The sequence below is a fragment of the Enterococcus sp. GPZ-007 genome, assembly GCF_059374735.1.
The window spans coordinates 1-94,199 of the sequence record NZ_JCAFYN010000011.1 but is presented as its reverse complement, the minus strand read 5'-3'; the positions used below and the strand labels follow the sequence as shown (position 1 = coordinate 94,199).

The window sequence follows — 94,199 nt, the reverse complement described above, 5'->3', positions numbered from 1 at the left end:
AAGCAAGGTTCTATTTTTGAAAAATCCAGAGAAGATAGTGAACCGTTGGCAACGCGGGTTCGACCAGAGAATCTTGAAGAATTTGTGGGTCAGAAGCACTTGCTAGGTAGAGGGAAGTTGTTGCGAGAAATCATTGAAAATGACCGTGTTTCGTCGATGATTTTTTGGGGTCCTCCCGGTGTTGGCAAGACGACGCTGGCGCGTATTATTGCGAATCAGACAAAATCAGAATTTATTAATTTTAGTGCGGTAACGAGTGGGATTAAAGAAATAAAGAGGGTGATGAAGGATGCGGAGCACAACCGGACTTTCGGCACGAAAACGATTGTCTTTGTGGATGAAATCCATCGCTTTAATAAGGCTCAGCAGGATGCGTTTCTGCCTTATGTTGAAAATGGCAGCATTATTCTGATTGGTGCAACAACGGAGAATCCGTCTTTTGAGATCAATTCGGCGTTGCTTTCCAGAAGTAAGGTCTTCGTCTTGAACCAATTGGAGAGCGATGATATTTTGCAGCTGCTGAAGCAGGCGATCGATAGTCCAAGAGGATTTCCAAAGCTTAAAATTAAGATGGACAATCAAGTGCTGGATTCCATCGCAAAGTATGCCAATGGCGATGCCAGAGTGGCTTTGAATACTTTGGAGATGGCGGTTCTCAATGGCGAAAAGCAGGCGGACACGGTCACGCTTAAAGAGGATAAGCTGCTGGATTTAATTGAAAGAAAATCGTTTCTTTACGACAAAAAAGGCGAAGAACACTACAATATTATCTCTGCTTTGCATAAATCGATGCGTAACAGTGATGTTGATGCGGCGATTTACTGGCTGGCTCGAATGGTGGAGTCTGGCGAAGATCCGTTATTTATTGCCAGACGGTTGGTACGTTTTGCGAGTGAAGATATTGGTTTGGCGGATATTCGTGCGTTGGAACTTGCCAACACAGTCTTTCAATCCTGTCAGTTCATTGGGCTCCCGGAGTGTAATGTTCATTTAACTCAAGCGGTGATTTATTTATCCTTGGCGCCCAAATCTAATGCGGTGGATGCTGCTTATCAAATGGCGAAAAAAGATGTTTACGAAACCATGAACGAACCTGTTCCATTGGTGATCCGAAATGCGCCTACTAAATTGATGAAGGATTTGAAGTACGGCGAGGATTATCAATATGCCCATTATACTGAAGATAAACTGACTACAATGAAGACGATGCCGCCTTCACTGGAAGGGCATCAGTATTATTTTCCTACGACGCAAGGAAATGAGAAGCGGTTCAAAGACCGGAAAGAAGCCATTGATAAATGGCATGCGGAGCATGATCAATAAAAGCTGTACACTGGATTTATTAAAAATATCGCAATAAAAAGAGCTATCGTTAAGTATAATCAGTCGACTGATTGGCGATTATTCTAACGTTTACAGGCATTATTATTGTTTCCAGACAACGTGGTCAGGTACAATCAGTTATATAGAAAAGACCGATAAGAATAAATTCGATGGTGGGAAGTGTTCAGATAATAGGAGGCTATTATGAAGAATCTACTTGCGGCAGGTTTTTTATTTGTAGGCGGTGCTATTCTGATGACAGTAACAGAGATGGGAAAGATTGTTCCATTCCTTGGTGCTGCTTGTGCGCTGGTTGGTGCTGGTTTATTAGTGTTTTTCGTGTTCAGTGATAATGGCCGATATGGCAATTAGATAGATGGCTCAAAGCGGCTCAGGAACGACTCAATTCCTGAGCTTTTTTGCGTTAATAGAACTGCGAAGGCCAAATAAGGCTGCCCATGAATGAGGATCATTTTAAATGTATATCGTTTTAAGCGGATTTTGGTATCATTTTTAGTTAAAAAGAATGGTACTATTGGATAGAATAGTTTTTTAGGAATTGGAACGATCTTATGACTATTGAAGATCATTTTGATGGGAGTTGCTTATCAATGAAAAATGCCAACAAAGACGCCTTAATTTTTCTGCCGCTTGCGGCTAACGGAAAACCTCAGCATCTAGGTTCTGAAAAAGCCGGTTGTCCGTTTTGCGACTATGCAGAAGAAGAAAATATTCTGAGAAGTGAACAAAACATGTTCTGGGTCCGCAACAAATATCAAACGTTGCAGGATACCTTTCAAACAATTATTATCGAGAGCGATGATCATAATGGAGATATTACCACTTATTCAAAAGAGGAAAATCGCAGGTTATTCCACTTTGCCTTCGATTGTTGGGGACAAATGAAAAATGATCCTCAATTTGAATCAGTGCTCTTTTATAAAAATCATGGCCCATTATCGGGCGGGAGCTTGAAGCATCCTCATATGCAGATCGTGGGACTAACCGAATTTGATGGAGAAAGTCAAATCGATGCTGAAAATTTTGCAGGCATCACGGTTTTAGCAGAAAAGAGTGTGACGATCAATTTTTCTACGATGCCAGTGATGGGCTTTTTGGAGATCAATATTCTGGTGGACAAGCATGCACCGGAAGCGATCAATGATTTGGCGGATTATGTGCAAAAGACCGTCAACTACATATTGCATCACTATCATCATGGGCGTTGCGAAAGCTATAACTTCTTTCTATTTGAAAAGGAAGGAAAGTACATTGTCAAATTGACGCCTCGTTTTATCGTATCGCCGTATTTTGTCGGCTACCGCTTGTCTCAGAATTTTTCTGAGGAGCATTTACTGGTTTTACGAGATGATTTCAGAGAAAACTTGCTAGAGGAATAGACTATGGAGGATTTTAATGACGAACAATGATCTTTTACTGCGTTTAAGATATGCCGTTGATATTAAGGATACGGATTTGGTTAAGGCGTTTGAGCTGGGCGGGGTCACCGTCACACGAGAAGAAGTGCGAGAAATGCTGACAAAAGCGAAGGAAACCGAACCAACAGAAAACAATATTTATCTGAAGCCAATCAACAATCAAATATTGGATGCTTTTTTAAATGGCTTTATCCTCCTTAAGCGAGGGCCGCAAAAGAATCAAAGCGGTGAAGCAGAACAGCCAAAATCAAAGGAAATCAAGTACATCAATAATGTTTTTTTGAAGAAACTGAAGATCGCCTTGTTTTTAACGAGTGATGATCTGCTGGCGATTTTTTCTGAAGCAGGTGTCTATCCTTCGAAGGGTGAGCTGGGAGCGATCCTGCGAAAAGAAGGGCATCGAAATTTCAAACCTTGTGGGGACAAATATATACGGAACTTTTTGAAAGGTTTGGGCTTGGTTTATCGAAATGAAGCGAATAGGTAAAAAAGTGGTTCTCAACGTATTTGTATGTTGAGAACCACTTTTGTTTTAATCGTCTACTTCAACTTCCAAGACATTCCCCGACTGCGCATCGATGGAAATATCGGTTTGTTGCCCGTTTTTCTCGACTTTCACTTCCCAGTAGGTTTTAGATAGTTCTCTTTCCAACGACCATTCTACGATGTTGCCGTCGACTTCTTTTTTGGCGATAGAATTAATTTTGTCTAATGAAAGAAGATTTTTTAAATCGAGTTTTTCGTTGTTTCGTTTATTTTCGTTTCGTTCATCCTCATCCAGCTTTTCTTCATTTTGACGTTGGAGCTCACCAGTCTCAGAGAAGATGAGCTTGTATTCCTTGCTGCCATCCATTCCTTTGACTTCATAGATGAGCGTGTTCATCCGAGACTCAATGTCAATATCAGTGATATCCGTATTTGGTTTATTCTTTTGGTAAAGAGCGATAATCTCGTTCAAAGACAGCTGTTTGCTTGCTGTGTTTGAACTGTTTTGTGCGCTTATATTGGTAGAACTGCTTGACTGTGTCGAGCTATTCTCTTGTGTGATGCTCTGACTGCTTTCCTCCTGTTGATTGCCGCTCTCTAGTTGCGCGTCGTTATCGCTACAGCCGGCGAAAAGTAGTAATGCCGCACTAGTAATTAATAGAAGTAATCCTCTTTTTTTCATTGTTATCTTCCTTTCTTGTTTCTTTCTATACTCATAGTATAGCGGGTGGAGGAAGCTAGAAAAACAAGACGAGATGAAGGCTTCATGAAGATTTCTTCATCTTAGCGAGGAAACTCCAGAGTAAAGCATAAGCCGCTTGGTTGATGGTCAGTAACTGAAATGCTGCCATGATAAAGTTCCGTCAGCTGTTTCACGATCGCTAGACCAATGCCGGTCCCGGGAATCTTGCTGGAGCGGGAACGATCGACGCGGTAAAATCGTTCGAAGATCTTTTCCTTTTCGTTATCGGTTATGCTTACGCCGGTATTGGCAACTTGTAAGCTGATTCTCTTTTCATCGGAAGTGAGAGTGATACTGATCTCTCCATCTGCTGGTGCATACTTCACAGCGTTTTCAATCAAGTTCCGAATGATTTGATAAAATTGCTCATGATTGCCCATTAGGCTGGCTGTTTCATCTAATTCCAATCTCAACTCCTGCGTCATCAGTGATGCATATTCTTCAAGAGTAGAACGGATCATTGGTGCCAGCAAAATTTCCTGCACATCTCCAGGCTGCTTCTCGCGATCCAGAATCAGCAGCTGATTGGTCAGCAGCTCCATTCGTTGCGATTCCTTATCGATAAACGGTAGCGACTTTTCCAATACCTCGGGATGTTCACTGACGCGCCGCTTGATGAGATTAACATGTCCGCGAATCGCCGCCAATGGTGTCTTTAACTCGTGAGAAGCGTCTGAAATAAATTGCCGTTCTCGCTGCATCGACTGCTCCTGCTGATGGAGGAGGCGGTTGAAGGACTTGGCAAGATTGCTGGCTTCCTGTGGTGAGCTTGGCTCGGATAGCTTTTCATCTATTTTCGGCTGTTGCGACAAATTCTGGACCTCGTGATTCATCTTGACTAGCGGCGCACTGATTTTTTTAGCAAATCGAGCGATGAAAAAGATTCCCAGCAGCAGTATCAGTAAGGATATCCCTAAAGTCCACAGAAAAAGGGTGGTGAGTATCTCGAAATTATCCTCCATACTGGTGAGCACTGCCACGCTGGTGTCTTTCACCTGAAATTGTTTAAAGAAATAGGGCGTGTTCTCATCCCATAAAATATCTGACAGGAAAGGCAGCTGCTTCAAACCTTGAAAGTTGTCATAGAGCTGATAGGCCTCGCTGGAATAAACCGTATTGCTTTTTTGCAGCGAAACCCGGATATAATATCTGGGATCATCTGCGGCAATGTAAAGCTGCAGGGTATTTTTCCACTCTTGGTTGGTCTGTGTTTCTACCTGAGACAGCGCGTCCTCAATTGCCTCGGTTTCTTTTCTACTGGACTCATAGAGCTGCAGCGCGGTGACACTGAGGATCAAAATATTCACTAGCAAGACTAATCCTAACATAATGATGCTGAAGCGGGTGATCAGCTGATACTGCAACGTTTTTCCTTGTTCTTTTCTATTTTTCATCGGCTATCCTCAAGATATAGCCAACACCCCGCACTGTTTGAATCAAGCGGGGATGCTGTTCATCGTCTAATTTATTGCGTAATGCTCGGACAAAGACATCGACCGTATTCGTTTGACCGATATAATCATAGCCCCAGACTGTGTTCAGCAGCTCATCGCGAGTAAACACTTCCTCAGGTTTTTTCATCAATTCATAGAGCAGATCAAATTCCTTCTGTGTCAGCATAATATCCTGCCCATCCCGTGTCACAGTCCGTTTCACTACATCCATGACTAAATCTTGATATTGACTGATAATCGGTTCGCTTTGCATTGCCTGTATCCGTTCCTCGCGGCGCAGAATCACTCGAATACGCGCCAACAATTCTTCGATATCAAAGGGCTTGGTGAGATAATCGTCAACGCCGGCATCAAGCCCCGAGACTTTATCCACTACCTGATCTCTGGCAGTCATCATCAGGATCGGTACTTGACTGCGGCGACGAATCTTACGCGCAACGGTTAATCCATCCACTTTCGGCAGCATCCAGTCCAACAAAAGCAGACTGATCTTTTCTTCGTTTGCATCAAACAACTCCAATGCTTCCTGTCCATCCATGGCAATCAGAACTTCATAATGTTCATATTTGAGTTCTTCAGCGATAAAGCTGATTAAGCTTTCTTCGTCTTCAACAATCAGAATCACGGGTATTTTCATTGTCTTCTCCCCATCTATTAGAATGACCTCTTATAGTTAAGAGTAGTTGGCTTTTTAACGGAGGTCAATTGTTTTATGATGAAGAAATTTTCATAAAACAGAGGAATAGATTTTCGTTTATAAAGAGGCGTATTCTTTAGCTCATAATTATAAGAAATGGGAAGGAGGTAATTTTCTTGAACATTGGAAAAATTGTTACTTCAATGAATTAAATGCCATAAAGAATAATGAAATTTATAGAGTGTCTTCTGGTGGTGCTCAAAAAAATAAAAAAATATCAAATATTAATTATAACGCTAATATAATAATTATATGTAGCATTCTGGCGTTGGTTTGTCAAACAACAACGCAAATAATGCAAATTTGAATATTATTAGTAAAATATTTTAAAAACAGAATTAAATAAGTTAAGATATTAACAGAAGATATTGACTCTTGAAATAGGAGTGAAAAACAAGGCTGTAGTTCACAGCTTTGTACTCAATAATCAGCACTTTAGTTTTATATAGTGTTCCCCCGAAGAAATTTGTTAGGTTCTATCAATGAAAGAAGGAAAGCATCTGACGGTGTTTTCCTTTTTTCATTCTATGGAGGGTGTTAAACAATCTAATCGCGTACGAAATCAACAAATCCTTATTATTTTTTGTGCATTCTGAACAGTGTCTAGCTGGTAAAAAACGCTTACGATATGAATGAAAAAGTATGTTCGGAAAAATCTAAAATTAAAAGGAAAAGGTGAAAAAGATGAGATTAACAAAGAAGGAATTGCATCAACTAATCAAAAATAAAATTAACAAAGCGGGCCTTTCAGAGGAGCAGGCGGAAATCGTCAGTGATGTGTTGACTTTTGCCGATGCTAGAGGGATTCACTCGCACGGCGCGATGCGTGTAGAGTACTATTCAGAACGGATTGCAAAGGGTGGGATCACTCAGGATCCACAATTTAATTTTTCGCAAACCGGACCAAGCTGCGGGATGTTCGAAGGAGATAATGGATCAGGCTTCGTTGCGGCGGAAAAAGCGATGGATCATGCCATCGAGATTGCGAAAGAAACTGGCGTAGCAGTCGTCGGTATCAGAAATATCTCACATAGCGGTGCTTTGGCTTACTATGTAGAAAGAGCGGCGGAAAAAGATATGGTCGCAGTATCGGTTTGTCAATCAGATCCGATGGTCGTGCCCTTTGGCGGCAGCGAGCCATTTTTCGGTACGAATCCGATTGCTTTTGCGGCGCCAAGCAACGATGAGCGAATCATTACTTTCGATATGGCAACGACTGTTCAGGCTTGGGGGAAAATTTTGCATGCTCGTTCCCGCAAAGAATCGATTCCGGATACTTGGGCGGTTGATGAGCAGGGCAATCCTACGACAGATTCGACAAAAGTAAATGCTTTAGTACCAATTGCCGGAGCAAAAGGTTACGGCTTAATGATGATGGTGGATGTTTTATCTGGCGTGTTACTGGGTGTGCCATTCGGAAAACACGTTTCATCAATGTACCATGATCTGTCAAAAGGAAGAGAATTGGGGCAATTACACATTGTGATCAATCCAGAATTCTTCGTTGGTTTAGATACTTTTAAACAAACAATTTCCACGATGCTAGATGAGTTAAAAGCTGTCGCGCCAAGTGCTGGATTCAAAGAAGTGAATTATCCTGGTGAGCGGGGCAGAATGCGTGAGAAAAACTATGAAGAGAAGGGCATCGAAATCGTTGATGATATTTATGAATACTTAGTCAGTGATGATATTCATTACGATCGCTATGATCACAAGAATAAATTTGCAGAATAGGAAAATCTCTAAATAAAATGAATAAAAGCTTCGATTCTACTATTGTATAGTAAAATCGGAGCTTTCTTTTTAGGACTAGTAATCTTGCTTAATCAGCCAACAAATCATCTTCTGATAAACATTGTCGGCTATTGGATTTTTCGTTCGATCAAAATCGTGTTCATTCGAGTCGAGTTCAAGAAATGTGGACTGTTCAACTGCTTCAGATAATTGTCGTGATGCTGCTACTGGCACATCTGGATCTTTCGTACAGTGAACGATAAACGCAGGAGGAAACTGTTTCAGTTGCTCAGAATTGACCGTTAGTTCATCCGAGATTGTTCCTAAATAATTCAGCCAATTTCCATATTGGCGAGCAGAAAGATAAATAGGAAACCTGTCCTCTAAAGTGCCGTTAATAACGGACTGATCTTGAATGAATTGCTGAGCTGCATGAGGCGGGACTTTTGGAAAACGATGATAAAAGGAGCTAGGCAAAGTAAAATCTGGATGTTCAAAGTGATGATATCCATAAAAGCGGATTAGACCAAGCTGTTGTTCATAATTATTGGTCGTCAAGATAGACGCTAAGTAGCCGCCAGCCGATCGCCCAAACAGATAGAAGTCTGGTCTCGAAAGGTTTAATTCTGTTTGATAATTCTTTAAATACCAGCTAATTGCTTCTTCTAAAAATTGGATGATTTCGGTTAATGGCGTTTCAGGGGCAAAAGGATAGTCAAAAGTCAGAACATTAAACCCATTTTCAAGAAAGCTATTTAGATAAGGCTCTGGCAAATCATCCCGATCACCAAAGAAGAAGCCGCCGCCGTGCAAATAAAGAATTGTCGCTTTTTTTGAATTAGTCACCAAACTAGGAAAAAAAGATGTTTTTAAAGAAATCTGATCCCAAGTTTTATAAACAAATACCTGTTTACTCATATGATCCCTTCTTTCTATCTCATTATAGAAAATCATTTAAAGGGAATTCACAGTGCTTTAGCACAAATAGATATCGATTTTTGTTACTTATGAACAATGAAGTTCACAGTATTACCGCTTACAATAAGTTTAATCAATAAAGGGAGGTTCATGGAATGACTTTAAAAAATCGTCTAGATAATAATATTAACGCATTGTCCCAGATAGGCAGTGATCCAACAGGCGGGATGACGCGGCTGCTCTATTCTGATTCTTGGCTAGCGGCTCAAAAATTTGTTGAAGGAAAAATGCAGGAGATCGGGCTGGAGACTTCATTTGATGAAATTGGAAATTTATTCGGTCGTGCGACAGGAACAAAATATCCTGAGGAAACAATCCTATCTGGGTCCCATATCGATACCGTTGTTAACGGTGGTACGTTAGATGGGCAATTTGGCGTAATGGCAGCCTATCTTGCCGTTCAGCAATTATTGGAAACCTATGGCAAACCTTTGCGTTCGTTAGAAGTCATTTCGATGGCCGAAGAAGAAGGAAGTCGTTTCCCGACAGTTTTTTGGGGTAGTAAAAACTTCGTCTGCGAAGCCTCCAAAGAACAAGTCGAAGATATTGCAGATTCTGAAGGCTTGAAATTTGTTGATGAAATGCGCCGCCAAGGCTTTGATTTCGCTGATAAAGCAAAAGCAAGACGCGAGGATATCAAAGCATTTGTTGAGATTCATATTGAACAAGGAAATGTGTTAGAAAATGAAAAATTACAAATTGGTGTTGTGAACAATATCGCTGGTCAGAAGCGCTACACCTTCGTTCTAAAGGGTGAGGCCAACCATGCCGGGACGACTCCGATGGGCTATCGACACGATGCGGTCTACGGATTTTCCAAAATTTGTTCAGGAATTATTGATCGTGCGTTCACGAAGGGCGACCCGTTAGTGGTTACTTTTGGCAAGGTCGAACCAAAGCCAAATACCGTCAATGTTGTTCCGGGCGAAGTGTTGTTCACGATGGATTGTCGCCATACGGATGCGAATGAATTGAATCGTTTCACAAAAGAAGCGGAAGATTACATGAAGGAAGTAGCTGACGAGCTTGGATTGGCTTTGGAAATCGATCTTTGGATGGATGAAACGTCCGTTCCAATGGACAAGGACGTCGTTGGTATCGTCGAACAAGCGGCGAAAACCAAAGAAATGAAATACAAAGTGATGCATAGCGGAGCGGGTCATGACTCACAAGTCATCGCACCCCATTATCCGAGTGCCATGATTTTTGTGCCGAGTATCAAGGGGATCAGCCACAATCCAGCAGAAGCGACTGACTTAGCGGATTTGACTGCCGGAGTAGAAGTACTGGCACAAGCGCTTTATGAATTGGCGTACAAAGAGTAGGAAAGAGGAGAAAAAATGGGTTACAAAAATAATAACATCGGCTATCTTGACGGCTTATTAGAATCGAGAGCAGTCATCAAGAAAAACAATTATGCAGTCCTTCCCCATGATGGCTTGGTCAACAACGTGATACCAGGATTTGAAAATTGCGACTGTTCAATCTTAGGATCGAAGAAACTTGGAGCAAGCTTTGTGGACTACATCATGACTTTTCATAAGGATGGCAAAAATGAATTAGGCTTCGGTGGAGAAGGCATCGAAACATTAGTCTACGTGATCGATGGCAAGTTGGAGGTAAGCGACAGCAAGGAAAGCCACACCGTAATCTCTGGCGGATATGTTTATTTGCCGGCAGGAGAAAAGATGTTTTTAGCCAATGCACAAGAGGAAGATACAGAATTCTTCTTATATAAAAAACGTTATCAACCATTAGAAGGTCACAGTGCATATAAAGTCGTCGGCAATGCCAATGAGATGGAGCCGATTGAGTATGAAGGTATGAAGGATGTGCTGCTTTGGGACTTTTTACCTAAGGACTTGGGCTTCGATATGAATTTCCATATCTTATCCTTTGAGCCGGGAGCCAGCCATGGCTATATCGAGACTCATTATCAGGAGCATGGTGCCTATCTGCTTTCTGGAAAGGGTATGTACAATTTGGATAATGATTGGCTGCCAGTGGAAAAAGGGGATTACATCTTTATGAGCGCGTATGTTCAACAAGCAGCCTACGCAGCTGGACGGGGAGAGCCGCTAAAATACGTCTACTCAAAAGACTGTAATCGCGATCCTGAAATTTAGATAAAGGAAGTAGTTTGTACGATGGAAGAAACAATGACTATTCAACCAGCAAGATTACATGAGTTGATTCAAGATAAATTGACGCGGGCAGGTTTAAAAGAAGAGCAGGCAGATACAGTGGCGGAGCATTTAGTTTTTGCGGATGCGTGTGGTATCCATTCACATGGTGCGGTGCGGGTAGATTATTATGCAGAACGGATCGCAAAAGGCGGAGTGACTATTGATCCCCAGATTTCTTTTGAACGGACGGGTGCAAGTACTGGAATCGTTCATGGTGATAATGGGGTCGGGCAATACGTTGCACTTCAAGCTTTAGAATACGCGATCGATCAAGCAAAGGAATCTGGAGCAGCGATTGTTGGTGTCAAACGAATCAGTCACTGCGGAGCACTTTCCTATTATGTAAAGCGGGCTGCGGAAGAAAATCTGATTGCCATCTCGATGTGCCAGTCCGATCCGATGGTTGTTCCATTTGGCGGCTCAGAAAATTATTTTGGCACCAATCCAATCGCATTTGCGGCTCCTAGAGAATTTGGCTCACCGGTTGTTTTTGATATGGCAACGACGGTTCAAGCATGGGGGAAAATTCTTGATGCTCGTTCAAAAAATCAAGCGATTCCCGATACTTGGGCGGTCGATAATGAAGGTCAGCCAACAACGAATCCCCATGAGGTCAATGGACTGCTGCCAATGGCGGGGCCTAAAGGGTTTGGCTTAATGATGATGGTAGATATCTTGTCCGGCATGTTACTAGGGCTTCCTTTCGGGAAAAATGTTTCTTCTATGTACAGCGATCTAACGGAAAAAAGAAATCTTGGTCAACTCTTTATCTTGATTGATCCTAGACGCTTTACCGATCTGCGAAGCTTTAAGCACAGTATAGAAACCATGATTGAAGAATTGCATGAGATTGCTCCAGCAGCTGGTTTTAATCAAGTCTATTATCCAGGAGAAACCAATCAAGTCAAATACGACCAGTATATGGCTGCGGGAATTCCTGTTGCTAAACAAGTACTAGACTATTTGGAAAGCGATACGATCCATTTTAATCAATATGGAGAAACTGGAAGTTTTGCGACTAACTAACAGAAAGTGAGGGAATCACGTGTTACACACGATTATTCAAAAAAATAGTTATCAAGATTCGATCGTATTGATGCTGCTAACGAATCGTTTAAATACGCTAAAAGGAGTGGAAAAGGCTTCCGTGATGATGGGCACGCCCGCCAATAAGGATATTTTTAAAACAGGCGGTCTGTACACACCAGAACTGGAGGATGCTTCCTCTAATGACATGGCGATCGTTTTAGAAATTGCAGACCAGGATGAGAAGCTGATTCAAGACGTCTTGCACAATATTGATGAATTTTTAGCCGAACAAAGCAAGGGCGGCAATGACAAAGGGACAGAAACGGTGAAAACCTGGGATAAAGCGTTGGAGCTTGGTGAAGATGCCCATGTTGCCGTCTTTTCAATTCCCGGAACACATGCGGCATTAGAAATTGAGCATGCACTTAATGAAGGCAAGCATGTTTTCTGTTTTAGCGACAACATAGCGTTGGAAGATGAAGTTCGTTTGAAGCAAATGGCTCATGAAAAAGGGCTGCTGTTAATGGGGCCGGACTGTGGAACAGGAATCATTAATGGAATCCCCGTAGCCTTTACCAATGCGGTTCGCAAAGGCAGTATCGGAGTTGTTGGGGCATCTGGCACAGGGATTCAAGAAGTCACAACTTTGATTCATAAATTAGGCGGCGGCGTAACCAACGCCATTGGGACCGGCGGACGTGATTTAAAAGCCGAAGTTGGCGGAATCACATTGAAGGATAGTGTCGCAACATTGGAAAATGATCCTGACACAAAAGTCATTGTCGTGATCTCCAAACCACCGGCACCAAGTGTTCGTGACGAAGTGCTGGATCTATTAAGAAGTTCTTCAAAACCAGTCGTGACGATTTTCCTTGGTGAAGAACCCACAGATCACGAGGAAAATCTATATAGAGCCTACACCTTAGAGGAAGCGGCGGAGATTGCTGTTCAATTAATGAAAGGCGAGGACGTAATCGAAAAGAATGCCGAGCTGGAGGACCCGGGGTATCAATTCACCTCAGAGCAAACCGGGATCAAGGGGCTTTATTCCGGTGGAACCTTAGCCTATGAAGCCGCAATGTTAATGAAACGGGCCCTCGGGTTGAAGGATGATCAGAAAACAGAAGATGGGTTCATTCTAAAAGACGGCGTTCATGAAATTATTGATCTGGGCGACGATATTTATACACAGGGCAAGCCGCATCCAATGATCGATCCGAGCAAACGCCAAGAAATGCTGGCGCAAGCAGCGGATGAAGCAACGACGGCAGTGATTTTGCTGGATGACGTTTTAGGCTACGGCTCTCATGAAAATATGGCGAAAGAGTTAACGCCAACAATCAAAGCAATTAAGGAAAAAGCCGCTTCTGAAGGCCGAGAGCTGGTTGTCATTGCCACAATTGTCGGTACGGAAGAAGATCCGCAAAATATGGACGAGCAGACGAAGATTCTGGAAGAAGCTGGAGCTGTTCTATGCAATAGTAATGCCCAAGCGGTTAAGCTGGCGTTGCTGATGCTAGGGCATCCGTTGACACTGCCTGAAAGAAAAGTATTACCGAAAAAAGCTAGCGACAAAACGGAAATAACGCCATCCAAAGAGATGATGCGCCTACTTACGAATGATGCCTTCATCAATATTGGCTTACGCAGCTTTTCTGACGCCATCACAAGTCATAACGGCAAAGCTATTCAATTTGACTGGCAGCCGGTTGCGGGCGGCAATATCACGTTACAAAAAGCCTTACAGTTTTTAAATCAAGCGGAATTGAATTAGGAGGAGAATGAAAAGTGTATAAAACAATTGATGAAGCAAACCAAGCGGTCGCCGCAAAAATTGTAGCCGGTTCTCCTTTCCTATTAGATGTAGTACCTGCGAAGACGGTGATCACTGAATTAAATGAAGGCAAAGTCTTATTACATGCCGGGCCGCCGATCCGTTACGATCAAATGATTGATCCGATCCAAGGTGCCTGCGTTGGTGCAGCGCTGTTTGAAGGCTGGGGCGAAACAGAGGAAGAGGTGCGTCAACAGTTAGCCTCTGGTGAAGTGACGTTGATCCCCTGCCACCATGTAGATGCGGTTGGTCCAATGGGCGGTATTACTTCTGCCAATATGGCGGTATTAGTAGTAGAAAACAAAACAGACGGTAATCGCGCGTATTGCACGATGAATGAAGGAATCGGTGCAGTGTTACGATTCGGTGCTTATTCAGATGAAGTAATCCAGCGTTTGCACTGGATGAAGAATACGTTGAGACCTGTTTTGAGCGCTGCTTTAAGAACAATGGAAAACGGCTTGAATGTCAATGTCTTAGTTGCAAAGGCGATCTCGATGGGGGACGAATTCCATCAACGGAATATTGCGGCATCACTGGCGTTTTTAAAGGAAGTCGCTCCCGCGATTGTTTCTTTAGAAGGATTCGAGAAAGAGAAGCAAGAAGTCATCCAATTCTTAGCTGACACCGATCAATTTTTCTTAAACGTCATGATGGCCTCGGCTAAAGCGGTGATGGATGGTGCCAGAAAAATCCAAGAAGGAACGATCGTGACAGCGATGTGTCGGAATGGTCATGAATTTGGTATCAGAATCGCTGGAATGGGCGACGAATGGTTTACTGGTCCAGTCAACACACCAAAAGGCTTGTACTTCTCAGGATTCAGCGAAGCCGATGCTTCACCTGATATGGGTGATAGTGCGATTACAGAAACCTTTGGTGTGGGCGGCATGGCGATGATTGCTGCTCCGGCAGTAACTCGTTTTGTTGGTTCGGGCGGTTTTTACGACGCCTTGAACACCAGTAATGAGATGACGGAGATTTGTATCGACAGCAACCCGAATTTTCCAGTACCAACGTGGGATTTCAAAGGGATTTGTCTAGGGATCGACGCGCGAAAAGTGGTTGAAACAGGGATTTTACCAGTGATCAATACGGGAATCGCGAATAAGCAGGCAGGCAAGGGACAGATCGGTGCTGGTACCGTGACACCGCCGATTGATTGCTTCGAAAAAGCGGTTCTAGCTTATGCCAAGAAATTAGGATTTAACGAGTAAGGAGAGGGAAACGATGCTGATAGAGGCTTGTTGTATGGATCAAGAAATTGCTAAACGTTCATTTTCGAAAAGCCGCTGGCGTGTTCACAGTAAATTCGGTCGCAGCTTTAACATTCAAGACGAAACCTGTCAGCATCTGGCAGTTGTTGCAGCTGAGCAAAGCACGGTTGTTCCGAATGGAATCTATTTGAGAGCCTCTGACTTTGAACAATTATCAGCGGAAATCGCCGTGGACGATTGTTTGATCATTCAAAATCAAGCACTGAAATTTGCGAAAAGTCAGCTGCTTTTAACTGGAAAAAATTATCAGACGTTCCAAAAGCAGCGAACCAAACGGATCAACGAATCGAATTGGGCTGAGTATGAATGCTGTATTAGAAGGATTACCAAAGAAACCGGTTATCAAGAAGGGCTGAACGCGATTTTCTCTAGTGAGAATCCATTTGTTTCAGCAATTGATGATTTGTGCTCGGAACAGCTGTCGCTGCAGCGGCAAGCACTTCATTTTCTAATTGGACGCGGCCCAGGGTTAACCCCTTCTGGCGATGATATGATCATTGGTCATTTAGCTGCGCGTCTGCTCGTCAACAGGAATAATCAGAAGCTGCAGAACTATTTACGATCCAAAATGACTGCGGTAAATGATTTGACCACGGATGTCAGTAAGCATTATCTGCTGTGCAGCTTGAATCAGCGCTTTAATCAATCCGTATTGAGTCTACAAAAAGCCTTAATAGAGCCGAATGGGCAATTAGAAAAAGCCGTGGAAACTGTGTTGGAAACGGGACATACTTCCGGCGCGGACTTTTTGGCAGGCTTTACACGAACACTTGAATTTTTTAATGCAAATTAGACATAGTAACAATAAAAAAAGGAGGATGAACATGGCAAATCGAGTAGTTATTGCTCTTGGCGGGAACGCTATTTTAAAACCAGGTCAAGCAGAAACAGTCGAAGCACAGCTGGAAAATATCAAAACTAGTGCTGAAATGATCGCAAAAATTGAAAAACTTGATTATCAAATCGTTGTGACCCATGGGAATGGTCCGCAGGTTGGCAACATTTTACGCCAAAATGAGGAAGCAAAAGATATTGTACCGCCGTTTCCTTTAGACGTATGCAATGCCGAATCGCAAGGGTTTATCGGCTACTTAATGGAACAAACGATCAAGAATAAGATTGAAGAAGAGGGATTGACGAGCGGTGTCGTTACCCTGTTGACGCAAGTTGAGGTATCTGCAGAAGACGAAGCCTTTAAGAAACCAACCAAGCCGATCGGCGTCTTTTATTCAAAAGAAGAGGCCGAAAAAATGGAGAAAGAACGTAATTGGAAAATGATGGAGGATGCCGGACGCGGATATCGTCGCGTGGTTCCATCTCCTCGACCGTTAACGATTCATGGGGTGAATTCGATTGTGAATTTGCTGAATCAAAATACGATCGTCGTTGCTGGCGGAGGTGGCGGAATTCCAGTTTCCAGAAAAGAAAACGGCTATTTAAGCGGAATTGAAGCCGTTATTGACAAAGATCGCACCGGTAAAAAGCTCTCTGAACAGGTCGATGCCGATGTCTTCATGATGCTGACTGATGTTAGTAATGTCTACATCAACTATGGCAAGCCAAATCAAGAAAAATTAGAAACGATTACGCCAGAAACGGCTCAAAAACATTTTGAGGACGGTCATTTTGCTGACGGCAGCATGGGTCCGAAGATCGAGGCGGCGATTCATTTTGCCCGTCAAGGTAAAACGTCGATCATCTGTGCTTTGGAAGAAGCAGATAAGGCGCTATTAGGCAAAGCAGGTACACGAATAGTTGGGTAAAACGCCCATTATTCGTGTACCTAAAAGTGTTTTATAAATTATCTTCCTCAGATAATTCCAATGCTAGCCGCAGATCAAGGCTTACACCGGAATCATGAATATTTTTACCGATCAGCTTGTTGCATTGTTCGATCCGATATTTGATCGTATTGCGATGGACGAACAGTGCTTTCGCGGTCCGAGCAATTTCGCAATGAAAATCAAGATAGTATTTCAAGGTCTTCCGAAGCTCGATCAGCGCTTCTTCTTTTGGATAGGCCAAGTCTTTTAGCGTGATCTCGCAAAAATAAGTAATGTCTGAGGGTCCCATTTTCTCAAAAAGGCTGCGCATGCCTTTAGACTGGTATTGGTAAATAAGTGAGCTTGTTGAAAGCTGCTGCATTTCTTCAAAAGCTGTTTTGGCTTCGATAAACGATTTGGCGATATCATCGATCGAATCGTAAATATTGCCTAAACCAAATTGAATCCGGATATCTAATCGATCGGAGAGATCATCCGCGACCATTGCCAGAATATACTCAAGCCGTTCTTGCTTGTGCTGAATCAATATCGCGAAATGCTCCGTGTCTTTGACCTTGAAAAGTGTGACATCCTTAATATGATGCGCCAATTTATCACTTAACCAATTGAAGCTCAGCTGGCTGACTTCTTCCTGATACTTGATTTTTGAATGATGCTTGGACTTCATTTTACAGGCGGCATAGACGACACGATAATGCCGTGCTTTGACTAATCCGTAGGTCGTTCCTAAATCAAGCCAATCGCGGGGTGCCTGATTTGGCGCCTGCTGAATCTCGATCATCCGGCTTAAAAAGTCGGTCTTTAGAACATCGAAGGATTCTTGGACTTTCTGATTCTTGTACAGCATGAAGGATAGAACGAGTGCGGCTTGCTCTAAAGCAAAGTTTGAAACTGGATAAGGAATCTTTTCTGGATTCAAGATCACTAAATAATGTGGAAAATAATGATTCGGCTCAACCGAAAAGTAGGAGACTAAAAAAGTTTTATTGTCTAAATCAGTGATTAAGGTAGAATCATTTTTTTTCGTTACACAGTCTGGATCCGACAAAGTCAGCTGATCAATATAATATTCAGCCGGTTTAGAGGTTTTTGAAAAATGCTTAGAAGCCGCGTAAACACGTCCGTAGGGATCCACTAAAATAACCGGTGTTTTGATCAAACGGCCAAAATCAGAAATAAAACGAGCGATGCTTACATCATTCACCAGCATATGTGAAAAGCGTTGTTGAATATCTAGAGCGTAATTCAATTGTTCCGTTTTTTTATCCCATAAAAAATTGAGCATTTGGTGCAAAAGACTGCCTAAGGGGATAGAGAGGGGGATCTGGACGATCGGAAACTTCACTTTATTGGCGTAGTCGATTACCTGCTCATCGATCTTATCGATGTATCGTCCAATCTTGATTCCAAGACCGGCAGCTTTTTTTTCCTGCAATGAATCAATTAATTCAAAGATCTTGCTTTGATCTGCTTGATAGATCATCGCTGTGGTCAATAGAAATGTGTTTTCTGGAATATAGAAAGAAATATCCGGCGTTTCGCTGATTTCGATACTGTCCACCGGTAGCTTTGCATAATTAGGATCAGTCATCAAAAGCAGGTCGGAAAAACGCGGGAGTTCTAATAAATCAATCAGTGTTCTCATAGGGCACCTCCTGACCAAAGTATATTCAAGGCCTGATAGATATACAAGGTCAATTTGGTTATATTAACTAAATAATTTTGGTTATTATGCATAAATAACAAACGATAAAAACGAAAAAGAAGGATATATATGTTTTCAGAATTAGTAATACCTAGACGAACAATCATGACACCAGGACCTGTGGAGGCTCATCCAAACGTTTTAAGAGTAATGAGTTCGACCATTCTAGGTCAGTTTGATCCAGCGTTTTTAGCCATTATGGATAACGTTAAGGAAATGATCAAAGTACCATTTGGAACGAAGAATGAACAAGCTTTTGCGATTGACGGAACATCACGTTCTGGTTTAGAGGCTGCATTAATCGCATTGATTGAGCCTGGTGATAAAGTCTTGATTCCGGTTTACGGGCGTTTTGCTTATTTATTAGGAGAAATCTGTGAACGGGCAAAGGCCGAGATCAAATATCTGGAAAAAGACTGGACCAGTCCTTTTGATCAAGCAGACATCATTGAGGCGATGGATGAGTTCCAACCAAAAATCGTTGCGATGGTCCATGGAGAAACAGCGAATGGGCAAATGCAGGCATTAGATCAGATTGGTGCAGCTTGCCGTGAAAGAGAAATCTTCTTCGTGGTCGATATGGTAGCGACCTATGGAGGTGTGCCGCTTTTTGTTGACGAATGGCAGGTCGACATTGCGATCGGCGGAACTCAGAAATGTGTGAGCGTGCCTTCCGGTATGTCCTTGATTACCTACAATGATCGGGTTGAAAAAGTTTTGACTAGCCGCTATCAAAAAGAGTTAGGGCTAAGCAAGGTCGATCGCAACGAAAATCATATCAATAATAACTATTTGGATTTGAGCCAGCTGCAGCGCTATTGGAACTCTGAACGGATCAACCATCATACCGAAGCGACCACTATGATCTATGCATTGCATGAAGGCTTACGAGCAATAATAAATGAAGGAATCGAAAATGTTTGGGCTAGACACAAGCTCAATGATGAAGCCATCGTAGCCGGTATTAAGGCGATGGGATTGGATTTCTTTGGCAATATGGAGACCAAAATGCCGACCGTGACACCAATCATGATTCCAGAGGGCGCTGATGATGGCGAAGCGATCCGCAACATGCTGCTGGAGGTGTTTGGTGTGGAGATTGCTTCTTCGTTTGGCGATTTGAAAGGAAAAGTTTGGCGCATCGGTAATATGGGCTACAGCAGCCGTCGGGAAAATGTTCTTCAGGTGCTGGGCGCATTGGAAGCGGCGATGATCTACCATGGGGCCAAATTGAATGTTGGCGAGGCAGTGAAGGCGGCTTTGAAGGTATATGGTGTCTAAGTAATTGAAGGCGGCTGTTTGATTTTTTAGTCTATAAAAATAAAGCAGCCGCCCTTTTTAAACTTTATTTTAGACATTGGATAGCACCTGAAAGCTATCATTGTCTATGTTGTACAAAAAGCACTTTGCATTTTGGTAACTTCAGCTAATGTAGAAACCTCTAAAAACGCTTACAATTTTGGTAGTTAGAAAATGATTAATCGAAGCACGAAAGTTGAAGGAGGAGGAAATAGTGGAGAACAAAGATTATCAGGTTAGCGAGGAAGAAATTGCTCGTTACAAGGAGCGTGGGTACAACGATGACATGCTGCCGAAGACACCTGAAAAACGCAATATGAGCGCAAAGAATTATTTTACTCTGTGGATGGGATCAGTACATAACATTCCTAACTACACTGCTGTTGGCGGATTTCTATTTTTAGGCTTGTCGCCCATCAATGTGATGTTTGCATTGATTGTCAGCGCATTGGTTGTGGCTCTGTTTATGACGATGAACGGACGAGCGGGCTCTAAATACGGAATTCCATTTGCACTGCACTTGCGTTCGACGTACGGAGATGTTGGGGCAAAACTACCAGGATTTCTTCGTGGATGTGTGGCAGCAATTGCTTGGTTCGGCTTACAAAACTATACAGGTTCTTTAGCACTTCTTATCTTAATTGGAAAAGTTTGGCCCGGATTTTTAGCGATTGGCGGTTCTGCCAGCTTCTTTGGAATTGGGATTCCCGGATTGATTGCTTTCACGATTTTCTGGGGAATCAATGTTTTAATCGGAATTGGCGGAGGCAACATACTGAATAAGTTTACCGCTGTTTTAAGTCCATTGATTTATATCGTATTTGGCGGAATGGCGATTTGGGCATTACGGGCAGCCGGCGGGATTGGTCCGATTTTATCCTTCGATACCAGCTCTGCTACTCAAAGCATGAATCCGATCTTTGCTTACTTTATGATCATCAACTCCGTTTTAGCTGTTTGGGCGGCACCGGGAGCCAGTGTTTCTGACTTCACGCAAAACGCGAAATCGACCAAGGATCAAACAGTTGGGCAAATGGCCAGTCTATTAGTTGCTTATGTCATCTTTGCTTTTTCTAGTGTAGCTATTTTGATTGGCGGATCGATTCATTACGGCATTCAAGAATGGAATGTGCTGAACATCGTTGATCGTTGGGACAATCTCCCTGCTGTTATCATCGCCATGACGGTTTTCTTATTAACGACCATCTCGACAAATGCGACAGGGAATATCATTCCGGCTGCTTATCAGCTTTCGGCCTTATTCCCAAAACGAATCGATTACAAAAAAGGGGTTATTGTAGCTAGCTTGATCAGCTTCGTGATTATGCCTTGGAAGCTGATGGAAAATCAAGACAGTATCTTCTTCTTCTTGAATTCGATCGGTGCGGTACTTGGACCGGTAGCTGGCGTAATGATCGCTCACTACTTCTTTATCAAAAAACAAAACATTGATTTGAATGCGCTGTACATGGATCCGAAAGCAGATAACTCCAAAAATATGTATCGCGGATTAAACCGTCAAGCTTATATCGCAACGATCATCGCCCTGATTGTTTCTTTAAGCGGACAATTTATTCCAGCATTACAAGCAGTTTCAAATGTATCATGGCTGGTTGGATTCTCCTTTGCATTTGCTATCTACTACGGATTAAGGAAATTAGGCTCTGAAGATAAAACGGAAGAAGCCTTTGATTAAAAAAATGAGCTTTAGAGAGGAAGGAAACAGAATGAGTCACGATTTAGTAATTAAGAACGGCCTGGTAATTTTAGAAAGTGGAGAAGTTGAAACAGATGTAGCTGTTAAGGACGGAGTCATCGTAGCGATTGGAAATGATTTAGCTGGAGACAAAGTCGTGGATGCTTCCGGTTTAGTTGTGAGTCCCGGTATGTTGGATGCCCATGTGCATATTACTGATCCTGGCGGCGGCTACCGTGATGAATGGGAAGGCTATGTCACAGGGACAGCTTCGTGTGCTAAAGGCGGCGTTACTTCATTTATGGAAATGCCTTTGAACCAAGTCCCAGCGACTACGGACGCAGAAAGCTTAGAAATCAAATATGCTGCCGGCAAAAACAAATTACGCTCTGATGTCGGATCGTTCGGCGGGTTGACTCCGTTAAATCTTAAAGGCGGGATCCAAGAGTTAAATGATGGCGGTGTGGCAGCCTACAAATGCTTCATGGCGACCTGCGGCGACCGGACGATCGACGGCGATTTTATGAATGTCGATGATTATTCTTTATACGAAGGCATGAAGCAAATCGCTGAAACGGGCAAGGTCTTAGCGATCCATGCAGAAAATGCGACGATTACTGATAAATTAGGCGAAATTGCTTATAAAAATGGCGAAACAACATTGAAGGCTTATGTAGAAAGTCGTCCGGTCTTCACAGAGGTTGAACCAATTCGCCGTGCTATTCTTTTAGCCAAAGAAACAGGCTGTCGGATTCATATTTGTCATGTGGCTTGTCCTGAAGGCGTAGAAGAAGTGACTAAAGCGCGGGCTGAAGGTGTGGACGTAACCTGTGAAACGTGTACCCATTACCTGTACTTCCACACCGATGAGCTGGATGCCATTGGTCCAGTGGTGAAATGTTCACCGCCGATCCGTGATTTAGATACCCGTGAAGCGATGTGGGAAAAATTATTGGCAGGCGAAATTGCCTTTGTAACATCTGACCATTCGCCATGTACACCGGATTTGAAGGACAAAGAGAATGCCTTTGAAGCGTGGGGCGGTATCTCTGGCGTACAAAATAACGTAGACGTTATGTACGATGAAGGCGTTCAAAAACGCGGGATGAGCTTGAAGATGTTTGCTGATGTGATTGCGACAAATCCAGCTGACCGTTATGATTTGGATTCTAAAGGCCGGATCAGTATCGGCAAGGACGCGGACTTTGTCTTAATCAAACCGAATGCACCATACACCTTAAAAGCGGAAGATTTAGAATATCGCAACCAGATCAGTCCTTATATTGGACGTGAAATCGGTGCGCAAGTTGTTCAAACGATTCTGCGTGGCGAAACGATTTACAGTCAAGAGACTGGTGTGACGGCTGAATTCCCAGGTGAGTTCATTAAAAAATAGACAATAATTCAGACGATGAGCTGTGCCGAAATCCGGCACAGCTTCATCAAGTTTTTTGATTTAAAGGGAGGACGTAAAAATGGAAGAACAAGTGGATACAAAACGAGCTCCCTATTGGAAGCAGATTATTTTCGTATTAACTGCAGGGTGGATCGTTATTTGGATTTATCGGACGGTATTAACACCGATTTATCCGATCATTAGTGATTATTTTGGCGGCGCGACAGATGCACAGCTAGGCAATATTTCTAGTTTCTATTTTTTAGGGTATGTCAGTATGCAGATTCCCTCAGGATTGCTGGTGGATCGATTTGGCAAGAAAAAAATATTGATTCCTGGTTTCTTACTGTTCGGGCTAGGCACACTATTCGTGGCGGCGGCTTCGAGTCTGTCGTTGGTCTTTATCGGTAGTGTTTTAGCGGGCTTGGGCTGCGGAACGTATTATGGCGTGGCATATTCCTTGACTACCGAGTATGTCCCAGCGGATAAGAAAAGCTTAGCTACAGCAATCGTTAATAGCGGGACAGCGGTCGGCAGCGGACTAGGTCTGGTTTCCTCCAGCTTTTTAGTGGGAGAAGGGGTACTGCCTTGGCAGTATCTATTAGTTGCGACAGCCGTATTAATCGTCGTTATGCTGATTGTTTTTAGAAAAGTTATTCGAGGGGAAAAAAAAGTTAAGCAGGAGCCTGCTACAGTGAAGACTGACAGTTCCATTAAGGATTTGTTCAAGCTACCAATGATCGCGGCCTATATTTTGTATTTTTCTACTTTGTATACTTATTACTTAATCGATACCTGGCTGCCTAATTTTTTAGAAACGGAACGTGGTTTTCAAGGGACATCAATCGGTGTGGCGTCTTCCTTAGTCTTCTTTACGGCAATTCCTGGGGCATTGCTCTTTAGTCGCGTGGCGGATAAAATTCCTCATAAAAAAACAACGATCATCATTCTGTTAGAAATATCTGCTGCGGCTGTCTTGTTCTTGACCATTACGACCTCGAATCAAACGTTCTTGATCATCGGGATTATGATGTATGGCTTCTTAGGAAAACTTGCGGTAGAACCGATCATTATTTCTTGGCTGGGACAATTCGCTCCCAAGAAGAGTATCGCCACGACCTATGGGGTCTTTAACTTTTTTGGAATGTCCGCTTCTGTGATCGTTCCCTCAGTGACGGGGTTCATTTCCGATACGACAGGGACAAAGGTTTATGCCTTTTATTTAGCGATAGGGATCATTTTCTTCGGGACTTTCGTCTTTTACTTAATTAATAAAGTCTGCCAAAAGAAGGAAGCAGAAGCTGAAATAACTGAGCAGAGTTGCTAATACACGAGAGAAAAGACTGCTATTTCGAAAATCGAGATAGCAGTCTTTTTATTTTTAGATTGTTTAACCTGCATCCGGCTCCGATAAAAATAGGGCTACTCGCAGCTGCAAAGAAAATTCTGAATCATTAATCGGATTATTTAGCAGCTCCTCACATTTTTTAATCCGATATTTGACCGTATTTCGATGGATAAAAAGCATCTCCGCTGTCTTGGTGATTTCACATTGCATATCAAGGTAGGTCATCAGTGTATTTCTTAGATCCCTATCCTGCTCGTTGTCAGGATAGGCGAGATTTTTTAAAATTGAAATGCAGAAGTAGCGCATATCTTCATTTGAGACATTTTCGGTGATCCGCTTGATGCCTTGAATTTTATTGTAGGAGACAAATGCATTCTTGTCCTCTGATTCCTCTAACGCCTGTTTACTCTCCGTATAAGAAAAATGGAGCAGATCAATATTATTGACTGGATCACCAATGCCAAAGCGGGCATAGACACCGAACAATGATAGAAGCTGCTCGTGGACCTCCTCCAAAATAGGCAATATCTCACTCTTTTTCTGGATCACAAACACCCATTGATTCAAATGCTCGGTTGGGAACAGCATGATATTTTCGTACTTCTCCTCAACATACTGGAATAGATAATCATAGGTCAAAGCATCAATTTCTTTCGCATAAAAGTGTTGATCCTTTTTGATTAAGGACTCTATGTAGATGACGCGGTAATAGTTAGAGTTCAGATTGGGAAAGTGGCGTTTATATTCTAACCAATCCGTATCTCCCAAGGCTGTTTTACGATTTAACAGATACGTCAGAAAACTTCTGCGCTCGGCCCGTTTTTCATTTAGCAAGGTCTGTTCCTTATAAAGCGCCAGTGTCAGGACGGTCAAAGATTGCTGAATGGCAAATTGTGAGAAGGGATAGGGCAGCTCATCTGGATCAAAAATCACCAGCATATAAGGCAAATAGCGATCTGAACTAAGGGGGAAAATACTGATCAGCATTTTTTTCTGGCCCAATTCAAGCAGCAGCTGCTCGCGACGTTTATTTTTTTGACAGTCACGGATTTTTTCCAAAAGAACTGCTTTTTGTTTTTTCGGCATCTCAAGCTTGGAGTACTGCATTTGAGAGCTGGCGACTTCGCCAAAAGGATCAATCAATAAAACTGATTGCTTGATCATCGAGCTGAGCTCCTTCATTAAGGTATCCACCGAGGCGCCGCGGATCATCAAGTTGACAAACTTTTGCTGAATCTCCAAGGCGTAAAAGATCTGCTCTGTTTGATCATGCCAAAGAAAACTAAGCAGCTTATGGGAAATATCGCCGAGCTGATGACTGACTGGAATTTGTAAAATCGGAAAATTCAACTCGTCAGCGACGGTCAAAACCTTGGGATCAATTGCCTTTAAATAGCGTCCGATTTTGATCGCTAATCCAGCGGAGGGCACTTTAGCCAGCGAGCGTACCAAATTACATAGTCCATCCGTATCATCACGAAAGGCCATGGCTGTCGTGACTAGCAGCGCATTTTTTTGAATGTAGTAGGAAACATCCGGTGTTTCAAAAATCTCGATCGTATCCAGGGGACGTTCCAAGTCAGCGCGTTTGTTTAGTAATGATAGTTCAGAAAAGCGGGGAGTCTGAAGAATCTCTTTTATTGACGTCATATTTTTCTCCTATTTTTGAGTTGGGATTAGACCGGCTGCCTACAAGTGGAAATTTTTTGTTGCGTTTTGCAAAATTTGGACCGTCGTTTTGATTTTTTCTTTGGTAGCACGAATGGTCGGCATCGAGACACTGAGTGTGGCAATGACATTTCGTTTTTGATCCAGCAAAGGAATAGCGACACATTTGACACCAATTTCACATTCCTCATCATCCATTGAAAAGCCTTGTTTATTGATCCGTGAAAGTTCTTTTTGCAGCTTTTCTTTGGTAGTAATCGTTTTTTTAGTTAGAGATTGTAATTGAATTTGAGCCAAGTAGTTAGCTAGCTCCTCATCAGTCATATTAGCTAAGTAAAGCTTTCCGGCCCCCGTGCAATACAACGGCGCCCGTTTGCCGATTTTTTGCGTGACATTCAAAAGGTTGTCTTGGCTGTCGATTGATTCGACATAAACTAATTCTTGATTGTCACAAATAGACAAACAAGTTGCTTCATTCAATTCAGTGGAAATTTGCTGCATGTAAGGTCGAACCAACGCAACCAGCTCGTGATTGATTGCCGCACTGCTGCTCAGCAATTTGAATTTTAAACTCAGGGAATAATCAGCGTTTTTTTGATTTTGCTGAACGTATCCCATCGTCATTAAAGTGTAGAGCAGCCGTGATGCAGTTGCTTTGGGGATGGTCGTTTGTTTTGAAATGTCATTCAACGACATTTCATCATCGGCTGCTGTCATGAGTTCAATGATTGCGAAGGTTTTTTGGACGGAGTGATTGATTTTTAACTGCTTTTCTTCCATTTATAAAGGCTCCTTTGTTCATTCGTTAAATTCTTCTTTTGTTCATTTCGGACAAATCAAATTTTGGGGTGACAAAAATACACCGCTTCCATTGTTGGGCTATTGCTCACATGGTAACATGCAATAAAGTGAAACGCAATATCACATAGTGAAATACAAAAGGAAGAAGGAATGGATATGAAAGCAGCAGATGCGATTGTTCAGATTATGGTAAAGGAAGGAATCACCGATGCCTTTGGGATTCCGGGGGCAGGGATCAACCCTGTATACAAATATTTAGAAGATGCGCCAATCGAACATTTTTGTATGCGTCATGAAGAAGCGTGTATGCACGCGGCAGATGGCTATTACCGTGCCTCACACAAAATTAGTGCAGCACTTTGTACATCAGGGCCCGGGGCAACCAACTTTGTGACCGGATTGTACACAGCCAATATTGATTCGATTCCAGTTTTGGCAATCACAGGTCAAGCCAACAGCTGGCAAATGCAGCAGGATGCCTTCCAATGTGTTGATATGGAAAGTATAGCTAAAACCGTGTGTAAAAAAGTTTTTTGTATCTTGGACGCTGAAAAAATTCCTGAGATCATGCAGGAAGCCTTCTATCTAATGCGTAATGGCAAACCTGGTCCAGTTTTGCTGGATCTGCCGCTGGATATCCAACAAACCGAGATCGATTTTGACATCGATAGTTATCAACCAGCAACCAACGATACGGTTAAGCCAGAAACAGCTGAAATTAAGCAAGCGATGGACATGATCCAAAAAGCTGAAGCACCGATTATCGTCATGGGCGGCGGTGTGATTCTGTCTCATGCGGAAAAAGAACTAATTGAATTTGCAGAAATGTTAGAAATTCCTGTAATCACTACTTATATGGCTAAAGGCGGATTGCCGGAAGAGCATCCATTAAACGCGGGACATGCGGGAATTCAAGTTGGTCAACCGATCGGGAATAAATATTTCTTGGACTCTGACCTGGTAGTTGGAATCGGGAATCGCTTCACAGATCGCCACACAGGTAACTTGGCTGTTTATCGTGAAGGGCGCCAGTTCATTCACATTGATATTGAAAAAGGACAAATCGGAAAAGTCTTTGATCCAGAACTAGGAATCGTTTCCGATGCGAAAGAAGCGTTGACAGCATTGATCGCGGAAGCAAAAGCGCGTGAGGCGAAGCCAATCAATTCTAAGCGAGCAGCTGACCTGCCGGCTACCAGAAAAGAGTTGGCGCGTAAAACAGACTTTGACAGCAAGCCAATGATGCCGCATCGGGTCTTCCATGAGATGAACGCTGCGTTTGATGATTCGACCATGTTTACGGCCGGCTGCGGGATTACGCAGATCTGGAGTGGACAATTGCAGAAAATCAATCGTTCGCGCCGTTATTTGCCATCAGGCGGAGCTGGAACATTGGGCTATGAAGTGCCTGCGGCTTTTGGAGCCAAAGTGGCTGATCCAGCAGCACATTCAGTAACTGTACTAGGCGATTTCGGCTTTACCTTCATGGGTGAAGAGATTGCTGTTGCGGCGGCTTTCAAGAAACCGATCATCGTAATCATCGTGAACAACGCTTACCTCGGCTTGATTCGTCAAAACCAAAAAGGGGCTTACGGCTTTGAGTATGCGGTAGATATGCCTTACAACCAAGACGGTACGATGGATTATGTGAAGGTCGCTGAAGGCTTCGGCTGTGTCGGTGAACGGGTCTTCACACCAGATGAGCTGAAGGGTGCGATCGATCGGGCGAAAGCATCGGGCAAAACGTATGTGATCGATGCAATTTGTAAAACGGAACAATTGTGTGACATGGGAAATGCCTTGGACAATGTGAAATCATTTGTTTAAAAGACGATCAATTAAAGAAAGAGAGTGACGAAGATGAGAGAAAGTATTCATAAATATTTTGACATGGGTTTAATCCAGTGGATGAGCTATCCGCCGCAAAAATACCCGCTATTAGACACCTTGACGAAAGTATCACGAGATCCTTACTTCAACGCGATCGAAATGACGCAAGTAAAAGAAGACAAAGAGCGTGAGGACGCGCGAGATATTTTGGCTCAAAGCCATATGCGTGTGTGCTACGGAGCGCAGCCGCGTTTATTGGGACCGGGTTTGAATCCTAATGCGATCAATGAGGAGGATCGTCTGAAGGCGGAGCAAACATTATTAGAAGCCATTGACGAGGCAGAATATTTAGGCGCAAAAGGGATTGCCTTCCTTTCAGGCAAATGGGAAGCGGCGACGAAGGAAGAGGCTTATCAGCAGCTATTGAAGACGACCCGCAATCTGTGTACCTATGCTGCGAAAAAGAACATGATGATCGAATTAGAGATCTTCGATTATGACATGGATAAATGTTCATTGATTGGACCAGCGCCATTAGCTGCACAATTTGCGGCAGATGTTTGCTTAACCCATAATAACTTTGGTTTGATTGTTGATTTATCTCATTTCCCGACAACCTATGAAACAAGTAAATTTGTCATTCAATGTACAAAACCGTATATCACACACCTGCATATTGGCAATAACGTTGTTACGGAAGGCTGCGAAGCCTATGGTGATTTGCATCCCCGATTTGGTTATCCCAACAGTGCCAATGATGTACCGGAGTTACTGGACTTTTTCCAAGTGCTGAAGGACGAAGGCTTTTTAGATGCCAGATCTCCGATGGTTCTGTCCTTTGAGGTTCAACCAAGACCCGATGAAGATGGGGATATCATTGTCGCGAATACCAAACGAGTGATTGAACGTGCTTGGGCATTACTAGAAGACTAGAGAGAAGGGAAGATTCGTATGAAAATCGTCGTATTAGATGGCTATACCGAAAATCCTGGCGACTTGAGCTGGGAGGCGCTAGGCAGCTTAGGAGATTTGACCGTTTACGATCGGACACCGCAAGAACAGGTTCTTGAACGAATCGGAAATGCTGAAATCATCTTAGTAAACAAGGTACAAATGACCAAAGAAATCATCGAAGCAGCAGCTAGTGTGAAATATATCGGCGTTTTGGCAACCGGCTATAACGTGGTTGATGTGGCTGCCGCTAAAGCAAACGGAATCACAGTGACCAATATTCCAACCTATGGAACAGACGGTGTGGCACAATATGCCATCGGGTTACTATTGGAATTATGTCACCGCATCGGCGATCATTCCAACACGGTGCATGCTGGCGATTGGACCAATAATGCAGATTGGTGCTATTGGAACTCACCGCAAATGGAACTGGCCGGCAAAACGATCGGGATCATCGGCTATGGTCGGATTGGCCAAAAAGTCGGCGCGATCGCCAAGGCCCTAGGGATGAAGGTAATCGCCAATGACAGAAGTCATACAGAAGGAATTTTTGCGGGTGCTAGAATGGTGGACTTGGATCAATTATTCAAGGAATCAGACGTGATTTCATTGCATTGTCCACTATTCCCAGAAACGGAAGGCATGATCAATAAGGAGAATATCGCGAAGATGAAGGATGGTATATATATTATCAATGATTCTCGCGGCCAATTGATCAATGAAGCGGATTTACGAGATGCCTTGAATAGCGGAAAAGTCGGCGGTGCAGCGGTGGATGTCGTTTCAACTGAGCCGATCAAAATGGACAATCCATTGTTAGCGGCGAAGAACATGATCATTACACCTCATATGGCTTGGGCTTCTCGTGAAGCACGTTCTCGTTTGATGGATATCGCCGTGGAGAATGTCGAGAAATTCCAACAGGGTAACCCTGTAAATGTTGTTAATGCTTAAGTGATGAAAAGGGGGAGATCGGCATGAAAATAGTCATCGCGATGGACTCCTTCAAGGGCAGCGCCAGCTCATTAGAAGCTGGCGCTGCCGTAAAAAAAGGAATCCAAGCTGGAATGAGTGAATCTCAAGAAATCGAGATTTTACCTGTAGCTGACGGCGGGGAAGGAACAGTCGAAGCCTTCATCGCAGGTACTTCTGGTTCGATCAAGACAGAAACAGTAACCGGACCCTTGGGAAAACCAATCAAAGCGACATATGGTCTGTTAGAAGATAAGGCAATCCTCGAAGTTGCGGAAACCTCAGGGATCATGCTAGTGAAAAAAGCAGAGCTGAATCCTTGGCAAGCGACGACTTATGGCTTGGGAGAATTGCTACGGACGCTGATCAAAAAAGGACAAAGAAAATTTCTGATCGGTCTAGGCGGCAGTGCGACAAATGACGGTGGTATGGGGATGCTTCAGGCTTTGGGTTACCGTTTCTTGAAGAAGAATGGTGAGGAAATTTCTCGAAGTATTTGTGATATGGAGCACATTGATCTGGTGGACGATACGCAGGTGCCGGAGGAATTGCGACAATGTCATTTTACTATTGCCAGTGATGTGACGAATCCTCTATGTGGGGAGCAGGGAGCAACAGCAATCTACGGTCCGCAAAAAGGCGTCAAGCAGGCTGATATTGCTAAGTTCGATGCTTCATTGCAGCATTTCGCAAAAATTACAGCAGACTATTTGAAAAAAGATTTTTCTCAAGCAGCTGGGGCTGGTGCAGCTGGAGGACTAGGCTTTGCGATTCTGGCCTATTTAAAAGGAGAGGTTCATTCCGGTTTCCAGTTATTGTCAGCAGAGAAGCAGTTTGAGGAAAAAATTAAAAATTCCGATCTTGTTATTACCGGGGAAGGCAGATTAGATGCCCAGTCTGTGATGGGGAAGGTTCCTTCTGCTTTAGCGAAGATCACGCAAAAGTACAACAAACCATTGATCGCGATCGCCGGCAGTACTTCCGAGGATGCCTATCAATGCAACGACTGCGGAATTGATGCTTTTTTCTCGATCATCCACAGCATAGGAACAGAGGCAGAACTTTTACAGCCTGCTATTACAAAAGAAAGCATTCAGCAAACCGCCGAACAACTATTTCGCTTTTACCAAAGAATGAAGGCGCTTTAAGGAAGGATGAGTAGTATGTCAAAATCAAAAATTGAGGAAAGACTGTTTAAAGTAGAAGATGTTGCTTGCTTTGATCCCGCAGAAGGTAAAAAGAGTTTCTTCTACGAGACGGAGAAGACTGCCGGCGCCTTGTGGTGTTTAGAACCTGGTCAGACTGTTTTCAATCATTCCCATACAACTTCCGATGATCTATGGATTTGTATTCAAGGAACCGGAACCTTTTATCCGGGGTATGGTGAAGAGGTGGAAATCACGAAAGGCGACTTGATTATCTCGCGGCCCGGAGAGCAGCATGGTATGAAGAATACAGGGGACGAGCGGTTCATTTTTGTCGGAGTAGCGGGACCGCACCCAATGGATGTAATCAAGCATTAAAATAGTTAAAAGAGAAGATACAGAACTCTGTAAAAGGGTTTTGTATTTTTTTTATTTAATGCGCACGCAAATGATGCTTTGACAAGATACAAAACATCAAAATTACAGTCTAATTGTACTTATAGATACAATTAAGTGATTTTCCATTTTATCGATCTTTTTCCCGATGTTATTCACTTTTTAAACGGAGAGCTGCCCGTGACTCCGAATCAATTGAGAAAGAAGAAGCGGTTATATTCCATAGCTGTAGGGGGTATATCGAAGCAATAAAAAGCAGCTAAGTTTCTCTTAGAAATGAAGAGAGAACTTAGCTGCTTTTTTCTATAGATTCGATTAGCTACTGATTAAATATCTTGCGCGTTAAAGATTTTATTATGGTCTCTGTAAGGCTGATATTCGTAAAATATAATGTTAACTCTTGAATATTAGATTTGCTTTAGTTTCTAATAATGACTCTCTGTTATTAAAAATTAAATAATTGCTTCTTTGGTTTCTATCCGTGGACTTGGGTCCAAAGAGCTGGCGAGATATTGTAACTGATTTCAAATGTTGTTAATCTAGGATCAAGAGATACGTATACTCAATAAAACGAATGGAGAGAAATAATGAAAAGTAAATTTTCTCAGACAATGCAGGACTTTTCCAGAGCGGTAATCGTTCCAGTCAAGTTCATGGCGGTAATGGGGTTGTTCTTGGCAGTTTCTGTTATTTTACAATTAGAGTTCATGCCGACTGTCTTGCAGACTTTCGGTGGATTGATCAAGACGATGATGGACAGCATGTTGAATAATTTGGCATTGATATTTTGTGTCGGGATCACAGCCTCTTTAGCAAAAAAGAAAAAAGTGGAAGCAGCTCTTATCTCATTAATCGCATTTCTATTCTTTTTAGCGGCTAATAATGCTTGGTTGACGTTGACCAAGCAATTAGCTGAAGCAGGTGAAATGGGGCTTTTCGGAACAGGGCAGGCGGTTGTTTTAGGCTTCCAGGTCGTTGATATGAATGTCTTTTTAGGAATGTTCGTGGGGTGTCTCGTAGCGTTTATTCACAATCGTTTTTCTGATAAGGAGTTTGTTGATTTCCTGAGTATCTACGGCGGTTCGCGTCTTTCCTTCATGATTCTGATTCCGATTATCTTAGTAACTGCGATCGGCATGAGCTATATTTGGCCAGTGGTGAATAGCTGGATCTCGTCATTATCGGGGTTCATTTTGACAACTGGATTACTTGGGGTCTTCATTTACTCCTTTGGAAATCGTTTCTTGATTCCAACCGGTTTGCATCATTTATTATGGATGCCTTTTTGTTTTACCGCTTTAGGCGGGACTGCGAAGATTGGCGGTCAAGTGTATAATGGCGCAGCGAATATTTTTTATGCAGAGATGGCGAATGCCGGAACGATCACGAGCTTGGATCCGTCCTTGCGCTTTGCGACCTTTGGTTTTGTAAAAATATTCGGTTCAGTCGCGGTGGCTTTGGCACTGATCCATTGTGCTAAAAAGCATCGCAAGGATGAAGTGAAGGGGATGATCTTGCCTTCAATGTTTGTTTCAGCAGTGGCAGGAATCACGGAGCCGATCGACTTCACCTTCTTATTTGTCTCGCCATTATTGTGGCTGGTGCACAGCTTGCTAACGGCTGTCTCAGAGACGATCCTTTGGGCGATCGGTGCCAGAACGTATATGCTTTATGGATTGATTGACACCTTTGTTTCAAATTCCGTATTCAGTCCGTCGGTTACGAAGTTCTATCTAGTAATCATCGTTGGACTGATCATGTCCGTAATCTGGTATTTGATTTTTGTGACATTAATCAATAAATTGAACATTAAAACGCCAGGACGAGAGGATGATTTAGCAGAAGAACTCGTTTTGGAAAATGTTCCTAATGGAGATTTAGCGACTGCTGGTAACAATGACTTTGACTTAGTCGTTGCTGGTTTAGGCGGAAAAGAAAATATCGAAAGCATTTCCAATTGCTTTACTAGATTAAGAGTGACGGTCAAGGATCAAACGTTAGTCGATTCTGCCCAGTTAGAAAAGATCTCCCAGCAAAAGGGTGTGGTCTTAAATGGCACGAATGTTCAAGTCATTATCGGCATGGGCGTGCAAGTATTCAAAGAAGATATCTGCGAAAGACTAGGGATGAGTGAGTCATAGAAGTTTGAACGCAGCGAAAGGAAGAGAAAAATGAAGTTGGAAAAACAGTCAGTTGTAATTGCAGGCGGAGGAAGTACCTATACCGCGGGAATCGTCATGATGCTTATTGAAAACCAAGACAAATTTCCTTTGCGGAAGTTGAAATTTTACGATAATGACGAAGAACGGCAAAGCATTGTCGCGAAAGCCTGCGAGGTGATCGTCAAAGAACGCGCGCCAGAGATCGAATTTTTAGCCACCACTGATCCTGAAGAAGCCTTTACCGATATTGATTTTGTGATGGCTCATATTCGTGTCGGCGGCTTGTCGATGCGTGAGAAGGATGAAAAGATTCCGTTGAAATATGGTGTAGTAGGGCAGGAAACCTGTGGGCCTGGCGGCATGGCTTATGGCATGCGCTCGATTCCAGGCGTGGTGGAGCTAATTGACTACATGGAAAAATATTCGCCGAATGCGTGGATGCTGAATTATTCAAATCCAGCCGCCATCGTGGCAGAAGCGACCCGAAGAATGCGTCCGAATGCGAAAATCATCAATATTTGTGATATGCCAGTTGCCATCAAAAAATCTATCGCGGATATTGTCGGTCTTGAAAACGAAAGCGAGATTGTTGATCGGTATTATGGGCTGAATCATTTTGGCTGGTGGACCGAAATGACCGACAAGCAAGGCAATGACCTGATGCCGAAGTTAAAGGAGCATCTTTCAAAATACGGCTATGCGGCGTCTGAAGGCAAAGAAAATCCATTGCTGGAAGAAACCAGCTGGATGGATACTTTCCAAAAAGCCAAAGACGTCTATGCAGTCGACCCAACAACGGTTCCAAATACCTACCTAAAATACTACTTATATCCTGATTATGTCGTTGCTCACGCGAATCCAGATTATACCCGGGCCAACGAAGTGATGGACAATCGTGAGAAGAATGTTTTTGCCGAGTGCGAACGGATCGCAGCAGCACAAACGGCGGAAGATACGACGATTGAAGCGGGAGAGCATGCGGAATTTATCGTTCAGTTGGCAGGTGCTCTTGCCTATAATACCTATGAACGGATGCTCTTGATTGTCAAAAACGAAGGGGCGATCGCCAATTTGGACGATGATGCGATGGTGGAAGTGCCTTGTCTCGTCAGCAAACGCGGCTATGAACCGCTATGCATGGGCAAAATTCCGCACTTCCAAAAAGGCATGATTGAGCAGCAAGTGGCGGTGGAAAAATTGGTCGTAGATGCTTTTGAAGAAAAATCCTATCAAAAATTATGGCAGGCGATGACGCTTTCCAAGACCGTCCCTTCAGCAACAGTTGCGAAGCAGATTTTAGATGAAATGATTGAAGCAAACGGTACTTGGTGGCCTGAATTAAACTAGTTCTTAGAGCATTAATGATGGCGAAGATCATTAATGCTCTTTTCTAGCTTGAGTATCTGGTGAAAGTTTTGTAAGGTGAAAGAAACCACTAAGGAGGGCTGAAGATGCTTTTTTCCGATATTGTCAATCAAAACTATGAGCTGCTCAATGACGTAGACATTCAGATGGTAAAATACATCAATGCACACCCCAAAGAGCTGGCAACGATGGGAACCAATGAGTTTGCGAAAATATGTCATTCCTCAAAATCATCCGTGATTCGTTTTACGCAGAAGCTGGGATTTACTGGCTTTAGCGAATTGCGCAACTTTTTGAAGTGGCAGAACAATCCAAATGATAGCGGGGAAGACGCTGTTTTTAAGAAAAGAATTTTTTCAGATGCGGAACGAACCATCCGCTACCTTGAAGAGAATAACTGGGAAAAGATTTATCAAGCCTTAGAAAACAGTCGAAATGTCTATCTGCTGGGAACGGGCGTCACCCAGCAAAACCAAGCGGCAGAATTGCAGCGCTTGCTGCTGCTGATCGGAAAACCCGCGCAAATGATCCCAGCCTCCTCACAATCAAACGAGTTCAAGCGGATCATCGAAAATATTACTAAGGACGATCTGATCTTTGTCTTTTCCTTATCCGGAGAAAATCAGCATCTTCTGAATGTGTTGAATGTTCTCTCGACCTATCATTCAACGATTGTTTCAATTACCAACATGCAAAATAATCTTTTATCTGGCAGAGCTGACTATTCACTTTACGCTTCAAGCAGTCGCAGCCCCAATCCTAACGACTGGTGGCTGCAAACTTCCTCGTCATTTTTCCTGTTGATCGAGGCCTTTGCCTTTGGTTATGTCGATTATTGCAGAAGAAAAGAGTCCGATGGTAATTCAGACTGATCGTAAATTTTTTCAAAAATACTTAACAAAAAGAAAGCGAACGCGCATATTTCTTTCCATTTGGAAAGTATATGCGCGTTCGCTCTTTACTCAATTTCCTCCGCATTAAGTACATTATTAAAGGACTGCGGCGCCGGCAGCATGATCTGATAGGCGTACTTGCTGCCGACGTAATAGGTTTCTTCAAATTGAGCCGGTCGTCCATCCTTTAAAGAGCTGTATAATGACAGCTTAAGACAAGGGTCTTGGCTGGATATCTCCAAGTATTTTGCATTTTTTTCGGTCAAATATCCAACCTCGAATTCCTGGGTGGCGTTGCCTAATTTGAAGTCATATTTATTCTCCAAAAGATTAAAGAGCGATTCGTTTTCCATATCCTCTAACGTGGTCCAATAAAAAATTTCTGGAATCAAATAAGAAATGCTCAAACACAATAATTCTCCGTCAACGATGCGCAGTCTTTTTAGCAGAATGACATTTTTGTCCTTCGGTAGGTTGAAAAAGTTTGCCATCTTCAAAGGGATTTTAACACTTGATGTTTCTAGTACCTTAGTTTCTAGCTTCAGCTGCTTGTCTTTCATTCGATCGGTGAAACTGGCGAGCTGAGAAACGCCTTCTGAAAGTTGTTTGCCTTTGACAAAGGTTCCTTTACCCTGGATGCGGTAAAGATAGCCTTCTGCGACTAATTCGTTGATCGCTCTAGTGACAGTGATTCGGCTGACGTTGTACTTTTTGCATAGCTTTGCTTCGGATAAGACCTTGTCTCCAGCGTTTAGTTCTTTGGTTTGGATCGCTTTTATGAGATCATTTTTGATTACGTTGTATTTGAAATTTTGGGTCGTTGTCATTTTATTCACCAACTTTATTCTTAAATAGTAGATAAGTCAACTTATGAAGTTGATATATCATTATTGGTCTAATAATAGCATATTGACGGACTTCTAACAACGTGTTACGCTTTCGGTAGAACATGTCGACATATCAACTTTTGAGAGGGTGATCGAAATTTTAGCTAAAAGTGTTGTGATCAATGGTGTTAAGGATGTCCGTTTAGTAGAGGAGCGGATCGATCCAGATGCCATTTCAGCGGGAGAATGTTTGATCGAGAGTGATGTTTCTTTGATTAGTGCTGGAACCGAATTGTCGCGGGTATTTGGGTTGAAGAAGGCAGCCGTCTATCCGGTTCGACCAGGCTATTGCTCTGTCGGCAGGATTTTGAAGACTGGTGTTGATATAGCAGGATTTGAGATTGGTGACAAGGTTCTTTTTAATGGACCTCACAGCAGCTTGCAGTTTTACGATCCTAAGAAAAGTGACGGAGGAGTCCTGTTTAAACTGAAGGAAGAGACAACGCCAATCGAAGGGTCCTTTTTGATGATGTGCTGGATCGCTATGAATGGTATTTTACCGGCGGATGTTAAGCTGGGGGACACTGTCGCGATTCTAGGTATGGGTACTTTAGGCTTGATCCTTTCGATTTATTACAAGCAAATGGGTGTCGAAGTCATTGCGCTGGAACCGGTCGAGCATCGCGCAGAACAAGCGCAGGCAATTGGCGTAGATCATGTGGTTCATTGTGCACCAAAGGATCAGTGCGAGGAAGTGATGAAGCTGACTGAGAATAAGGGCGCGGATATTGTTGTTGATGCGACTGGTTTTTCTGAAAGCATCGAGACGGCGATTAAAATTGCTGGCAAGTATGGGCAAGTCATTTTGCTGGGATCGCCGCGAACCGAGTATGTAACGAATGCTACGGATTCCTTCAACGCGATTCATACAAAAATGCTGACGGTCATCGGGGCGTTTAATCGCAGATATCCTTATGAGGAAAAAGAAGGATCACGGCTATCGATTCAGCGAAGTCTAAAATATATCGAGAGCCTATTAAACAAAAAAATCATTGATGTGGAGCAATTCATCAGCCATGTCATCACACCGACCGAAGAAAATTTAATGACGGCTTATGATGGGTTGATGAACAAAAAAGAAGAGTATACCGGTGTCATTATCGATTGGAAGAGAGAGGGGAAATCAAGTTGAAATTTGGCATAATTGGAACAAATTTTGTATCAGATTTTTTTATGGCAGGTGCCGCACAAGTCGAAGAATGTGAAGTTGTCGCTGTTTGCGGAACTTCGCTGGCTAAGGCTAAGAACTATGGCGAAAAATTCGGAATCTCTCATCATTTTGATTCTTATCAGAAAATGTACGAATCAGAGCTGATCGAGGCGGTTTATATCGCTGTTCCTAACAGTCTCCATCATGCTATTGCCACCTATTTTTTGGAAAGAGGTGTGCCAACATTTTGTGAGAAACCGTTAGCCGCGAATGTTGAGGAAGTAAAAGAGTTGATTGCGTGTGCCAGAAAAAATAATACCTATTTACAGGAGGGCTTGATTCCACTATACAATCCTAACTTTCAAATTCTGCGAGAAAATCTGAAGTTAGTCGGAAAAATTCGCCAAGTCAATTTGAATTTTTCCAAGTATTCCTCCAGATACGACGCCTATTTAGCTGGCGAAAATCCCACGACCTTCAGAAATGAGTTAGCCAATGGGGCAACGATGGATCTAGGGGTGTATGTTGTAGCTGATTGTGTCGGGCTTTTCGGGAAACCAGATAAAATTCTCAGCACAGCTTCACTGCTTGATACAGGTGCCGATGTCGCTGGCTCTAGTATTTTAAGCTATGACGGATTCAATGTTTCACTGAATTATTCGAAGGCCAGCGACACGGTAAATACCTGTGAAATTTGTGGGGAATTAGGACAGCTTCTGATCGATCAACCAAGCCAGCCGCAGAAAATCACGTTTATTGAAAGAAAAACCGGTAAAAGAACCGAGTTAGGTGTTTCTCCGAAAGAGAACTTTTCTTATGAGATCGCTGATATGATCCAGCAGGTCAAGAAGGGCGAAATCGAATCAACCAAAGTCTCATTCGAAACAAGCTTGGCTATTCATGAGACGTTGACTGAAATGAGAAGACAGTCTGGGATTGTTTTCCCGATGGACAACATTGATTAGAAAAGAACTGTAAAGTTTTTATGATGAATACTTAACAAAAAGAAAGTGAAGGATCAAATGACTATTAATTTTGGTAGTCATTTGGTCCTTCTGTTTTTATGTGCAGAGGCTATTATATTGGAAAAGTTTCTTCAGATAAAAGTTCTTTACTGGCAAGCTCGATGATTATTTGTATCAGACTGAGCATATTGATTCGCGAGTTTACGTCTGTCTCATTATAAGTCAGCGGGGTATCTTTGCTGAACAAACAATAATCAGCTAAGTTTTCAGTCTGTTCGTTTTTCTGAGATGTAATCAAGATCGTTTTTGCTTGATTCTTCCTCGCATTCGCAAAAATCTCTTGATAGATTGCCACTGGAACATTCGCCGAGGTAATCATAATAACAGAGCCTGGCTGAATAGTGCGACTGATACTCTTGATCAAGTGAAGATCTTCTACTAAAATACAGCGTCGATTCAATGTATTTAAGACAGTGTGGAGATATTTGGCTGGAATAGCACTCAAGCTTCGTCCGTGAATGTACAATGGCTGATCGTTGCAAAGCAGTTGAACAATCGAATGCAGCTCTTCTATTGGAGCGAATTCCAAGAAATAGTTAAAATCGTTGATTTGCTGCTCGATTTGTTCACGAAAGAGAGTCTGTCTTTTTTTGACCATTTCCAATTCATTTTTGATCAAATATTTTAGCTCGCTAAATCCTGATAGACCGAGCTTTTGGCAGAAGCGAATCATAATGGTGTCTGAGACAAATAGCTTACTGGCTAGATCATGAAGGGTCATCCGAACGATCAATGCAGGATTCTCTTGAATATAATTCAGCATCCCGCGTTCATTTTCTGATAATTTTTCTAGGTCAATCGTTGCGAAAAGCTCATTCATTTGAATTCCCCTCCAGTGAGACAAGATAGGCTTTAAAAATCGTATCAATCACGAAGAAAATTGGTAAACGTGAAGTAAACTCTGTGTTCTTATTTTGCCGCGGATGTCCAAAAAAGCGGAAGTTCAAATCGGCGGTCGTCGCCAGAACGTTATCAGTATAAGGAGTAATAGCTACAACAGTAGCTCCCCGCATTTTTGCTAGATTTGCCATTCGAATGGTTGGTTCATAAGTTCCGCTGCAGCTAATCACAAAAAGCACATCCTGATCTGTCAAAGTGTCGGCGATATGAAAAGCTAGGCGAGAGGCTTCATAGCGGTAAACATTTTGCCGCCCATAGGAAAACAGCATCTTTTCCCAATAATCCAATACTCGTCCTGAGATTCCGCCGCCGCTGTATAGATGAATATGTTTTGAGCTATTCAGCAGGTCGATCATTTGATGAACGGTTTGTTCCTTCATCAGTAGCAGCGTATTTTCAATATCCTGTGACATCTCTTGTAAAAAAGCAGCATCAGATGTTTGTTTATAAATATCCTGTGGGATAGAGGCATTGCTTTGCTTTATGATATACTTCAATTCGCTATAGCCAACCAACCCTATTTTTTTGCAAAAACGCAGAATTGTAGTAGTGGAGACCGCTAATTGATCTGCCAGTTCTCTAATGGTCGCTCCTTCAACTTCTGTTGGATGAGTATAAATATAATGTAAAATGGTTTGTTCATTGGGATTAAGGCTAGTCATCATTTCATTGTCTAAAATATCAGCTAACATATCGCACATCCTTTCTTAGGAATTCTGAGTGCATTTTGTCACAAGTTCTGTGACAAATCACTTTATCAGTGATCCTCACGTAAAATAATACAAGATATTGTATTCGTTTTCAATTGATGGCATAGTTAAAATATATTAAATGGCCATTAATAGTGAGCAAAAAATTTTATCTAAGAGGAATGTTGAGCATGAAAAAATATAATGTTTGTATCGTTGGTGGAGGAAGTACCTTCACATTAGGTTTTTTGAAATCCTTCGTTAAAATGAAAAAAGAATTTCCACTAAAGAAATTAGTATTGTTTGATATTGATCAAGATCGTCAAGATTTAGTCGGAAAGTTTGGTGATATTTTATATCGCGAGCAATTTCCTGAGCTAGACTTTTCCTATACGACAGATAGCAAAGAAGCGTATGAGGGCATGGACTTTGTCTTTATGCAAATGCGGGCAGGCGGGTTGCCAATGCGGGCACAAGATGAACATATCCCTTTGAGTATGGGCTTAGTCGGACAAGAAACCTGTGGCGCCGGTGGTATGGCTTATGGATTGCGCTCAATTGTTCAAATGATCGAGGCGGTGCATGATATTCGAAAATATGCACCTGATGCATGGGTCCTAAATTATTCTAATCCAGCGGCGATCGTCGCTGAGGCTTTACGGCGCGAATTCCCGGAAGATCAACGTATTCTAAATATCTGCGATCAGCCTGAGAATGTTGTTCGTTCCTGCAGCCGCTTGCTGGGCTGCTCTTGGGAAGATTTAGATCCTGTCTATTTTGGTTTGAATCATTATGGTTGGTTCACACATATTTATGACAAAAATACTGGCGAAGATTTGTTGCCAAAGATCAAGGAACTAATAAAGAAACAAGGTTTTCTACCACAAGATGCTGAGCAGAGAGATCCTTCTTGGCTGGATACCTATGGCATGGTCGAAACGATGATGAAGGATTATCCTGAATATTTGCCGAATACCTATGACCAGTACTATTTATATCCAGAATATAAAGCTGAAACGCTGGATCCAAATTTTACGCGTGCCGACGAAGTAATGGCAGGAAGAGAAAAACGGGTTTTTGCCGAGTGTGAAGAGATCATTGCTGCTGGGACTCTGGGAGATAAATTTGATGACATCAGTGATGCTCATGCGGAAATGATGATTGAAGTCGCGGTTGCGATCGCCTTTAATAAGAATAACCGCCACATTTTGATTGTTGAAAATAATGGTGCGATCGCAAATATGCAGGATGATGCGATGGTAGAGGTTGTCTGTGAGCTTGGTGCAAACGGTCCTCGTCCAATGGGTGTAGGAAATATTTCTCAATTCTACTTAGGATTGTTGGTCAATCAAGTTTCCAGTGAAAAGCTTTTAGTCGATGCTTATTATGAAAATTCATATCAAAAAGCATTGCAGGCGTTAACGTTAAACCGACTGGTCAATGATGGGAAAAAAGCTCGTAAAGTGTTGGATACATTGATTGAAGCAAACAAGGGTATGTGGCCTGAGTTAAGTTAAGCTGACGAGGCGAGGAGGAAAAGAAATGAAAAAGAATAGAATAATGGATTTTTTCTCAACATTAGGCAGCAGTTTGATGATGCCGATCGCCGCTTTAGCCGCCTGTGGGATTCTGTTAGGAATCTCAGGGGCGCTGCTAAAGGATCAGGTGGTTGCTGCGTTGCCATTTTTGGAAAATCCAGCCGTATTCTATATCATTGATACGCTGCGAACGATTTCTGGTGTGGTATTTACGTTGATTCCAGTATTATTTGCGATCTCGATCTCATTAGGAATGGCAAAAGAGGACAAAGGGATCGCCGCTTTTGCAGGTTTTGTCGGGTATTATACATTTTTAGTTAGTGCCAGCACTGTGGTAAATTCCGGGTTTGTCAATTTTGAATCGTTGCGCGTGGCGCCAATTCTAGGTGTGGAGACAATTGATATGGGTGCAGTCGCGGGAATTTTGACCGGAATAATCGTCGCGTTTCTGCATAATAAATACCATAAGATTCAGTTTCCGGTGGCGATTGCTTTCTACGGTGGAAAACGATTTGTTGCGATCGTGGTGATTTTAGTAATGGGGCTATTAGGTCAAGTGGCGCCGTTTGTATGGCAGCCTGTATCGGCTGGGATAACTGCTTTAGGTACATTAATCGGCAGCGCGGGTTCAATCGGTGTATTCTTCTTTGGTTTCTTAGAGCGTTTGCTGATTCCGACGGGCTTGCATCATGTACTAAATAGTATTTTTCGAACGACTGCGGTTGGTGGAGTCTACGAAGGTGTCGAAGGTTGTCTGAATATCTTCCTGCAATTTTTCGACAAGGTAGACATTGATACCTTGCGACCTTTTACCCAATTTCTAGGTCAAGGGAAAATGCCGTTTATGATGTTTGGTCTTCCAGCGGCAGCGCTGGCGATCTATCGTTCAAGCCCATCAGATAAGAAGGATCGCGTAAAGGCATTGATGATTGCTGGTGTAGCAGCTAGTATTATTTCAGGCATCACGGAGCCACTAGAGTTCTCATTTATGTTTATCGCACCGATGCTTTTCTTATTCCATGCACTAATGGGCGGTGTCTCATTCTTATTGATGTCAGTTTTAGGTGTGGCTATTGGAAATACTGGTGGCGGCTTGATTGATTACATCGTTTGGGGTGTGATGCAGCCTGGTTCCCGCTGGTATATGGTCTTAGTGGTTGGTCCAATTTACGCTGTACTCTATTACTTTGTCTTTATGAGATACCTCAGTAAGAAAAAATTATCGATTGACGTGGCAGAGGAGGTTGACGAGGATGAAGCAGTCGATGCTGCCTCGTTTAATGGTGATAATTCGCTGGCAATGCAGGTGATCGCCGGACTAGGTGGTCGAGAAAATATCAAAGTAGTCAATAATTGTATTTCACGGCTGCGGGTAGATATAGGTGATATGAATCTGGTTCAGGAAAATATCTTGAAGAAAACTGGTAGCTTGGGTATTATCAAACCTTCGGACACTCATATTCAGGTGGTTTATGGACCGAAAATCGAAAAAATAGCGGATGCCGTTCGCAAGTCATTGTAATAAATGGAGCCGCTGAGCGATGAGAGATCATCTATTTCAGCGGTTTTTTGGTTGCTGAATTTTTTTACTATGCTACTTTATACGATAAAATATTTCCAGGTTTGAAATCCATCAGTATTTGATAGCAGAATAGCCGATTGATTCTCCGCTGTTGAAATCGACAGTGAGCAGGTCATTCGGTTTTTTTGAATTGGAAATCGCCAATTGTAAAATTAAGCTAGACAACAAAAAAAGTCATTTGTGCTACACTCAAAATAGTTCCGTTCAAAGAATTATAAGGAGTGAGTACAAATGACCTACACTCATCTTACACCAGATGAACTCGTGATGATAGACGCTTATTTCAAAATCAATGAACCTGTCGCCAATGTTGCCCGCAGCTTACGGCGTTCAAGACAAACCATTTACAATGTGTATCATTTTTTGGAACAGGGGAATACCCCTTTAGACTATTACCAACAATACAAGCAAAATAAATCCCGTTGCGGCAGACGTGCGATCGTTTTACCCGCTGAACAATCAGACTATGTTCAAAACAAGGTGGCTCAAGGATGGACACCTGATGTGATTATTGGCCGAGCGGAGTATCCAATCGCTTGTTCTGTTCGTACGCTGTATCGGATGTTTGAAAAAGGCTTGTTTGATGCTTTGTCCCTCCCTCTGAAAGGAAAACGCAAACCGAATGGGCATCAAGAAAAACGTGGAAAACAAGCTTTTCGCCGCTCGATTCGTCAACGAAACAAAGAGTATTCAAATTATTCCAAAGAATTTGGTCACCTCGAAGGAGATACGATCATTGGTGCGAAGCATAAAAGTGCTGTTATTACCTTGGTGGAGCGTTTAAGCAAAGTGATTATTACGCTAAAACCTACTGGTCGACAGGCAAAAGATATTGAACACAGAATGAATCAATGGTTTCAAACATTTCCTCGTCACGTGTTCAAATCAATCACGTTTGATTGTGGAAAAGAATTTTCAAACTGGAAAGCAATTAGTAATGTCAATGATATAGACATTTACTTTGCGGATCCAGGTACCCCTTCACAACGTGAGTTAAATGAGCATTCTAACGGATTATTGCGAAAAGATGGCTTGAAAAAAAGCGATGGATTTTACCAACGTCCCAGAGTCATTTATTCAATCCGTTGCTTCCAGGAGAAATCATATCCCTAGGAGGTCATTGAACTACCGAACACCATTGGAGGTATTTTTGGGTTACATGAATGAAGAGAATTTGTCTAGCTTAATTTGACATTTAGGAAGCAGTAAAAAGCTTCGACTAAACCGTCGAAGCTTTTTTCAATTTGACCAAATTTATTGGGTACGTTCGACCCGATAAATTTGGTCAAATTGTTCAATATGCTGTTCCAATAAGGAAATGTTTTCCTCGACTAAATCTGGTCGGATGTCGCAGCGTCGGATTAGGAAGTTGATGGAAGAATAGAAATGCATCGCGATAATGTATGGGTCCATCTTGATAAAAGTTCCTTGATTGACAAGATCAGTGAATAAAATCGTCAGATACTTCATGGGAAGATCAAAAAATAGTTCATTATATAAGTTTCCGACAGATTGATTCATGTGCTGCTCCGCAATCAACAGCTTCCTGAATTTCGAAGCAGTCTCGTCTGCTAAGTAAAACTTAAAGGCATCAACATACATCTTCGTCAATTCTTGAATCGGGATGTTTTTATACTTGTCTCCGGCATTTACTGTCAAAGGGATCGCGTAGGTGTTATTGGCTTCTTTTAAAATTTGAGAAACTTCCCTAAGAATAGTGTTGAAGATTTCCAGTTTGCTTTTGTAGTGATTATAAAGCGAACTATCCTTGATTCCGACCGCTTTTGCGATTTCTTTTACCGATACCCCATCAAATCCCCGCTGGGAAAATAAGGTTAAGGCTTCACGCCAGATTCGTTCCTTTGTATTTTTTATGACCGCTTCCTTCTTTCAAAATGAATGAAAAACATTCTATTATTTTAAGATTTTTTCTTATAAAGAATGAATAGAACGTTTGTATTTTATTTGATTTTTGTAGAGACAAACATTTGATAACACAAATATATCCATAAGATGATGTTTACTAACATATTTATACTAGTAAACACTAGCCCTGTCAATGAGAACTGGCGATTACCCAAAATGATTTTAAAAGGCTTGAAATTTGAATTTTTCCAGCTGAAAAACTAGTTTTTATAAACATCAAAAGTGCCTTTTTCAGCATTCTATGGTAGTTTCGAAGAAAGAAGGTTAACGAGAAAGGTTGATTCGATGCAGACGGTTATGTGGTTTCGCCGCGATCTAAGAATTCAAGACAACAAAGCGCTTTATCATGCGTTTAACGATTTGGAGGCAGAAGACAAACTAGTGTTATTATTCCAAGTCAATCCAGCACGATTTCTGGAAGAAAGTCCCAATCATCAAGCATTTTTCGGGAGCGTCCAGCATTTTAAGGGGAGAATCGATGAGCAGGCTCAACTGCAAATTCAATATGGGGAGCCGCTAGACTTATTTGCACAATTAAAAGAGGCATTGCCGGACTGGAATAAAATCTATTTCAATGAAGACACGACCGGTTTTGGGGCGAAGCGAGATGAGGAAGCAAAAAAGTTCTTTCGCCAAAATGGGATCGAGTATTTTCGATTTCAGGATCACTACCTTCATGGAGCAAGGAAGATCAAAAATCAACAAGGCGATCCGTATAAAGTTTTCACCCCCTATTACAATCAATGGAAAGAACGAGTGAAAGAAACACCGGTGAAAGTTCGCTTTCAAGCAGATTCGGTCTATTCCAAGGTGCTGTTTCCAGAAGATGAAAAGAAATTCGACAAATTGGTCGCAAAGCTGCCCAAGCAAACGAAGATCGGTGAAGAAGCAGCAAACCGTCAATTGAAGAAGTTTGTCAAAAACTCCGTAGAAAAATATGAAAAAGCGCGCGATTTTCCGATTTTGGATGAAACTAGTCATTTGTCGCGCTATTTAAGGACCGGCGAGGTTTCGATTCGAACTGTTTGGCAGGCGCTGCAGGAAGAAAAATCTTCACAAGGATGCTCCACCTTCGAAAAAGAGCTGTGCTGGCGTGATTTCTACAATATGATCTTTACCAATCATCCCCGTCAGCAGAAGCAACCGATCCAAGCCCAATTTCGTTTCATCAAGTGGGAAAATGATCAAGAGAAATTCGAAAAATGGCAAGCGGGAAAAACTGGCTTTCCGATCGTGGATGCGGCGATGCGCCAATTGAATGAAACCGGCTGGATGCACAATCGTTTGCGGATGATCACGGCTTCCTTTTTAGCGAAGGATCTGCTGATCGATTGGCGCTGGGGTGAGCGGTATTTCCAACAGCAGCTGATCGACTACGATCCCGCCAGCAATATCGGCGGCTGGCAATGGGCGGCCTCCACCGGAACCGATGCTGTACCGTACTTTCGTGTCTTCAATCCTACGACCCAATCACGGAAATTCGATCCAGAGGGTAAGTTCATCAAGAAGTATGTGAAAGAGTTAGAAAATCTGCCGGAGAAGCTGATTCATCAGCCGGAAAAAATGACCAAAGAAGAGCAAGAGGAATATGGCGTGATTTTGGATGAGGATTATCCTACACCGATTATTAATCATAAGGAACGGCGCAAGAGAGCTATTTCTGTTTATGAAGCGAGTAAAGAATATGCTCGCGAAGTGCAGGCGCATGAGGAATAGTTGATGGCTCCTATAGTTTATGGAAATAAAATCAGTTCTTAGAGCAATAATCATTTTTGATGGTTGCTCTTTTTTTTAACGCTTGCCATGTATTAAGGAAATCATAGATATAAAGCAAGGCTATAAGAAATCTTTGTTTTAAGTGGAGGTCTTTAGGTGTATAATGGGTGTGTAACTGGTGCGTCATTAGTGCGCAATTGGTGCGTTTTATTGGATGGAAATTGATCGTTTAAGTATAGTTCTAGAGTGTCATATACATAATGCGAAAGAAGTAGGTGGCTAATAAAATGGAAATGAAAGAAAAAAACAAAAACGAAAAAACACGTTTGAATATTAATGTGGACAAGAGATTGAAGCAAGAAGCGAAGGATACGTTAGAAGATCTAGGACTAGACTTAACTACAGCTGTAACCTTGTATTTGACACAGGTCGTCAAGAAAAAGAGGATTCCGTTTGAAATCAGTACAACGACCTATTATTCTGTTGATGAGGTGGCTGGAAAGGATTGGCGAACTGAAATTCAGGATGTAGAGGACGAATGGGAATGAAGCAGGAAGTTGTATTTACCGATTTATCAAAGCGTGATTTTGAACGTCTTGATAATAGTCAACGGAAACAGGTTCTTAAATCGCTCAAAAGAATTGAGGACCAAGGGATGAAGGCAGGTCAGGCATTACGCGGTAAATTAAGTGAATGCCGAAAGATGAAGCACAGAAGATTAGGATTGCGTGTCATTTTCAAGGAGTCTGAGTTTGGTATGGAAATCATCGAGATTGTAGTCATCGGAAAACGTGAAGATAGTGAAGTTTATCGAATTGCTGAAAAACGTTTAAACCGGTAAAGTCCGATTTTAAAAGTTTGTGAGTAAGATGTAATTATTTGAATAGTGTTGATTTGAGCTTCCAGCATGGATCAGTATGGTTCGCCAATGTTAGGTTTCATCTAGCATCGGCGAGCTTTTTTTTGAAGATTTATTCAATCTTTTAATTGAATTTAATAACAAAAGCTTTTCGCCGGAAATGTTAGCGCTATTATCTATCCACAATCTATGTGGTTATTTATATAAATAAAAATCGTTCTTTTAAGGACTGGATATGAAATTGGTGGTTCTTACTTGTTTTAAAAAAAATATCAAACTCAAAAATCTTCAAAGTTCCTCTAATAAATCATAAAACGTTCGCAACATAATGTTCGTTTGATTTAAAGGGGATTTTGATTAAAAAAATAAAATATTCCCATGTGGGTGTTTTTGTGCTATTATTAGCAAAAAATAATTGAAGGGTAATAGACACAAATAGTTTTATTAAATGCTATTACTTGTTTTTTATAGTTAAGGTGTAATAGATGAGAGAAGAAATAAAAGACGCGAACATTATTGTAATAAAGGTCGGGACGAGCTTATTAGTATCCCCTGCGACAGGCATTGAGGAAGCCGTGATTTCGCAGCTGGCGAGTGTGTTGTCTGAACTGATTGCTATCGGAAAGAAACCGATCCTTGTTTCTTCGGGAGCCGTTGGTGCGGGTATTACTCAGCTTGGTGAAGTTTCAAAACAAACGGCTGCGGCAGTCGGTCAAGGATTGGTTACCAGCAGGTATGAGGCTGCATTTAACCAGCAGGATCAAACAATTGCACAGCTTTTATTGAGTCGGGAAGTGTTGGAATATCCGAAAAGTCGACACGCGTTTGTTCAAACGCTTCAAGAGCTGCTGGAGCATGGGATTTTGCCGATCATCAATGAAAATGATGCGGTGACGGTGGATGAAGAAGGTCATTTGGCGAAGTTTGAAGACAATGATGAACTTTCGTTGTTGGTGGCCGAAGCGATCGAGGCTGATTTATTGATCATGCTTTCTGATGTGAATGGTTTATATTCTGCCAATCCTGCGGTCAATGAACAGGCGACATTGTTTCGACATTTGAGCGAGATCGATCAGCGATTATTGGAAGAAGCGGATTCAAACATTGGAAATCTGAGTCGCGGCGGCATTCGCAGCAAGCTGAAAACCGCGACGGGCGCCTTGACGGCCAATATTTCAATGGTACTGGCGAATGGGAAAAGCCCCAAAGTTTTGCTGGACATTTTGGCAGGACGCGAAGTCGGAACGCTCTTCAAAAAGTAGACATAGTCTTTTTATTCTGAAAAGTCAGAAAATTCAAATTTTCAAAAGGGAGTACTCAGCTTCGGCTGATTATTAGATATATATTGAGGGAGGATTTATTTTAGATGGAATTAGCGAAATTAATAGGAATTTTGATTGTGATTATCGGCTTTGCCTTGAAGTTGGATTCGATCCTGATCATCTTAGTGGCCGCGGTGGTTACGGCGATCACTGGTGGTCTAGGCGTGGAGGGTCTGTTAACGACCTTGGGAACAAGCTTTGTTTCTAACCGTTCGATGGCGATCTTCATTTTGATCATGCTGGTGACGGGTACTTTGGAACGAAATGGTCTAAAGGAATCCGCAGCGAAATTGATCGGAAAAATAAAAAATGCGTCGGCTGGTGCGGTGATTGGTGCCTATGGAATCATGCGTTCGATCTTCGCGGCCTTTAACATTAGCTTCGGCGGGGTAGCTGGCTTTGTTCGTCCGATCATCATGCCGATGGTGATTGGTTCAATCGAAGCAAAAGGGAAAGAGCCTGAAGAAGAGTATGTTGAAGAGTTAAAAGGGATGTCTTCTGGGATGGAAAACATCGCGTGGTTCTTCTTCCAAGTCTTATTCGTCGGTGGACCGGGTGCGTTGCTGGTGCAGGCGACCTTGAAATCTCTAGGCTATGAAGCCAGCTTACTTGATCTAGCGAAGGTGGAAATTCCTGTGGCGTTATTCGCCGTAATCGTAGCGATCGTGTATTACTTCTTGAAGGATCGTAAGCTATTCAAAAAATACTACGGAAACGGGAAATAGGGAGGAAAGCAGATGTCATTTTTTCTAAGTCCTGATGTCTTGATGTCAGAGAAATTACTTGAAATCATTTATATCATTATGGGTGCGGTCGCGGTGTACACTGGGATCAAAAACGCCCGCGATAAAAGCAACGCGACTCCGATCGGCACAGCGATCTTCTGGTGTGCGTTAGGGATCGTAATGATGTTTGGTCGTTGGATTCCGCCGATGATCGATGGTGTGTTAGTCATCATCATGACCTTGCCGCCAATCTTCAAAAAAGTCAGCAAAGGCCAGGAAAATGCGCCAGCCGAAGCGGCTACCAAGAAAATGGCTGACAAGATCGGTATGAAGATCTTTATTCCAGCGTTGGCGATGGGGATCTTCGCGATCATCTTCGCGGTCTTCACGCAATTGGGTGCGCTAGTCGGCGTTGGTATCGGCGTGTTAGTGGCGATTGTTATTTTGATGATCTATTCAAACTCGAATAAGCCGAAAGTTTTCTTGGATGATGCGGAACGGATGCTGTCAACCGTTGGTCCATTGAGCATGCTGCCGATGCTGTTGGCGAGTTTAGGTGCGATCTTTACTGCGGCTGGTGTTGGAGAAGTCATTTCTGATCTAGTGGCTAAAGTTATTCCTAAAGGCAACGTGAATCTTGGGATCATCGTTTTTGCGATCGGGATGGTGCTGTTTACCATGATCATGGGGAACGCGTTTGCGGCGATCACTGTGATGACTGTCGGCATCGGCGCGCCGTTTGTTTTGGCGTATGGAGCTGATCCGGTCTTGATCGGAATGGTAGCCTTGACTTGTGGTTACTGTGGAACCTTATGTACGCCGATGGCGGCGAACTTCAATATCGTGCCGGTAGCGATGCTGGAAATGAAGGATCGCTTCGGCGTTATCAAGAATCAGGCATTGTTAGCCGTGATCTTCTTGGTTTTCCAAATCGGTTATATGATTCTATTTAAATAGTAAAGGAATGGTGGAAAATGAACGTATTAATTACCGGTTTTGACCCTTTTGGCGGAGCAGCCATTAACCCTGCCTATGAAGCAGTGAAATTATTACCAGATACGATCGAAGGTGCAGTGATCCATAAATTAGAAATTCCAACGGTCTTTAAAAAAGACGGTGAAGTGCTGGCCAAAGCGATTGAAGCACAAAATCCCGATATCGTGATCTGTGTCGGTCAAGCTGGAGGACGCTCGGATATCTCGATTGAAAAAGTAGCGATCAATTTAATGGAAGCGCGCATTCCTGATAACGAAGAACAACAGCCCTTGAACCAAGTCATTCACGAAGATGGCGAAACAGCTTACTTTGCGACGATCCCGGTCAAAGCAATGGTCAGCAATGTCAAAGCAGCCGGTATTCCATCAAGTGTTTCTTACACAGCAGGCACCTTTGTCTGCAACGACATCATGTATCGCTTGTTATATTTAGCGGACAAACAAAACAAAAATATCAAAGGCGGCTTTATCCATGTTCCTTACTTGCCGGAGCAAGTGATCGATCTGCCAGCTGGGACACCAAGTATGCCGGTTGAAACGATTGCTAAAGGGTTAGAAGCTGCGGTGGCGGCCGCGATCACGACAGAAGAAGATCAAAATGTTGCGATGGGAACGATTATGTAATGTGCAAAAAGATCAAATGTTGGCAACGACGTTTGGTCTTTTTTTAAATAATCTCGGGACAGTTTGATCAATTTTGCTAAAATATCTTTTGTTGCAATTTATGGAGGAGTATAATGAAACCTGATTCTAGTGAAGGGAATGATGATTATCGACAAAGTAATGGATGGTGGAGCAAGCGTGCTAGGCGCGATCAAAAAAATCACCTTTCCCAACCGCTTATTTTTATTCTTAGCGCTCGTTTTCGGCTTATTGATGATCAACATCGTGCCGCCGCTCCAAGCACCCGATGAGGTTGGGCATTTTATCAAAGCCTATGCGTTTTCCGAATTCAAGGTCAAACCGCAGGCCTTTAACAAAAAGCCGGGAAAAAACGACAGTACCTGGGGAAACTATGGTTTTGAAGTTCCCTATGAAATGAAGAGCATGAATTTCTACGCCATCGACAAAAATGGCAAGAAGGCCGAATATCCCTATCAATACAAAGCGGACCAGAAGAATATCAAGGCTGGGGAAAAGGCCTTTATCGGTACCGGCGGCATCACAAATTATTTCTTTGTGAACTACATTCCTCAGATCATCGGGATCAAGGTGGGAAAAATACTAGGCAAACCGATCATCTGGCAGTATTACGCCGCCAGATACCTGAATCTGATTTTCTATGTCTTGATTATTTTTCTTGCCATCAAACGTTTTCCATTTTCAAAAATGGGGGCGACAATATTGGCCTTGAATCCGATGGCGCTCTTTTTAGTAACTTCGGTCTCAGGCGATGGGATGATCATCGCGGTCAGCTTTTTCTTTATTGCCTGGATCACTAGTCTGATCGGCAGGGAGTCGATCTCCACTGGGAAATTGGCCTTCAGCGCCGTCCTGATGATTACACTAGTGTTGCTGAAGCCGACCTTGATCGTCTTGGGCATGCTGTTTTTCTTGATACCCAATAAATCCTTCAGTATCCAGCGGAAGGCGTTTTGGGGAGTAGGGATTTTTGTAGCGTGCATCTTGTGCTATGTATTATGGAATAAAATGATGATCGACCAGCAGATCCTGTATCGTGACTTTGCCAACCCAAGTAAGCAAGTCGCTCAGTTCTTGAAGGAGCCATCGATCTTTTTTGAAAATCTTCGTGAAAATTATCTCTTTGGAACGAAGGGCGATAATATCGTTTACTCCTTTGCCGGTAAGTTTGGGCTGATTGACACGCCATTGGGATTGCACTGGCTCGTCCTATATTACATGGCGTTGGTGGGGGCTTGTCTGGTCCAAGAAAAGGATCATCAGGCGCTAACCGCTCTGCAAGAAGTCATTGTAGCAGTAATGATGATCCTGTATACGATCCTGACCTTTTTCGCTTTGTATCAAATTTGGAACAAGGTCGGGCGCACCGCGTCGATCGAGGGATTGCAGGGACGCTATTTTATTCCCGCAAGTCTGTTGTTGGTTCCAATGTTCTCCAGTAAAGAAAAAATCCTCAATATCAAAAACAGTAAGGTGAATATCGTCGTTTCCCTTTGTATCGTAGTGGTGCTGATTGCGACATTGATTACTCTGTCGAATCGGTATCCAGTGGGATAAGCCAATTGATGAAGGGGTAATAAACGCTATAAGTTTTTAGGACCGATAGAGTCTATTTCTATCGGTCCTTTTTGAGTACGAAAAATTGGTCGGAAAGGCTTCTTCAAGGTGGAGTGGTAACTGTGGCTTTTCTCGTAAATTCGCATTTCAGGGAATAACAAGGTGAAACTGTTTTAATAAGGAACAAGAAGCCTTTTCGCTTACCTAATCTGCTCTACTCAGACGCCGTTTTGTTCTTTTTTTATTGAAAAATGATACAGTAAAAAAACAACTATTATCTTTTGTTTTCAAGTTAAAATAGTTGTAATTTTAGGTGTTTTAGGTAATTATATAAAAGAATTAAATAATGAATATCCGATGATAGTTATACAGTTTATTAATTGTGTAATAATCCGTACCTATATCACTGGAGGAGGAAATGATGTTTGAGTTAAGAAACGTGTCTAAACAACATCAAAACAACCTTTCACTTCAAACGATCAACTTTACCGTTTCTACGGGGGAAATCGTAGGAGTGGTAGGAAAAAGCGGGGCGGGAAAATCCACCCTGCTTAGACTGTTAAATTTGATGGAATCGCCTACAAGCGGGGAGCTTTTATTAGATGGAATAAATACTGCGGAATTATCCAAAAAGATCGTAAGAAAAGAGCAACAGCAAATGGGGATGATTTTTCAGAAGTATAATTTACTGGAAAATTTGACGATCTACGAGAATGTCGCGTTGCCACTAAAGCTACTCCATCGTAAAGATTCTGCCAAGGTCAATCAACTGCTGGAGTTTGTGGGTATGGAGAATAAGAAGGAAAATTACCCTGTCGAGCTTTCGGGCGGCGAACAGCAGCGGGTCTCCATCGCTCGTGCGTTAAGCCGAAACCCTAAATGGCTGTTTTGCGATGAGGCGACGAGCTCATTAGATGAAGAAAATACGGATATGATCATCGCACTGTTACGCAAGGTCCATCAAGAATTTCGTCCAACAATCTTCTTTGTCAGTCACGAACTAGAAACAGTTAAAAAGCTGTGTGAACGAGTTTTGGTTTTGGAAGAAGGAAAGTTGATTGGTGATTTAAAGAATGATCCGAATCGTTTTGCTTTGGAAGAGCTGCCTTATTTGGCAAAGGTTGAAAGGAGTCTGCGGAAATGATGACGTTCGATTCGCTGGCAGAATACTGGCCTTCATTAGTGCTTAGTTTAGAAGAAACCGGCATCATGATGGCGATTTCGATGGGGATCTGTTTCATTATTGGGTTGCCGCTAGGAGTGGGTTTGTTTCTCTCTAATCCGAAGAGGAAGGATAGTAACCAGTTGGTTTATTGGTTATCAAATTTTTTTGTCACAGTAATTCGTTCTTTTCCATATTTACTATTTGTAATCACCTTGATTCCCTTCACTCGTTCAGTGTTGGGAAAAGCCTTTGGTCCAATTCCGTCTTCTGTGCCTCTAAGTATCGTTGCAGTAGCAATTTTTGCTCGTTTAGTGGAGCAGGTTTTGCTTGATGTCCCTGAGGATATTCGCTTATTGGCGGCTTCTTTAGGAACGACCAGATGGCAGTACATCTGGCATTTTTTACTAGTTGAAGCGCGCAGCGGACTTGTTTTGGCATATACAACCACGACTGTCAGTATGGTTTCCTATTCGACAGTGATGGGTGTTGTCGGCGGAGGAGGGATCGGGGACTTCGCGGTTCGGGTCGGTTACCAACGTTATGAATACGGTATTATGTATGTTGCCATTGTGATCATGATTGCACTGGTCTTCATTTTACAAATGCTGGGGAATTTTATTGCCCAAAAACTAGATAAAAGAAAGTAGGAGAGAAAAGCATGAAGAAATTTTATTTAGCAGCGGCGGCCTTTTTGGCGGTCATCGTATTAGCCGCCTGTGGAGGAAATAAACAAGTAAGCGAAACGAAGGAAGATACAGATATTACTGTGGCCGTGCAGCTGGAATCCTCTAAAGACATTTTAGAGATTGCCAAAAAAGAGGCGAAAAAAGAAGGCTATAATATTGAAATCTTACAAGTTAATGACAATGTTGCCTACAATGATGCGGTTCAGCACGGCGAAGCAGATGCCAATTTTGCGCAACATGAACCCTTTATGAAGATGTTCAACAAGGAGAAGAAAGCGGACTTAGTAGCCGTGCAACCAATTTATTATTTTGCTGGGGGCTTTTATTCGAAGCAATACAAAGATGCTAAAACCCTCCCTGAAAAAGCAAAAGTTGGAATTCCTAGTGATCCAACAAATGAAGGTCGTGCTCTGGCGATCTTAAACGAGAACGGTGTTATAAAGTTGAAAGAGGGTGTTGGGTTTGACGGTACTGTAGATGACATCGTAGAGAATCCAAAAAACTTACATTTTGAACGAATCGATTTACTGAATTTAGCGAAGGCTTATGATGAGAGTGATATCGCGATGGTCTTTTGTTATCCTGCTTATTTAGAGCCAATCAAGCTGACGACTAAAGACGCCATCTTATTGGAAACTGAAAAAGCCAGTGAGCATTATGCTTTGCAGCTTGTTACGAATAAGGATGAAAAAGACAGTAAAAAGATTAAGGCATTGAAGAAAGCCATGACCACTCCTGAAGTAGCAAAATATATCAAAAACAATTCCAAAGGCGCAAATGTGCCGGCCTTTTAGGTTTTTGCTTAAAGAACTGGAGTGGGCGTTATCCAGTCTTAAGATCTGAGTTTAGTTAAAAAAAGCTGATCCAAAGTCTAAAGACTTTTGAATCAACTCTTTTTTTAATGCGTGACGGTGTCCCAAAAGCGGTCAAGTGTGTCTAACTGCGTCAATTGACGATTGCATTGTGCACTGTCGGTACAAATGTAATTGCCTTTTTTCGTATAGGTGCCATCGCCGGAAGATTTGGTGGTTGCTAAAAAGAAGGCGACGGTGCTGATTTGATTGCAGATGGCGCAATGACCTTTTTGTACATCTGTGCTGAAGCTGCCGTAAGCTCCAGTAAAGCGTCCATCGATCTTGCGAAGCAAGTATTTGCGATTCGTTCCGCTGTCGTTCCAGCCTAAATAGCTCAATTCCCGAAAATCGGTCGTTTCTAATTCAGGATACTGCATCTTTTTGACTTTTCGGAAGCTTTTATCGATCTGCTTAGTAGAAGGTGCGTCCATCGGAAGGACGAAGCGCTTCATTTCTTCAAATAGTTTTTCGAACTTATCTCGTGTCAGACTGGTGTCGAGAAATTGCTCCCAATAAGCCGCTAATAGAGGGTCGCGACCAAAGAATTCTCCGGTCTTTCCTTGGATCAGCGTCTGCAGGGTTCCGACTGTCTGTTTATCGTTGACTGAATGATAAGCACTAACAAGCTCGCTGACTTGCTGTTTACAATACCAATATTCGTTTGGTTTTAATAGATTTTTTTCTGTATTCATGATTTTCCTCGTTTCTTCTCTCTGAGGAAAATTTCTTTTCCGTCAAAGAACTAATCGTTTAATTGGATAGGATAGTTCTTTGAGCGTACGATACAAGATGATTGTGTCATCATGATCTCCTCCTAATGGTGCATAATTCTTACCTTCGATAGAATAAAACATTCTTCGCATTTGTACAAGTCTTTTCTCTTATTTTAAGCATTTTATTCCAAAGTAGTTGCCAAAGTAAACTAAATGCCTTATACTCGTTTTAGTTGACATAGTAAACTATTACATGGAAGGTCGTGATTCGGAGTGGATACCCATGATGTGAGAAGATTCAATCGGTACTATACGAGAATTTTAGGCGTCTTTGACCAAACTGTTTTTGATCTGGATTATTCGATGATTGAAATGCGGATCTTAGGCGAAATCGGTCGTCATCCCAGCATCACTGCTAACGAGCTGACGAAATGTCTGAATATCAAAAAAAGCTATCTAAGCCGTAAGCTTAGTAAGCTGGAAAAAAATGAGTATATTTATAAAGAAAAAAATCCCGAAGACAGCAGAAGCCAGCACCTTTATCTTACGGAAAAAGGGCTAGAACTGAATAAATACGTAGAGGAACAATCGGATCGCAAAGTTCTGGAGCTATTAGAACCCTTGGATGAAGCAAATTATCAGGAGCTGGTCGCTGCCATGAAGACGATCGAAAATATCTTATATCAGGTCGTACCAAATGAGCTGGAAGAGAATGACGAAAAGTAAATTGTCTAAAAACTTAACAAACGTAAAGTGAAAACAAAAAAACTTTCCAAATATAAAATCAAATAGCTAAAGGAGCTGTTTAAAATGGTAGAAGTAACCATCGTCCCATTTGAAGAAAAATATACCCAAGAGGTCGTTGATCTGATTCTTCCGATCCAAAGAGACGAGTTCAACATCGATATCAGTATCGAAGATCAGCCGGATCTATTAAGAATCAAAGAAGAATATATCGATACCGGTGGAAATTTCTGGGTGGCGTTATCCGAGGGCAAAGTCGTTGGATCAATCGCGCTCGTCAAGCTGGAAAATCATTGTGGCGCCATCAAGAAAATGTTCGCTGCCAAAGAATTTCGCGGGGAAAAGCAAGTAGGCAAGCAGCTGCTAGATACGCTGGTTGATTATTGTAAAAATCTAGGCTATGAACGCTTGTATTTAGGAACCGTTGATGTACTGAAGGCCGCACAGAAGTTTTACAAGAAAAATGATTTTCAACTGATTGATAAATCAGAAATGCCCAAAGATTACCATTTGATGGATGTCGATACGGTATTCTTTATGCGGGATTTGACGAAGGAATAAGAAGAATCACTTGATCACAGGCTTAGTTCTGTGGTCATTTTTTCATGAGAATATATATGGTAAAAATATCGCAAATGAGATAAGCGGCAAATCTTCATTTCTAAATCAATGCAAATAGGAAGTTCTAATTACCAAACTGAAGCAGCTTTTTTGGAAAAAGCGCAGATTCTCTGGAAAATAACCATCAACATTTTTAAACCTGCTATTCTGTTCGCTAAGAAACTGATAAAATCAAGGAGAGAAAGAAAAGGAGGATGTGTTATGAGTTTGTTAGGTTCACCGATCAAAGTAGGGAATTTAGAACTGCCCAATCGTCTAGTCATGCCGCCAATCGCAACATCGAAATCGCAGGAAGACGGCGAAGTAACTGAAGCACTGTGTGAGTATTATGCAGAAAAATCGGCAGGCGGTCATCTTGGTCTGCTGATAACGGAGCATAGTTATATTTGCCCAGAAGGAAAAGCTAATAAAGGGCAATTGTCGATTGCTAAAGACAGTGATGTTGCTGGATTGACGAAGCTAGTAAAATCGATTCATCAAAATAATACATTAACCTTTGCGCAAATCAATCATGCGGGTGCGAGAGCGAAACAAGAAATCATTGGTTGCCTACCGAAAAGTGCTAGTGCGGTGGAGCATCCTAAATTTGCTAAAAACGATGCGTTGCCGATTGAAATGACGCAGGAGGATATTCAAAAGGTCATAGCTGATTTTGCGGCAGCGGCATTACGAGCGAAAAAAGCGGGCTTTGATGGGGTAGAGATTCATTCGGCACATGCGTATTTGCTGACGCAGTTTTATTCGCCATTAACCAATAAACGCATTGATCAATACAATGGGCAGACGATTGAAGGCAGGATTCGACTTCATTTGGAGATCATCGAAGCGGTTCGGGAAGTGGTTGGAGCAGACTATCCGGTGGCGATCCGGCTTGGAGCAAGTGATCATACGGAAGGCGGCACAACGATCGAGGACAGCATCATCGCTGCGCAAGTCTTTGAAAAAGCCGGGATCGATTTGCTGGATATTTCTGGTGGCTTTAGTTCCTATATCAATCCTTATTCCAAGGAGCAAGGTTACTTTAGTGACTTGACCGAGACGATTAAACGAAATGTTGGGATACCTGTGATTCTAACAGGCGGGATCGTGGATGCGTCTGTCGCGGAAAAATTATTACGAGAAGAAAAAGCCGATATGATCGGTGTCGGACGGGCAATATTTAAGGATTCGAATTGGGCGAAGCAGGCATTTTTGGAGTTGGAGAAATAGATTGATTAAACATATTCGTAAAGTCTTTCTGAAAAGAACTTTACAAAAGTAAAGTGAACGAGCATTTAACTATTCATATGGATAGTTAAATGCTCGTTTAACTTTTTAAATCAGTAATTCGTAAGGCGAGATCGCTCTTGCTTTGAAAATCATTTTCGCAATATCCTCTGGCGATTCCTCTGCGCCTTTTTTGATCCACAGCAAGATGATGGCGACGATGCTGGAAAGCAGAATTTCCTGCGCGTAATCTTCTGGAAGATTTTCTTTTTTGAATTCCAATTCCGTGGATTGGTTGATTTTTGATTCGATTAATTCGGATAATATCCCTTTAATCATCGAAACGAATTGTCGATCTCCACCGGGGCTGGCAAGGGCACTAACAAAATCAAAATCTTGTTTGACATAAATCAACGCCTCTAAAATCAGCGGATAAGGGATCAGCTCCAGCGGATCATTGATATCACCTTCATCTGGGCGCAGCAAGATACTCTTCAAATCATCCATGGTTTCCTTTTCCAGCTTTTCCATCAAATCGTACTTGTCTATGTAATGGGTATAAAACGTGCCGCGATTAATCCCGGCTTCGCGAGCGATCTCCATTACCGTCAAGCCTTCAAAACCTTTTTCATGGATCAAATGCGTGAAGGCCTGCTTGATCGCTTGTTTACTGGCGGTTTTTCTCTTTTTTACCATCGTGATCCTCCTTAAATTAACAGAACAGGGCAAAGTGTATATTGTTTTGACTTCACTTTAATTCTATACTAATTTCATTATTAAATCAACACGTTGTTGAATTAAGGAGGAAGTATTGATGAGTTACATTGAAATGGTCCACAATTACAAAAGTTATCAAACGGGAGAAACGGAGATTTTAGCGAACAAGGATGTTAATTTCCAAGTAGAAAAAGGGGAATTAGCGATCGTTCTGGGACCCTCTGGTGCGGGAAAATCCACCGTTTTAAATATTCTGGGAGGAATGGACAAAAACACGAAGGGACAGGTGATCATTGATAGAAACAACATCGCTGAGTACTCAGCGAACCAGCTTACCGATTATCGTCGGGAAAGCGTGGGATTTGTGTTCCAGTTTTATAATCTGGTTCCAAATTTAACGGCAAAGGAAAATGTGGAGCTAGCCTCTGAGATCGTTGAGGATGCCACTGATCCTCAGCAAGTCTTGGAAGAAGTCGGCTTGAAGGATCGGATCAATAATTTCCCCGCCCAATTATCCGGCGGGGAGCAGCAGCGGGTCGCGATCGCACGAGCAGTCGCGAAAAATCCGAAAATATTGCTATGTGATGAACCGACTGGCGCTCTAGATTATCAAACAGGGAAGCAGGTTCTGCAAATCCTGCAGGACATGAGTCGAGAAAAAGGTTCGACTGTTGTCATTGTGACCCATAACGCGGCGTTGGCTCCGATCGCTGACCGGGTCATTCGCATGCATGACGCGCAGGTCAAAGAAATCACCGTCAATCAAAATCCGAAGCAAATTTCAGAAATCGAATGGTAGGTGGAGAAGATGATCAAGAAAAAAGCATTATGGAAGGACATTTTCCGTTCCTTCAAGCATTCTAAGGGCCGCTTCATCTCAATCCTGCTGTTGATGATGATCAGCTCCTTTGCTTTGGTGGGCTTGAAGGTGACCGGTCCGGATATGCGAGAAACGGGTGGAGAATATTTTACGAAATTGAATATGTCCGATGTCTCGGTGATCGGCAGCTATGGACTTGATGACTCGGATCGCGAAGCTCTGGAAAAGACAGACGGGATACGCCAAATCGAATATGGCTACTTGAAGGATGTCACAAAGAAGGATTCGACCGATAGCTTTCGGATTTTCTCAAATACGAAGGATATTTCGACCTATCAAGTAGAAAAAGGGCGGATGCCGAAAAAAACGAAAGAAATCGCACTGGATGCCAAGTTTGATAATAAATACAAGCTTGGCGATACAATCACTTTCTCTGAAAAAGCGGATATCACAGGTTCGAAGATTCTAAAAAACGAGAGCTACAAGATCGTCGGTTTTGTCCATTCCTCAGAAGTCGTCTCCTCGCTTAATCGTGGCCAATCAACGGCAGGAACAGGAGAACTGACCGGCTTCGGGGTAGTAAACAAAGAAAATTTTGATTCTCCTTACTATATGGTTGCTCGAATGACCTTCAAAGATACGAAAAATTTAGATCCTTATTCGAAAGAATATACCAACAAGGTTCAAGCTCATAAGGATGCTATCGATGAGCAGTTGAAAAATCAGCCGGAGAAACGGTTAAGCACGATCAAAACAGAGTTTCAAACAAAGATCAATGACACGAAACGCCAAATGAATGACGCTAGAAGACAAATATCAGAAGGTCAGCAACAACTGGATGCAGGAAAGGCCCAGTTGGATGCGGCACGGCAAGAACTAACAATCCAACAACAACAATTGGAGCAGTCTCCCTCTGTTCCTGAAGCAGCTAAGACACAAATTGCCTTAGCAGAACAGGAGCTGGAGCAAAAAGAAGCTGACTATCAAAACCAGCTGAATCAGTTTGAAGCTAAGAAAAGTGACGCGCAAAAGAAACTGAATAACAGCGACAGCAAAATTCAAGAAGCACAAACTACATTGAATCAGCTGAAACAGCCGGTTTACTCGGTGAATAATCGACGGGAGGCGCCAGGCTCGGAAGGCTATAAAATCTACAACAGTATTTCTAGTATTGTGGATGCTTTGGCTAATGTTTTCCCGGTTTTCCTATTTCTGGTAGCGGCACTAGTAACCTTTACGACGATGGGGCGCTTTGTTGACGAGGAACGAAAAAACGCTGGGACCCTCAAAGCATTGGGCTATACAGACAGGGATATCCATAAAAAGTTTGTCGTCTATGGCTTGAGTTCAAGCATGATCGGTTCTATCCTTGGGATCATTTTAGGGCACACCCTGCTGCCAATGATCGTCTATAATACCTATCAAGACGGCTTTGATGTTCCGAAGATCACATTGGGATTTCACTGGGGAATTTCTCTGATCTCGATTGCCTTAGCCTTCATCAGTGCTGTGATCCCAGCCTTGATCTCAGCGAATAAAGAATTAAGAGAACGGCCAGCGGATCTGCTACTGCCAAAGGTTCCGGCTAGTGGGTCACGGATTTTACTGGAAAGAATCCCATTTATCTGGAATCACTTGAGCTTTACTCACAAGGTAACCGCTCGGAATCTTTTCCGCTATAAGAAACGCATGCTGATGACGATCTTTGGGGTTGCCGGCTCGGTTACTCTGCTGTTTGCCGGCTTCAGTGTCCAGCATTCGATCGCTGGTATCAATGATCGTCAATTTGGCGAGCTGATCCGCTATGATATGATCGTGGCAGAATCAGATGCACTCACCGCGAATCAGAAGGACAATATCAAGGAACAGCTATCTGACTCAGCGGTGGAGGAGTACACGTCGGTCCACTATGAAACCTTGACCAAAGTCGCTGGAGCAGATAAGGATACGCAGGAGATCAAATTGATCGTGCCGGAGAAAACCCAAGGCTTTGATGACTACATCCATTTGAATGAGCGAAAGACCAAAAAAGTCCTCCATTTGACTGATGATGGGGTGGTCATCACCGAACGACTCGCCAAGCTATTAGATGTGAAGTCCGGTGACACGATCAAAGTGAAGGATGCCGAAAACAAGAATCGAACCATGAAGGTAGAAGGAATCACTGAGATGTATATGGGACACTTCATGTTCATGAACAAGCAGGAATACCAATCTGTCTTTAAGGAAGATTTCCATACCAATGCCTCATTGGTTAATCTAAAGAATCCTTCAGAAAAAAATACGAAGAAAGAAGCCGCGAAATTTATTGATCCGGCAGGCGTCGCGGGGGTGGTGCAAAACACGACGATGACCAGCCAAATCGATGTTATCGTTACATCGCTAAATAAGATCATGGAAGTGCTCGTTCTAGTCGCTGTACTTTTAGCTGTTGTGATCCTCTATAATCTGACGAATATCAATGTGTCGGAACGGATTCGTGAGTTGTCTACTATAAAAGTGTTGGGCTTTTATGATAAGGAGGTCACTTTGTATATTTATCGCGAGACGATGCTGCTGACGGTTATTGGGATCGTGGTCGGCTTTGGATTAGGGGAGTGGCTGCATCAATTCATCCTGACCTCCGTTCCACCAAACGACGCGATGTTCAATCCCGCACTTTCAAGTGTCAGCTTCCTTGTGCCGACGGTGATCATCGTAATCGTGACGATCCTGCTAGGTTTTATCATTAATCGCCGCTTGAAAAATGTCGATATGCTGGAGGCGTTGAAATCGGTGGATTAGTTGAAGTGAACGACGATTCTTTTAAATTCATTCTTTATCAGAAGCTATTTCTGGTAAAGAGTTTTTTTGGTGGAAAGGACTATTTCTTGCTTGACATATGAATGGATGTTCATATATAATCTAATCAAACATATGAATAGTTACTCATATGTATAATGAATCGAGGAAAAGAGGAGAGTTTTATGGATAAAGTCAGTTTGAAGCTGCACAAAAACGAAACAGATCATGAACATGCTCATAATCATGGAGAAAAAGTTGCGATCATTCTATTCTTTGTTGGGCTGGCGGCTTTTCTGCTGGGATTTTTTTTGGAAGGAAACCCCCTTTATTCAAATGCTGCTTTTATCGTCTCTGTGATTACCGCGGGGTACCATATTATTCTTGAAGGTGTTGGCGATACGATCAAAAATTCCCGCCGCGCCAAAAAATTTCAGCCGAATGTTCATTTTTTGATGGCATTAGCCGCTGCCGGGGCGATCGTGATTGGCAAATACGAAGAAGCTGCTATGCTGATCGTGATTTTTGCAGCGGCGCATTTCTTAGAAGATTATGTTGATGGAAAAAGTAAAAAAGAAATCACCAATTTGTTAAATCTGAATCCGACTGAAGCCAGAATTATGCATTCTGATGGCAGTACCAAAGTCGTTCCCGTTGATGAGGTGAAGGTCGGCGATACATTGCAGGTTCTAAATGGCGCTCAGGTGCCAACGGACGGCGTAATTTTAACCGGGACGACTGCGATTGACGAATCATCTATCAATGGCGAGAGTATTCCCAAAGAAAAAACGGTCGGCGATGAAGTCTATGGCAGTACGATCAATGGTTCCGGTACCTTCACGATGAAGGTTACGAAGGATAGTTCGGAAACCGTCTTTTCAAAAATCTTGCAGATGGTGAATCAGTCCCAAAAAAGTTTGACTAAGACAGCTACGCTGATCCAACGCTTGGAACCAAAATATGTGACGATCGTCTTAGCCCTATTTCCATTGGTGTTACTTGCTGGACCGTACATTTTCGGTTGGAGCTGGGATTTGAGTTTATACAGAAGCATGGTTTATCTGATTTCCGTTTCACCCTGTGCCCTTGCCGCAAGTGCTGTACCGACAACCTTAGCGACGATCTCCAATTTGTCTAAAAAAGGCGTGCTGGTAAAAGGCGGCGCTTATCTGTCAAAACTACAAGGTCTAAAAGCCATTTCCTTCGATAAAACTGGAACACTAACCAATGGCAAACCCGTAGTTACTGACTACGTTTTCGAACAAGGCTTGGATCAAGACGAACTCATTGACTTGGTCGTTGCGATGGAAAAACAATCGAACCACCCATTAGCAACCGCGATCATCAATAAGTTCCCCGATACGCAGGAGCTTACGCTTGAAGTAGAAAATCAAGTAGGACGCGGGCTGTCGACTAATTATGCGAATAACAGCTATCGTATTGGCAAACCAGCCTCCTTTGAAAAAGTTTCCTTCATCTATAGAGAAAAGGAAAAGCAATTTTCTGCGGAAGGCAAGACCGTTGTATTTATTGGAAAAAATGAAGCAGTGATCGGCTTGATCGCCTTGATGGACGTACCTAATCAGTACGCCAAAGATGCCATCGCCTACTTCAAAGAAGCTGGACTGCACACGACCATGATCACTGGGGATGCGAAGTTGACTGGTGAAGCAGTCGGAAAACAAATTGGCGTGGATGAAGTCGTAGCCAACGTGATGCCGGAAGACAAAGCTGCGATTGTCAAAGAGCAGCAAGCAAAATACGGCTCAACCGCTATGCTGGGTGATGGAATCAATGACGCGCCTGCACTGGTGACCGCTGATGTCGGCATCGCGATGGGAGACGGAACAGATGTGGCGATGGATGTCGCTGATCTAGTCCTAATGAAAAATGATCTGTCCAAGCTTGTTTACGCTCATAAGCTAAGTAAGAAAATGGATAAAATCACGTGGCAGAACATCGCTTTTTCAATGTTTGTCGTACTAACCTTAGTTACCTTGAATTTTCTCGGCAAGATGGATATTACGATCGGTGTGATCATGCACGAAGGTAGTACGATTTTGGTTATTCTAAATGCGTTGAGAATGCTGAAGACGCCGAAGAAGCTTCTATAATTTATAGAAAACATTCAAAAGAGGACTTTGAATGTAACTCTGGGGTTCTTTAGAGTTTCAAATTGGGGGTGAAATAACTTCTCGAAACAATCGTACAGTCTTTTTGGAAAAACTTTACGAATGAAAAGCGAGATGCTCATATTACTTTCTATTTGGAAAGTTTATGGGCGTTTCGCTTTTGACAGGTTTCTGCATTTGAAAAGGATGGGACTGATTTCAAAATCCCAATATTCGAAGATAGTCTTTCTTTTCCGGGAGCACTCGAGTAACTTCAATCACGTCGCCGACGATCGCATAAAAAATAATGTGCTGTTCAACGAGATAGAAGCGGATGCTTGTTGGGGCTGCTATTTTGCTTTCTAATGATTGTCCAAGCAAAGGAGTTGCTTGTAAGAACTCAAAAGCAGAGTAGACTCTGTCTAAAAAGCTTAGAACGGTGGACTCGTACGTTCCAAGTTGCTGCATGTAGAAAATGATATCTGATAAATCTCTTTCAATTTGAGGGGATAGATGTAGTTTATATTTTTTCATTCATTCGAGCCTTCAGCTGGTCTAAGGACAAAGGACCGTCATCCTTCAACGCTTGTTTTCCTTTGTGTAATTCTTCAAACAAGGTCAGAGTAGCCTTCATCTTTTGATACTCCTCATAATCGCTTACGACATACTTAGCCCGACCATTCTTTGTTAAAATCACCTCTTGACCAGCTTTCACATTGGCTAAAGTCTGATTATACGATCGCATATCTGAAACGGGTACAATATTTTCCATCATAATCATCTCCTTATTACTAATTTTAACATTTTTTACTTAAAATTTTAAGTAAAAAAAGTGTGCTATGAGAACTATTCGCTTTGACCAATATTTAATGCGATCGGTTTGATCATGCATGAAGGCAGTACGATCTTGGTAATTCTGAATGCGTTGAGAATGCTGAAGACACCGAAGAAGCTTCTATAATTTATAGAAAACATTCAAAAGAGGACTTTGAATGTAACTCTGGGGGTTCTTTAAAGCTTCAAATTGTACGAAGTAGGAGTTTTGGTAGAAAATATCGAAGTAGATGAGCAAGCCACTTTTGTGAGACTGATCATCACAGGTAAATTAGAGACAGAAGAACCGACGATCGAACAGGTGGCTGCCCCAAACAAGGAATCACCACCAGTAAAACTCAAGAAAAAAAGAAAGCGGCGACTCGAACGTGTCCGGAAACGCGAGTAGCGAGCAGCTTCCGCCTCATGGAAAATCCAACGTTGGCATGGGGCGGAGCAATAAAATATACTAGAAATTTTTGCTCGCACTACCCGCGGGTTATTTGGCTTGCATCGATTTAGACCAATGCTGGTTCAACAGATAGCTTTCTTCTGTTGACTGACAATCCTACTAATTGACAGATACTCCATCAAGCCCTTAGAATTCGATTATCACGTTATCGAATTTTTTGAAAAAACTGGGGGATTTTGAAATGGAATTAGGCTTATCAGGAAAAACAGCGTTGGTCACTGGTTCAACTAAAGGAATCGGCAAGGCTATAGCATGGGAGCTGGCAAAAGAAGGGACGAATGTCATCGTAAACGGGCGACATGGTCAGGCGGTCGATGAAGTCGTGTCAGAAATAAAATCGGAATTTCCACAAACAACCCCACAAGCAGCCGCTTATGATCTATCCAAGGAAGACGAGCGGGAAAAGCTGTTTGAGGCTTATCCAACAGTTGATATTTTGATCAACAATATGGGGATCTTTCAGCCGACAGATTATTTTGATCTCACGGATGAGGTTTGGCAGCATTTTATTGATGTGAATTTTTATTCGGGAAATGCCCTCGCTAAATTTTATTTGCCAACTATGTTGGAGGAAGACTTTGGCCGGATTATCTTTATCGCCAGTGAAAAGGCGATCATGCCTTCGGGCGAGATGCCGCAATACAGCATGACAAAAACGATGAATCTTTCGTTGGCGAAAAGTTTGTCTAAGTTAACAAAGGGCACTAATGTAACGATCAACACAATCATGCCGGGCTCTACCTTAACTGAGGGTGTGCAGCAGATGCTTGTGGACATGTATAGCGAGACCGATATCCCAGAAAGCGAATGGGAAAGTGACTTCATGAAAAACCACCGCCCGCTTTCGCAAATCCAGCGTTTGATCCGCCCAGAAGAGATCGGACGCTTCGCTGCTTTTGTCTCAAGTCCCTATGCGCGATCCTTTTCTGGAGCGGCATTGCGCTTAGATGGCGGATTAGTTCCAACGATATTTTAATAGTAAAAACGAATTGCCAGCTTATGGGTCGGCAGTTCGTTTTTTTGTAGCTTATAAAAGAGTTTTGATAAGGATTCATTTTTTTATCCTATTGACAAATCGAGTAAATACGATTAGTTTTACACTATAGTGGATTTTATCCAAGATAGTAATTTGGAGGTTTCGATGATTTCAGCGAATGAAATGATTAGTCGCAATATTAAACGAATACGACAGGAGCGAAATTTAACGTTGGATGATCTGGCGCGTTTGTCGGGCGTGAGTAAGAGCATGTTGAGTGAGATCGAGCGCTGCACCAAGAGCCCGACGATCTCGATGCTGGAGAAAATTTGTACCGGGATCAACATTCCGTTGGCGCAGCTGACGTATATGGAAACACCGGAAGTCTCGGTGATCAAAAAAAGTTCGACCAAGCATTATTCGACTTCGGAGGGTTTTGACACCTACAATTTATTCGAGTTCGACCCAGATAAGAAGTTTGAGATTTTGCGCCATGTGATCGCGCCCCATTCAGAGCGGATGTCGGAATATCATGAAGCGGGGATTCGGGAATACATTATTTGTACGCAAGGGGTGCTGGATATCCAAGTGGGTGAAAAGAGTTTTGAGCTGGAGGAAGGCGAAGCGATCCAGTTTTTGGCGAATTGCAACCACAAGTATATGAATGCGACGGATGAAGAAACGCGTATTTTGATGTTGATGTTTAGAGAATAGAAAGAAGGGGTCAAGTGAAGGGGTATAGTGTTCGGCTGGCAAGGCTGATTTTCGGGTTGTTTTTGTTTGCGTTGGGTTCGTTTTTGACGATTCAGGCAAATATTGGTTTGGCTTCTTGGGAGGCCTTTAGTATGGGGGTCGCGAATCTGACAAATCAAACCTATGGACAGATTATCATCATCAGCGGAGTAGTCATTTTAGTAGTAGACGTGGCTTTGAAAGAAAAAATCGGTTTTGGGACAATTCTCAACACGATCTTGATTGGGGTATTTGTCGATATGATCCAAGCCTTCGATATCATTCCCCAGATGAACAATTTTTTCTCTGGGGTGTTTATGCTCCTGCTAGGTCAGGTTTCTATCTGTGTCGGCAGTTATTTTTACATCGGAGCATCGATGGGCTGCGGTCCGCGAGATGCTTTGATGGTGGCGCTGGGCAAACGGCTGCCGAATGTACCGATCGGGATCGTGCGCGGCGCTATTGAAGGAACGGTTCTTTTGATCGGCTGGCTGCTGGGTGCGAAGGTCGGGATCGGAACGGTTATTTCAGTCTTTGGTATCAGCTTTATTTTGGAGACGACCTTTAAAATCCTGCGCTTTGATGTGACTCATGTGGAGCATGAAAGTGTCGTGGATACGGTGAAGAACTTTCAACTTCTTGCTGGAAAGAAAAGTGAATCCTCAAAATAGTTTCATGCAGGTTCATTCCGAATGCTCAACAGTTTCTTGTTGGGTGCTTTTTCCACTATAGTTGCTCAATGGAAAACCGATCAATTTGATTTAGGCGACTTGGTCAACAAGAAAGCCGAAGCTCCGCGTGATAAGGATGGCAACACCTAAGAGAGCTGGAAGAACCGGAACGGGAATCAGTTGATTCAAGCAGACCCCCTCATACTTATATGGAGTAATGGAGACCAAAATGAGTTCGTTTTGGTCTATTTTTGCGTACCTAATGAATTGAAGAAACACGATTTAATTTGTGTACTAACAAGTTTAATAAAAAAGTTATTTGTAATTTAAGCGTTAATTAATTTTACGTAACTTATCCTCGATATAATGTCAAATAAGACGCTTTAATCATGTGAATTTGGATATTATGAGCAAATTGTTGTGAAAATAAAATCAAACACGTTAGGATATAATTAGAAAGTGAGGAAGAGAATTTATGAAACCAATTTTGAAAGATCCTAGGGAACTATTTTACGGAGGGACCTTTGCGAAACAGGATCAGAAAACTCCCGCACTGCAAACCGACATGAAGCCGCAACCCGATTGTGGCGAAGAAAGCTATGTTGGTAGTGGAAAGTTAGAAAATCGTCGTGTATTAATTACTGGAGGAGATTCTGGTATTGGTCGTGCGGCAGCGATTGCCTATGCACGAGAAGGAGCAGATGTCGCTATCCAATTTTTCCCTGGTGAAGAAGAGGACGCACAAGAAGTCGCAGAACTGATCGAAGCTGCTGGAAGAAAGGCATTATTACTGGCTTATGATTTACGCCATGATGATGCACCGCAGGAAATGGTGAAACGTACGGTCGAAGCGTTTGATGGGTTAGATACCTTAGTGTTGAATTCAGCGCAACAGATTTCTCAGGAATCAATTGAAGAGTTACCGATTAAACAAGTTGAGGACACCTTTAAGGTGAACATTATTTCGATGTTCGCTCTGGTTCAAGAAGCTTTGCCACATCTACCTGCTGGAAGCAGTATTATCACGACAACTTCTGTCCAAGCCTTTAATCCAAGTGATCATCTAATGGATTACGCAGCGACAAAAGCTGCGATCGCGAACTTCACTGTTGGCTTGGCACAACAATTGGCGAAAAAAGGGATTCGGGTAAACGGCGTTGCACCAGGCCCAATTTGGACGCCATTGCAATTGGATCAAGGTCAACCAAAAGACAAGCTGCCTGAATTTGGACAGGATTCACTTCTTGGCAGATCGGGTCAACCGGCAGAATTAGCTCCAGTATATGTTTTCTTAGCGTCAAATGATGCAAGTTATGTTACTGCGCAAATTTATGGTGTTACTGGTGGAGAAGCAATTAATCTCTAAGGAGGGATGGTCAATGATCCATTTGATTGAAGCACTTAGTATTTCGTTAATCATCAATATGGTTGCTTTGGTGTTTAAGCGTCGGCAACCAGCTGCTGCAATGGTACGTGTAAAAAGACGTTAGCAGCTTTCCATAGCTGCTAACTAAATTTTTTTGAAGGAGGTGCACCTATGAATCGTGGTGTGAAAACCATCGGTATCGTTCTTTCGCTAATTTTGATGTCCGTTTTATTAGTCATTATCGCATTTACCTCGCCTTATTTTAATTTACCGTTTGGTATCGGACGAGGAGAATTTTTACGAAGCACGCTAACCAATTATCTGTTTCGACAATACCTGTTTTGGGTAGCGCTCGTCTTTGCGATTGTTCTCTTGATTGGTATTTTGATCCTGATCTTCTATCCAAAGGTCAAACAAACTTTTGTTTTAAAGGAAGAGAAGGGACGATTATCTTTAGATAAAAGAGCCATCGAAGGGTTCGTTCGTTCAAAAATCAGAGGTGTCGGCTTTGTCGAGTCACCCCAGGTCAAGGTTCGGGCAACTAAGAATAAGATCAAAGTCAAAGTAAAAGGCCAGTTGAATCGGACATCTTCTCATATCGGAAAAACCGAAGCGTTGATGGAGGAAATTCAAAAAGAGCTGCAGAATGTTTTAGGCAGCCGGGAAAAAGTCAAAGTGGATGTCGCTTATACATCCTTTAAAGAAGAAAATGAGTCAACAGACAATCGCTCACGAGTGGAATAGGAGGGAGACACATGAAAGATTTCTATCATCAATACAAGCTCCCGATTATTTTCGGGACATTAGGCTTGATTCTAGCCATATTGTTCGTGTCGATCGGTTTTTTTAAAACACTGTTAATCGTTTTATTAACGGGTCTAGGCACAGCGCTTGGTTATTATTTTGAACAAACAGGCATGCTGGATGAGCTTTTTAGCGATAGAAAGAACTATTAAAGGTTTTTTCCGCAGAAGAAAACGAACAACTATTTTTATACAATCGGGAGGATTTTACTATGGAAAACAATTTTGAAAACAAAAACTTTAATGAGAAGGCAATTACACCAAACTCAAATCAAACAAACACAAATGCTGATGAAACAGTCAAAGGTGATTTGGTTTATGATGACAAAGTGATCCAAAAAATTATCGGTGTCGCGATTGAACAAATCGATGGATTGTTGAGAGTTGACGGCGGATTTTTCTCAAATGCGAAGGAAAAATTAGTCAATACAGACGATGTAACAGCCGGGATCGAAACAGAAGTCGGTAAGAAACAAGTTGCAGTCGACATGGATATCGTGGTGGAATACGGCAAAGATATCGAAGAAGTTGCGAATAAAATCAGACAAGTGATTCGCGATGAAGTTAAAAAGATGACACATTTGGATGTGATTGAAGTAAATCTTCGTGTGGTAGATATCAAAACCAAAGAAGAATATGAAGCAGACAGCGAAACGGTGCAGGACAAAGTAACCAGTGCAGCGAAAACAACTGGCGAATTTGCCTCAAAACAAACCGACAAAGCCAAAGAAGCGATGAGTAACGGCGCAGACAAGGCACAAGAAAAGATCGAAGAAAATCAAGAATCACGCGTAAAATAATTACACAAACATTTACAACATAGGAGGAATTTATCATGGGTTTATTATGGTCATTAATTATTGGAGCAGTCATCGGTGCAATCGCCGGAGCAATTACAGGTAAAGGAAGCAGCATGGGATGGATCGCGAATATCGTAGCCGGACTAGTTGGTTCAGCATTAGGGCAAGCATTGTTAGGTTCTTGGGGACCTTCATTAGCCGGTATGGCGCTAGTGCCATCAATTATCGGAGCAATCATCCTAGTCTTGATCGTTTCATTCTTCTTAGGCAGATCAAATAGGTAAGAACAATGCTAGTGATTGTGGATATGCAAAAACGTATCTTGGACGAAAAGGATGAGAACTTCGTTGCAGGTGCAAATACGATCATTCCAAAGATACAGCAACGTCTGAAAAAGGCGCGCACATCTGACGAGCTGATCCTTTTCACCAGAGATATTCCGATCGAGCATAAAAATGAATCCGAAGAACTGGAGAGGCTGCAGATCGTTGAGGATTTGACTCCATTACCTGAGGAGTACGTCTTCAAAAAGAACTATTACGCCTTGTCGCCGGAATCTTTGATCCGTGTTCGAGGATTAATAGAAGAACGAAAAGAAGAAAAAAGCCGCATCGAAGTCGTTGGCGTGGAATTAAGCTTATGTGTGTTAGCCAATACCTTGGCATTGCAGGGAGCTCTTCCTGAAGCAGACTTTTACGTGGACTCAGAGCTTGTCGCAAGCAATCAATTGCACGAAGCGACCTTAAATCTGATGCGCAGCTTTAATATTGAAATCGAGTAATCATTGACTCTAACTTTGTGGCTAAAGTTAGAGTTTTTTTTGTGATTCAATTGGCGTTTTGGTGAAGTTGTCAATAGATTTATTTTATTCTAAATAATTAGTTTTTTTACTATTGTGTTTTCTCTAGTCAGTCGGCTTTGATACCCTTATACTGATAATAGAAATCTGCAGCAAAAGGTGCGAAGATTCATGCAGATTTATGAAAGCGGTTGGATTGCTTTTTTCTACTATTGAAATAGGTAGCTTGAGGTGGGAGATAGACAGATGAAGATAAAATATGTAAAGAATAAGCACCCGTTTGGCGAGTATCGTGCGACTCGGGTCGTTTGGATCACGACATTAGATAATCAATTATTGTTCAAATGCGATGTTGTGGATAAGGAAGGCAATATCCTCTATCGGATCTTAGAATTGCCAGATGAGGAGGAATTTGAAATTTTCGATAATGATTTGACAGTAGAGGAACTCAAAGAAATCACAGCATTTATAATGGAAGGGGACGGCGAGCTTGAGGAGGAATGGCAAGATTATTTTGATTACGAGAATGAAAAAAGTATGTCTATCGTGCTAGGATATTTTTCTTATAGACTGGCCACATGCCATTCATTGGCGCGTAAAAGTAATAAAACTGAGGATGTCATTATAAAGTTCGGTTTTGATTCCAGTAAAGGATTAGATGGCGAGAATTTTTCTGAAACAGTCCATTTTAAAAAGGATGTGACCGAAGATTATGTGATTGAGGACTACTTACTACCAAAGCTTCTTGAACGGGAGGATTGTGACCGGTTCCGTGTCTATATCGCTAAAGCTGGAGTGGTCAATAGTTATTTAGTGACGATCCAGGAATGAGTCTTATAAAAGGGATTTACTGACTAAAGCTTGAATATATGGAAATATCAAAGCTTGTTGGAGGAGTTTTTGTAGCTCCTTTTTTATGAAACGCGCGAAGTGGTCAATTGATTTGTTTTTTATAAATAAAAAGCATTTTTCTTGCGAGTAGTGCTCTAGGCAGATGGCGTACTTTAAATTATACTGAGTAAAAGGACGAAGGTTTGGGAGGTGGTCAGTATGAGAGTCAAGTATCAAAAAAGACGCCAGCTGTTCGGGGAGTATCAAGCGAGTCACGTGATTTGGATCAATACGCTGAAGGACGAGGTATTGATCAAGTTCAATATTTTGGATCAATCGGGGAACCTGCTCTACAAAATAATGGAGCCGCCTGAAAGCGACAATTATGAGTTGACCCAAGTGAACATCAACGCGGAACAGATCAATGAGATTCAGCAGCTTTTAATGAAAAATGATCCTGATTTCGATTGGGAACACGACGCTGATGTTGCTTTGATATTAGGCAGCTTTGGCGAAAGTCTGGCCAGACGTCATTGGCTGATTAGAGACAGCAAAAAAGAAAGCGGTGTCATCGTAGATTATATCTTTGAGTCTGACGCTGAACACGCGAATGAAGAAATCTTTCAGACCGATTATTTCGAAAAGGGGATCATCGAAGAGGAAGTGATCGAACAATATTTACTGCCAAAAATGATCGAACGCAAAGATGTTGATACCGTTCAGGTTAATATCGCAGAAGCCGGAGTAGTCAACAGCTATCGGGTGACGATTCAGGAGTGTGATTGAGGGTTAAGAAGGGAGAACTCAAAATTGAGCTTCTTTTTTGTTTAAACATTTTTCCGTAATTTCTATTTCATTAGGATGACAAAAAGAGTTGTTTCATTATTAAAAGAAGTTTTGTGATCAGTAGGCAGAAAATATACTTAATTGTATTGTGGCGTGTCGCTTCTTTTGTTAAAAGTGATGGGGTGAAAAAATGGGAAAAGTACTACTAATTATTGGTGCAATTTTAGTGTTTGTTATCATTTACTTGCTGATGAAGCACTCAAGAGATTCAACAAAAAATGACGCAGTTCACTATGACTTAATTGTCTCAATCAAAGTAGAACCTGCACCAAATATTATCCAACATGCAAAAATCAAAGACGCCGCGACTTGGCAGGTTTATGGAGAAGGGGTCTTCAGAGGGAGATCGCTGCTGACGAAGGAAGAGATGAAACGCCTGTTAATGGAGGAGTTGTGTTTACTGGAAGAGAATGTGATTGTGGTGGATGTCACCGATAATTTTGTGAAGTAACGGGCTTAGGAAAATAAAATTATGAGGAGCCCCAAAAAAGCTTCTCTGCATTACGATAATAAAGCCGAATGACCATTAGCTTTCAATTTAGAAAGTAAATGGTCATTCGGCTTTACGTTTGTTAAGTTCTCACAGCGGGTATTTTTGATAGCGATATTGTTTGTCCGCGTTATTAATGATCGTCCAGTTAATCGAGACTTTCCTATCTTTGAACTTTAATTGTTGAAATTGCTCAGTAGTTGAATGAATAGAGTAGTAGCTGAATTTCTGTGATCGTTTTATAAAGAAGGGTTCGAATTTTTCAACAACCCGCATTTCGTCCGAGCCATTTTTTACCAGTTCGACTTTACGATTATTTTTTGAACCAATTCTAAGAGTCGCATTATTATCGGGTGTCTTTGCATAGTCAATACGAACATTCTTACTTTCAACGTCCCAGCCAACCACAAAAAGTTTCAAACTCAAACCTGTAACAACAAAAAGCCCGATCAGTATTCCCGCTAAAACCTTAATGATGGTACTTTTTTTCTTACTTGTTTTAATTTTTTGCGAGTAATCTTCTACCATATCGATATCCTCCTTCAATAAATGATCCAGTGAGAGATTCAGTACTTCGCTCAATCGAACAAGGACTTCCAGATCAGGATAATTTCTGCCAACCTCCCAATTGGAAATACTTGTCCTTGAGACATGAAGCTGATCTGCTAAATCCTGCTGAGTCATATTTTGTCGCTTTCGTTCCTCTTTTAATCGATTAGAAAAGTTTTTCATTTTTTCCTCCCTCTACTTCTATGATAGAAAATTTCTTGCTTATTTAAAGATCGCGCTTGTGGCAAAGTTCCTTTAAGGATGTCAGAGGTGCTGACATTCCGTATTTCCAGTATATCGTAAAATGATTTTTAGATTTTCATTTCGTGGGCAAATAAAATAGCACTCAACCAAGAGTCGAGTGCTGTTCAAAAATTCTCGTTAGATTTTAACTGATTATTGGAAACATAACCATGAGCTGATAGCGATGAATGATAAAGCAGTGATGTAGACGATGATGCTAGTACATTGGACAATTGCTTTCCCGCTTTGGCTATCTCCTCGGAAAAAAGGAAAGAGCAGATCATATCTACGAAAGATAAATATACGATAAGTGGCGAAAGCAAAAATAATTACTAATAATAAAAGAAATAATGGCATACTAATGGTCGATGTTACTTCCAGAAAAACACACATCCTTTTTTAGTATTTATGCCTGTTTTAGAGACGGTGATCGCTCAAAAGGATCACTATCGAAGGCAATCAGTCTACGGCTTTCGCTCAACTAGAGCAGTGAAAAATCCAGAAAATTGGAGGAAAGCGCAGCTGGCTGTCAGAAATTCTTCGTTTGTTTTTGGCGGTGTCCAACTCGTGTTTACGCTACTGATACGACCATGGTCAGAGGATCTATTTTTGATCGCAAATGCTGTTTTCCTTGGAGTTTTGTTAGGTATTCAATTTCTTTACGTCAATAGTAAGCTTGATTAAAAATGTATGGAAAATTCTAAGAAGGCAACGTACCATAACCGAGTACGTTGCCTATTATTATGCACTTTTCTGGTTTTTGAGACAGACATATTTCATCGTTGTCGTCCCGACAATGATCGTATTTACATTGATTCGTTCAATGATTCCTGTTACTTTCTCCCCGTGGCAGTCGATCGTCGTAATTTCATTGCCAATAATGTATTCCATCAATATCCCATCCTTTTCCTATGACATGCTAACACTGATTGAAGAATCATTCTCTTCAATAATTTATTACGAAATGAAATTATTAAAGGTGCATATCATTTGTTATTTTTCTGTTTAAGTAAATTACGCAGGAAAGCATTATAAAATTCTTGGATTCGTCATTTTTTAACATTGCCTTTGTTTATGTGTGTTTGATATACTGATAGTGAAAATAAATCCACCTATTTAAGAATGGAGTATGTCTTGTGAGTGTCGCAGGTATCTAATTCAATGAGCTGAATAATCAAATAGACCTAGGTTTATTTGGTGTGCTTATAGAAGTGATATCTGTCGAGTGAATCATAATGTTGAATTCTCAGGCGATAGTATGACTATCGTCTTTTTTTCGTATACTTTTAGGTGAACCATTTATTTTTGGCAGATATCTCTAATCAAAAAGGAGAAGAGATCATCTATGAAAACAACTAAGGACAATCAAACAGAAATAATTGCGCAGGTGACAGCGGTGCATAAAGATTTATTTGAAATTGCTTGTGATAAAGGCAGTGGTTTTGCCCGAGTCAAGCGCGGTCATTATGACTTGGAGGAGGAAATCTACCCGACGACAGGGGATTACGTCGCGATCGACTGGCAGGGAAAAGACCACAGTATTATTTTGCGGACATTCCCCCGCAGTTCTGCCTTGTCGCGGATGGATTCGGCAGAAGGGCGAGAGCAAATGATTGCGGCGAATTTTGATTATATTTTCATCTTGCAATCGTTGAATCATGATTTTAATCCGCGCCGGTTGGAACGTTACTTGACACTCGGCTGGCAATCCGGCGGGGTTCCAATCGTGCTATTAACGAAAACAGATAAAATCCAAGAGTATTCGGAGCAGCTTGCGGAAGCCCAAGAGATCGCGCTTGGCACCGAAGTGTATCCAATCAGTGCAGTGACTTCTGAAGGACTGGCTGAGCTAAGGCAATATTTGCAACCAGAGAAAACGGTGGTACTAGTTGGTTCATCGGGTGTGGGCAAATCAACCTTGATCAATCGTTTGCTGGGGAAAGAAATTATGGAGACACAGGCCGTTCGGGAGGATGACAGCCGCGGCAGGCATACGACCAGCCATCGCCAGCTATTTACTCTGGACAACGGTGCAAAGATCATTGATACACCCGGCATGCGAGAGGTTGGTATGTGGGATGTTTCTAAAGGATTGGAGCAAACCTTTGCCGATGTAGAAGCCTATTTTGGCAACTGTAAATTCAAGGATTGTCACCATCAAAGTGAGCCGGGCTGTGCTATCAAAGAAGCGCTGGCAAATGGTGAACTGGCACCTGAACGCTGGGAAAGCTATCTCAAGCTCCTTGAGGAAGCGCAGTTTACCAATGATAAAACGGCTTATTTGCAGAAAAAGGAAGCGTGGCTAAAGGACCTCAGTAAAACCGTCCGAAAAATGAATGTTCGAAGATAACTAGTTGATGAATCGTTTAGAGTGTTGCGACTCTAAACGATTTTTGCGAGTGACGCTTTTCGCAGGGATTACTGATCGAACGTAACTCGTTTTTTGATAGAGAAAAAAGCGATTGTGCTGTGTAGCCTAATGATGTCTGAAGAAAAAATGAATACTCTAACGTGAGCTAGCTATTCCTTGATTTGACGAGGCACGCTATAATAGGTTTAATATACAGGAGAGCAACGCCAAGAGAGGTGATTCCATGAAATCAAAGAAGGATCCGATCAATCAATTGGTTGAACAACGAAATCAGCTTATGCAGGCGGCGCTTCCGCCAATGCTGGCCGAACGGATCGAGCTGTATCCTGAAAACAAACGACGCCCGGTCAATAAGACGGTTTTTAAAAATGATTATTTTCAATTAACCTATAATACGCGGAATCATTCGATGGCGATCTCTTCGAAGGGGGATCTGGTGTATTCCGCGATTCCTTATGATACGGCTCGAAATTATATTCAACGGGCCGCGATCCAATATTTACTGCATCCAGAAGAAATTCGGCGCTACATTGAGCTTCATCAAACGACAGTCGAGAAATATTTAACGCTGAGCATCTTCCAAGTGACGGGGAATCGCGTTGCGGAAAATTCCTTTGAAGTCAAGCAAGCCTACAAGGCGATTTTACAGAATCCGCTGTTGGAGATCCAAATTGCCGGACGGCTGATGCAGCATGATGAGACCGGGCCGCTGTCTGCCAATCTCGCTGGTAAATTTCTCTTTAGCGAAAATGTCAAAACCGGGATTGCGGGTTATATCTCTGAGTATTTAAATTTTGTCGTTCAAGTGGCGAATTCGTTGCCGTTGATGATTGACGGGAAAGATGTTCAATTGTTAGATGCAGTGGGACAAGATCAGCTATTGCTTGATAAGGGCTTGACGATCCATTCCGATATTGAATCAGCTTTGTCCTTACTGCCGCAAGAAGTGAAGCAGGGGGTCGAAAATGCCTTGGCTACCACGGAAGCCGTTCAACAGGTCAATACCCAGCCGCTTTTACGCTCAGAATATGGCGAGGAACTGGCTAGAACACGAGAAAATTACATCGCTCACAGCGTCCATCCGGATGAAGCGGAAAAATATTTCAAAAATGTTCACTCGACTGAGAATCGTAATATAGTTAACGTGGTTTCGGATATTCACGCCAAAGAAGGAAAACTGCCATTTGTTAATCGGAATTTCAATGTGTTGGTGGGTGATGTGTCGGATTCTCATGTAAAAGACCCAGAAATCGAAGGACTTTATGTCATTGGCGGGCACGAATTAGTCGATGTTTTACCTGAAACGACCGGTCGAACAGATGCAGCGTGGGATAAATGGCGCCCGTTTTTCAATTATGAATGGTTCAAAGAACTTCTGGCTGATCCAGATGAGGCGTGGTATTTATTGCCAACAGGCGAGCACGAGTTTTATGAAGTGGTCAAATCAGAAATCGCTAATCGCTTTCCGAAAATGCAGCTGCTGAATAATGCCAGTCTGATTCATGAGGGGGTTCGCTATGTCGGACTGACGATCCCGGTGGCATTAGTCAGACGAAAAGAGGCGCTCCAACGCTTTATTTTAGAATCATTGGAGAAAATCTTAGATGAAGATGTTGAGATACCAACGGTGATCGTCTCTCACGCGCCTTTGTTCAATGAATTAAGCCTGCTGCCAGAAACCAGCGATGCTTATAATAAGGATTATATTTGTGAAGAACCAAGAATCGAAGAACTATTCAAAAAATACAATATTATTGGCGCGATTCATGGGCATCATCATATTCCGGCATCCTCAAGACGCTTCAAAAACGTCGACTTTGCTGGTAAACGCCTGTTTGTGGTTTGCTCGATCTATTCGAAGGTGAACACCGGCTTTGAATTGATGAGTCTGCTGCAAGACATCAAAAAAGAGTAGAAACGGCTCGCGTTTTTACTTTTTTTTTGATATCTATAATGCATCCGCAGCAACTGCGGCGTTGAAGGTTGGGTATTTCGCTTCAAATTCCAGTTCATTTTTGATCGCTGTTGTGTTCAAGATTATGCTGAAGGGGTTGTTTTCGTCAAACGAGGTATGAGTTTAACGGGAAATAGTCATGATTTTCTTGATTTATCAACTATCGAATACAAAATCAGGGGAGTAACATCCTAAATCAATTGATGGGGTAATTCATTTAGAGGATCTAAGTTGAACTATGAAGAGAGTTGGAGGATGCGTGATGAGAGCCGTCATATCAGGAAGCATTGCTTTTCAAAAGGATTATCAGAAGCTGCAGGAAGAGTTCGAACAGGCTGGAATAGAAGTGGTCGATTACCCAAGGTCAAGTGGAAATCTGGCAGAAGAATATCCCGAAATTCTAACGTTATTTTTTAAAAATATCGAGACTGCAGATATTTTTTTCTAAATAATCAGGATAAAAACGGTGTATCAGGTTATATTGGTGCCGCGAGTTTTTCTGAGCTGACCTATTTCTTGATGCAAAATCTTATCCATGGAAAAAATATCCGAATCATTTTATTAACGGAGCCAGTGAAAGAGGCGTTTTGCTGCGATGAGATGAAACTGCGGTTAGAAAAGCAGTGGGTGGAAGTGAGTCCAAGAGAGATAAAGGATCTTTTTGAGTAGTAATCAGCGCGATCCCGAAATGCTTTTTTATCAAATTGATGCAAAATTTTCTCTGTTTTTTCTAGGATATTGCTATAATGAACAGAGTTCTTGAACAAGCATACTTTTTAAGATTCAAATTTTTCGCAAAGGAGTCACAAAGATGTTAAAACGTTTTTTTAGTTATTATCGTCCATATAAGAGTCTGTTTATTTTGGACTTCACCTGTGCGGTGTTTGCTGGTTTGTTGGAGCTGGCGTTTCCAGTGGCGGTGAATCAGGTGATCGATAAAATCATGCCGCAAAAAGAATTTCGCGTGGTTTTGTTGGCTTGCTTCGCGCTCTTTTCCTTTTATGTGTTGAATACGATCCTGCAATATATTGTGGTCTTTTTTGGACACAAATTGGGTGTCAACATCGAAACCGATATGCGGCGCGAATTATTTGCCCATTTGCAGACGCAGCCCTATGAATATTACGACAATCAAAAGACTGGAAAACTGATCAGTCGCCTAACAACGGATTTATTCGAAATATCGGAAGTCGCGCATCATGGTCCGGAGGATGTCTTTATTACAGTTATGACACTGGTGGGTTCATTCCTATTGATGCTCAATACCCATGTGAAATTAGCACTCGCGACCTTTGCCTTGCTGCCATTGATCACATTCGCGTTAGTCTTTTTCAATAAGAAAATGACCAATGTCAACACGCGGATTTATGAAGATTTAGGAGAATTTAATGCGGGTGTTGAAGCATCCGTCAGCGGAATTCGGGTCACGCAATCTTTCGCTAATGAAGAACACGAGTATCACAAATTTGGCGGTCTGAGTGAGGCCTACCGCAAGTCAAAGATTCTCTTCTATCGAATCATGGCGGTCAGTTCCGCTTATAACTATTTGCTGATTCGCTTGATTAACTTGTTTACACTGATTTTTGGGTCTTATTATGTGATTCAAGGTGAATTGACGAATGGACAATTTGTCGGATTTATTTTACTGGCAAATGTCTTTGTTCGTCCGATCGAAAAGGTTAACACCATGATCGAAAGCTACCCTAAAGGGATCGCTGGCTTCAAACGTCTAACAGAAGAGCTAGACAAAAAGCCCACTATCGTTGACCAGCCGAATGCGGTAAATGTGACGCATTTATCTGGTGATATCAAGTATGAGGATGTTTCCTTCTCGTATGCAGATGGCAAAAAAGTGCTAAATCACGTGAACCTAGCCATTCAACCCGGAGAAACTGTGGCCTTTGTCGGTCAAAGCGGCTCGGGGAAAACTACCTTGTGTAATTTATTGCCACGCTTTTATGAAGTCACTGATGGGAGGATTACGATCGACAACCAAGACATCCGTGATATGACGCTCGCTTCTCTCCGCAATCAAATCGGGATCGTCCAGCAGGATGTCTTCCTGTTTCCCGGCAGTATTCGTGAAAATATCGCTTATGGACGTTTGGACGCTAGTGATGAAGACATCATGAAAGCGGCGAAGCTTGCCCATCTTGAAGGCGTCTTAGACCAAATGCCAGAGGGGATCGATACTCAGATCGGCGAACGAGGCGTCAAGCTTTCTGGCGGACAAAAACAACGGGTAGCGATTGCCCGGATGTTCCTTAAAAATCCGCCAATCTTGATATTAGACGAAGCAACCTCAGCCTTAGATACCGAAACAGAGCAGGTGATCCAAGAATCCCTAAATTCTTTAGCAAAAGGGCGGACTACCATGATTATTGCCCATCGATTAGCTTCGATCAAACACGCAACCCGCATTGTCGTGGTCAGCTCCGAAGGCATCTTAGAACAAGGAACCCATGAAGAGCTGATGGCAAAAGGCGGGTCGTATCGAGGCTTGTACGATGCGCAGTTTAGAAGGTAGATGAAGACTAAGAATTTAGAAACTACTCAAAACGGTATTCGTGTGAGACTGCACCCATACCGTTTTTTCTTATATTGTGATCATTGCTAATATGCGAATACTGAAACTTCCAAATCGCTTCCTTATCGCGGACATCATCGGACATCGTTTTCTTGATCGTCTTTATCAGTTTTTCCCCAACATCTCGTTCAAAGATTCGCAGCCATTTCTGCAGCCAAGTGATTTTCAATTCGAATTCACGGGCTTTTTCCAGAATCGAGCCGACTTCATAAACAATTAGTAAAGCCGTCCAAATCAGTGCGACATTTATGGGTAGAGTAACTCCAACGGTTGGCGCAATTTTGTCTAGTGTCGCGGTACAGATGATGGTGGAGAAGGTGATAAATTTTGTAAACAGTCCATAAAGATTAATGGAGGACACCCAAGTATGACTTTTTAAGGCTTTAACGTATCCAGTGTGAGATCCAGTCCAACCATCGTCAGAAAAACACCCATAATCGATACACTTTCGCCGAATAAATATTCGATCAGGGTTCCTCCTGATGCATTTGCTAAAAGGTTCATGTACATACCTCCTTTCTAAAATAGTCTGTAAACACCTGCGATTTTCGTCGCAGATGTCAGTAAAAAAGTTGTTCTTCTACGCAGTTATGAAATTGTCAATGATCGAATTTGCTCGCGAAAAGGCTATTCCCGAGGGATTTCTGGTCCTTCTTTATTTTTCCTCCTGACCCTGTGGAGCCATTGCAGAAGTCCGGTTCGAACTTTTGTGTCTTGGCTGGAATCAGGCTCAGTCAGTGTTGCAGAATCATGATTTTGCTCAATAATTTCATTCAGCTTTCTTGTTGGTTGTGGCAGAGCGTCTTTCTCCACTTTTATCTGTGGTTTTTCCGCTGGTTCAATCGCTGTTAACTGTTTGAAATAGCGACCATATGAGGTTATTGGCAAAACCGTTTGCTTTGGTACCGCCGGTTTTTCTTCCAGTTCATCCGCCGCAATAAAGCATCGCACTTCTTCACAGCTTGTTTTTCGCGATGGTTTTCCGTAATAGGTAAGACCTTTCGTCTCCGTTTCCGAATCGAACATCACGGTGTCGATGTGGGTTACGATTTTTGCCGTTACCACTGAATCAAATAGTTTTACGCCGTTTTGTGTACAAATATCTAACTTCGTCAATAGTTCGCAAGCTTCTTTGATCTTCGGTGTTTGTAGGCCAGGGCCTAAACCTTTATAGGTCCAGTCGTGGGTGCTGCCATCGCCTTTACCAAAGGTCACAATTAAATCTTCGGTCATTGTTCTGTTTCCTTTCTGTCAATTTTTTCTGCGTAGATTATTTGTTAAAGCTTATTCTTTCAAGGTTCATTGGTTTCTTCGGGACGGGCAAATGAAAAGAAGGAACGGACTTTTGACACGACTTTTTCGCCAAAGTTCTTTTGTGGTGAGACTTTTTGTGGAACGATCTTCGAACTCAACGTCTGCCACTCGGGTGCCATAAAGTAATCCTCAAAATAATGGAAAAACCGTTTCATGGTACGTGTCGCCTTGGTATTCATAAACAGTTCACGGACTAGATCCTTTAGAAAGTGATCAAACTCCGTCGCTCCCAGCTGATTGCGTGCCTTTATGGCTAAGATGTATTGGATTGTGACACTGCTGTTTTGTGTAGCTTGATAAAAATTGGTGATACGGGTTTCTAGTGTTTTCGGTTTTAGGTTAAATAGCTGTCGGAACGACAGGGGTTGTACAATCATCATAAGTTCTCATCCTCTCTTTTTCATGGTAGAGGAGGGCGGCCGCGTTACCGCCGCTCCTCAATGCTTTTCCTAAAAAATAATTCGTTCAATCGTTTCGACGTACTGCGCTTTCCACCGTGTGGAAGAGTTCTGCGCCATTTTTCTGACAAAGCTTCACTTCCGTCATGCGTTCTAACAGACCCTTGATCTCAGTGTCTGTTTTGGTACTGTCTGGATTATTGAAACTCCAGATTTGATTCTTGCCAAAGCTATTTTAGAATGTTGTGACGATTTTTAGAATTCGTTTTTCTCCTTTCGTTAGTTGGTGTAGCGTGATTGGCTGGTTAGAACTACGCCATATAGCTCGCTGCCTTCTACAGATAACCCTTTCATGATTTCTCCTAGTTAAAGGACTTTTTCTTCGCTTGGATTTTCGATCACATTTTGGAAGCTGATTTTCTTCACTTTTTCTCCACCTGCGTCGATCTCTACTTGTAGTTTGTTTCCGATGTGTTGAATCATCATTGTTTTCTCTTGATTGAATTTTTATTCCGGCCGGTGACTAAACGATAAACCCCAACACAAACTTGGTCAAAACGGGCAAAATTACATTTTTGGGGGCAAAATTGCACGATTTTCATCGCGTTTTTTCTAGGAATAGCTTTGTACCGGGATTTTACTCACATTAAAATGAAATGAGTGTGCATTTTTCATAGGCAAAAAAATTTTTTCTCACTTTGACACATTTTGGGTTTTATGCATTGGGTAGAAATGCTGATTTGATAGTGTTTACAGGGTGAAAAAGCATCAAAAAAAGTTTTGCTTATTCTATTTTGCTTAAAGGATTCTTAATATTTAATGGGGAGATAAGTCCTATACTAGCTAATTAATCGTTATATTAGTGACAAGGGATTGAAATATTTTGAGAAAATACAGGGTCGAGAAATTAAACGATGTTACTCTCACTGTACAAACCTCTCTGTAATGCTCGAAGGGGGAGCCACAGAGGATTTGTCATCAACTTATTTTCTTGTGATAAAGCAATGATTCATTAAAATAGCGTTCAGCCATTATCAGATTCTAAGGAAAAAGCTTTTTCATTATAACTTTCGGATATTCATTTTACATAACTAGAGAAGGATATCAGCAACCGTCTATGAGATAGATGATGGGATTGATGACTGTTTGGAGTGGAGTGTACCAGATGAATGGTTACTTCTATCATTACTTAAAAAAGATGCTGGGAAACTTTTAAAGCACTCTGTCGAAGCAGGTGATTTCTTTTGCAAGTAAAGAAGATGTGATATAGTAGCCCTGTAATTCATATAAGGATATCGGTTCTACTGAGCTTGTCTTAGCAGGTTTAGTAGAATGACATACGTGGTGAGAACCAGACTCATTTTTTGGTTATAAAAAAATGAATTCCTTAATACGAACTAGGAGTGGAACGATGCAAACCTTAAAAGAACGGATCATCGCTGAAAGCAAGCAGTTAGGGATCGATAAAATTGGTTTTACAACCGCGGAGCCTTTCGATTATTTGGAGGAATCCTTGATTGAACAGCGCTCGCTGGGTCATACTTCTGGTTTTGAACACCAAAATATCAAAGAACGGCTGTATCCAGAAGAAACCTTTGAAGCTCCCAAAAGTATCATCGCGATTGCTTTGGCGTATCCCACCAAAATTCACGAAAAAGTTCCTTGCGATGAAAAACGTGGGCAATTTGCGCGAGCTTCGTGGGGAACGGATTATCACAATATATTAGAAGAACGGCTGAAAAAGCTGATTGCCTTTATTAAAGAGCAGGCTGAATCGGAGCAGCTTCAAGCTGAGTGGCGCTTTGCACCGCAGGTTGATACTGGTGAGCTAGTGGATACCGCAGTTGCTCAACGAGCAGGTTTGGGTTTTATTGGCCGGAATGGATTATTGATTACGGAGGAATACGGTTCTTTCGTATATCTTGGTGAAATCATCACAAATATCCAGTTTGAGCCAGATCAGCCAGTCCCAAACGGCTGCGGTGATTGCACACGTTGCATTACGGGCTGTCCAACCGGAGCCTTATTGGGAGACGGACGCATGAATGCGAAAAAATGCCTCTCTTATCAAACACAAACAAAGGGCATGATGCCGGAGCAATATCGGAAAAAAATGCGTAATGTGATCTATGGCTGCGATATTTGCCAGCTCGTCTGTCCGTATAATCGCGGCAAAGATTTCCATTTTCATGAAGAGATGGAGCCAAAAGTCGATGAAGTCCAGCCTAAACTAGCACCGCTGTTATCTATCTCGAATCGCGAATTCAAAGAACAGTTCGGACATTTGGCCGGCTCCTGGCGTGGAAAAAAACCGCTGCAACGCAATTCGTTGATCGCCTTAGCCAACCTCGGCGGCAAAGAAGCACTGCCAGAAATTCAAGCCTGTTTACAGGACCAGCGTCCAGTCATTCGCGGCACCGCTGTCTGGGCTTTGGGCCAGCTGACAAAAAAAGCACCGGATGAAACAATTAGTCTATTGCGGGAATTAGAAAAAACTGAAACTGACCCAGAAGTCTTGAACGAGATAGCAAATGTCCTGGATCAGCTTAGTTAGGTAAAAACGGATCGAACACGAGGATCAAAGTGTTCGGTCTTTTTTTAGAGGTATTCCAGACAATAATGCAAAAAAACGAAGTCACAGAAATTAAAGATTAGTAATAAATACGCGTTTTTAGCAGAAAAAACCAATCGTCTATGGGAAAATGGGTGAAAAGTGAAGATCGAACATGAAATACACAGAATTGTAAGTAGGAGAAGGTGGAGCATAATGAACGACGTAAAAATTATTTTTTTTGATGTAGACGGTACGTTGATTGATATGGAGAAAAAACAAATTTCAGAGAAGATGCTAGCAACTTTGAGAGCGCTTAAAGAGCAGGGAATTATTCTTTGCATTGCGACGGGTAGAAGTCCGATCGCCTTGCCGAAGTTTGAGGGCCTAACATTTGATGCTTTTTTGACCTTTAATGGGTCTTATTGTTTTAACCAAAAGGAGAGCATCTATAAAAATCCAATCCCTCAGAAAGACGTGGAACAGATTGTCGAAAATGCGAAGATGTTGAGCCGTCCGGTAGCGATCGCCTCAAGCGACAAAACGATTACGAACGGTACCGATGCGGATTTAGCTGAGTATTTTGCTTTCGCTCACCAACCAGTGATTGTGTCAGAGGACTTTGATGCGACCATACAGAATGAGGAAATCTTTCAATTAATGCTTAGCGCTCGCAAAGAGGAGTACGCAGAAGTAATGAAGCAGACAACTGATTCAAAGATTACTGCTTGGTGGGATCGCGCGGTGGACATTATTCCAACTAGCAGCGGTAAAGGAACTGGGATCAGACAAATGCTGGATTATTATGGCTTTGATAAATCTCAAGCGATTGCCTTCGGGGATGGTAATAATGACATTGAGATGCTTGAAGCCGTTGGCTGGGGATTAGCGATGGACAATGCATCCGAAGATTTAAAAGAAATCGCTGATGAAATCATCGGACACGTAGCAGACGAGGGTATCTATCACTATTGTCTAGCAAATGGCTTGATTGGAGAAGATCAACTGCCGGTTTTGTAGAATAGATGATATGAGATTTTTGGTATGAAGGAGTATCGAATGTTAAAAAATTGAGGAGCTCGAAATTTTTTTATCAATTTGATTTTGAGCTGCACCTGAAAAACGGATCTAATTTTCAAACATGTCCATTATTGGTATAGATACAAAAGTGGAACTCTTAGATTTTGGTATTTCCTTAACATCAAGAAACATAGTGTTAATTTTTCCTGTACAAAAAAAGAAACCCGCTCTCAGTATTCCTTTCTGAGGTTGGTTTTCTTTTTTTGTTTACTTTGGACGATTGGATTCACATTTTTCATTTTCTCAAGTACGGTTTTGATTTTCCTTCGTGAGATGCTGCAGGAATGGTCGTTTTCAAAATGGATTAATCCTTCTGAGCGATCAATATGAGTGATATTCTCTACATTGACAACAAAAGAGCGATGAACCTTTATGAAACGGCTGTCCAATTTCTCGATCTCACCAAGCGTCGCGTAAAAGTTTACTAAACGTGACTTGCATATCAGACGAAGTTTATGAGAAATCTCGGTTGTTTCAAAATAGTGTATATCAGAAAAGGGAACCTGAAAACTCGTGTGTTGGTTACTGAACATAAACGTTTCTTCTTTTTTACTAGTTGAACGCGTACTCAAGAGGCTCTCGAAACAACCAATCAAGTGCTTTTTGACATCATCGACCGGATTGTCCTTAGCAATAAAGTCCAAAGCGGAAACCTTATAAGCATAAGTGATTGGCGCAAATTCAGAATGGGTTGTGATGAAGGCGATCACTCCGTAAGGATCCATTTTTCGAATTTGACTTGCGACTTCTAAGCCTTTTTTCTTTTCACCATTTATTTCAATATCCAAAAAATAAATGTTTTGTTCAACGGTTTCTTGTATTTTTTCTAACAAAAGTTCTGGTCTCGAGGTAGTGAGTATTGATTTGGCTGACCAGTGTTTTTCCAACAATATTTCTTCAATGATAAATGTTAAGCGTTGCTGTTGCAGAATATCATCCTCTAATATGAAAATGTTCATTGCGGAAGCTCCTCCTTGAATATCAAAACTTGTCGAAACAAACCTGTTTGATATTCTGTTTGTAATGAAAGATTCGGATAGTTTTGTAGAATGGAATGGACCGTTGCTAAACCTAAGCCACGATTTTCACCCTTTGTTGAATAATCTTTTTTGAAAATTTTAGTGATATCAATGGATTCATCAAGACAAGCGTTTTCTATAATTAGCTGAAGCTCTCTTTTCGATTCGTCTTTCAAGAAAACAATCGTCAAAAAAGGTTTTTTAGCTTTCTCAGCTGCTTCAATCGCATTATCTAATAAGATCGAAGTAATACGCACATAATCTAAAATCTCAATCGGCTCGTCTTGAATCGTGTCATCGATTTCTAAATGGACTGGAATATTTTTCTGCCAAGCTTGAATGATATGGGTAGAAAAAATCCCTTTGATGGGGAGTGTCTTTAGATTATCTAGTTTCCCTAACGAATAGTGATCGTCATCTAATGTAATTCCCTCTCTATTCAAAATTTCTTTATACGTCTTCTCTATGACAAAAATATCCTTTGATTTGATACTTTCATTTAAACTGATCAAAACATTATGATAATCATGGCGAAAACTTCGGAGCTCACTGTACATGGATTCAATTTGTTGGACATAAGAGGTTAGATCAGCTAGTTGATTATCCTTCAATTGCTGAATGCGCTGTTTGTCTAACTCACGGGTTTTTTGGTTTAAATAAACTACTAAGATAACGATAATCAAGATGAAAATTGCGATTAAATATTTTCGAATTGGATTAGTCCCCGTCAATAAAAATTGTTCTATCCAATAGTTTCCAACTTGAATGGTGTAACAAACAGTTAATAAACTGTTTATCAATAGAAAAAAGTATTGATTCACTGAGTCTTGGTTCTTTTCTAAAAACGAGATACTTGGTCGAAGTATACGCAACAAAATCAGATTGCATACCACTGAAAAAAGAGGAGATATGGTCATATTGATTAGGTACATGTATTGGCTAAAAGTATTTTCACCAATTAGGAACTGTACTGATGAGTTCATAAAAAATGCAAACACAGCATAAGAAAAAATTGTATAAATAGTGTAAAACCAAATTGTATTATAATTGTCCTTCTTAACTAGAATTTTTCCAACTATTAAAAAATAGGCTACTGTGCTTATATAAATCCCAAAATTAAAAACAAAATATGTAATAGCAGAAATTATCGGAAATATAATAACAAATTTTTTTGGAATTCTTTTGTTGATTAGCTTAGAAAATATGACTATTTGGGAGAAGCTTTCAACAAAGATTATGACGACTATTACAAGTAGTACTGTTCTATTCATCAGAAACCATTTTATTTATGTTTGGATTATCTGGTTCGTATCCCCAGATAATACAAGAATGATCTAATAGTAAGATCGAAGCTGCAATAAGAACTTTAGAAATTGCTCTCAGAAGATAATTATGGTTGTACTTGATATTTTTCATAGTTTTTGTAACTCCTTTTAGTTAATTTATAAAATAGTGGATGAATCATTATTATTTCCACCAATAACCCGATAATGATTAACGTTCTTAATGGACTCTTTACTAGTAGTAAACCTATGCATAGAAGGAATGTCGTAGTGAAAAGCGCCAGCCTTCTTTTTCTTTTCCGTTCACTTACACTAACTAAGGGATTTTTTTCTGTGTCTGCTGGTGCATAAAGTAAAACACAAAATAGAATCAGTAGGGATAAGAGCAGCGACCAGTGAAAAGTCAAAAGAAATTCCGTTTTTTGTAAAGCGAATGGAATACCAACAAACGAAATGATTCCAAAAATAGAGCAGTTGAGGGAAGATTTCGCATGCCACCCGCCAGCTGACCAACGCAAAAGGGCATATGCTAAGTTCATGATAAATGTTTCTGCTAGTACACCAAAAATAAAAGCAGTCGTGTAAACTTGAACGCTCTTAAAAATGTTTATGAACAAAATTTCTAACGAATAGCTAACGTTCTCATACTCAGCTTTTATTCATGTAATTTTGAGCTTGAATGGTCTTTAATAGAAATAGGGTAAGGCTGTGCGACAATTGTTAACACCTCTTGTGATCTTATTCTCATTATTTATGAATTGTAATCTATTTATCCTATAACTACAATAAGAAATGGTAAATGAAAGTTTTAAAGTATAGCCATTCATTCCATTATGTTTTCCGTTAAAGAAAGTTCTTTTAACGAGTCTTTTAATGGGGAGTATTTTCTTCTTGAAAAAGGACAACTGTTATTTGAATCGTCATTCAAAAAATAAATGAGTCGCTCATATTTGTTAACCTCCCTAATCGTTAGTAAATTAACAATGAATGAACGATGACAGCGAAATAGCCAATTAAAACGACTATTTTCAAAGTTGTTCAAATCCCCTTTGCAATAGTGTTTTTTCTTCTTCGTAACAAAACATAGGTTATGTTCTCTGTTGGCATCAATTGTGATGTATAGTAAATCTGTGGCTGAAATAATTTCAGCCCCTTTATTGGATTCTACGAAAATCGATGAGTTCATACCATTCCTCCTTTATGAAAAATTTTAAATGGATACTTTCTTTTTGTTAAGCCTTATATCGCGAACGGTCTGAATTTGGTCGTTTCCGGTATTTTTTTGGCTATAAACGGTTTTTGAGGTGAAAAATCGACCATTGAGGCTATTCCTGTTTTTTTCACAAAGCGTTTAATCTATAGTTTAGCCATGAAAGCGAGGTGAGCAAGAACAGGCATTACAAATAGTTTTGTTTCAGCCATTCAAGAAGTTTTTCTCATATTTCATTGTTCGCTAAGAATGAATACAAAAGGAGTTTACATGAAAGAGAGTTTTAAATTAATTTTGTTTAGTGCATCACTGTCTTTATTGAGTGTTACTACATTTGCGACAAATACATTGGCAAATGCTGAAGAAGCTGTTAGTTCTTCAACTGCTACCGAAATCACGAGCAGCAGTACGATTCAAAGCTCAGAAAGTAGGACAAATGCACTGAAAAGTGTCGAAACAGTGGATAGTTCCGTAAAAGAAGTTACAAAAGAAACTGCTGACAAAGAGAGTCAAAAAGAAGAAAAGAAAGAGAATGATTCGACGGATTCACATTATTCTGAAAAATCAAAAGCGCTCCAAGCTGGCTTTACTGAGCAGCAATTTGAACAGATTATGAATATACCTAAGATCGAAGCAGCAAATTTGCCGCCGATGAGTCGTGCAACCAGTCAACAAAACTCTGTTGTTTCGAAGGCGAGAGCTCAAATCGGAAAGCCGTATGTATGGGGAGCTTCTGGTCCGAACTCTTTTGATTGTGGCGGGCTGGTAAAATATGTTTACAAACAAGCGGTCAATGTTGAATTACCTATGGGAACAACCAATCAAGAGAAATATGGTACAGAAGTTAATCTAAACGCTTTACAACCAGGGGATTTACTTTTTTATGGTAGCAGAGGCGCAACCTATCACGTTGGAATCTACATCGGAAGTAATCAAATGATCCATGCACCTCAACCAGGGCAAAATGTTACCTCCGTTGATATTAAATATTTTTATCCAAGCTTTGCTAGAAGAATTTTAAAAGCAACTAGCACTGATCCAAAAGTTTATCCTTGTACGACGGGACAAGCTGCGAATGAACGTTTTATTTTCAGACTTTACAATAAAAACGCTGGCCAACATCACTATACGCAATTAACAAGTGAAGCAATTAATTTGATTAATGTTGGTTGGAATTATGAAGGTGTTGGTTGGGTGTCTCCATCAACGGGAGCTTCGGTATACAGAATGTACAATCCGAATAACGGAAGACATCATTACACACCTCATGCTTATGAAAAGGATAATTTAGTCAAAGCAGGTTGGAAATACGAAGGGGTTTCTTGGTATTCCGGTGGAAGCACACCAGTTTATCGATTATATAATCCTAATGCGGCGGCAAAAGCAGATAGCCATCATTACACACCATTAGCTTCTGAGAGAGACAGTTTAGTTAAGGCAGGATGGAAATCAGAAGGCACTGCTTGGTACGCAGCTAGAATATTAAAATAAGTAAAATGAGTTAAAAGCGAACAATG

The 94,199-nt window shown here is 41.8% G+C and carries 92 protein-coding genes and 2 pseudogenes; 68 read left to right on the top strand and 26 right to left on the bottom strand.

Annotated features, from left to right (window positions below):
* The 4 genes from AC4J95_RS08135 to AC4J95_RS08120 form a co-directional block, all read left to right on the top strand.
* Positions 1 to 1,323: replication-associated recombination protein A (locus AC4J95_RS08135; protein WP_494549438.1), on the top strand; the 1,323-nt coding region annotated here is incomplete at its 5' end.
* 204 nt (positions 1,324 to 1,527) lie between these two features.
* Positions 1,528 to 1,695 carry a hypothetical protein gene (locus AC4J95_RS08130; RefSeq protein WP_494549437.1) on the top strand — a complete coding sequence of 56 codons (168 nt, stop codon included), beginning with the start codon at positions 1,528 to 1,530 and terminating at the stop codon, positions 1,693 to 1,695.
* 200 nt (positions 1,696 to 1,895) lie between these two features.
* The gene (locus AC4J95_RS08125; protein WP_494549436.1) at positions 1,896 to 2,723 is read left to right on the top strand and encodes a DUF4931 domain-containing protein; all 828 of its coding nucleotides are present in this window, start codon (positions 1,896 to 1,898) and stop codon (positions 2,721 to 2,723) included.
* Between the two features lie 16 nt (positions 2,724 to 2,739).
* On the top strand, positions 2,740 to 3,249 hold the full coding sequence (locus AC4J95_RS08120; protein WP_494549435.1) for a YehS family protein: 510 nt from the start codon (positions 2,740 to 2,742) through the stop codon (positions 3,247 to 3,249).
* A 45-nt stretch (positions 3,250 to 3,294) separates the two neighbouring features.
* On the opposite strand, the gene AC4J95_RS08115 is transcribed toward AC4J95_RS08120, so the two are convergent.
* The 3 genes from AC4J95_RS08115 to AC4J95_RS08105 all read right to left on the bottom strand — a co-directional run bounded on the left by AC4J95_RS08115 (position 3,295) and on the right by AC4J95_RS08105 (position 6,081).
* The gene (locus tag AC4J95_RS08115; protein WP_494549434.1) at positions 3,295 to 3,930 is read right to left on the bottom strand and encodes a PepSY domain-containing protein; all 636 of its coding nucleotides are present in this window, start codon (positions 3,928 to 3,930) and stop codon (positions 3,295 to 3,297) included.
* Between the two features lie 101 nt (positions 3,931 to 4,031).
* Entirely contained in the window at positions 4,032 to 5,384 is a 1,353-nt protein-coding gene (locus AC4J95_RS08110; RefSeq protein ID WP_494549433.1) for a sensor histidine kinase, read from the bottom strand.
* Positions 5,374 to 6,081, bottom strand: coding sequence for a response regulator transcription factor (locus AC4J95_RS08105; RefSeq protein WP_494549432.1), 708 nt, complete (start codon positions 6,079 to 6,081; stop codon positions 5,374 to 5,376). The genes AC4J95_RS08110 and AC4J95_RS08105 overlap by 11 nt, the downstream gene beginning before the upstream one ends.
* Positions 6,082 to 6,825: 744 nt before the next feature.
* On the opposite strand from AC4J95_RS08105, the gene allD (AC4J95_RS08100) reads away from it, so the two are divergent.
* On the top strand, positions 6,826 to 7,875 hold the full coding sequence (allD, locus tag AC4J95_RS08100; RefSeq protein WP_494549431.1) for an ureidoglycolate dehydrogenase: 1,050 nt from the start codon (positions 6,826 to 6,828) through the stop codon (positions 7,873 to 7,875).
* Positions 7,876 to 7,950: 75 nt separating this feature from the next.
* Here the strand turns inward: allD (AC4J95_RS08100) and AC4J95_RS08095 are convergent, their stop codons facing one another.
* Entirely contained in the window at positions 7,951 to 8,793 is an 843-nt protein-coding gene (locus AC4J95_RS08095) for an alpha/beta hydrolase fold domain-containing protein (protein WP_494549430.1), read from the bottom strand.
* A 155-nt stretch (positions 8,794 to 8,948) separates the two neighbouring features.
* Here AC4J95_RS08095 and allC point away from each other — a divergent pair, with 155 nt between their 5' ends.
* The 7 genes from allC to arcC are packed head-to-tail and all read left to right on the top strand — an operon-like array spanning position 8,949 to position 16,942.
* A complete protein-coding gene (gene allC / locus AC4J95_RS08090; RefSeq protein WP_494549429.1) occupies positions 8,949 to 10,178 on the top strand; it encodes an allantoate deiminase in 1,230 nt (409 codons plus the stop codon).
* 15 nt (positions 10,179 to 10,193) lie between these two features.
* Complete coding sequence (gene allE / locus AC4J95_RS08085; protein ID WP_494549428.1) at positions 10,194 to 10,979, top strand: (S)-ureidoglycine aminohydrolase; 786 nt, start codon at positions 10,194 to 10,196, stop codon at positions 10,977 to 10,979.
* 21 nt (positions 10,980 to 11,000) lie between these two features.
* On the top strand, positions 11,001 to 12,065 hold the full coding sequence (allD, locus tag AC4J95_RS08080) for an ureidoglycolate dehydrogenase (RefSeq protein WP_494549427.1): 1,065 nt from the start codon (positions 11,001 to 11,003) through the stop codon (positions 12,063 to 12,065).
* 19 nt (positions 12,066 to 12,084) lie between these two features.
* A complete protein-coding gene (gene fdrA, locus AC4J95_RS08075; RefSeq protein WP_494549426.1) occupies positions 12,085 to 13,842 on the top strand; it encodes an acyl-CoA synthetase FdrA in 1,758 nt (585 codons plus the stop codon).
* A gap of 14 nt (positions 13,843 to 13,856) precedes the next feature.
* A complete protein-coding gene (locus AC4J95_RS08070) occupies positions 13,857 to 15,119 on the top strand; it encodes a YlbE family protein (RefSeq protein WP_494549425.1) in 1,263 nt (420 codons plus the stop codon).
* A gap of 34 nt (positions 15,120 to 15,153) precedes the next feature.
* The gene (locus tag AC4J95_RS08065; RefSeq protein WP_494549424.1) at positions 15,154 to 15,972 is read left to right on the top strand and encodes an oxamate carbamoyltransferase subunit AllH family protein; all 819 of its coding nucleotides are present in this window, start codon (positions 15,154 to 15,156) and stop codon (positions 15,970 to 15,972) included.
* Between the two features lie 31 nt (positions 15,973 to 16,003).
* On the top strand, positions 16,004 to 16,942 hold the full coding sequence (gene arcC, locus AC4J95_RS08060) for a carbamate kinase (RefSeq protein WP_494549423.1): 939 nt from the start codon (positions 16,004 to 16,006) through the stop codon (positions 16,940 to 16,942).
* A gap of 31 nt (positions 16,943 to 16,973) precedes the next feature.
* Here arcC and AC4J95_RS08055 read toward each other — a convergent pair whose 3' ends face one another.
* Positions 16,974 to 18,608, bottom strand: coding sequence for a PucR family transcriptional regulator (locus AC4J95_RS08055; RefSeq protein WP_494549422.1), 1,635 nt, complete (start codon positions 18,606 to 18,608; stop codon positions 16,974 to 16,976).
* A 129-nt stretch (positions 18,609 to 18,737) separates the two neighbouring features.
* On the opposite strand from AC4J95_RS08055, the gene AC4J95_RS08050 reads away from it, so the two are divergent.
* The 4 genes from AC4J95_RS08050 (at position 18,738) to AC4J95_RS08035 (ending at position 24,386) form a co-directional block, all read left to right on the top strand.
* Positions 18,738 to 19,949 (top strand): pyridoxal-phosphate-dependent aminotransferase family protein, encoded by a 1,212-nt coding sequence (locus AC4J95_RS08050; RefSeq protein ID WP_494549421.1) that lies wholly within the window; start codon positions 18,738 to 18,740, stop codon positions 19,947 to 19,949.
* A 232-nt stretch (positions 19,950 to 20,181) separates the two neighbouring features.
* Positions 20,182 to 21,663: an allantoin permease gene (gene allW / locus AC4J95_RS08045; protein ID WP_494549420.1), complete on the top strand. Its 1,482-nt coding sequence runs from the start codon at positions 20,182 to 20,184 to the stop codon at positions 21,661 to 21,663.
* Between the two features lie 31 nt (positions 21,664 to 21,694).
* A complete protein-coding gene (allB, locus tag AC4J95_RS08040) occupies positions 21,695 to 23,059 on the top strand; it encodes an allantoinase AllB (RefSeq protein WP_494549419.1) in 1,365 nt (454 codons plus the stop codon).
* Between the two features lie 79 nt (positions 23,060 to 23,138).
* On the top strand, positions 23,139 to 24,386 hold the full coding sequence (locus AC4J95_RS08035) for an MFS transporter (protein ID WP_494549418.1): 1,248 nt from the start codon (positions 23,139 to 23,141) through the stop codon (positions 24,384 to 24,386).
* 63 nt (positions 24,387 to 24,449) lie between these two features.
* Here AC4J95_RS08035 and AC4J95_RS08030 read toward each other — a convergent pair whose 3' ends face one another.
* Both AC4J95_RS08030 and AC4J95_RS08025 read right to left on the bottom strand, forming a co-directional pair.
* Positions 24,450 to 26,057 carry a PucR family transcriptional regulator gene (locus AC4J95_RS08030; protein ID WP_494549417.1) on the bottom strand — a complete coding sequence of 536 codons (1,608 nt, stop codon included), beginning with the start codon at positions 26,055 to 26,057 and terminating at the stop codon, positions 24,450 to 24,452.
* A 39-nt stretch (positions 26,058 to 26,096) separates the two neighbouring features.
* Positions 26,097 to 26,855, bottom strand: coding sequence for an IclR family transcriptional regulator (locus AC4J95_RS08025; protein ID WP_494549416.1), 759 nt, complete (start codon positions 26,853 to 26,855; stop codon positions 26,097 to 26,099).
* A gap of 171 nt (positions 26,856 to 27,026) precedes the next feature.
* Here AC4J95_RS08025 and AC4J95_RS08020 point away from each other — a divergent pair, with 171 nt between their 5' ends.
* The 8 genes from AC4J95_RS08020 to AC4J95_RS07985 all read left to right on the top strand — a co-directional run bounded on the left by AC4J95_RS08020 (position 27,027) and on the right by AC4J95_RS07985 (position 36,572).
* Complete coding sequence (locus tag AC4J95_RS08020) at positions 27,027 to 28,703, top strand: thiamine pyrophosphate-dependent enzyme (protein WP_494549415.1); 1,677 nt, start codon at positions 27,027 to 27,029, stop codon at positions 28,701 to 28,703.
* Between the two features lie 33 nt (positions 28,704 to 28,736).
* Positions 28,737 to 29,639: a sugar phosphate isomerase/epimerase family protein gene (locus AC4J95_RS08015; protein ID WP_494549414.1), complete on the top strand. Its 903-nt coding sequence runs from the start codon at positions 28,737 to 28,739 to the stop codon at positions 29,637 to 29,639.
* An 18-nt stretch (positions 29,640 to 29,657) separates the two neighbouring features.
* On the top strand, positions 29,658 to 30,614 hold the full coding sequence (locus AC4J95_RS08010; protein WP_494549413.1) for a D-2-hydroxyacid dehydrogenase: 957 nt from the start codon (positions 29,658 to 29,660) through the stop codon (positions 30,612 to 30,614).
* 23 nt (positions 30,615 to 30,637) lie between these two features.
* Positions 30,638 to 31,780 (top strand): glycerate kinase, encoded by a 1,143-nt coding sequence (locus AC4J95_RS08005; protein ID WP_494549412.1) that lies wholly within the window; start codon positions 30,638 to 30,640, stop codon positions 31,778 to 31,780.
* Positions 31,781 to 31,795: 15 nt separating this feature from the next.
* A complete protein-coding gene (locus AC4J95_RS08000) occupies positions 31,796 to 32,155 on the top strand; it encodes a cupin domain-containing protein (RefSeq protein ID WP_494549411.1) in 360 nt (119 codons plus the stop codon).
* 605 nt (positions 32,156 to 32,760) lie between these two features.
* Positions 32,761 to 34,314: a PTS transporter subunit EIIC gene (locus AC4J95_RS07995; RefSeq protein WP_494549410.1), complete on the top strand. Its 1,554-nt coding sequence runs from the start codon at positions 32,761 to 32,763 to the stop codon at positions 34,312 to 34,314.
* A 30-nt stretch (positions 34,315 to 34,344) separates the two neighbouring features.
* Positions 34,345 to 35,682: a 6-phospho-alpha-glucosidase gene (locus tag AC4J95_RS07990; RefSeq protein ID WP_494549409.1), complete on the top strand. Its 1,338-nt coding sequence runs from the start codon at positions 34,345 to 34,347 to the stop codon at positions 35,680 to 35,682.
* 104 nt (positions 35,683 to 35,786) lie between these two features.
* Positions 35,787 to 36,572: a MurR/RpiR family transcriptional regulator gene (locus AC4J95_RS07985; RefSeq protein ID WP_494549408.1), complete on the top strand. Its 786-nt coding sequence runs from the start codon at positions 35,787 to 35,789 to the stop codon at positions 36,570 to 36,572.
* An 86-nt stretch (positions 36,573 to 36,658) separates the two neighbouring features.
* On the opposite strand, the gene AC4J95_RS07980 is transcribed toward AC4J95_RS07985, so the two are convergent.
* A complete protein-coding gene (locus AC4J95_RS07980; RefSeq protein WP_494549407.1) occupies positions 36,659 to 37,420 on the bottom strand; it encodes a GntR family transcriptional regulator in 762 nt (253 codons plus the stop codon).
* Positions 37,421 to 37,568: 148 nt separating this feature from the next.
* On the opposite strand from AC4J95_RS07980, the gene AC4J95_RS07975 reads away from it, so the two are divergent.
* Both AC4J95_RS07975 and AC4J95_RS07970 read left to right on the top strand, forming a co-directional pair.
* Positions 37,569 to 38,612, top strand: coding sequence for a zinc-dependent alcohol dehydrogenase (locus tag AC4J95_RS07975; protein WP_494549406.1), 1,044 nt, complete (start codon positions 37,569 to 37,571; stop codon positions 38,610 to 38,612).
* Complete coding sequence (locus tag AC4J95_RS07970) at positions 38,609 to 39,595, top strand: Gfo/Idh/MocA family protein (RefSeq protein WP_494549405.1); 987 nt, start codon at positions 38,609 to 38,611, stop codon at positions 39,593 to 39,595. Before AC4J95_RS07975 ends, AC4J95_RS07970 begins: the two co-directional genes overlap by 4 nt.
* Before the next feature lie 112 nt (positions 39,596 to 39,707).
* Here AC4J95_RS07970 and AC4J95_RS07965 read toward each other — a convergent pair whose 3' ends face one another.
* Complete coding sequence (locus AC4J95_RS07965) at positions 39,708 to 40,475, bottom strand: MurR/RpiR family transcriptional regulator (protein WP_494549404.1); 768 nt, start codon at positions 40,473 to 40,475, stop codon at positions 39,708 to 39,710.
* Positions 40,468 to 41,247, bottom strand: a complete 780-nt coding sequence (locus tag AC4J95_RS07960) for a MurR/RpiR family transcriptional regulator (RefSeq protein ID WP_494549403.1) — start codon at positions 41,245 to 41,247, stop codon at positions 40,468 to 40,470. Before AC4J95_RS07960 ends, AC4J95_RS07965 begins: the two co-directional genes overlap by 8 nt.
* Positions 41,248 to 41,435: 188 nt before the next feature.
* Between AC4J95_RS07960 and AC4J95_RS07955 the strand changes: the two genes are divergently transcribed.
* The 3 genes and pseudogenes from AC4J95_RS07955 (at position 41,436) to AC4J95_RS07945 (ending at position 45,556) form a co-directional block, all read left to right on the top strand.
* Entirely contained in the window at positions 41,436 to 42,761 is a 1,326-nt protein-coding gene (locus AC4J95_RS07955; RefSeq protein ID WP_494549402.1) for a 6-phospho-alpha-glucosidase, read from the top strand.
* Between the two features lie 25 nt (positions 42,762 to 42,786).
* Positions 42,787 to 44,304: a PTS transporter subunit EIIC gene (locus AC4J95_RS07950; protein ID WP_494549401.1), complete on the top strand. Its 1,518-nt coding sequence runs from the start codon at positions 42,787 to 42,789 to the stop codon at positions 44,302 to 44,304.
* 291 nt (positions 44,305 to 44,595) lie between these two features.
* Positions 44,596 to 45,556: pseudogene (locus AC4J95_RS07945) on the top strand (IS30 family transposase).
* Positions 45,557 to 45,618: 62 nt separating this feature from the next.
* Here AC4J95_RS07945 and AC4J95_RS07940 read toward each other — a convergent pair.
* Positions 45,619 to 46,023: a hypothetical protein gene (locus AC4J95_RS07940; protein ID WP_494549400.1), complete on the bottom strand. Its 405-nt coding sequence runs from the start codon at positions 46,021 to 46,023 to the stop codon at positions 45,619 to 45,621.
* A gap of 72 nt (positions 46,024 to 46,095) precedes the next feature.
* A pseudogene (locus AC4J95_RS07935) lies at positions 46,096 to 46,218 on the bottom strand (TetR/AcrR family transcriptional regulator); the annotation flags it as partial.
* 357 nt (positions 46,219 to 46,575) lie between these two features.
* Between AC4J95_RS07935 and AC4J95_RS07930 the strand changes: the two are divergent.
* The 11 genes from AC4J95_RS07930 to emtC all read left to right on the top strand — a co-directional run bounded on the left by AC4J95_RS07930 (position 46,576) and on the right by emtC (position 56,751).
* On the top strand, positions 46,576 to 48,006 hold the full coding sequence (locus AC4J95_RS07930) for a cryptochrome/photolyase family protein (RefSeq protein ID WP_494549399.1): 1,431 nt from the start codon (positions 46,576 to 46,578) through the stop codon (positions 48,004 to 48,006).
* A 287-nt stretch (positions 48,007 to 48,293) separates the two neighbouring features.
* Positions 48,294 to 48,554, top strand: coding sequence for a type II toxin-antitoxin system RelB/DinJ family antitoxin (locus AC4J95_RS07925; RefSeq protein ID WP_316405297.1), 261 nt, complete (start codon positions 48,294 to 48,296; stop codon positions 48,552 to 48,554).
* Positions 48,551 to 48,847 carry a type II toxin-antitoxin system RelE family toxin gene (locus AC4J95_RS07920; protein WP_494549398.1) on the top strand — a complete coding sequence of 99 codons (297 nt, stop codon included), beginning with the start codon at positions 48,551 to 48,553 and terminating at the stop codon, positions 48,845 to 48,847. Before AC4J95_RS07925 ends, AC4J95_RS07920 begins: the two co-directional genes overlap by 4 nt.
* 503 nt (positions 48,848 to 49,350) lie before the next feature.
* The gene (gene proB, locus AC4J95_RS07915; RefSeq protein WP_494549397.1) at positions 49,351 to 50,127 is read left to right on the top strand and encodes a glutamate 5-kinase; all 777 of its coding nucleotides are present in this window, start codon (positions 49,351 to 49,353) and stop codon (positions 50,125 to 50,127) included.
* Positions 50,128 to 50,231: 104 nt separating this feature from the next.
* Positions 50,232 to 50,912: a 5-oxoproline transporter, DUF969 family subunit gene (locus AC4J95_RS07910; protein ID WP_316405300.1), complete on the top strand. Its 681-nt coding sequence runs from the start codon at positions 50,232 to 50,234 to the stop codon at positions 50,910 to 50,912.
* A 12-nt stretch (positions 50,913 to 50,924) separates the two neighbouring features.
* On the top strand, positions 50,925 to 51,869 hold the full coding sequence (locus AC4J95_RS07905; protein ID WP_494549396.1) for a DUF979 domain-containing protein: 945 nt from the start codon (positions 50,925 to 50,927) through the stop codon (positions 51,867 to 51,869).
* Between the two features lie 17 nt (positions 51,870 to 51,886).
* Positions 51,887 to 52,531 carry a pyroglutamyl-peptidase I gene (gene pcp, locus AC4J95_RS07900; RefSeq protein WP_494549395.1) on the top strand — a complete coding sequence of 215 codons (645 nt, stop codon included), beginning with the start codon at positions 51,887 to 51,889 and terminating at the stop codon, positions 52,529 to 52,531.
* A gap of 141 nt (positions 52,532 to 52,672) precedes the next feature.
* Entirely contained in the window at positions 52,673 to 54,106 is a 1,434-nt protein-coding gene (locus tag AC4J95_RS07895) for a DUF2142 domain-containing protein (RefSeq protein ID WP_494549394.1), read from the top strand.
* Between the two features lie 421 nt (positions 54,107 to 54,527).
* Positions 54,528 to 55,250, top strand: coding sequence for an ATP-binding cassette domain-containing protein (locus AC4J95_RS07890; protein ID WP_494549393.1), 723 nt, complete (start codon positions 54,528 to 54,530; stop codon positions 55,248 to 55,250).
* Positions 55,250 to 55,918, top strand: a complete 669-nt coding sequence (gene emtB / locus AC4J95_RS07885) for a metal ABC transporter permease EmtB (RefSeq protein WP_494549439.1) — start codon at positions 55,250 to 55,252, stop codon at positions 55,916 to 55,918. The genes AC4J95_RS07890 and emtB overlap by 1 nt, the downstream gene beginning before the upstream one ends.
* Before the next feature lie 11 nt (positions 55,919 to 55,929).
* The gene (gene emtC / locus AC4J95_RS07880) at positions 55,930 to 56,751 is read left to right on the top strand and encodes a metal family ABC transporter substrate-binding protein EmtC (protein WP_494549392.1); all 822 of its coding nucleotides are present in this window, start codon (positions 55,930 to 55,932) and stop codon (positions 56,749 to 56,751) included.
* Between the two features lie 104 nt (positions 56,752 to 56,855).
* On the opposite strand, the gene AC4J95_RS07875 is transcribed toward emtC, so the two are convergent.
* Positions 56,856 to 57,503, bottom strand: coding sequence for a FusB/FusC family EF-G-binding protein (locus AC4J95_RS07875; RefSeq protein ID WP_494549391.1), 648 nt, complete (start codon positions 57,501 to 57,503; stop codon positions 56,856 to 56,858).
* Between the two features lie 309 nt (positions 57,504 to 57,812).
* Between AC4J95_RS07875 and AC4J95_RS07870 the strand changes: the two genes are divergently transcribed.
* The 3 genes from AC4J95_RS07870 (at position 57,813) to AC4J95_RS07860 (ending at position 60,098) form a co-directional block, all read left to right on the top strand.
* Positions 57,813 to 58,250, top strand: coding sequence for a MarR family winged helix-turn-helix transcriptional regulator (locus tag AC4J95_RS07870; RefSeq protein WP_494549390.1), 438 nt, complete (start codon positions 57,813 to 57,815; stop codon positions 58,248 to 58,250).
* Between the two features lie 84 nt (positions 58,251 to 58,334).
* The gene (locus AC4J95_RS07865; RefSeq protein WP_494549389.1) at positions 58,335 to 58,829 is read left to right on the top strand and encodes a GNAT family N-acetyltransferase; all 495 of its coding nucleotides are present in this window, start codon (positions 58,335 to 58,337) and stop codon (positions 58,827 to 58,829) included.
* A gap of 261 nt (positions 58,830 to 59,090) precedes the next feature.
* Positions 59,091 to 60,098, top strand: a complete 1,008-nt coding sequence (locus AC4J95_RS07860) for an NADH:flavin oxidoreductase (protein WP_494549388.1) — start codon at positions 59,091 to 59,093, stop codon at positions 60,096 to 60,098.
* A gap of 105 nt (positions 60,099 to 60,203) precedes the next feature.
* Here the strand turns inward: AC4J95_RS07860 and AC4J95_RS07855 are convergent, their stop codons facing one another.
* Entirely contained in the window at positions 60,204 to 60,791 is a 588-nt protein-coding gene (locus tag AC4J95_RS07855) for a TetR/AcrR family transcriptional regulator (protein WP_494549387.1), read from the bottom strand.
* 118 nt (positions 60,792 to 60,909) lie between these two features.
* Here AC4J95_RS07855 and AC4J95_RS07850 point away from each other — a divergent pair, with 118 nt between their 5' ends.
* The 3 genes from AC4J95_RS07850 to AC4J95_RS07840 all read left to right on the top strand — a co-directional run bounded on the left by AC4J95_RS07850 (position 60,910) and on the right by AC4J95_RS07840 (position 66,527).
* Positions 60,910 to 61,611, top strand: coding sequence for an ABC transporter ATP-binding protein (locus AC4J95_RS07850; RefSeq protein ID WP_494549386.1), 702 nt, complete (start codon positions 60,910 to 60,912; stop codon positions 61,609 to 61,611).
* A gap of 9 nt (positions 61,612 to 61,620) precedes the next feature.
* Complete coding sequence (locus AC4J95_RS07845) at positions 61,621 to 64,416, top strand: FtsX-like permease family protein (protein ID WP_494549385.1); 2,796 nt, start codon at positions 61,621 to 61,623, stop codon at positions 64,414 to 64,416.
* 182 nt (positions 64,417 to 64,598) lie between these two features.
* A complete protein-coding gene (locus AC4J95_RS07840) occupies positions 64,599 to 66,527 on the top strand; it encodes a heavy metal translocating P-type ATPase (RefSeq protein ID WP_494549384.1) in 1,929 nt (642 codons plus the stop codon).
* A gap of 216 nt (positions 66,528 to 66,743) precedes the next feature.
* Here AC4J95_RS07840 and AC4J95_RS07835 read toward each other — a convergent pair whose 3' ends face one another.
* A complete protein-coding gene (locus tag AC4J95_RS07835; protein WP_494549383.1) occupies positions 66,744 to 67,058 on the bottom strand; it encodes a type II toxin-antitoxin system RelE/ParE family toxin in 315 nt (104 codons plus the stop codon).
* On the bottom strand, positions 67,045 to 67,296 hold the full coding sequence (locus tag AC4J95_RS07830; protein WP_494549382.1) for a type II toxin-antitoxin system prevent-host-death family antitoxin: 252 nt from the start codon (positions 67,294 to 67,296) through the stop codon (positions 67,045 to 67,047). Before AC4J95_RS07830 ends, AC4J95_RS07835 begins: the two co-directional genes overlap by 14 nt.
* A 252-nt stretch (positions 67,297 to 67,548) precedes the next feature.
* Between AC4J95_RS07830 and AC4J95_RS07825 the strand changes: the two genes are divergently transcribed.
* From AC4J95_RS07825 to AC4J95_RS07760, 14 genes are all read left to right on the top strand, one after another.
* Positions 67,549 to 67,746, top strand: coding sequence for a hypothetical protein (locus tag AC4J95_RS07825; RefSeq protein ID WP_494549381.1), 198 nt, complete (start codon positions 67,549 to 67,551; stop codon positions 67,744 to 67,746).
* A 244-nt stretch (positions 67,747 to 67,990) separates the two neighbouring features.
* The gene (locus AC4J95_RS07820) at positions 67,991 to 68,785 is read left to right on the top strand and encodes an SDR family NAD(P)-dependent oxidoreductase (protein WP_494549380.1); all 795 of its coding nucleotides are present in this window, start codon (positions 67,991 to 67,993) and stop codon (positions 68,783 to 68,785) included.
* Between the two features lie 165 nt (positions 68,786 to 68,950).
* Positions 68,951 to 69,499: a helix-turn-helix domain-containing protein gene (locus AC4J95_RS07815; protein WP_494549379.1), complete on the top strand. Its 549-nt coding sequence runs from the start codon at positions 68,951 to 68,953 to the stop codon at positions 69,497 to 69,499.
* Positions 69,500 to 69,513: 14 nt separating this feature from the next.
* A complete protein-coding gene (locus AC4J95_RS07810; protein ID WP_494549378.1) occupies positions 69,514 to 70,188 on the top strand; it encodes a YczE/YyaS/YitT family protein in 675 nt (224 codons plus the stop codon).
* A gap of 21 nt (positions 70,189 to 70,209) precedes the next feature.
* Positions 70,210 to 70,338, top strand: a complete 129-nt coding sequence (locus AC4J95_RS07805) for a hypothetical protein (RefSeq protein WP_494549377.1) — start codon at positions 70,210 to 70,212, stop codon at positions 70,336 to 70,338.
* 325 nt (positions 70,339 to 70,663) lie between these two features.
* A complete protein-coding gene (locus tag AC4J95_RS07800; RefSeq protein ID WP_494549376.1) occupies positions 70,664 to 71,554 on the top strand; it encodes an SDR family oxidoreductase in 891 nt (296 codons plus the stop codon).
* A gap of 171 nt (positions 71,555 to 71,725) precedes the next feature.
* Complete coding sequence (gene amaP, locus AC4J95_RS07795) at positions 71,726 to 72,298, top strand: alkaline shock response membrane anchor protein AmaP (protein ID WP_494549375.1); 573 nt, start codon at positions 71,726 to 71,728, stop codon at positions 72,296 to 72,298.
* An 11-nt stretch (positions 72,299 to 72,309) separates the two neighbouring features.
* On the top strand, positions 72,310 to 72,510 hold the full coding sequence (locus AC4J95_RS07790; RefSeq protein ID WP_494549374.1) for a DUF2273 domain-containing protein: 201 nt from the start codon (positions 72,310 to 72,312) through the stop codon (positions 72,508 to 72,510).
* 59 nt (positions 72,511 to 72,569) lie between these two features.
* Positions 72,570 to 73,157, top strand: coding sequence for an Asp23/Gls24 family envelope stress response protein (locus AC4J95_RS07785; RefSeq protein WP_494549373.1), 588 nt, complete (start codon positions 72,570 to 72,572; stop codon positions 73,155 to 73,157).
* A gap of 35 nt (positions 73,158 to 73,192) precedes the next feature.
* Entirely contained in the window at positions 73,193 to 73,441 is a 249-nt protein-coding gene (locus AC4J95_RS07780; RefSeq protein ID WP_316405272.1) for a GlsB/YeaQ/YmgE family stress response membrane protein, read from the top strand.
* 5 nt (positions 73,442 to 73,446) lie between these two features.
* Complete coding sequence (locus AC4J95_RS07775) at positions 73,447 to 73,938, top strand: cysteine hydrolase family protein (RefSeq protein WP_494549372.1); 492 nt, start codon at positions 73,447 to 73,449, stop codon at positions 73,936 to 73,938.
* Positions 73,939 to 74,202: 264 nt separating this feature from the next.
* Positions 74,203 to 74,787, top strand: coding sequence for a hypothetical protein (locus AC4J95_RS07770; protein WP_494549371.1), 585 nt, complete (start codon positions 74,203 to 74,205; stop codon positions 74,785 to 74,787).
* Between the two features lie 219 nt (positions 74,788 to 75,006).
* On the top strand, positions 75,007 to 75,573 hold the full coding sequence (locus AC4J95_RS07765; protein ID WP_494549370.1) for a hypothetical protein: 567 nt from the start codon (positions 75,007 to 75,009) through the stop codon (positions 75,571 to 75,573).
* 190 nt (positions 75,574 to 75,763) lie between these two features.
* Complete coding sequence (locus tag AC4J95_RS07760; protein ID WP_494549369.1) at positions 75,764 to 76,084, top strand: hypothetical protein; 321 nt, start codon at positions 75,764 to 75,766, stop codon at positions 76,082 to 76,084.
* Between the two features lie 129 nt (positions 76,085 to 76,213).
* On the opposite strand, the gene AC4J95_RS07755 is transcribed toward AC4J95_RS07760, so the two are convergent.
* A complete protein-coding gene (locus AC4J95_RS07755) occupies positions 76,214 to 76,855 on the bottom strand; it encodes a helix-turn-helix domain-containing protein (RefSeq protein WP_494549368.1) in 642 nt (213 codons plus the stop codon).
* A gap of 468 nt (positions 76,856 to 77,323) precedes the next feature.
* Here AC4J95_RS07755 and AC4J95_RS07750 point away from each other — a divergent pair, with 468 nt between their 5' ends.
* On the top strand, positions 77,324 to 77,599 hold the full coding sequence (locus AC4J95_RS07750) for an SdpI family protein (protein WP_494549367.1): 276 nt from the start codon (positions 77,324 to 77,326) through the stop codon (positions 77,597 to 77,599).
* A gap of 57 nt (positions 77,600 to 77,656) precedes the next feature.
* Here the strand turns inward: AC4J95_RS07750 and AC4J95_RS07745 are convergent, their stop codons facing one another.
* Complete coding sequence (locus AC4J95_RS07745) at positions 77,657 to 77,806, bottom strand: hypothetical protein (RefSeq protein ID WP_494549366.1); 150 nt, start codon at positions 77,804 to 77,806, stop codon at positions 77,657 to 77,659.
* A 454-nt stretch (positions 77,807 to 78,260) separates the two neighbouring features.
* Here AC4J95_RS07745 and rsgA point away from each other — a divergent pair, with 454 nt between their 5' ends.
* The 4 genes from rsgA to AC4J95_RS07725 all read left to right on the top strand — a co-directional run bounded on the left by rsgA (position 78,261) and on the right by AC4J95_RS07725 (position 83,767).
* Positions 78,261 to 79,265: a ribosome small subunit-dependent GTPase A gene (gene rsgA, locus AC4J95_RS07740; protein ID WP_494549365.1), complete on the top strand. Its 1,005-nt coding sequence runs from the start codon at positions 78,261 to 78,263 to the stop codon at positions 79,263 to 79,265.
* Positions 79,266 to 79,509: 244 nt separating this feature from the next.
* The gene (locus AC4J95_RS07735) at positions 79,510 to 81,201 is read left to right on the top strand and encodes a metallophosphoesterase family protein (protein WP_494549364.1); all 1,692 of its coding nucleotides are present in this window, start codon (positions 79,510 to 79,512) and stop codon (positions 81,199 to 81,201) included.
* Positions 81,202 to 81,502: 301 nt separating this feature from the next.
* Positions 81,503 to 81,688, top strand: a complete 186-nt coding sequence (locus AC4J95_RS07730) for a hypothetical protein (protein ID WP_494549363.1) — start codon at positions 81,503 to 81,505, stop codon at positions 81,686 to 81,688.
* Positions 81,689 to 82,051: 363 nt separating this feature from the next.
* Positions 82,052 to 83,767 carry an ABC transporter ATP-binding protein gene (locus AC4J95_RS07725; RefSeq protein ID WP_494549362.1) on the top strand — a complete coding sequence of 572 codons (1,716 nt, stop codon included), beginning with the start codon at positions 82,052 to 82,054 and terminating at the stop codon, positions 83,765 to 83,767.
* Positions 83,768 to 83,789: 22 nt separating this feature from the next.
* Here the strand turns inward: AC4J95_RS07725 and AC4J95_RS07720 are convergent, their stop codons facing one another.
* From AC4J95_RS07720 to AC4J95_RS07705, 4 genes are all read right to left on the bottom strand, one after another.
* Positions 83,790 to 84,188, bottom strand: coding sequence for a phage holin family protein (locus tag AC4J95_RS07720; RefSeq protein WP_494549361.1), 399 nt, complete (start codon positions 84,186 to 84,188; stop codon positions 83,790 to 83,792).
* Positions 84,189 to 84,202: 14 nt separating this feature from the next.
* Positions 84,203 to 84,331 carry a hypothetical protein gene (locus tag AC4J95_RS07715; RefSeq protein WP_494549360.1) on the bottom strand — a complete coding sequence of 43 codons (129 nt, stop codon included), beginning with the start codon at positions 84,329 to 84,331 and terminating at the stop codon, positions 84,203 to 84,205.
* A gap of 123 nt (positions 84,332 to 84,454) precedes the next feature.
* Positions 84,455 to 85,060: a DUF2922 family protein gene (locus AC4J95_RS07710; RefSeq protein WP_494549359.1), complete on the bottom strand. Its 606-nt coding sequence runs from the start codon at positions 85,058 to 85,060 to the stop codon at positions 84,455 to 84,457.
* A gap of 59 nt (positions 85,061 to 85,119) precedes the next feature.
* Positions 85,120 to 85,521: a hypothetical protein gene (locus AC4J95_RS07705; RefSeq protein WP_494549358.1), complete on the bottom strand. Its 402-nt coding sequence runs from the start codon at positions 85,519 to 85,521 to the stop codon at positions 85,120 to 85,122.
* A gap of 1,429 nt (positions 85,522 to 86,950) precedes the next feature.
* On the opposite strand from AC4J95_RS07705, the gene queG reads away from it, so the two are divergent.
* Complete coding sequence (gene queG, locus AC4J95_RS07700) at positions 86,951 to 88,093, top strand: tRNA epoxyqueuosine(34) reductase QueG (protein ID WP_494549357.1); 1,143 nt, start codon at positions 86,951 to 86,953, stop codon at positions 88,091 to 88,093.
* Between the two features lie 213 nt (positions 88,094 to 88,306).
* Positions 88,307 to 89,110, top strand: a complete 804-nt coding sequence (locus AC4J95_RS07695) for a Cof-type HAD-IIB family hydrolase (RefSeq protein WP_494549356.1) — start codon at positions 88,307 to 88,309, stop codon at positions 89,108 to 89,110.
* A gap of 230 nt (positions 89,111 to 89,340) precedes the next feature.
* Here AC4J95_RS07695 and AC4J95_RS07690 read toward each other — a convergent pair whose 3' ends face one another.
* The 4 genes from AC4J95_RS07690 to AC4J95_RS07675 form a co-directional block, all read right to left on the bottom strand.
* A complete protein-coding gene (locus tag AC4J95_RS07690) occupies positions 89,341 to 90,129 on the bottom strand; it encodes a response regulator transcription factor (RefSeq protein ID WP_494549355.1) in 789 nt (262 codons plus the stop codon).
* Positions 90,126 to 91,010, bottom strand: coding sequence for a sensor histidine kinase (locus AC4J95_RS07685; RefSeq protein ID WP_494549354.1), 885 nt, complete (start codon positions 91,008 to 91,010; stop codon positions 90,126 to 90,128). The genes AC4J95_RS07690 and AC4J95_RS07685 overlap by 4 nt, the downstream gene beginning before the upstream one ends.
* Before the next feature lie 569 nt (positions 91,011 to 91,579).
* Positions 91,580 to 92,089 (bottom strand): accessory gene regulator B family protein, encoded by a 510-nt coding sequence (locus tag AC4J95_RS07680; RefSeq protein WP_494549353.1) that lies wholly within the window; start codon positions 92,087 to 92,089, stop codon positions 91,580 to 91,582.
* 206 nt (positions 92,090 to 92,295) lie between these two features.
* Positions 92,296 to 92,658: a LytTR family DNA-binding domain-containing protein gene (locus tag AC4J95_RS07675; RefSeq protein WP_494549352.1), complete on the bottom strand. Its 363-nt coding sequence runs from the start codon at positions 92,656 to 92,658 to the stop codon at positions 92,296 to 92,298.
* A 294-nt stretch (positions 92,659 to 92,952) separates the two neighbouring features.
* Between AC4J95_RS07675 and AC4J95_RS07670 the strand changes: the two genes are divergently transcribed.
* On the top strand, positions 92,953 to 94,173 hold the full coding sequence (locus AC4J95_RS07670; protein ID WP_494549351.1) for an NlpC/P60 family protein: 1,221 nt from the start codon (positions 92,953 to 92,955) through the stop codon (positions 94,171 to 94,173).
* Positions 94,174 to 94,199 lie beyond the last annotated feature (26 nt).

What these genes read in the sequence shown, in the direction of transcription:
- AC4J95_RS07760 (WP_494549369.1), top strand. Translation starts at nt 75,764, where the DNA reads ATGGGAAAAGTACTACTAATTATTGGTGCAATTTTAGTGTTTGTTATC.
- AC4J95_RS07890 (WP_494549393.1), top strand. Translation starts at nt 54,528, where the DNA reads ATGTTTGAGTTAAGAAACGTGTCTAAACAACATCAAAACAACCTTTCA.
- allD (WP_494549431.1), top strand. Translation starts at nt 6,826, where the DNA reads ATGAGATTAACAAAGAAGGAATTGCATCAACTAATCAAAAATAAAATT.
- AC4J95_RS07855 (WP_494549387.1), bottom strand. Translation starts at nt 60,791, where the DNA reads ATGGTAAAAAAGAGAAAAACCGCCAGTAAACAAGCGATCAAGCAGGCC.
- rsgA (WP_494549365.1), top strand. Translation starts at nt 78,261, where the DNA reads ATGAAAACAACTAAGGACAATCAAACAGAAATAATTGCGCAGGTGACA.
- AC4J95_RS07710 (WP_494549359.1), bottom strand. Translation starts at nt 85,060, where the DNA reads ATGACCGAAGATTTAATTGTGACCTTTGGTAAAGGCGATGGCAGCACC.
- AC4J95_RS07715 (WP_494549360.1), bottom strand. Translation starts at nt 84,331, where the DNA reads ATGAACCTTTTAGCAAATGCATCAGGAGGAACCCTGATCGAATATTTA.
- emtB (WP_494549439.1), top strand. Translation starts at nt 55,250, where the DNA reads ATGACGTTCGATTCGCTGGCAGAATACTGGCCTTCATTAGTGCTTAGT.
- AC4J95_RS08105 (WP_494549432.1), bottom strand. Translation starts at nt 6,081, where the DNA reads ATGAAAATACCCGTGATTCTGATTGTTGAAGACGAAGAAAGCTTAATC.
- AC4J95_RS07695 (WP_494549356.1), top strand. Translation starts at nt 88,307, where the DNA reads ATGAACGACGTAAAAATTATTTTTTTTGATGTAGACGGTACGTTGATT.
- AC4J95_RS07850 (WP_494549386.1), top strand. Translation starts at nt 60,910, where the DNA reads ATGAGTTACATTGAAATGGTCCACAATTACAAAAGTTATCAAACGGGA.
- AC4J95_RS08050 (WP_494549421.1), top strand. Translation starts at nt 18,738, where the DNA reads ATGTTTTCAGAATTAGTAATACCTAGACGAACAATCATGACACCAGGA.
- AC4J95_RS07925 (WP_316405297.1), top strand. Translation starts at nt 48,294, where the DNA reads ATGGAAATGAAAGAAAAAAACAAAAACGAAAAAACACGTTTGAATATT.
- AC4J95_RS07815 (WP_494549379.1), top strand. Translation starts at nt 68,951, where the DNA reads ATGATTTCAGCGAATGAAATGATTAGTCGCAATATTAAACGAATACGA.
- AC4J95_RS07985 (WP_494549408.1), top strand. Translation starts at nt 35,787, where the DNA reads ATGCTTTTTTCCGATATTGTCAATCAAAACTATGAGCTGCTCAATGAC.
- AC4J95_RS07865 (WP_494549389.1), top strand. Translation starts at nt 58,335, where the DNA reads ATGGTAGAAGTAACCATCGTCCCATTTGAAGAAAAATATACCCAAGAG.
- AC4J95_RS08095 (WP_494549430.1), bottom strand. Translation starts at nt 8,793, where the DNA reads ATGAGTAAACAGGTATTTGTTTATAAAACTTGGGATCAGATTTCTTTA.
- AC4J95_RS08035 (WP_494549418.1), top strand. Translation starts at nt 23,139, where the DNA reads ATGGAAGAACAAGTGGATACAAAACGAGCTCCCTATTGGAAGCAGATT.
- AC4J95_RS08115 (WP_494549434.1), bottom strand. Translation starts at nt 3,930, where the DNA reads ATGAAAAAAAGAGGATTACTTCTATTAATTACTAGTGCGGCATTACTA.
- AC4J95_RS07705 (WP_494549358.1), bottom strand. Translation starts at nt 85,521, where the DNA reads ATGATGATTGTACAACCCCTGTCGTTCCGACAGCTATTTAACCTAAAA.
- AC4J95_RS07725 (WP_494549362.1), top strand. Translation starts at nt 82,052, where the DNA reads ATGTTAAAACGTTTTTTTAGTTATTATCGTCCATATAAGAGTCTGTTT.
- arcC (WP_494549423.1), top strand. Translation starts at nt 16,004, where the DNA reads ATGGCAAATCGAGTAGTTATTGCTCTTGGCGGGAACGCTATTTTAAAA.
- AC4J95_RS07960 (WP_494549403.1), bottom strand. Translation starts at nt 41,247, where the DNA reads ATGTTAGCTGATATTTTAGACAATGAAATGATGACTAGCCTTAATCCC.
- AC4J95_RS07860 (WP_494549388.1), top strand. Translation starts at nt 59,091, where the DNA reads ATGAGTTTGTTAGGTTCACCGATCAAAGTAGGGAATTTAGAACTGCCC.
- AC4J95_RS08000 (WP_494549411.1), top strand. Translation starts at nt 31,796, where the DNA reads ATGTCAAAATCAAAAATTGAGGAAAGACTGTTTAAAGTAGAAGATGTT.
- AC4J95_RS07840 (WP_494549384.1), top strand. Translation starts at nt 64,599, where the DNA reads ATGGATAAAGTCAGTTTGAAGCTGCACAAAAACGAAACAGATCATGAA.
- AC4J95_RS08025 (WP_494549416.1), bottom strand. Translation starts at nt 26,855, where the DNA reads ATGGAAGAAAAGCAGTTAAAAATCAATCACTCCGTCCAAAAAACCTTC.
- AC4J95_RS07755 (WP_494549368.1), bottom strand. Translation starts at nt 76,855, where the DNA reads ATGAAAAACTTTTCTAATCGATTAAAAGAGGAACGAAAGCGACAAAAT.
- AC4J95_RS07785 (WP_494549373.1), top strand. Translation starts at nt 72,570, where the DNA reads ATGGAAAACAATTTTGAAAACAAAAACTTTAATGAGAAGGCAATTACA.
- AC4J95_RS07895 (WP_494549394.1), top strand. Translation starts at nt 52,673, where the DNA reads ATGATTATCGACAAAGTAATGGATGGTGGAGCAAGCGTGCTAGGCGCG.
- AC4J95_RS07790 (WP_494549374.1), top strand. Translation starts at nt 72,310, where the DNA reads ATGAAAGATTTCTATCATCAATACAAGCTCCCGATTATTTTCGGGACA.
- AC4J95_RS07775 (WP_494549372.1), top strand. Translation starts at nt 73,447, where the DNA reads ATGCTAGTGATTGTGGATATGCAAAAACGTATCTTGGACGAAAAGGAT.
- allE (WP_494549428.1), top strand. Translation starts at nt 10,194, where the DNA reads ATGGGTTACAAAAATAATAACATCGGCTATCTTGACGGCTTATTAGAA.
- AC4J95_RS08120 (WP_494549435.1), top strand. Translation starts at nt 2,740, where the DNA reads ATGACGAACAATGATCTTTTACTGCGTTTAAGATATGCCGTTGATATT.
- AC4J95_RS08125 (WP_494549436.1), top strand. Translation starts at nt 1,896, where the DNA reads ATGACTATTGAAGATCATTTTGATGGGAGTTGCTTATCAATGAAAAAT.
- AC4J95_RS07765 (WP_494549370.1), top strand. Translation starts at nt 75,007, where the DNA reads ATGAGAGTCAAGTATCAAAAAAGACGCCAGCTGTTCGGGGAGTATCAA.
- emtC (WP_494549392.1), top strand. Translation starts at nt 55,930, where the DNA reads ATGAAGAAATTTTATTTAGCAGCGGCGGCCTTTTTGGCGGTCATCGTA.
- AC4J95_RS08130 (WP_494549437.1), top strand. Translation starts at nt 1,528, where the DNA reads ATGAAGAATCTACTTGCGGCAGGTTTTTTATTTGTAGGCGGTGCTATT.
- AC4J95_RS07950 (WP_494549401.1), top strand. Translation starts at nt 42,787, where the DNA reads ATGAAAAAGAATAGAATAATGGATTTTTTCTCAACATTAGGCAGCAGT.
- AC4J95_RS08030 (WP_494549417.1), bottom strand. Translation starts at nt 26,057, where the DNA reads ATGACGTCAATAAAAGAGATTCTTCAGACTCCCCGCTTTTCTGAACTA.
- AC4J95_RS08015 (WP_494549414.1), top strand. Translation starts at nt 28,737, where the DNA reads ATGAGAGAAAGTATTCATAAATATTTTGACATGGGTTTAATCCAGTGG.
- amaP (WP_494549375.1), top strand. Translation starts at nt 71,726, where the DNA reads ATGAATCGTGGTGTGAAAACCATCGGTATCGTTCTTTCGCTAATTTTG.
- AC4J95_RS07745 (WP_494549366.1), bottom strand. Translation starts at nt 77,806, where the DNA reads ATGGAATACATTATTGGCAATGAAATTACGACGATCGACTGCCACGGG.
- AC4J95_RS07955 (WP_494549402.1), top strand. Translation starts at nt 41,436, where the DNA reads ATGAAAAAATATAATGTTTGTATCGTTGGTGGAGGAAGTACCTTCACA.
- AC4J95_RS07670 (WP_494549351.1), top strand. Translation starts at nt 92,953, where the DNA reads ATGAAAGAGAGTTTTAAATTAATTTTGTTTAGTGCATCACTGTCTTTA.
- AC4J95_RS08065 (WP_494549424.1), top strand. Translation starts at nt 15,154, where the DNA reads ATGGATCAAGAAATTGCTAAACGTTCATTTTCGAAAAGCCGCTGGCGT.
- AC4J95_RS07735 (WP_494549364.1), top strand. Translation starts at nt 79,510, where the DNA reads ATGAAATCAAAGAAGGATCCGATCAATCAATTGGTTGAACAACGAAAT.
- AC4J95_RS07920 (WP_494549398.1), top strand. Translation starts at nt 48,551, where the DNA reads ATGAAGCAGGAAGTTGTATTTACCGATTTATCAAAGCGTGATTTTGAA.
- AC4J95_RS07730 (WP_494549363.1), top strand. Translation starts at nt 81,503, where the DNA reads ATGAGAGCCGTCATATCAGGAAGCATTGCTTTTCAAAAGGATTATCAG.
- AC4J95_RS07910 (WP_316405300.1), top strand. Translation starts at nt 50,232, where the DNA reads ATGGAATTAGCGAAATTAATAGGAATTTTGATTGTGATTATCGGCTTT.
- AC4J95_RS08005 (WP_494549412.1), top strand. Translation starts at nt 30,638, where the DNA reads ATGAAAATAGTCATCGCGATGGACTCCTTCAAGGGCAGCGCCAGCTCA.
- allD (WP_494549427.1), top strand. Translation starts at nt 11,001, where the DNA reads ATGGAAGAAACAATGACTATTCAACCAGCAAGATTACATGAGTTGATT.
- AC4J95_RS07830 (WP_494549382.1), bottom strand. Translation starts at nt 67,296, where the DNA reads ATGGAAAATATTGTACCCGTTTCAGATATGCGATCGTATAATCAGACT.
- AC4J95_RS07980 (WP_494549407.1), bottom strand. Translation starts at nt 37,420, where the DNA reads ATGACAACGACCCAAAATTTCAAATACAACGTAATCAAAAATGATCTC.
- AC4J95_RS07905 (WP_494549396.1), top strand. Translation starts at nt 50,925, where the DNA reads ATGTCATTTTTTCTAAGTCCTGATGTCTTGATGTCAGAGAAATTACTT.
- AC4J95_RS07965 (WP_494549404.1), bottom strand. Translation starts at nt 40,475, where the DNA reads ATGAATGAGCTTTTCGCAACGATTGACCTAGAAAAATTATCAGAAAAT.
- AC4J95_RS07990 (WP_494549409.1), top strand. Translation starts at nt 34,345, where the DNA reads ATGAAGTTGGAAAAACAGTCAGTTGTAATTGCAGGCGGAGGAAGTACC.
- AC4J95_RS08010 (WP_494549413.1), top strand. Translation starts at nt 29,658, where the DNA reads ATGAAAATCGTCGTATTAGATGGCTATACCGAAAATCCTGGCGACTTG.
- allC (WP_494549429.1), top strand. Translation starts at nt 8,949, where the DNA reads ATGACTTTAAAAAATCGTCTAGATAATAATATTAACGCATTGTCCCAG.
- AC4J95_RS07750 (WP_494549367.1), top strand. Translation starts at nt 77,324, where the DNA reads ATGCCTGTTTTAGAGACGGTGATCGCTCAAAAGGATCACTATCGAAGG.
- AC4J95_RS07845 (WP_494549385.1), top strand. Translation starts at nt 61,621, where the DNA reads ATGATCAAGAAAAAAGCATTATGGAAGGACATTTTCCGTTCCTTCAAG.
- queG (WP_494549357.1), top strand. Translation starts at nt 86,951, where the DNA reads ATGCAAACCTTAAAAGAACGGATCATCGCTGAAAGCAAGCAGTTAGGG.
- pcp (WP_494549395.1), top strand. Translation starts at nt 51,887, where the DNA reads ATGAACGTATTAATTACCGGTTTTGACCCTTTTGGCGGAGCAGCCATT.
- AC4J95_RS07780 (WP_316405272.1), top strand. Translation starts at nt 73,193, where the DNA reads ATGGGTTTATTATGGTCATTAATTATTGGAGCAGTCATCGGTGCAATC.
- AC4J95_RS08110 (WP_494549433.1), bottom strand. Translation starts at nt 5,384, where the DNA reads ATGAAAAATAGAAAAGAACAAGGAAAAACGTTGCAGTATCAGCTGATC.
- AC4J95_RS08055 (WP_494549422.1), bottom strand. Translation starts at nt 18,608, where the DNA reads ATGAGAACACTGATTGATTTATTAGAACTCCCGCGTTTTTCCGACCTG.
- AC4J95_RS07995 (WP_494549410.1), top strand. Translation starts at nt 32,761, where the DNA reads ATGAAAAGTAAATTTTCTCAGACAATGCAGGACTTTTCCAGAGCGGTA.
- AC4J95_RS07930 (WP_494549399.1), top strand. Translation starts at nt 46,576, where the DNA reads ATGCAGACGGTTATGTGGTTTCGCCGCGATCTAAGAATTCAAGACAAC.
- AC4J95_RS07835 (WP_494549383.1), bottom strand. Translation starts at nt 67,058, where the DNA reads ATGAAAAAATATAAACTACATCTATCCCCTCAAATTGAAAGAGATTTA.
- AC4J95_RS07820 (WP_494549380.1), top strand. Translation starts at nt 67,991, where the DNA reads ATGGAATTAGGCTTATCAGGAAAAACAGCGTTGGTCACTGGTTCAACT.
- AC4J95_RS07875 (WP_494549391.1), bottom strand. Translation starts at nt 57,503, where the DNA reads ATGAATACAGAAAAAAATCTATTAAAACCAAACGAATATTGGTATTGT.
- AC4J95_RS07805 (WP_494549377.1), top strand. Translation starts at nt 70,210, where the DNA reads ATGCTCAACAGTTTCTTGTTGGGTGCTTTTTCCACTATAGTTGCTCAA.
- allB (WP_494549419.1), top strand. Translation starts at nt 21,695, where the DNA reads ATGAGTCACGATTTAGTAATTAAGAACGGCCTGGTAATTTTAGAAAGT.
- AC4J95_RS08020 (WP_494549415.1), top strand. Translation starts at nt 27,027, where the DNA reads ATGGATATGAAAGCAGCAGATGCGATTGTTCAGATTATGGTAAAGGAA.
- AC4J95_RS07690 (WP_494549355.1), bottom strand. Translation starts at nt 90,129, where the DNA reads ATGAACATTTTCATATTAGAGGATGATATTCTGCAACAGCAACGCTTA.
- proB (WP_494549397.1), top strand. Translation starts at nt 49,351, where the DNA reads ATGAGAGAAGAAATAAAAGACGCGAACATTATTGTAATAAAGGTCGGG.
- AC4J95_RS07770 (WP_494549371.1), top strand. Translation starts at nt 74,203, where the DNA reads ATGAAGATAAAATATGTAAAGAATAAGCACCCGTTTGGCGAGTATCGT.
- AC4J95_RS07675 (WP_494549352.1), bottom strand. Translation starts at nt 92,658, where the DNA reads ATGAACTCATCGATTTTCGTAGAATCCAATAAAGGGGCTGAAATTATT.
- AC4J95_RS07800 (WP_494549376.1), top strand. Translation starts at nt 70,664, where the DNA reads ATGAAACCAATTTTGAAAGATCCTAGGGAACTATTTTACGGAGGGACC.